This window comes from Acidovorax sp. (assembly GCF_046294525.1).
Lineage (GTDB): Bacteria > Pseudomonadota > Gammaproteobacteria > Burkholderiales > Burkholderiaceae_C > Acidovorax.
This window is the reverse complement of the sequence record NZ_JBKBKQ010000005.1, coordinates 109,220-194,135: the sequence shown is the minus strand read 5'-3', so window position 1 is coordinate 194,135 and position 84,916 is coordinate 109,220. Positions and strand designations below refer to the sequence as shown.

The 84,916-nt window shown below is 66.6% G+C and carries 79 protein-coding genes and 1 pseudogene (1 of these 80 only partly in view); 41 read left to right on the top strand and 39 right to left on the bottom strand.

The window, feature by feature from the left end:
- The 5 genes from ACK4HJ_RS08090 to ACK4HJ_RS08070 all read right to left on the bottom strand — a co-directional run.
- The coding region (locus ACK4HJ_RS08090) for a class II glutamine amidotransferase (RefSeq protein ID WP_409829705.1) at positions 1-753 on the bottom strand (753 nt) is incomplete at its 3' end.
- 140 nt (positions 754-893) lie between these two features.
- On the bottom strand, positions 894-2,369 hold the full coding sequence (locus ACK4HJ_RS08085; RefSeq protein WP_409829702.1) for an MFS transporter: 1,476 nt from the start codon (positions 2,367-2,369) through the stop codon (positions 894-896).
- A 152-nt stretch (positions 2,370-2,521) separates the two neighbouring features.
- Entirely contained in the window at positions 2,522-2,710 is a 189-nt protein-coding gene (locus ACK4HJ_RS08080) for a 4-oxalocrotonate tautomerase (RefSeq protein ID WP_322591207.1), read from the bottom strand.
- A gap of 56 nt (positions 2,711-2,766) precedes the next feature.
- Positions 2,767-3,042, bottom strand: coding sequence for a cysteine-rich CWC family protein (locus ACK4HJ_RS08075; protein ID WP_409829700.1), 276 nt, complete (start codon positions 3,040-3,042; stop codon positions 2,767-2,769).
- A gap of 234 nt (positions 3,043-3,276) precedes the next feature.
- Entirely contained in the window at positions 3,277-5,487 is a 2,211-nt protein-coding gene (locus ACK4HJ_RS08070; RefSeq protein WP_409829697.1) for a malate synthase G, read from the bottom strand.
- Positions 5,488-5,722: 235 nt separating this feature from the next.
- Here ACK4HJ_RS08070 and ACK4HJ_RS08065 point away from each other — a divergent pair, with 235 nt between their 5' ends.
- Genes ACK4HJ_RS08065 through ACK4HJ_RS08055 form a run of 3 tightly spaced genes read left to right on the top strand, consistent with a single transcriptional unit; the run spans position 5,723 to position 9,232 of the window.
- Positions 5,723-6,646, top strand: a complete 924-nt coding sequence (locus ACK4HJ_RS08065) for a LysR family transcriptional regulator (RefSeq protein ID WP_409829694.1) — start codon at positions 5,723-5,725, stop codon at positions 6,644-6,646.
- Entirely contained in the window at positions 6,643-7,335 is a 693-nt protein-coding gene (locus ACK4HJ_RS08060; RefSeq protein ID WP_409829691.1) for a response regulator, read from the top strand. The genes ACK4HJ_RS08065 and ACK4HJ_RS08060 overlap by 4 nt, the downstream gene beginning before the upstream one ends.
- A gap of 7 nt (positions 7,336-7,342) precedes the next feature.
- Positions 7,343-9,232, top strand: coding sequence for an ATP-binding protein (locus ACK4HJ_RS08055; RefSeq protein ID WP_409829688.1), 1,890 nt, complete (start codon positions 7,343-7,345; stop codon positions 9,230-9,232).
- A 192-nt stretch (positions 9,233-9,424) separates the two neighbouring features.
- Here ACK4HJ_RS08055 and ACK4HJ_RS08050 read toward each other — a convergent pair whose 3' ends face one another.
- Positions 9,425-12,097, bottom strand: coding sequence for a beta strand repeat-containing protein (locus ACK4HJ_RS08050; protein ID WP_409829685.1), 2,673 nt, complete (start codon positions 12,095-12,097; stop codon positions 9,425-9,427).
- Between the two features lie 362 nt (positions 12,098-12,459).
- On the opposite strand from ACK4HJ_RS08050, the gene ACK4HJ_RS08045 reads away from it, so the two are divergent.
- Positions 12,460-12,906 carry a DUF2214 family protein gene (locus ACK4HJ_RS08045; protein WP_409829683.1) on the top strand — a complete coding sequence of 149 codons (447 nt, stop codon included), beginning with the start codon at positions 12,460-12,462 and terminating at the stop codon, positions 12,904-12,906.
- Positions 12,907-12,988: 82 nt separating this feature from the next.
- On the opposite strand, the gene ACK4HJ_RS08040 is transcribed toward ACK4HJ_RS08045, so the two are convergent.
- Positions 12,989-13,276 carry a PsiF family protein gene (locus ACK4HJ_RS08040; protein WP_409829682.1) on the bottom strand — a complete coding sequence of 96 codons (288 nt, stop codon included), beginning with the start codon at positions 13,274-13,276 and terminating at the stop codon, positions 12,989-12,991.
- 149 nt (positions 13,277-13,425) lie between these two features.
- Here ACK4HJ_RS08040 and argS point away from each other — a divergent pair, with 149 nt between their 5' ends.
- The 9 genes from argS (at position 13,426) to ACK4HJ_RS07995 (ending at position 22,095) form a co-directional block, all read left to right on the top strand.
- A complete protein-coding gene (gene argS / locus ACK4HJ_RS08035) occupies positions 13,426-15,135 on the top strand; it encodes an arginine--tRNA ligase (protein ID WP_409829679.1) in 1,710 nt (569 codons plus the stop codon).
- Between the two features lie 15 nt (positions 15,136-15,150).
- On the top strand, positions 15,151-15,816 hold the full coding sequence (locus tag ACK4HJ_RS08030) for an SPOR domain-containing protein (protein WP_409829676.1): 666 nt from the start codon (positions 15,151-15,153) through the stop codon (positions 15,814-15,816).
- 95 nt (positions 15,817-15,911) lie between these two features.
- Positions 15,912-16,568, top strand: coding sequence for a thiol:disulfide interchange protein DsbA/DsbL (locus ACK4HJ_RS08025; RefSeq protein WP_409829674.1), 657 nt, complete (start codon positions 15,912-15,914; stop codon positions 16,566-16,568).
- A gap of 113 nt (positions 16,569-16,681) precedes the next feature.
- Positions 16,682-17,338 carry a lipopolysaccharide transport periplasmic protein LptA gene (lptA, locus tag ACK4HJ_RS08020; protein WP_409829671.1) on the top strand — a complete coding sequence of 219 codons (657 nt, stop codon included), beginning with the start codon at positions 16,682-16,684 and terminating at the stop codon, positions 17,336-17,338.
- Between the two features lie 95 nt (positions 17,339-17,433).
- The gene (lptB, locus tag ACK4HJ_RS08015) at positions 17,434-18,183 is read left to right on the top strand and encodes an LPS export ABC transporter ATP-binding protein (RefSeq protein ID WP_409829725.1); all 750 of its coding nucleotides are present in this window, start codon (positions 17,434-17,436) and stop codon (positions 18,181-18,183) included.
- The gene (locus tag ACK4HJ_RS08010) at positions 18,183-19,766 is read left to right on the top strand and encodes an RNA polymerase factor sigma-54 (RefSeq protein WP_409829668.1); all 1,584 of its coding nucleotides are present in this window, start codon (positions 18,183-18,185) and stop codon (positions 19,764-19,766) included. Before lptB ends, ACK4HJ_RS08010 begins: the two co-directional genes overlap by 1 nt.
- A gap of 82 nt (positions 19,767-19,848) precedes the next feature.
- On the top strand, positions 19,849-20,331 hold the full coding sequence (locus tag ACK4HJ_RS08005) for an acyl-CoA thioesterase (protein WP_409829665.1): 483 nt from the start codon (positions 19,849-19,851) through the stop codon (positions 20,329-20,331).
- Positions 20,328-21,620 carry a class I SAM-dependent RNA methyltransferase gene (locus tag ACK4HJ_RS08000; RefSeq protein WP_409829662.1) on the top strand — a complete coding sequence of 431 codons (1,293 nt, stop codon included), beginning with the start codon at positions 20,328-20,330 and terminating at the stop codon, positions 21,618-21,620. The genes ACK4HJ_RS08005 and ACK4HJ_RS08000 overlap by 4 nt, the downstream gene beginning before the upstream one ends.
- Entirely contained in the window at positions 21,610-22,095 is a 486-nt protein-coding gene (locus ACK4HJ_RS07995) for a putative toxin-antitoxin system toxin component, PIN family (RefSeq protein WP_409829660.1), read from the top strand. Before ACK4HJ_RS08000 ends, ACK4HJ_RS07995 begins: the two co-directional genes overlap by 11 nt.
- Before the next feature lie 136 nt (positions 22,096-22,231).
- On the opposite strand, the gene ACK4HJ_RS07990 is transcribed toward ACK4HJ_RS07995, so the two are convergent.
- The 3 genes from ACK4HJ_RS07990 to ACK4HJ_RS07980 form a co-directional block, all read right to left on the bottom strand.
- Positions 22,232-22,639 carry a GNAT family N-acetyltransferase gene (locus tag ACK4HJ_RS07990; protein ID WP_409829658.1) on the bottom strand — a complete coding sequence of 136 codons (408 nt, stop codon included), beginning with the start codon at positions 22,637-22,639 and terminating at the stop codon, positions 22,232-22,234.
- Positions 22,640-22,795: 156 nt separating this feature from the next.
- A complete protein-coding gene (locus ACK4HJ_RS07985) occupies positions 22,796-23,617 on the bottom strand; it encodes a hypothetical protein (protein WP_409829655.1) in 822 nt (273 codons plus the stop codon).
- Positions 23,614-25,356, bottom strand: coding sequence for an FMN-binding glutamate synthase family protein (locus ACK4HJ_RS07980; RefSeq protein ID WP_409829652.1), 1,743 nt, complete (start codon positions 25,354-25,356; stop codon positions 23,614-23,616). The genes ACK4HJ_RS07985 and ACK4HJ_RS07980 overlap by 4 nt, the downstream gene beginning before the upstream one ends.
- 219 nt (positions 25,357-25,575) lie before the next feature.
- Here ACK4HJ_RS07980 and ACK4HJ_RS07975 point away from each other — a divergent pair, with 219 nt between their 5' ends.
- The gene (locus tag ACK4HJ_RS07975) at positions 25,576-26,430 is read left to right on the top strand and encodes a UPF0149 family protein (RefSeq protein WP_409829650.1); all 855 of its coding nucleotides are present in this window, start codon (positions 25,576-25,578) and stop codon (positions 26,428-26,430) included.
- Positions 26,431-26,975: 545 nt separating this feature from the next.
- On the opposite strand, the gene ACK4HJ_RS07970 is transcribed toward ACK4HJ_RS07975, so the two are convergent.
- From ACK4HJ_RS07970 to ACK4HJ_RS07950, 5 genes are all read right to left on the bottom strand, one after another.
- On the bottom strand, positions 26,976-27,464 hold the full coding sequence (locus ACK4HJ_RS07970; protein WP_409829648.1) for a nuclear transport factor 2 family protein: 489 nt from the start codon (positions 27,462-27,464) through the stop codon (positions 26,976-26,978).
- 52 nt (positions 27,465-27,516) lie between these two features.
- The gene (locus ACK4HJ_RS07965) at positions 27,517-28,419 is read right to left on the bottom strand and encodes an alpha/beta fold hydrolase (protein WP_409829645.1); all 903 of its coding nucleotides are present in this window, start codon (positions 28,417-28,419) and stop codon (positions 27,517-27,519) included.
- 34 nt (positions 28,420-28,453) lie between these two features.
- Positions 28,454-28,981, bottom strand: coding sequence for a CinA family protein (locus tag ACK4HJ_RS07960; protein WP_409829643.1), 528 nt, complete (start codon positions 28,979-28,981; stop codon positions 28,454-28,456).
- Positions 28,981-29,511, bottom strand: coding sequence for a phosphatidylglycerophosphatase A (locus ACK4HJ_RS07955; RefSeq protein ID WP_409829641.1), 531 nt, complete (start codon positions 29,509-29,511; stop codon positions 28,981-28,983). Before ACK4HJ_RS07955 ends, ACK4HJ_RS07960 begins: the two co-directional genes overlap by 1 nt.
- 165 nt (positions 29,512-29,676) lie before the next feature.
- Positions 29,677-31,338 (bottom strand): DUF4139 domain-containing protein, encoded by a 1,662-nt coding sequence (locus ACK4HJ_RS07950; protein ID WP_409829639.1) that lies wholly within the window; start codon positions 31,336-31,338, stop codon positions 29,677-29,679.
- 241 nt (positions 31,339-31,579) lie between these two features.
- Here ACK4HJ_RS07950 and ACK4HJ_RS07945 point away from each other — a divergent pair, with 241 nt between their 5' ends.
- A complete protein-coding gene (locus ACK4HJ_RS07945) occupies positions 31,580-32,278 on the top strand; it encodes a hypothetical protein (RefSeq protein WP_409829636.1) in 699 nt (232 codons plus the stop codon).
- A 15-nt stretch (positions 32,279-32,293) separates the two neighbouring features.
- Positions 32,294-32,764, top strand: a complete 471-nt coding sequence (locus ACK4HJ_RS07940) for a hypothetical protein (protein ID WP_409829634.1) — start codon at positions 32,294-32,296, stop codon at positions 32,762-32,764.
- Here the strand turns inward: ACK4HJ_RS07940 and ACK4HJ_RS07935 are convergent.
- The gene (locus tag ACK4HJ_RS07935) at positions 32,727-33,653 is read right to left on the bottom strand and encodes a LysR family transcriptional regulator (protein ID WP_409829632.1); all 927 of its coding nucleotides are present in this window, start codon (positions 33,651-33,653) and stop codon (positions 32,727-32,729) included. The two genes, ACK4HJ_RS07940 and ACK4HJ_RS07935, sit on opposite strands and share 38 nt — an antisense overlap.
- A gap of 143 nt (positions 33,654-33,796) precedes the next feature.
- Between ACK4HJ_RS07935 and ACK4HJ_RS07930 the strand changes: the two genes are divergently transcribed.
- Entirely contained in the window at positions 33,797-34,837 is a 1,041-nt protein-coding gene (locus ACK4HJ_RS07930) for an NAD-dependent epimerase/dehydratase family protein (RefSeq protein WP_409829630.1), read from the top strand.
- A 32-nt stretch (positions 34,838-34,869) separates the two neighbouring features.
- Positions 34,870-36,051 (top strand): Acg family FMN-binding oxidoreductase, encoded by a 1,182-nt coding sequence (locus ACK4HJ_RS07925; protein WP_409829628.1) that lies wholly within the window; start codon positions 34,870-34,872, stop codon positions 36,049-36,051.
- Positions 36,052-36,130: 79 nt separating this feature from the next.
- Here ACK4HJ_RS07925 and thiL read toward each other — a convergent pair whose 3' ends face one another.
- Positions 36,131-37,105 (bottom strand): thiamine-phosphate kinase, encoded by a 975-nt coding sequence (gene thiL / locus ACK4HJ_RS07920; protein ID WP_409829625.1) that lies wholly within the window; start codon positions 37,103-37,105, stop codon positions 36,131-36,133.
- Positions 37,106-37,155: 50 nt separating this feature from the next.
- Positions 37,156-38,067, bottom strand: a complete 912-nt coding sequence (locus tag ACK4HJ_RS07915) for a LysR family transcriptional regulator (protein ID WP_409829621.1) — start codon at positions 38,065-38,067, stop codon at positions 37,156-37,158.
- Positions 38,068-38,225: 158 nt separating this feature from the next.
- On the opposite strand from ACK4HJ_RS07915, the gene ACK4HJ_RS07910 reads away from it, so the two are divergent.
- On the top strand, positions 38,226-38,576 hold the full coding sequence (locus tag ACK4HJ_RS07910; protein WP_409829618.1) for a tautomerase family protein: 351 nt from the start codon (positions 38,226-38,228) through the stop codon (positions 38,574-38,576).
- A gap of 98 nt (positions 38,577-38,674) precedes the next feature.
- On the opposite strand, the gene ACK4HJ_RS07905 is transcribed toward ACK4HJ_RS07910, so the two are convergent.
- The 5 genes from ACK4HJ_RS07905 to apaG all read right to left on the bottom strand — a co-directional run bounded on the left by ACK4HJ_RS07905 (position 38,675) and on the right by apaG (position 43,981).
- On the bottom strand, positions 38,675-38,971 hold the full coding sequence (locus ACK4HJ_RS07905) for a hypothetical protein (RefSeq protein ID WP_409829616.1): 297 nt from the start codon (positions 38,969-38,971) through the stop codon (positions 38,675-38,677).
- 45 nt (positions 38,972-39,016) lie between these two features.
- Positions 39,017-40,141: a YbdK family carboxylate-amine ligase gene (locus tag ACK4HJ_RS07900; RefSeq protein WP_409829614.1), complete on the bottom strand. Its 1,125-nt coding sequence runs from the start codon at positions 40,139-40,141 to the stop codon at positions 39,017-39,019.
- Positions 40,138-41,394, bottom strand: a complete 1,257-nt coding sequence (locus ACK4HJ_RS07895; protein WP_409829611.1) for a cation:proton antiporter — start codon at positions 41,392-41,394, stop codon at positions 40,138-40,140. Before ACK4HJ_RS07895 ends, ACK4HJ_RS07900 begins: the two co-directional genes overlap by 4 nt.
- 179 nt (positions 41,395-41,573) lie before the next feature.
- Complete coding sequence (locus ACK4HJ_RS07890; RefSeq protein WP_409829609.1) at positions 41,574-43,568, bottom strand: site-specific recombinase; 1,995 nt, start codon at positions 43,566-43,568, stop codon at positions 41,574-41,576.
- A 5-nt stretch (positions 43,569-43,573) separates the two neighbouring features.
- Positions 43,574-43,981 (bottom strand): Co2+/Mg2+ efflux protein ApaG, encoded by a 408-nt coding sequence (apaG, locus tag ACK4HJ_RS07885; protein ID WP_409829606.1) that lies wholly within the window; start codon positions 43,979-43,981, stop codon positions 43,574-43,576.
- An 88-nt stretch (positions 43,982-44,069) separates the two neighbouring features.
- Between apaG and rpe the strand changes: the two genes are divergently transcribed.
- Entirely contained in the window at positions 44,070-44,753 is a 684-nt protein-coding gene (gene rpe / locus ACK4HJ_RS07880) for a ribulose-phosphate 3-epimerase (protein WP_409829604.1), read from the top strand.
- 107 nt (positions 44,754-44,860) lie between these two features.
- On the opposite strand, the gene ACK4HJ_RS07875 is transcribed toward rpe, so the two are convergent.
- The 3 genes from ACK4HJ_RS07875 to ACK4HJ_RS07865 all read right to left on the bottom strand — a co-directional run bounded on the left by ACK4HJ_RS07875 (position 44,861) and on the right by ACK4HJ_RS07865 (position 48,296).
- Positions 44,861-45,250, bottom strand: a complete 390-nt coding sequence (locus tag ACK4HJ_RS07875; protein WP_409829602.1) for a hypothetical protein — start codon at positions 45,248-45,250, stop codon at positions 44,861-44,863.
- A 218-nt stretch (positions 45,251-45,468) separates the two neighbouring features.
- Complete coding sequence (locus ACK4HJ_RS07870) at positions 45,469-47,601, bottom strand: sensor histidine kinase (RefSeq protein ID WP_409829599.1); 2,133 nt, start codon at positions 47,599-47,601, stop codon at positions 45,469-45,471.
- Positions 47,598-48,296 carry a response regulator transcription factor gene (locus ACK4HJ_RS07865; RefSeq protein WP_409829597.1) on the bottom strand — a complete coding sequence of 233 codons (699 nt, stop codon included), beginning with the start codon at positions 48,294-48,296 and terminating at the stop codon, positions 47,598-47,600. Before ACK4HJ_RS07865 ends, ACK4HJ_RS07870 begins: the two co-directional genes overlap by 4 nt.
- 232 nt (positions 48,297-48,528) lie before the next feature.
- Between ACK4HJ_RS07865 and ACK4HJ_RS07860 the strand changes: the two genes are divergently transcribed.
- Entirely contained in the window at positions 48,529-49,863 is a 1,335-nt protein-coding gene (locus ACK4HJ_RS07860; RefSeq protein WP_409829595.1) for an SPFH domain-containing protein, read from the top strand.
- A gap of 2 nt (positions 49,864-49,865) precedes the next feature.
- The gene (locus ACK4HJ_RS07855; RefSeq protein WP_409829592.1) at positions 49,866-51,386 is read left to right on the top strand and encodes a hypothetical protein; all 1,521 of its coding nucleotides are present in this window, start codon (positions 49,866-49,868) and stop codon (positions 51,384-51,386) included.
- Between the two features lie 58 nt (positions 51,387-51,444).
- Here ACK4HJ_RS07855 and ACK4HJ_RS07850 read toward each other — a convergent pair whose 3' ends face one another.
- A complete protein-coding gene (locus tag ACK4HJ_RS07850) occupies positions 51,445-52,422 on the bottom strand; it encodes a LysR substrate-binding domain-containing protein (protein WP_409829589.1) in 978 nt (325 codons plus the stop codon).
- A 15-nt stretch (positions 52,423-52,437) separates the two neighbouring features.
- Between ACK4HJ_RS07850 and ACK4HJ_RS07845 the strand changes: the two genes are divergently transcribed.
- The 5 genes from ACK4HJ_RS07845 (at position 52,438) to gph (ending at position 58,699) form a co-directional block, all read left to right on the top strand.
- A complete protein-coding gene (locus tag ACK4HJ_RS07845; protein WP_409829587.1) occupies positions 52,438-53,739 on the top strand; it encodes a CaiB/BaiF CoA transferase family protein in 1,302 nt (433 codons plus the stop codon).
- A gap of 2 nt (positions 53,740-53,741) precedes the next feature.
- The gene (locus ACK4HJ_RS07840; protein ID WP_409829585.1) at positions 53,742-55,019 is read left to right on the top strand and encodes a DUF1254 domain-containing protein; all 1,278 of its coding nucleotides are present in this window, start codon (positions 53,742-53,744) and stop codon (positions 55,017-55,019) included.
- A gap of 38 nt (positions 55,020-55,057) precedes the next feature.
- A complete protein-coding gene (locus ACK4HJ_RS07835; RefSeq protein WP_409829582.1) occupies positions 55,058-56,077 on the top strand; it encodes a Bug family tripartite tricarboxylate transporter substrate binding protein in 1,020 nt (339 codons plus the stop codon).
- A gap of 7 nt (positions 56,078-56,084) precedes the next feature.
- Positions 56,085-57,827 carry a carboxylesterase/lipase family protein gene (locus ACK4HJ_RS07830; RefSeq protein ID WP_409829579.1) on the top strand — a complete coding sequence of 581 codons (1,743 nt, stop codon included), beginning with the start codon at positions 56,085-56,087 and terminating at the stop codon, positions 57,825-57,827.
- 170 nt (positions 57,828-57,997) lie between these two features.
- Positions 57,998-58,699 carry a phosphoglycolate phosphatase gene (gene gph / locus ACK4HJ_RS07825; protein ID WP_409829576.1) on the top strand — a complete coding sequence of 234 codons (702 nt, stop codon included), beginning with the start codon at positions 57,998-58,000 and terminating at the stop codon, positions 58,697-58,699.
- 50 nt (positions 58,700-58,749) lie between these two features.
- Here the strand turns inward: gph and ACK4HJ_RS07820 are convergent, their stop codons facing one another.
- The gene (locus ACK4HJ_RS07820) at positions 58,750-60,360 is read right to left on the bottom strand and encodes a methyl-accepting chemotaxis protein (protein ID WP_409829574.1); all 1,611 of its coding nucleotides are present in this window, start codon (positions 60,358-60,360) and stop codon (positions 58,750-58,752) included.
- Positions 60,361-60,570: 210 nt separating this feature from the next.
- Positions 60,571-61,161 carry a chalcone isomerase family protein gene (locus tag ACK4HJ_RS07815; protein WP_409829571.1) on the bottom strand — a complete coding sequence of 197 codons (591 nt, stop codon included), beginning with the start codon at positions 61,159-61,161 and terminating at the stop codon, positions 60,571-60,573.
- Between the two features lie 388 nt (positions 61,162-61,549).
- On the opposite strand from ACK4HJ_RS07815, the gene trpE reads away from it, so the two are divergent.
- From trpE to ACK4HJ_RS07775, 8 genes are all read left to right on the top strand, one after another.
- Positions 61,550-63,049, top strand: a complete 1,500-nt coding sequence (gene trpE, locus ACK4HJ_RS07810) for an anthranilate synthase component I (protein ID WP_409829568.1) — start codon at positions 61,550-61,552, stop codon at positions 63,047-63,049.
- The gene (locus tag ACK4HJ_RS07805; protein WP_409829566.1) at positions 63,046-63,381 is read left to right on the top strand and encodes a chorismate mutase; all 336 of its coding nucleotides are present in this window, start codon (positions 63,046-63,048) and stop codon (positions 63,379-63,381) included. The genes trpE and ACK4HJ_RS07805 overlap by 4 nt, the downstream gene beginning before the upstream one ends.
- Positions 63,378-63,965: an aminodeoxychorismate/anthranilate synthase component II gene (locus tag ACK4HJ_RS07800; protein WP_409829563.1), complete on the top strand. Its 588-nt coding sequence runs from the start codon at positions 63,378-63,380 to the stop codon at positions 63,963-63,965. The genes ACK4HJ_RS07805 and ACK4HJ_RS07800 overlap by 4 nt, the downstream gene beginning before the upstream one ends.
- Positions 63,962-64,633: a LysE family translocator gene (locus ACK4HJ_RS07795; RefSeq protein ID WP_409829560.1), complete on the top strand. Its 672-nt coding sequence runs from the start codon at positions 63,962-63,964 to the stop codon at positions 64,631-64,633. The genes ACK4HJ_RS07800 and ACK4HJ_RS07795 overlap by 4 nt, the downstream gene beginning before the upstream one ends.
- Positions 64,634-64,650: 17 nt before the next feature.
- Positions 64,651-65,691 carry an anthranilate phosphoribosyltransferase gene (gene trpD / locus ACK4HJ_RS07790; protein ID WP_409829558.1) on the top strand — a complete coding sequence of 347 codons (1,041 nt, stop codon included), beginning with the start codon at positions 64,651-64,653 and terminating at the stop codon, positions 65,689-65,691.
- Between the two features lie 25 nt (positions 65,692-65,716).
- Positions 65,717-66,517 carry an indole-3-glycerol phosphate synthase TrpC gene (trpC, locus tag ACK4HJ_RS07785; protein ID WP_409829556.1) on the top strand — a complete coding sequence of 267 codons (801 nt, stop codon included), beginning with the start codon at positions 65,717-65,719 and terminating at the stop codon, positions 66,515-66,517.
- A 61-nt stretch (positions 66,518-66,578) separates the two neighbouring features.
- Positions 66,579-67,304: a uracil-DNA glycosylase gene (locus tag ACK4HJ_RS07780; RefSeq protein WP_409829554.1), complete on the top strand. Its 726-nt coding sequence runs from the start codon at positions 66,579-66,581 to the stop codon at positions 67,302-67,304.
- A 69-nt stretch (positions 67,305-67,373) separates the two neighbouring features.
- Positions 67,374-67,640, top strand: a complete 267-nt coding sequence (locus ACK4HJ_RS07775; protein WP_409829551.1) for a DUF3253 domain-containing protein — start codon at positions 67,374-67,376, stop codon at positions 67,638-67,640.
- A gap of 30 nt (positions 67,641-67,670) precedes the next feature.
- Here ACK4HJ_RS07775 and ACK4HJ_RS07770 read toward each other — a convergent pair whose 3' ends face one another.
- The gene (locus tag ACK4HJ_RS07770) at positions 67,671-68,582 is read right to left on the bottom strand and encodes a LysR family transcriptional regulator (protein WP_409829548.1); all 912 of its coding nucleotides are present in this window, start codon (positions 68,580-68,582) and stop codon (positions 67,671-67,673) included.
- A gap of 185 nt (positions 68,583-68,767) precedes the next feature.
- On the opposite strand from ACK4HJ_RS07770, the gene ACK4HJ_RS07765 reads away from it, so the two are divergent.
- Together ACK4HJ_RS07765 and ACK4HJ_RS07760 are read left to right on the top strand one after the other, a co-directional pair.
- Complete coding sequence (locus ACK4HJ_RS07765; RefSeq protein ID WP_409829546.1) at positions 68,768-69,757, top strand: Bug family tripartite tricarboxylate transporter substrate binding protein; 990 nt, start codon at positions 68,768-68,770, stop codon at positions 69,755-69,757.
- A 145-nt stretch (positions 69,758-69,902) separates the two neighbouring features.
- Entirely contained in the window at positions 69,903-71,504 is a 1,602-nt protein-coding gene (locus ACK4HJ_RS07760; protein WP_409829543.1) for a gamma-glutamyltransferase family protein, read from the top strand.
- A gap of 74 nt (positions 71,505-71,578) precedes the next feature.
- Here ACK4HJ_RS07760 and ACK4HJ_RS07755 read toward each other — a convergent pair.
- From ACK4HJ_RS07755 to ACK4HJ_RS07735, 5 genes and pseudogenes are all read right to left on the bottom strand, one after another.
- Positions 71,579-71,737: pseudogene (locus tag ACK4HJ_RS07755) on the bottom strand (EamA/RhaT family transporter); the annotation flags it as partial.
- Positions 71,738-71,793: 56 nt separating this feature from the next.
- Positions 71,794-72,027, bottom strand: coding sequence for a hypothetical protein (locus ACK4HJ_RS07750; protein ID WP_409829541.1), 234 nt, complete (start codon positions 72,025-72,027; stop codon positions 71,794-71,796).
- A 240-nt stretch (positions 72,028-72,267) separates the two neighbouring features.
- Positions 72,268-73,425: a tRNA preQ1(34) S-adenosylmethionine ribosyltransferase-isomerase QueA gene (queA, locus tag ACK4HJ_RS07745; RefSeq protein ID WP_409829538.1), complete on the bottom strand. Its 1,158-nt coding sequence runs from the start codon at positions 73,423-73,425 to the stop codon at positions 72,268-72,270.
- 90 nt (positions 73,426-73,515) lie between these two features.
- Entirely contained in the window at positions 73,516-74,472 is a 957-nt protein-coding gene (locus ACK4HJ_RS07740) for a 1-phosphofructokinase family hexose kinase (protein ID WP_409829535.1), read from the bottom strand.
- A gap of 42 nt (positions 74,473-74,514) precedes the next feature.
- Positions 74,515-75,795 carry an HD-GYP domain-containing protein gene (locus ACK4HJ_RS07735; protein WP_409829533.1) on the bottom strand — a complete coding sequence of 427 codons (1,281 nt, stop codon included), beginning with the start codon at positions 75,793-75,795 and terminating at the stop codon, positions 74,515-74,517.
- Between the two features lie 145 nt (positions 75,796-75,940).
- On the opposite strand from ACK4HJ_RS07735, the gene recG reads away from it, so the two are divergent.
- The 4 genes from recG (at position 75,941) to ACK4HJ_RS07715 (ending at position 80,278) form a co-directional block, all read left to right on the top strand.
- A complete protein-coding gene (recG, locus tag ACK4HJ_RS07730) occupies positions 75,941-78,100 on the top strand; it encodes an ATP-dependent DNA helicase RecG (protein WP_409829530.1) in 2,160 nt (719 codons plus the stop codon).
- A gap of 41 nt (positions 78,101-78,141) precedes the next feature.
- Positions 78,142-79,107, top strand: a complete 966-nt coding sequence (locus ACK4HJ_RS07725) for a LysR substrate-binding domain-containing protein (RefSeq protein ID WP_409829528.1) — start codon at positions 78,142-78,144, stop codon at positions 79,105-79,107.
- Positions 79,108-79,239: 132 nt separating this feature from the next.
- Positions 79,240-79,743 carry a Dps family protein gene (locus ACK4HJ_RS07720; protein WP_409829525.1) on the top strand — a complete coding sequence of 168 codons (504 nt, stop codon included), beginning with the start codon at positions 79,240-79,242 and terminating at the stop codon, positions 79,741-79,743.
- A 166-nt stretch (positions 79,744-79,909) separates the two neighbouring features.
- Positions 79,910-80,278 (top strand): response regulator, encoded by a 369-nt coding sequence (locus tag ACK4HJ_RS07715; RefSeq protein ID WP_409829523.1) that lies wholly within the window; start codon positions 79,910-79,912, stop codon positions 80,276-80,278.
- Positions 80,279-80,399: 121 nt separating this feature from the next.
- Here the strand turns inward: ACK4HJ_RS07715 and ACK4HJ_RS07710 are convergent, their stop codons facing one another.
- The 4 genes in view from ACK4HJ_RS07710 to ACK4HJ_RS07695 are tightly spaced (at most 53 nt apart) and all read right to left on the bottom strand, a layout consistent with a single transcriptional unit that may run on beyond the window.
- Positions 80,400-81,530: a response regulator gene (locus ACK4HJ_RS07710; protein ID WP_409829520.1), complete on the bottom strand. Its 1,131-nt coding sequence runs from the start codon at positions 81,528-81,530 to the stop codon at positions 80,400-80,402.
- A 53-nt stretch (positions 81,531-81,583) separates the two neighbouring features.
- The gene (locus tag ACK4HJ_RS07705) at positions 81,584-82,213 is read right to left on the bottom strand and encodes a chemotaxis protein CheB (RefSeq protein ID WP_409829517.1); all 630 of its coding nucleotides are present in this window, start codon (positions 82,211-82,213) and stop codon (positions 81,584-81,586) included.
- On the bottom strand, positions 82,213-83,049 hold the full coding sequence (locus tag ACK4HJ_RS07700) for a CheR family methyltransferase (protein ID WP_409829515.1): 837 nt from the start codon (positions 83,047-83,049) through the stop codon (positions 82,213-82,215). The genes ACK4HJ_RS07705 and ACK4HJ_RS07700 overlap by 1 nt, the downstream gene beginning before the upstream one ends.
- A 27-nt stretch (positions 83,050-83,076) precedes the next feature.
- Positions 83,077-84,916, bottom strand: the 3' portion of a protein-coding gene (locus ACK4HJ_RS07695) for a response regulator (RefSeq protein WP_409829512.1). It continues 1,673 nt past the right edge of the window; only the last 1,840 of its 3,513 coding nucleotides appear in the window; its start codon lies beyond the right edge, outside the window; its stop codon occupies positions 83,077-83,079.

Genomic DNA, 84,916 nt, shown 5'->3' with positions numbered 1-84,916 from the left:
GCGTCCCTGTGAAAAAACCAGCAACTCCCCTTGCTCAAATGCAGTCCAGCGCTCGTTGATGGTGAGCGGGCTGGTTGCAATCACGGCCACCTCGTCGTTCTCCTGAGTCTCCTTGGAGAAGTCCAGCAGCACCTCCTCGTCACTGAGCTGCGCTTCACCGAAAGGGTAGCGCCTCTCGATGTAGCAAAGGTTGGTGGTCGCGTGCGCCCACAAGGCTTGGCCGTTGGACAGCAGGAAGTTGAAGGTGCCACGGGGGGCAATGCGTGCTGCCAATTCTTTGAGGGTAAGCGTCAACTCCGCGACGGGCGGTACGCTGGCGTGGGACTTGGCAAGCTCCTGCATGATCCAGCAGAAGGCGTGTTCGCTGTCGGTGTCGCCTACCGGGTGGAAGTGCGAGTGCAGCCGCGGGCGAAAGTCCTTGAGGTCCCCGTTGTGCGCAAACACCCAGTAACGCCCCCACAGCTCACGCACAAACGGGTGGCAGTTCTGGAGGTTGACGACGCCCTGTGTCGCCTTGCGGATATGGGCAATGACATTGCGGCTCTTGATGGGATAGCGGCGGATCAGCTCCGCAACGGGCGAGTCCACAGCCGCAAGATGATCCACAAAGTGACGCAGTCCCTTATCTTCAAAGAACGCAATGCCCCAGCCGTCGCTGTGGTGGTCGGTTTTCCCCCCGCGTTGGGCGAACCCTGTGAAGCTGAAGGTTACGTCGGTAGGGACATTGCAGTTCATGCCGAGCAGTTGGCACATGGATCAGGCTCCATAGGGGCAGTCAGTGAAGGGCAAGTGCGGAGAACGAAGGGCAAAAAGATAGTTGGGGCGCGGACCACACTCATGTTGACCTAAAATCCACAGGGCTCCGCGCCCACCTTGTGCGCAGTACGGTTGGCTCACGACCGTCCTCCCTTGCCCTCCGGTTGCCGCAACTGCCATGCTGCCAGCAACGCCAGCCCGCACAAGAAGGTAAGCATCCAGAACGTCTCCGCAAAGGCGGCCATGCGCGCAGGCTCGTTGGCACCCGCCGACAACGATGCGCCGTGCACGCTCAACCGCCATTCGAGAAAGATACCGCACAGGCTGACGCCCGCCGCACCACCCAGCATGCGCAAGAAACCGATGGCACTGGAGCCCTGCGAGATCAGTGATTTGTCGAGCGGACGCATGGCCCCGAGATTGAGCGACGGGAGAATGAACCCCAGCCCAATACGTCCCAGAATGGCGAATGCGACCAGCATCCATAGCGGTGTTTCCAGCCCCACAAACACCATGAGCCCGAAGGACAACGCGAGCAAGGCAAGACCCGTGCTGACCAGCATATGGGTGGGCTGACGGTCGGCCAAACGACCCACCACCGCAATCGTCACGGCAAGCACACCCCCGGCAGGCAGCATGAGGGTGCCCACATGCGATGCCGATAACTGAAGTCCCAGTTGCATGAACACGGGCAGCAGATAGGTGGAGCCGAACAAAGCCGTGCCATAGATGAAAGCTACAACGCTGCCCATGGCGAACTGGCGGTACTGAAACAACCGCAGGTCCATGAGCGGCTTGTGTCCCCGCTGGAGGAGGCGGCGTTGCCACGCTACGAAGCACGCCACCGCTACCGCGGAGGCACACAGCAGGCCCAGCGCTTCAGGAACGGAGCCGCCGTGCAGAGCCACCAGTCCATTCAGCAAACACAAGGTGCCTGCTGTGCCTATCAGAAGGCCGCGCCAGTCCAGCGGATCGCCTTGGCGATTGGCGGCCACGCCGCCCGGGGCGGTGACCGGTACAAACTTGTAGGCCAGCCACAGGGACGCGATGCACAGCGGAACGACCATGAAGAAGATGGACCGCCAGCCGAACCAGTCCACCAGCAACCCGCCAACACTGGGTCCGATGGCGGGCGCCAGTACCACGCCCATCCCGAAGATGCCGCTGGCGCGCCCCTGCTCATGCGGCTGAAAGGCGTACAGGATGATGACGGCCGGAATGGGCTGCACTACCCCCGCAGCCAACCCTTCCGCCACGCGCGCGGCTAGCACAAGCGAATAATCCTGAGCCAGCCCGCCGCCAACGCCCCCGAGCAGCAGGACCAGCATGGCCCCCGCATACGTCCTGCGGTAGCCGTAGCGTGACAGCAGCCACGGGGTGGTGAGCATCGATACCGTGGTCGCCACCATGAAGCCCGACGTGACCCATTGGGCCCGCTCCTGGCCCAGGGTGAAATAGTGGCTCATGTCCGGGATGGTCACGTTCACGATGGTGGAGGACATGATCGACGCCATGGTGCCGACCATCACCGAAAGCAATAGCAGCCAGCGATATCGCTCGCCATGGCGTTCGCGCAACGCAGCGAGGGAGCCGGGCGAAGGCGGAGTCGTCATCAAGTTGCAGAAGAAGATGAGTGGCAGCCAAGGCAGCCCGCAGAAGGGTGCATGTGCCGTGTTGCGGGTTGCCGGTAGCTGGGCCCCACCGCACGACGGCGTCGGCAGGGCGCAAAAAACACACGGGGCGCCTGTGCGCCCCGTGTGCCTCCTCAGGTCCGTTCAGACCACAGCTTGCCGCCCGTGGCCCAGTTCTCGCGCTTGACGTCGGTAATCAGGATGTCCACCGACTCGGGCGAGCCGCCGAGCACTTCCACGGAGACGCGGGTGATTTCCTCCACCAGCTTCTTTTTCTGTTCAACGGTGCGGCCTTCCATCATTTCAACGTGGTACGTGGGCATGACAACTTCCTTGCAGGGATTGTGAGGGTGGAAATACGAAAACAACAAAGGCGAAATCATATCGGCGTACCCGGTGCGCCGCCGCCCGGCGCCTGCCCCAAGGTGATCGATCCGCAGGCCGGGCAAATGCACGCTTTGCCGCGCGCGCCTGGCGCGAGCGCGCGCAGCGCTTCGGGCTCAATCACACGGGCCATGCACCAGCAACTTTCAGCTGGCTGCCCGGCGGTGATGGCGCACTGGTTGGCGCCGCCGCAAAGCGGACAGGTGGAGGCCGATGGCGCGGAGGCGGGGCGGCCGTGAGCCGGAGGAGAAGGAGGAGAACGACGGGGCACGGTGTGGTGCGGCAAACGTGTGAGCGCGGCAGACCAGTGTACGGCGCATCCCCGTACGCGTACGCGCCCTCCATAGGGACGCCGCACTTGGCGAATGAAACCCGGTTGTAAGCAAAAATAGCTGCTAGCGCTTGCTGGCAAAGCGCTGACAGCTATAAAAACAGGAGTTCAGGCAAAGGGCGCCGCGTGTACCGCAGGCGCCACCCTGCACTCCACGGCACGTCACGATGCGCCTCAGGCCACTGTGGCTGCCTTCAGCTTCAGGCGCCAGGCGTGCAGCAGTGGCTCGGTGTAGCCGCTGGGCTGCTCCTTGCCCTTGAAGACCAGATCGCAGGCCGCCTGGTAGGCCATGCTGGTGCTGAAGTGGCCGGACATCGGGCGGTACAGCGGATCGCCCGCGTTCTGCTTGTCCACCTTGGCGGCCATGCGCTCGAAGGTTTCGCGCACCTGCGCCTCGGTCACCACGCCATGGTGCAGCCAGTTGGCCATGTGCTGGCTGCTGATGCGCAGCGTGGCGCGGTCTTCCATCAGGCCCACGTCGTTGATGTCGGGCACCTTGGAGCAGCCCACGCCCTGGTCCACCCAGCGCACCACGTAGCCCAGGATGCCTTGCGCGTTGTTGTCCAGCTCCTGCTGCTTTTCCGCCTCGCTCCAGTTCGGGGTGGCGGTGACGGGGATGGTCAGCAGGCCGGTCAGCAGGTTGTCGCGCTCGGCGTTCACGTCGGTCTTTTCCAGTTCGGTCTGGATGTCCTGCACGTGCACCTGGTGGTAGTGCAGCGCGTGCAGCGTGGCGCCCGTGGGGCTGGGCACCCAGGCGGTGTTGGCACCGGCCTTGGGGTGACCGATCTTCTGCTTGAGCATCTCGGCCATCAGGTCGGGCATGGCCCACATGCCCTTGCCGATCTGCGCCTTGCCGCGCAGGCCGCAGGAGAGGCCCACCAGCACGTTGTTCTTCTCGTAGGCCTGGATCCAGGCGCTGGTCTTCATGTCGCCCTTGCGCACCATGGGGCCGGCGTGCATGGCGGTGTGCATCTCGTCGCCCGTGCGGTCCAGGAAGCCGGTGTTGATGAAGGCCACGCGGCTCGATGCGGCGGCAATGCAGGCCTTGAGGTTGACGGACGTACGGCGCTCTTCGTCCATGATGCCCAGCTTCACGGTGCTGTCGGGCAGGCCCAGCAGCTTTTCGACGCGGCTGAACAGCTCGGCGGCAAAAGCCACTTCGGCGGGGCCGTGCATCTTGGGCTTGACGATGTAGACGCTGCCCTTGCGGCTGTTGCGGATTCCGTTGGCGCCGTGGCCTTGCAGGTCGTGCAATGCGATGGCCGTGGTCACCACCGCGTCCATGATGCCTTCAGGAATCTCGCGCACCTGGCCTTGTGCGTCCTTCCACAGGATGGCCGGGTTGGTCATCAGGTGGCCCACATTGCGCAGGAACATCAGCGAGCGGCCATGCAGGTGCACTTCGCCACCCGCGGGGCCGGTGTAGATGCGGTCTGCGTTCAGGCCGCGCGTGAAGGTCTTGCCACCCTTGGTGACCAGCTCGGTCAGCGTCGCCTGGATGATGCCCAGCCAGTTGCTGTAGCCCAGCACCTTGTCCTCGGCGTCCACAGCGGCCACAGAGTCTTCCAGGTCCAGGATGGTGGACAGGGCCGCTTCCAGCACCAGATCGCTCACGCCCGCTGCATCGGACTGGCCGATGGGCGTGCTGCGGTCGATCTGGATATCGAGGTGCAGGCCGTTGTGCTGCAGCAGCACCGACGAAGGCGCGGCGGCGTTGCCCTGGTAGCCCTTGAACTGCGACGCGTCCTTGAGGCCCGTGGTGCTGCCGTTGGCGAGTGACACGACCAGCTGGCCGCCTTCGACCTTGTAACCCGTTGAATCCTTGTGCGAGCCTGAAGCCAAAGGCGCCGTGTCGTCCAGCACCTGGCGTGCAAACGCAATCACCTTGGCGCCGCGCACGGGGTTGTAGCCCTTGCCCTTTTCAGCGCCATCGATCTCGGGGATGGCATCGGTGCCATACAGCGCGTCATACAGGCTGCCCCAGCGCGCGTTGGCGGCGTTCAGTGCATAGCGGGCGTTCAGAATGGGCACCACCAGCTGGGGGCCGGCCTGGGTGGCCAGTTCATCGTCCACATTGGTGGTGGTGGCCTTCACCTCGGCAGGCTGGGGCACCAGGTAGCCGATCTTTTCCAGGAAGCCGCGGTAGGCCACCATGTCCTTGATGGGGCCGGGGTTGGCCTTGTGCCAGGTGTCCAGCTCGGTCTGCAGGCGGTCGCGTTCGGCCAGCAGGGCGATGTTGCGCGGGGCCAGGTCGGCCACGATGGCGTCAAAGCCTGTCCAGAACGCTTCGCTGCCCACGCCCGTGCCGGGCAGCACCTTGTCTTCGACAAAGCGGAACAGGGAGGTGGCCACTTGCAGGCCGTGGACTTGGGTGCGGTCGGTCATGGGAAAGCTCTCTGATAAAGGAATGAAGAAGGGATGAGACGCCAAAAGCAGCGACGATGGGTCCACTGTATTGCAAATACCCATGCATATAAATACGCTGAAACTCTCTAAACCAGTGACTTTTTTGCAAAAGTGGCTACCATGAATGATCTGATGCAATTTGCTATTGAAAAGTGAGCTGTTAGCGCTTGTTGGATAAGCGCTAGAGCCACTTTTAAGTCAAAATTATCATCTCATGGACAAGCTCAAAGCCTTCGAATCCTTTGTGTCGGTGGCCACCCGCGGCAGCCTCACGGCCGCCGCCAAGGCCGAGGGCGTGGCGCCCGCCATCATGGGGCGCCGCTTGGATGCGCTGGAAGAACACCTGGGCGTGAAACTGCTGGTGCGCACCACGCGGCGCATCTCGCTCACGCATGAGGGCGCGGCGTTTCTGGAAGACTGCCAGCGCCTGCTGTCCGACGTGGCCAATGCCGAGGCCAGCGTATCGGCTGGCGGCGTGAAGGCCACCGGGCATCTGCGCATCACCGCCCCGGCCGGCTTTGGCCGCCGCCACGTGGCGCCGCTGGTGCCGCGTTTTCGCAGCGCCCACCCGGACGTGACGATCTCGCTGAACCTCAGCGACCGCGTGGTGGACCTGGCGGGCGAAGGCTACGACTGCGCGGTGCGCGTGGGCGACCTGCCCGACTCGTCCCTGGTCAGCGTGCGCCTGGCCGACAACCGGCGCCTGTGCGTGGCCACGCCGGCCTACCTGCAGCGCCACGGCACGCCCCAGCACCCGTCCGACCTGCTGCAGCACGACTGCCTCACCCTGTCCAGCGAGGCCTCGCAAACCCGCGGCTGGGCGTTTCGCATGCCCGTCGATGGCGGGGGCACCGAAGTGGCCTTCCTCAAGCCGGGCGGGCCGCTGGACTGCTCCGACGGCCAGGTGCTGCATGACTGGTGCCTGGCTGGCTACGGCATCGCCTGGCGCAGCACCTGGGAGGTGGAGGCCGAAATCGCCGCCCAGCGACTGGTGCCGGTGCTGGAGGACTTTGCCGCGCCGCCCAACGGCATCTTCGTGGTGTTTCCCCAGCGCAAGCACATGCCGCTGCGCGTGCGGCTGTGGATCGAGTTCCTCAAGCACCACTATGCCCAGCCCGCGTTCTGGAAAGGGGAATGACCCCGATGAACGCGCCCATGTCCATGCCTGCCCTCCCACCTTCGCCCCCGCTGCGCGTAGGGGTGGTGGAAGACGACGCCGCCAGCCGCGACGCCCTGGTGACCATGATCGCCCAGCAGCACGACCTGGCGCTGGCGCTGTTGGCCACCAGCCGCGCCGAGGCGCTGGAGCGGCTGCCCACGACACCCCTAGACGTGCTGCTGGTGGACCTGGGCCTTCCCGACGGCTCGGGCCTGGACGTGATCCGCGCCGCGCGCGTGCAGTGGCCTGACTGCAGCATCCTGGTCAGCACCATTTTTGGCGACGAGGACCATGTGCTGCGCTCCATCGAAGCCGGGGCCATGGGCTACCTGCTCAAGGACGTGAGTGCCGCCGAGCTGGCCGAGGAAATTCGCAGCCTGCACGCGGGCGGCAGCCCCATCAGCCCCATGGTGGCGCGCAAGATCCTGGCACGCGCCGCCGCCAGCCTGGCGCCTGCGGGCAGCTCGCCCACCACCCTGTCTGCACGCGAACAGGAGGTGCTGCGCTACGTGAGCAAGGGCTTCACCACCGAAGAAACCGCCCGCTCCATGGGCGTCTCCAGAACCACCGTGCTCACCTTCGTGCGGCGCATCTACGCCAAGCTACAGGTCAACACGCGCGCCGAAGCCATCCATGCAGCCTACAAACAGGGCCTGCTGGCGGATTAGCCGGTGCGTGGCCTGGCTGCTGTTTCTGGCCTGGCTTTCAGCCTGCGGCGGCGGGGCGCGGGACGGTGGCGCCGTGCACATCGAGCAGGCGCTTTTTCGCGCCGAGCCCGGCGCCGGCTGGGAGCCTCCGCCCGAACTGCCGCCAGCCGTACACGACATGGCAGGCTGGGCGCAGGTACCCCTGCCCCACGCCCGCGCACGCAGCCTGGCGGAAGGCAGCGCGTCGCTGCAGGCCCCGCCGGATGTGGCCTGGTACCGGCTCACGCTGCCGGCCAGCCTGCCTGCGCAAGACCTGTTTCTGTACCTGCCGCGCTGGCAGACCATCGGCGTCGTGGCGGTGTATGTGGACGGGCGCATGGTCTACCGCAGCCGGGGCAGCCGCGTGTGGAACAGCTTCAACCGGCCCCTGTGGCTGCCCCTGGTCACCGGCACGGGCGGCAGCAGCGCGGCGCCTCACACGGTCTGGGTGCGCATGGCCAGCCAGCAAGGCGTGGGCGGGGCAGTCTCCAGCGCCTGGGTGGGCACCGAGCAGGCGCTGCTGTGGCGCTACAACCTGCGCAGCTTTGTACAGAACGACCTCATCAGCCAGACGGGTGCGGCCTTTCTGGTCATCGGGCTGTTCTCGCTGGCCGTGGGGCTGGTGCGCCGCCGCGAGCCCATCTACCTGCTGTTCTTTGCCGTGTCCGTCACGTGCCTGCTGCGCAACCTGCACTACGTGGTGGACGACGATAGGCCACTGCCCGTGCCGGACGACTGGTTCGGCTGGCTTACTGTCAACGCCCTGGGCTGGGCGATGGTCGTCACCTTCGCATTTGCCCTGCGCGTACACCGCAAGCGCATGCCCCGGCTGGCGCGGGGCATCGTCGCGCTGGTGGGGCTATGCACGCTGCTCACCCTGCCCATGCCGCATCTGTTGCCGCACCTCGCGGCCATCCTGCCGCTGGTGTACATCGCTATCGCGGTGCTTACGGCGGTGGTTGCCATCTCGGGTCTGTGGGCCTCCTGGCTGGCTCGCTCGGGCGAAGGCCTGGTGCTGTTCGCGTGGATTTCGCTGAACATCCCTGCCGGGGTGCACGATCTGCTGCTGCAAAACTACCGCGTCGACATCGAGCGCGTGTACCTGGCCCCTTACCTGACCATCGGGCTGTTTGCCATCTTCCTGGCCATCGTCTACCGCCGCTACCTGGGCGCCATCCATGCGGTGGAGGTTGTCAACGCCGGGCTGGAGAGCCGCCTTGCCGCGCGCGAGCGCGAGCTGACAGCCAGCCACGAGCAACTGCGGGTGCTGGAGCGCCAGCAAACCCTGGCCGCCGAGCGCCAGCGACTGATGCAGGACATGCACGACGGCATCGGCTCGTCGCTCATGAGCGCACTGCGCATGGTCGAGCGCGGCCAAGCCAGCACAGCCGACACCGCCCTGGTGCTGAAAGACTGCATCGACGACCTCAAGCTTGCCATCGACTCGCTGACACCTGCCGACGCCGATCTGCTGGCGCTGCTGGCGGCCCTGCGGTTTCGCCTGGCGCCCCGGCTCAAGGCGGCGGGCATTGCTCTCACCTGGAGCGTGCAGGATTTGCCCCCGCTGCCCTGGCTGGACCCGCAGGCCGCACTGCATGTACTGCGCATCCTGCAAGAGGTGCTAACCAATATCCTCAAGCACAGCGAGGCCACCGCCATCGACTTGGCAACGTACTCGGACGGCGGCGGCGTGGTGGTGCGCATACGCGACGATGGCAGCGGCTTTGTGCCGCCCCCCCACCCGGCGCCCGCCTTGACCACCGGCCAAGGGCTGGCCAATGTGCGCCACCGTGCACAGGCCCTTGGCGGGCACTGCCGATGGTCCGCATGGGAGGGCAGGGGGGAGTTCTGTCTGTGGCTGCCGTTGGCGCCAGGGTAAATTGGGTTGCTACTTTTTTGGTAGCTGTTGGCGCATTGTGGTCAGGCGGTAGGCCCTGACTTGGCTTGGAATTTTTCTCCCCAGCCACTGCGCAGAGGCCCCGGGCACGCCCGGCACCGCTGCACTGCCCGCTTTCCCGCCTGGCGGGTGTTCGGCTCGCGCACGCACTGCACCTACCGAGGCGTAACAGCGTCAGTAAACAAACACGGCGCCCGAAGCTCCGGCCGAGTTGTCCGCCGGGTTGCCATTGATACCCGTGGCATTGCTGGCCTCGAGATTTGCCCCCACAGCCAGGGTATTGCCGTCGCCCGACAAGGCCACGCTGACTCCAAAGAGGTCACTCACCCCACTATTGCTGGCCTTCACATAGGCTCGCTGGCTCCAGGCACTGCCGCTGCGGGTAAACACATAGACGGCGCCCGCAAGGGCGGCCGAGTTGTCCGCCTCGTTGCCGCCGATGCCCGTCGCATTGCTGCGCTCCCCGTACGCCCCCACGGCCAGGGTATTGCCATCGCCCGACAGGGCTACGCCGTAGCCAAACTGGTCACCTTCCCCGGTATTGCTGGCCTTCACGTAGGCCTGCTGGGTCCAGGTGCTGCCGCTGCGGGTAAACACATAAACAGCGCCCGCAGCGATTGTTGAGTTGTCGGCCTGGTTGCCATTGATACCGGTGGCATTGCCGGCCTCGTTAGTCGCTCCAACGGCCAGGGTATTGCCGTCGCCCGATAGGGCCAAGCTAGCGCCAAAATAGTCATTCACCTCAGCGTTGCTGGCCTTCCCATACGCCTGCTGGCTCCAGGTGCTGCCGATGCGGGCGAACACATACACGGCACCTGCATTGAAAGCCGAGTTGTCTGCCTGGTTGCCATCGATGCCGGTGGCGTTACCGGCCTCCCTCAGTGCCCCCACGGCCAGGGTGTTGCCGTCGCCTGATAGGGCCACGCTGATGCCAAAGGAATCACTCGCATCGGTATTGCTGGCCTTCACATAGGCCTGCTGGCTCCAGTTGCTGCCGCTGCGGATGAACACATAGACTGCGCCAGCAAGGGAAGCCGAGTTGTCCGCTTGGTTGCCATTGATGCCCGTGGCATTGCTGGCCTCTCTAGGTGCCCCCACGGCCAGGGTATGGCCGTCTCCCGACAGGGCCACGCTGGTGCCAAAGGCATCACCGGCCTCGGTATTGCTGGCCTTCACATAGGCCTGCTGGCTCCAGGTGCTGCCACTGCGGGTGAACACATAGACAGCGCCAGCAAGGGGAGCCGAGTTATCGGCCTGGTTCCCATTAATGCCGGTGGCATTGCTGCGCTCCACGTACGCCCCCACAGCCAGGGTATTCCCGTCGCCCGACAGGGCCACGCTGTAGCCAAAGTAGTCATTCACCCCGGTGTTGCTGGCCTTCACATAGGCCTGCTGGCTCCAGGTGCTGCCGCTGCGGGTGAACACATACACCGCGCCTGCACTTCCCACAGAGTTGTCCGCTTGGTTGCCATCGATGCCGGTGGCATTACTGTCCTCCTGGTACGCCCCCACGGCCAGGGTATTGCCGTCCCCCGACAGGGCCACGCGGTAGCCAAAGTAGTCGTTCGGCTCTGTATTGCTCGCCTTGAAGTACCCAATGGCTTGTGTCAAGTTCACCGTCTGCGCCGCCGACAACGCGCTGCACCCCGCACTGTTGCACGCCTGCACGCGGTAGGTGGCGTTCAGCCGCGTGTGCAGCAGGCCTGTCACCACCCGGTCGTAGCTGGTACCGGTGAGGCCCGTGGCAATCTGCGTGGCCGCCTGCGGGCCTGCACCGTCGGGGTCTTCCGTCACGCGGTAGGTGATGGCGCCGCCGCCAGCGGGGGGCGCAATGGCGCCCCAGCTGAGCTTGAAGGTCTTGACGTCATAGGCCAGGGTGAGCGCAGGGATGGCCGGTATCACTACCGGTGGCGGTGGCGGTGGCGGTGGCGGTGGTGGCGGTGCATCCACCACGCAGACGACGGCCATCTGCGTGACGTCGGCCGTGGCGACCCCCGTGCCGCCGCTGACACTGCAGCTTTGCCCCGCACTGCTGTCGAACACGCTGACGGCGTAGCCCATGCCCGCCAGCACAGGCTGGGCAAAGCGGAAGGCGCCGTTGTCCACCACGGTCACGATGTCCCCGTTGGCGTTGTTGCGCAACGCCACCACGCCGATGTTGCCGCTGACGGTGCCCGAGAGCCGGTAGCCCGTGGTTGCACAGGCTACGGTGATGGGGGGCAGGGCGGCACTGGCATCGACGGTGCCTTGGCCCCCGGTGACGGTGCAGGTCTGATTCTGCGGCTGGGTCAGCACAGAGATGCTGTAGGGCCCTGTGACGGGCTGGGCGAACGTGAAGGGCCCGTCAGCGGTCACGCGGGCCTCTTGCGTGGCTCCTCCGGCCGCGAGTTGCAGCACCAGCGCCTTGCCTGTGGCGAGGCCCGCGACGCTGCCGCCCAGCGTGCGGGCGTTGGGGGGCACATCGTTGTCGCGGCACGCCACGCTCACGTTGTTCACATCGGCGCTCACGGTGCCGCTGCCATTGGCGATGGTGCAGGTCTGGCCCACCGGCTGGGCGGCAATGCGCAGGCTGTAGGCGGTGCCTGCGGGCAGCTGCAGGCTGTAGCTGCCGTTGGCTGACACGGCGGCGCTGGGCCCGCTGGCATCGGTAATGACCACGGTCTTGCCCGCGCCCAGACCGGCCAGCTGGCCACCCACGCGGAAACTGGGGGTGTTCACCGGTGGGTCATCGCCCCCACCGCCGCCGCAGGCCGCAAGCACGACAGCGAATCCCAGCAGCCAGGTGCGGGTCAGAGTTCTGATGTTTGGCGTGGGCGCCGCTGCTGCTGTTGCTGTTGTCTTGGCCATGATGCAGTTGCTTCTCCGGGGGGCACTTGTAGGGCAGGCGCGGCCGAAGCTACCGGATTCGTCGAGGCTTGTATGTCCTCAGAACTGAGGACAGGGAGCCCGCGGCTGAAGGGTAGGAACGTGTCTGTATCAGGTCATTTTGAGGATAAAAATGGCCTCCAGCGCTTGATGGTAAAGCGCTGATAGCTATCAATTTAGAATTTTCTGCGTAGGATGCTGGCGTCTGGCGCGGCGCAGCAGCGGGCGTGCACGCAGGTGGCGCTGGGCAATACTGGCGAGCTTTTCCTCAAGCAAAATGGCAACCATCCCCGGGTGGAGTTGACGCATTTATCGAGCCGCCGGGTGTTGAAAAGGAACCCTCCATGACCCTCGAAGCCATTCTTGCCGCCCTGCACCTGGTGGCCATCCTGACCTTTGTGGTCTTTCTGTCGAGCCAGGCGGCGCTGTGCCGCACCGAATGGATGAATGCCGACGTCGTCGAGCGCCTGGTGCGGCTGGATGTGATCTATGGCGCGGCCGCTCTGGTGATGATTGGCAGCGGCCTGGCACGGCTCTTTTGGGGCATCAAGGGGGTGTCGTGGTATGTCTCGCAGCCGCTGTTTCACATCAAGATCACCATCGTGGTGGTCATGGCCATCCTGTCGATCTGGCCTTCCATCATGTTCCGCCGCTGGCGTCGCAATCTGCAGGCCACGGGCGCACTGCCAGACGAGGTGGAGGTGAAGAAGGTCCGCCGGTTGGTGATGATCCAGTCGCACGTGTTGCCGGTGGTGGCCGTGATTGCGGTGTTCTGGGCGCGGGGCTGGTAGGCCTTCGGGGCCCTGCGCCCCAAAAAAAAGCCGCTGGCGCCAGGGCGCAGCGGCTTTTTGCCTTGTGTCGGTGCCGGTTACTTCACTTCTTGAGGCACTCGCTCATGAACGCCTTGCGCTCGTCGCCCTTGAGCGTCTTGGCTTTTTCGTCAGCATTGCAGGCCTTCATCTTGTCTTGTTGGCTGGGCTTGTTGCTCAGGCAGGTTTTCATGAAGGCCTTGCGCTCGTCACCCTTCATCTCGCCGGCTTCCTTGTTGCAGGTGGCCATCTTGGATTGCTGCTTGGTGGGGGCCTTGTCTTCGGCAGCGTGGGCGGCGGCGCCCAAGGTCAGCGCCACACCGAGGGCGCACAGGGACATCAGCTTTTTCATGGAATCTCCTGGAGTGGATGTGTTGTGGGGGACCCGAAGGCATTCCAACACAGAACGTTTTGGCAGACAACGCGGATGACACGCCGGCTCCCGGTTCGCGCGGCCCCGGTGTCGGCCAGCGGCAACGGCCGGCCCCGTAAAATCCGCCGATGCTTACCGCCAAAAATGAATTGCTCGCCGCGCTCGCGGCCGAGCTGGAAAAACTGTCTCCCGGCGCGGGCGCCAAGGTGGCGTTCGAATCGCCCAAAGTCGCCGCCCACGGCGACTTTGCCTGCACGGCCGCCATGCAGCTGGCCAAGCCGCTCAAGCTCAACCCCCGCGCTCTGGGCGAGCAGCTCAAGGGCGCGCTGGAGGCCACATCAGCCTTCCAGCGCTGGGTCAGCGCCATCGAAATCGCGGGCCCCGGCTTTCTGAACATCCGGCTCAAGCCCGCCGCCAAGCAAGAAATCGTGCGCGAGGTACTGTCCGCTGGCGAGCGTTTTGGCTACCAGTCGGCCCATGGCCGCCAGGTGCTGGTCGAATTCGTGTCCGCCAATCCCACCGGCCCGCTGCACGTGGGCCACGGCCGCCAAGCCGCTTTGGGCGATGCCATCTGCAACCTGTTTGCTACCCAGGGCTGGAAGGTGCACCGCGAGTTCTATTACAACGACGCGGGTGTGCAGATCGACACACTGACAAAAAGCACGCAGCTGCGCGCCAAGGGCTTCAAGCCTGGCGACGACTGCTGGCCCACCGACGCCGACAACCCGCTGGCCAAGAATTTCTACAACGGCGACTACATCGCCGACATTGCCGAGGCCTTCAAGGCCAAGGCCACCGTGAAGGCCGACGACCGCGAGTTCACTGCCAATGGCGACGTGGAGGATTACGAAAACATCCGCCAGTTTGCCGTGGCCTACCTGCGCAACGAGCAGGACAAGGACCTGCAGGCGTTCAACCTGCACTTCGACGAGTACTACCTCGAATCCAGCCTGTACACCAGCGGCCGCGTCGAGGCCACGGTGAACAAGCTGGTCGCCAACGGCAAGACCTACGAGCAGGACGGCGCGCTGTGGCTCAAGTCCACCGACTACGGCGACGACAAGGACCGCGTCATGCGCAAGCAGGACGGCACGTACACCTACTTCGTGCCCGACGTGGCCTACCACATCGCCAAGTGGGAGCGCGGCTTCACCAAGGTCGTCAACATCCAGGGCACGGACCACCACGGCACCATCGCCCGCGTGCGCGCCGGCCTGCAGGCAGCGGACGTGGGCATCCCTAAGGGCTACCCCGACTACGTGCTGCACACCATGGTGCGGGTGGTCAAGGGTGGCGAAGAGGTCAAGATCAGCAAACGCGCGGGCAGCTACGTCACGCTGCGCGATTTGATCGAGTGGACCAGCAAGGACGCCGTGCGCTTCTTCCTGCTGAGCCGCAAGCCCGACACCGAATACACCTTCGACGTGGACCTGGCCGTGGCCCAGAACAACGACAACCCGGTGTACTACGTGCAGTACGCGCACGCGCGCATCTGCTCGGTGCTGCGCGCTTGGGCAGAGGCCGGCGGCGGCGACGTGGCGTCGCTCCAGGACGTGGACTTGTCGGCCCTGGAAGGTCCGCAGGCCCAGGCGCTGATGCTGCAACTCGCCAAGTACCCCGAGATGCTCACGGCCGCGGCGGACGGCGAAGCCCCGCACGACGTGACCTTCTACCTGCGCGACCTGGCCGCCAGCTACCACAGCTACTACGACGCCGAGCGCATCCTGGTGGATGACGAGGCTGTGAAAAAGGCGCGCCTCGCGCTCGTCGCTGCCACCGCTCAGGTATTGCACAATGGCCTCGCCGTGCTGGGCGTGTCGGCCCCAGCCAGAATGTAAGCAGTGACTTTCACCATGAAGAAACAACAAGCGGGCGGGACCATCATCGGGTTTATCCTGGGCGTCATCGTAGGCCTGGGGGCGGCGCTGGCGGTGGCCGTGTACGTGACCAAGGTGCCTGTGCCGTTCCTTAACAAGGGCGGGGGCCGCGGCGCCGACATGGACGCAGCCGAATCCCAGAAGAACAAGAACTGGGACCCCAATTCGCCCCTGTACGGCCGCAACCCGGCCCGTCCACCGACGCCACCGGTGGCGGCGGCCCCTGAGCCCGCCACAACACCTACCGCCCCACCGGCTGCCACGCCGGCTCCAGAAGTGCGGGCCGCCGCGTCGGCACCCAAGCCGGCGGCCAGCAAGCCCGATGCCAAGGCCGAGACGCGTCCGGGCGCCGACCCGCTGGGCGACCTGGCCGTGGCCCGTGCCGCGGCCACCGGCAATGTGGACCCATTTGACTACTTTGTGCAGGCCGGCGCCTTCCGCACCCAGCAGGATGCCGACGCACAGCGCGCCAAACTGGCCATGCTGGGCTGGGAAGCCCGCGTAAGCGAGCGCGAACAGAACGGCCGCGCGGTCTTCCGCGTGCGCGTGGGCCCCTTCACCAAGCGCGACGACGCGGAGCGGATCAAGGAAAAGCTTGACGGCGCCGGGATGGATTCGGCGCTGGTGCGCGTGCAACGCTGAGCCCGGGCCGACACAGTCGCCCGCCGGCCGGGTTCTGAACTTTTTAAGGGGGCATGGCTCACATCCCCCAGACCTGAAAGAGGAGAGTCTTTGTCATGAAACGCCGTGAGTTTTCTTTGTCCGCCGCCACTGCCGTGGCCGCATCCGCCCTGACGCTTCCAGTGGCGACCCCCGTGCTGGCCCAGGCCCGCCAGTTCAAGGAGGGCAAGGACTACAAGCGGCTGGACAAGCCCGTCACCCCCGACGCCCCCGCCGGCAAGGTCGACGTGATCGAATTCTTCTGGTACAGCTGCCCCCATTGCAACGCTTTTGAACCGGTGCTGGAAGCCTGGATCAAGGCGGCCCCCAAGGACCTGAGCGTGCGCCGCATGCCTGTGGCCTTCAACGCCAGCTTCGTGCCTCAGCAAAAGCTGTACTTCACGCTGGAAGGCATGGGCAAGCTCGAAGAGTTGCACGCCAAGGTGTTCCGCGCCATCCACGTCGAAAAGCTCAAGTTGGCCAAGGACGATGAAATCCTGGCCTGGGTGACCAAGCAAGGCGTGGACCCTGCAAAGTTCAAGGAAGTCTACGGTTCGTTCTCGGTGTCCAACCAGGTGCGCCGCGCGTCGCAGCTGCAGGACGCCTATGGTGTGGAAGGCGTGCCCTCGATGGGCGTGGCCGGCAAGTACTACACCGACGGCACCATGGCGGGCAGCATGCAGACCGTGTTGCAGGTGGTGGACCACCTCGCCGCCACCGCCCGCAAAGGCTGACGATTTTTCAGCCAACCGCCCTTCGGGGCATCTTGCGAAGAGCCCGCCCGTGCGGGCTTTTTGCTTCTTGGCTTTCCCTGCATGGCTACAATGGACTGCAAGATTCGTGCCCTATGAACCATCGCCTACTCCCGACCCTTCTGTTCGTTGCCGCAGCCTGCACGCTGGGGCTGGCCCACGCTGAAAAGGCGGACCGCGCCAAGCCCATGAACATTGAGGCTGACGCCTTGCGCCACGACGAACTCAAGCAAACCAGCGTGTTCTCAGGCCGGGTGGTGATGACCAAGGGCACCATCGTACTGCGGGGCGCGCGCCTGGACGTGCGCCAGGATGCAGACGGCTACCAGTACGGCGTGGTGACGGCAGAGCCCGGCAAGCGCGCATTCTTCCGCCAGAAGCGCGACACCGTGGCAGGTGCGCCGGATGAGTTCATCGAAGGCGAAAGCGAAGTCATCGAATACGACGGCAAGGCCGACAATGTGCGCTTCATCACCCGGGCCGAGCTGCGCCGCTACCGGGGCGCGGTGCTGAGCGACGAAATCACGGGCGCAGTGATCGTCTACAACAACACCACCGACGTGTTCACCGTGGACGGCCAGCGTGCGTCGCCCAACAGCGCGGCGGGCACAACACCCGCACCCGGCGGCCGCGTACGGGCCGTGCTGTCGCCCAAGGACCCGCCGCCGGACGCGGCTGCGCCCCAGGCAGCACCGGCCGGATCGGCCCCGGCGCTGCGTCCCAGCAACAGCCTTGGCGGCGGCTCCCGGTGAGCGCGCAGTCCGTCAATGCCGGCCGTGGGGGCCGGACGGGTGAAGACCTGCCGGACGCCAATCCGCAACGGTCTGACGCGCAACAGGGCGTAGACATGCCGCAGGGCAGCCGCCTGGCAGTGCAGCACCTGGCCAAGTCCTACGGCAGTCGCAAGGTCGTCAAGGATGTGTCGCTGGTCGTGCAGAAGGGCGAGGTCGTGGGGCTGCTGGGCCCCAACGGCGCGGGCAAGACCACGTCGTTCTACATGATCGTGGGCCTGGTGCGCAGCGATGCCGGCGACATCCGCATCGACGGCCAGTCGGTCGCCCACATGCCCATCCACCGCCGATCACGCCTGGGGCTGTCCTACCTGCCGCAAGAGGCCTCCATTTTTCGCAAGCTGTCGGTGGAAGAAAACGTGCGTGCGGTGCTGGAGCTGCAGCACGGCGACGACGGCAGGCCGCTCAGCCGGGCCGCCATTGAAGAGCGCCTCACGGCCTTGCTGCAAGAGTTGCGCGTGGACCACCTGCGGGCCTCGCCCGCCATGGCCTTGTCCGGCGGCGAGCGGCGTCGGGTGGAGATCGCCCGCGCCCTTGCCACTCAACCACGTTTCATCCTGCTGGACGAGCCCTTTGCGGGCATCGACCCCATCGCCGTCATCGAGATCCAGCGCATCATCGGCTTCCTGAAGGCACGCGGCATCGGCGTGCTCATCACCGACCACAACGTGCGCGAGACGCTTGGCATCTGCGACCACGCGTTCATCATCAGCGACGGCCGCGTGCTGGCGCAGGGCACGCCGTCCGAGATTGTGGACAACGCCGAAGTGCGGCGCGTGTACCTGGGCGAACACTTCAGGATGTGATGAAACCAGGTTTGTCGCTGCGCGTCTCGCAGCATCTCGCGCTGACCCCCCAGCTGCAGCAGTCCATCCGGCTGCTGCAGCTGTCTACGCTCGAACTCTCGCAAGAAGTCGAGCAGATGCTGGACGAGAACCCGTTCCTGGAGCGCACGGCCGATGAGGCGCCGCGCGAGGAGTTTGGGCTCGAGGCCGAAAACACGCCCGCCCAAGCCGATGATTACAATGCAGATGATGCTATATTTTCGGGAGCTGCTAGCCCAAGTACAGCAAGCGCTGAGGGTCAAAATGATGCTGAGTCTCCCAGCACGGGCGCCGACGAACCCGACTGGAGCGGCGACGGCACCGTCGAGATGGCGCCCAACGACGCCGAGTGGGGCGGCGACGCACCCGCCCGCAACCGCAACGATGCCGAAGGCGACGAGGCCGACGCCACCGAACTGGCCCGCTCACACGAATCGCTCACCGACTTTTTGCACCGCCAGGCCCTGTCGCTGCGCCTGTCCGAGGTGGACTGTGCCGCGCTGCGCTTCCTGATCGAATCGCTGAACGACGACGGCTACCTCGAAGAGCCGCTCGAAGAACTCGCCGTCGCCCTGGCCGGGCCGGACGACCTGGAGCAGATCGAAGAGCTGGTGCACCGCTTTACCGTGGCGCTGCGCCTGCTGCAAAGCCTGGAGCCCACGGGCGTGGGGGCGCGCAACCTGGCCGAATGCCTCACGCTGCAACTCAAGGCGCTGGACGCCGACGAAGAGGCCGACCCCGACACCGTCAAGACGGCACTCACCATCTGCCAGCAGCCGCTGGAGATGCTGGCCCGCCGCGATATCCGCCGCCTGACGCAGCTGTGTGGCGATGGCGAAGAGCGCACCCGCGCCGCCATGGCGCTGATCGCCCGGCTGGAGCCCCGTCCCGGCCGCCGCTTTGCCGATGTGGAGCGCAACATCATCGTGCCCGACGTCATCGTGCGAAAGGCTGGCCGCGCCAATGGGCGTGATGGCCAGCACAATTTCATCGTGCAGCTCAACCCCGACGTGATGCCCCGCCTGCGGGTGCACGACATCTACGCCGGTGCGCTGCGCGGCCACAAAGGCGGCGAGGGCCACCAGGGCATGCAGCAGCGCCTGCAGGAGGCGCGCTGGTTCATCAAGAACATCCAGCAGCGCTTCGACACCATCCTGCGCGTCTCGCGCGCCATCGTCGAGCGGCAGAAGAACTTCTTCACCCACGGCGAGCTGGCCATGCGCCCCCTGGTGCTGCGCGACATCGCCGACGAACTGGGCCTGCACGAATCCACGATCAGCCGCGTGACCACTGCCAAGTACATGGCCACGCCCATCGGCACCTACGAGCTGAAATACTTCTTTGGCTCCGGCCTGGGCACCGAGACCGGCGGCAATGCATCCAGCACCGCCGTGCGCGCACTGATCAAGCAGTTCGTGTCGGCGGAGAACCCCACCAAGCCGCTGTCGGACAGCCAGATCGCCGAGATGCTCAAGGAGCAGGGCATTGAATGCGCACGCCGCACCGTGGCCAAGTACCGCGAGGCGCTCAAGATCGCGCCGGCGAATTTGCGCAAAGCGCTGTAGCCGTTCCGGCGGCTGGCGCACGGTGCGCTTGTGCTGCCGTAGTCTTTTTCTGTTGTTTCCGTATTACCCACCGCAGCCCACCATGGCCCGCATCGTCTTTGACCTTCCTGCGCACTTTGGCTTTTCCACTGAGCTGCAGATCTACATCAGCCACGTGAACCAGGGCGGGCACCTGGACAACGCGCAGCTGCTCACCCTGGTGTCCGAAGCACGCGTGCGCTTCTTCCAGTCGCTGGGCTACCCCGAGGCCGACGTGGGCGGCTTGTCCATCGTGGTGGGCGACATCGTGGCGCAGTACAAGTCCGAAGGTTTCCATGGCGAGACCATGCGCGTGGAGATGGCGCCTGCGGACTTCAACCGCTACGGCTTCGATCTGGTGTTCTGCATGACCGAGAAGGCCACGGGCCGCGAAGTGGCGCGCGGCAAGATCGGCATCGTCTTCATTGGTAAGGCCGATCGCAAAGTGGCGCTGATCCCCGACTCCGTCCGCCAGCTGCTGCTGGCCCGTGCGGGGGCGCCCGGTTCCCCCGCCGTGCCCGAGCGCGTATCCTCCCCATCGACATGAACCAACTCCAACTTTTCCTCCCTTGCGCTGCGGGCGTCGAGGGCTTTCTGGCCGACGAGGTGCATGGCATCACCGGCCTCACGGGGCAAGACCTGCTGGTGGGCCGGGGCGGCGTGCTGCTGCGCGCCTCGTGGCGCCAGGCCATGTTGCTCAACCTGCACAGCCGCCTGGCCCAGCGCGTGCTGGTGCAGCTGGCGCACCGCCCGTATCGATCTGAAAACGACCTCTACAACATGGCCAGCGATGTGGCCTGGGAGATCTGGTTCACCACGCGCCAGACCTTCAAGGTCGAAGTGACGGCCCAGCACAGCCCGCTGCAGAGCCTGAACTTTGCGGGCCTCAAGGTGAAAGACGCGGTGGCCGACCGCTTCCGCCACAAGAGCGGCGTGCGGCCCGATGTGAACACCCAGTGGCCCGATGTGCGCATCCACCTGCACCTGACCACCGACGAAGCCACGCTCTACATCGACACCAGCGGCGAGCCGCTGTTCAAACGCGGCTGGCGCGAGGACAAGGGCGATGCGCCCCTGAAGGAAACCCTGGCCGCCGCCATGATCGCCGCCAGCGGCTGGGACCCCCACGGCGACAACCCCCAGCCCCTGTACGACCCCTGCTGCGGCAGCGGCACCATCGTGGTCGAGGCTGCGCAGATCGCCTGCCGCATCCCGGCGGGCATGCTGCGGCGCTTTGCATTCGAGAAACTGCTGCCGTTCCAGGCGCATGTCTGGACTGCTATCAAAAACGAAGCTGAAAGCGCAATACAGACCAGCGCAGTGCCCATTTTTGGCAGTGATGTGGCCTTCCGCATGGTCGACTTTGCGCAGCGCAACGCCGAGCGCGCCGGCGTGGCCCAGGCCGTGCAGCTGCGCGGCGGCGACGCCCTGCAGCGCATGCCGCCGTGTGACCAGCCCGGCGTGATGCTGCTCAACCCGCCCTACGGCGAGCGCATTGCCGCCGCCGGAGCCGCAGGCCGCAACGCCAGTGAGCGCGCCGCCGACCGCGCCCAGGGCATGGCCGTGGGCCGCGAAGAGGCGCAGACCGAAGACGGTGGCGAGTTCTTCAGCCAACTGGCCACGCACTGGAAGAAGAACTACAGCGGCTGGACGGCCTGGATGCTCACGCCCGACCTCAAGCTCCCCGGCAAGATGCGCCTGAAGGAATCGCGCCGCGTGCCCATGTGGAACGGCCCCATCGAATGCCGCATGTTCCGCTTCGACATGATCAAGGGCGCCGTGCGCGACCGGGCCGCCAAGGCCGCCCCCGACGGCGGCCCGCGCCATGAAGGTTGAACTGCGCCTGCCCACCGAGGCGCTAGCAGACGAGCCCGCTCGCCCCGTGGTGGTGGACACCAATGTGGCGCTGGACCTGCTGATCTTCAGCGACCCGCGCACTGCGCCGCTGCGCACGCTGCTGGCCCAGGGGCGCCTGGCCTGGATCGCCACCCAGGTCATGCGCGATGAGCTGGAGCGTGTGTTGGCCTACCCGCACATCGCAGAGCGCATGGACTACTACCGCGTGGGTGCCGCGCAGGTGCTGGCCGCGTTTGATGCGCAGGTGCGGCTGGTGGACATCGCTCCCAAGGTGGCCTATGTGTGCAAGGACGCAGACGACCAGAAGTTCATCGACCTGGCGGCGACGCACCGGGCCATCTTGCTGAGCAAGGACAAGGCAGTGATCTGCATGCGCAAGCGGCTGGTGAACCTGGGGGCGGATGTGGCGACGCAGGTGGTGCTGGAAGCGGCGCCCGCCGTTGCGGTGGTCTGATCACGCATTGATCAGATGTAGGTCGGGTTAGCGAAGCGTAACCCGACGCTTTCTGGTTTCGGCGCTGTCCGTCGGGTTACGCCTGCGGCTAACCCGACCTACTGGCTACATCCGCCCAGCATCAGGGCGTTGGGAGTCAGGGCGTCAAAGCCTTTTTCAAATACACCAGCTGAAATCCCTGGATGTAGTTGTCGATGTGCCCAAACTCTTCATAGCCCTGCTTGATGTAAAAACCCCGGGCCTGCCATTCAAAAGTGCTCAGCGTCACGCTGTGGGCGCCCAGGTCGCGGGCTTTCTGCTCTGCAGTGACAAGCAGCTTGCGGCCCACTCCCTGCTGCCGGGCGGCCTCGTCCACAAACAGCAGTTCCACCGTCAGCCACTGCAAAAACACGAACCCGCGCAGCCCGCCGACCAGTTCGCCTTGCGCGTCACGCGCGCTCACCCACACGGGATGTGACTGGCCGTACTCGCCCACAAAACCGTAGTTGAACTGCCGCATCCTGCGGCCCAGTACGCCGGAGTGAACTTCTTCTGCAGTGGGCATGTAAATCTCAAAATTGCTCATCGCCAGCAGTCTGGTGGTCGTGCGGTTTCGTAGGTCGGGTTAGCGCAGCGTAACCCGACGTTTGCTGGTAGAGGTACTGTCCGTCGAGTTACGCCTTCGGCTAACCCGACCTACGGGTGGCGGGCTGATCGAGCCTCACGCCAGCAAGTCATACGCGGCCCGCACCCGCTGCAAATCCCGTCCCAGTTTGCGGTTGGTGGGCAGATGCCCCATCCACCCCATGCGGCGAACACTGGTCGCCAGCACTTCCTGCATTTCCGCGCTGCCCTGCGCCACCCATGCCGCCCATCGCTCCCGCCCCTCGCCCAACGTTCCGCTGGTGTGCAGGTAGATCGCGGTGGAATGCGCGTAACACAGCGCATCGCGCACATGGCACACCGCCAGGGGCAGCACGGCGGCGGGGTCGTCCTCAAAGTCGATGCAGGCCACTTCGCCATCGGGGCAGCGCACCAGGTTGCGCGCAAAGGCCTGGCTCAGGCAGGTGCCCTGGCGGTGCACCTGGGCCAAGGTGTCCAGCCCCTGCTGCCACAGGGCCAGCACGGTGGCCGTGTCGCCCGCCTGCACGGCGTGGTCGATCTCGTTGCCCAGCGAATGGGTTTCCTCACCCACGTTGCCCAGGTGGCGCATGGCAAAGCCGTTGGTGGATGCGGCCAGAACCACAGGCACGCGGATGCCGCGTGCAGCCAGGTCGCGCAGGCGTTGCACTTCGGTGGCAATGGCCGTGGGGCCGCCGGGGTTGGGCACGGGGCGCAGGGCGTCCAGCCGTAGCAGGGCGGCCAGCACAGCCATGGCGCGGTAGCGGCCTGTTCCGTGGGGGGCTCCCGCGCGCTTGATCCAGATCTGTTCGTGGCCCAGCACATGGGCCATCACGTTGTGGGGCTGGGTGGCCAGTTGCTGTTGCAAAAAGGCGGCGTAGTCCGGGGCGGTGGTGTTGGTGCTTTCGATCGTCAAGTTCATACAGCAGCGTCCCCTGCCACTGCTGCTGCGGTGCCGGCAGCGGCGGCGTGCACCAGCTCAACATGGTGGGGTATGGAGGGCTCCAGCACAGGCTCGCTGGCCTGAAAGCTTTGGGCGTTGGCCAGCGGCCAGTACAGGCGAAACACGTTGTGCTGCGCGTCGAGCGGGCCCAGCAGCGCGCCCGGCGACATGCGGGTGATGAGGTTGGACAAGAGGCGCACCTCGGTGTCGCTGATGCGGCGCACGATGTGGTGGGCGGTGATGTCCTTGGGGTGGGTAAGGCCCGCTGCCTGCACCAGCTCCTGCAGCGCGTGCAGCGTGCTGCGGTGGAACTGTGCCACGCGCGTGGCCTTGTCGGGCACCACCAGGGCCTGCTGGCGCAGCGGGTCTTGTGTGGTCACGCCCGTGGGGCAGTGGCCGGTGTGGCAGGCCTGGGCCTGGATGCAGCCCAGCGCCATCATGAAGCCGCGCCCCGCGTTGCACCAGTCGGCCCCCAGCGCCATCATGCGCGCGATGTCGAAGGCACTGATCACCTTGCCCGCGCAGCCGATGCGCACGCGGTCGCGCAGGTTCACGCCCACCAGCGTGTTGTGCACCAGCAGCAGGCCTTCTTGCAAGGGCGCGCCGACGTGGTCAGTGAACTCCACCGGCGCCGCGCCCGTGCCACCTTCGGCGCCGTCCACCACGATGAAGTCGGGCGTAATGCCGGTCACCAGCATGGCCTTGACGATGGCAAACCACTCCCACGGGTGGCCCAGGCAGAACTTGAAGCCCGTGGGTTTGCCGCCCGAGAGCAGGCGCAGCTTGGTGATGAACTGCATCATTTCCACCGGCGTGCGGAACGCACTGTGGCTGGCGGGCGAGATGCAGGCCTCCCCCTCTTGCACGCCCCGCGCGGCCGCAATCTCGGCCGTCACCTTGGCGCCGGGCAACACGCCGCCGTGGCCCGGTTTGGCGCCCTGGCTCAGCTTCAGTTCGATCATCTTGACCTGCGGGTCGGTGGCGTTGGCGGCAAACCGCTCTTCGCTGAATGTGCCATCGGGGTTGCGGCAGCCAAAGTAGCCCGAGCCGATTTCCCAGATCAGATCGCCCCCGTGCACCCGGTGGTGCTGGCTGATGCTGCCCTCGCCCGTGTCGTGCGCAAAACCCCCTGTTTTGGCGCCCTGGTTCAGCGCCAGGACGGCGTTGGCCGACAGCGCACCAAAGCTCATGGCCGAGATGTTGAACACGCTCGCGTGGTAGGGCTGGGTGCAGGGCGATACCGACTGCGAGGGCGCATCGGGGCTGCCGCCAATCCACACGCGAAAGTCGTGCGATGGCAGCTGTGTGGGCGCCATCGAATGGTTCACCCATTCGTAGCCGTGTGCGCCCACATCCAGATGCGTGCCGAAGGGCCGGTTGTCCGGGTCGCCCTTGGCGCGCTGGTAGACCAGCGAGCGCTGCGCACGCGAGAACGGCGCAGCCTCGCTGTCGCTCTCGATGAAGTACTGGCGCACCTCGGGCCGCACATATTCGAGCATGAAGCGGATGTGGCCGATGACCGGGTAGTTGCGCAGGATGGCGTGGCGTGTCTGCTGCAGGTCGTACACGCCCACGGCCACCAGGGTGGCAAACACCAGCACCACCGGCAGCCCCACGCCGAATGCCACCCACGCAAACAGCGCCAGCAGCAGCCCGAACACGCACAGTGCAAAGGCCGTGTAGCGCACCGGGTACAGGGAGTTCAGTCGGTGGATCATGGAGGTCCTGGTTCGGGGCGGCGGCGTCACAGGGCTACACTGGCCGCCTTTTATCGGGTTATCGGATTGGCAGGTGGCGTGCCTTGCGCAGCGCCTGCCCATGTGCGATGCCGCCGCCGCACTGTGACCGTGACTTGGCCGTGCACAAGGCCCGCGCATCATAAAAGTAAAACTTTGCCGCCCAACCCCCCGCTTTCTCCCTTGACGACCGGAGCCCCCATGACCGAACCCACAGCGCCCACCCCCGGCACCGACGAACTCGACACCTCCATGGCCCCGGCCGCTGCGCTGGGTTCCGACGAGCTGGAAGAGATCGACAACATCCTCGACGATCTGCGCTCACGCGGCGAGGAAATCCCGCAATGGGAGTTCTGCGACGGCTTCATGACGGCCGTGATCTGCAGCCGCCGCCCCATCGCGCCCGCCGAATACCTGCCCATGCTGCTGGGGGACGGCGCCGAATTGGACGTGCCCGAGGGCGAGCCGCTGCCGCTGCTGCCCGCGTTTGCCGATGCCGCCCAGCAGGCGCGTTTTCTGGAGCTGTGGGACCGCCGCTGGAACGAGATCGTGGCCCAGCTCGACACCGATGTGAAGACGTTGGACGACGACCGCACGTTCCAGCCCGAAGCCATGGACATGCGTGGCGCGGTGGCGAGCCTGACAGACGAGCAGCGCGCCGAGATGGGCGACGACCAGGAGATCCCCTCGTTTGGCCAGGTCTGGGCCTTGGGCTTCATGTTCGCCGTGGAGAACTGGCCCGAAGATTGGGCCGCCCCGCGCGACAAGGAGGCCGCCAAGTGGCTCGATGACGCGCTCGATCGCATCGTCGCCCTGACCGAAGACGACACCGGCAAGCCCGAAGTCTGCATGTTCGACGAGAACGGCCCACCCAGCACCAGCCACGCGCGCGTGGATGCCTTTGGCGAGGCCACCTGGGCGGTGTACGACCTGCGCCAGCTGTGGAAGAGCATGGGCCCGCGCGTGGAGACCGTGCGCAAGGCGCCGGAGCCGGGGCGCAATGACCCTTGCTACTGTGGTAGCGGCAAGAAGTACAAGAAGTGCCACGGGGCTTGATCGCAGTCGCTACTGATTTGATGACTATTAGCGCTTTTCCAGTAAGAGCTGGGTGGCAATTTGTTTTGGTATTGCTGCTGATGCCCTCTGAGGCTTTAGTGATGTTCAGGGCCGGTGGTTGCCTGCTGCTTGGCGAGTGCAGTGGTTGGCTGCTTTGGGCCCATTCCAGCCGCTAGGCCAATTTGGTGCAGCAAGTACGAATCAGGTCAACCAATGAGTCCAAAAGAAAAACAGTGACGCAGGCGATGGCGACATTCCAGGCATAGAAAGACACACGCGCGACTTTCTCTCCCGCCTGCCCTCTTTCGCGTAATTCGAAGTAGCCCACAAATGTCCTGGCCCGAATCGCTACGTAAGTATGTGACACGATCCACACAAGCAGAGCCATAAAGAAGACTAAGGCAATGATCGAAAGTATCGGATGCTTCACTTGGCACCTCACTTCCATCAATGTCAGCTCTTGGCCGAGAACTGGTTTCAAACCGCGATAAGCGAGCTGTGCAGCGACGACACCATCGCCTGCCCGCCCATAACCATTCACCGCTTCACCCCTGCGCCAAAAACTTCTTCAGATTCCCCGCCGCCGTACTGCGCACCTTGCGCTTGAGCGATGGCGACCAGCCCAGCAGCAACCCCGGCGTCCCCAACGCCTGCCGCGCCCAGGCCCAGAAATTGAAGCGGTCGCGGTGCGTGGCAATCAGCCCCTCTGGCGTAAAGGTGAAGCTGCCGTCCACGGTGTTGTGCACGGTGCGCCCGGTGGCGCTGAAAAAATAGTCGGCCTCCCAGTGCGCGCGGCCGCCTTGTTCGTCGGCTTCGATGTCGCTGAACGCCAGTTTCCAGTGCGGCCGGGCTTCGGGCTTTTGGGATGCGGTGCACAGCATGCGCCACATGCCGCCGATCTGGTCGCGGCCTTTCAGCGAAAAGGCCTCGTCGTTAAAGGTGGCGTCGGGGGCGTAGCAGGCTGCCATGGTGGCGTGGTCGAGCTGCGCGAAGGCGGTGTAAAAGCGCTGCAGGGTCTGGGCGTTGGGGTGCATGAAGAAGGTGTCCGGCTGGGTGAAAAACAAAGATGCGGGAAGGAGCAGTGTGTCAGCGCATGAAGGCGCGCAGTGCGTCTGCCGTGGCTTCAGGCAGTTGTTCGGGGATGAAGTGCCCCGCAGGCACGGCGTGGCCGGTCACCACGCCAGCGCATTGCGCCTGCCACAGCGCCAGGGGCTCGAACAGGCGGTGCACCACACCGTGCTCGCCCCAGATCATCAGGGTATCGCAGGTGATCTTGTCGCCGCGCGCGCGGCTTTCGCGGTCATGGTCCAGGTCGATGCCTGCGCTGGCGCGGTAGTCCTCGCAGGCGGTGTGAATGGCTTCGGGTGTGCAAAAGCAGCGCTCGTAGTCGGCCAGCGCCGGGGGCTCGATGTGGGCCAGGCCCGCGCTGCCCCAGCCGCCGAGCTTGGCGTGCAGGTAGGCGCGCGCGTTGCCGCCGATCATGGTCTCGGGCAGCGGCGCGGGCTGGATCAGGTGGAACCAGTGGTAGTAGGCCCGCGCAAAGTCCATGTCGGTGCGGGTGTACATGTCCAGCGTGGGGGCGATGTCGACCACGCACAGCCTCTGCACGCGCGCCGCGTGGTCCAGTGCCAGGCGGTGGGCCACGCGGCCGCCGCGGTCGTGGCCGCACAGGTAGAAGCGGTCGTGGCCCAGCGCGGTCATGACCTCGGCCATGTCCTGCGCCATGGCGCGTTTGCTGTAGTTGCTGTGGTCAGCCAGGCCCGGTGCGTGGGATGAGTCGCCGTAGCCGCGCAGGTCGGGCAGCACCAGAAAGTAGTCGCGCGCCAGCTGCTGCGCCACGCGGTGCCAGAGGGCGTGGGTTTGCGGAAAGCCATGCAGCAGCAACAGCGGCGGTGCGCCCACGGTGCCGCCGGTGCGCACAAAAATCTCTGCGCCGGTGGTGGCAATGCGCTGGGATGTGAAGCCTTCGAACCAGGTGGATGGGGACATGCGGGATCGGCGGTGGGTGGTGGATTGTGTGGGGTCAGACCAGCAAAAAGCCCAGCAGCCGCTGCAGCGCATACCGCAGCGTAGCTGCGCGGATGGTGGCGCGGTCGCCGGCAAAGTGCTGCATCTCGCTGTGGGTTTCGCCGCCCACGCACCAGGCAAACCACACGGTGCCCACGGGCTTGGCGTCGCTGCCGCCGGTGGGGCCGGCCACGCCGGTCACGGCCAGGCTGACGTGGGCGCGCGAGTGGGTGAGGGCACCGTCGGCCATGGCGCGGGCCACGGCCTCGCTCACCGCGCCTTCCTGCTCGATCAGCGCCGCAGGCACGCCCAGCATCTCGGCCTTGGCAGCGTTGGAGTAGGTGACAAAGCCGCGTTCAAACCAGTCGCTGGCGCCCGCCAGGTCGGTGCAGGCCGCAGCGATCATGCCGCCGGTGCAGCTTTCGGCGGTAGCCAGCATGCGCCGGTGTTTCACCAGCTCCAGAGAGATTTGAGTCAAATTGGCTTCTAGCGCTTGTGTATCAAGCGCTAGAAGCTCACTTTTTGATAGTGAGGTGATCGTCATCAAAACCTCCACAAGGCAAGGACCAACAAGGTGCAGAAGGCTGCCACAAAGTCGTCCCACAAGATACCCCAGCCGCCACCCCAGCCAAAGCCCTTGAAGAGGCTGTCGGCCCAGCCGACGGGGCCTGGCTTGGCGGCGTCAAAAAACCGGAACAGCGCAAACGCCGCCAACTGCCCCCACCAGCCCATGGGCATGGCCAGCCACAGCACCAGCCAGAAGGCCACCACCTCGTCCCACACGATGCTGCCGGGGTCGGCCACACGCATATTGCGCGCCGTGGTGGTGCAGGCCCACCAGCCCACCACGGTGCTGGCGGCAATCAGCAGGCCCATGTGCAGAGGCGACAGCCACTGCTGCAGCGCCAGGTAACTGAGCCACGCCCACAGTGTGCCCACGGTGCCCGGTGCAACGCGCGACAGCCCCGCGCCGAAACCCAGCGCAATGAAGTGGGCCGGGTGGGAGAGCATGAATGCCACCGTGGGGCGGCGGGGGGCGGATGAGGAGGGGGCGTAGGAGGGGCTTGGGGTCATATCCAACAATCAGCGGTACTCAAAACTGCTCTCGTCGCGTGAAACTGGCGCGACCCAAGCCAGCGCCCCCGCGCAAGGGCCGCCCCGCTGCGCCGGGGTGCGTCCCCCTCCCGCGCAGCGAGAGAGGGGTGAAGGCGCGCAGCGCCACAGGGGGTGCTTCATCGTCTACTGGCGTTCTAGCAGCTCAATGTCTTTGGGGTAGCGAATGGTGTGCTCGGCGCTGAACTGCGCCGTGGCACCTGCGGCCAGCGGCTGCTGCCAGGCCACGGTGCCGGGGCTGCGGTTCCAGGTCATGTCGGTTGGCTGCGGTTGGTAGCGCGACTCGACCTCGATCTTCTCGTTGCGCGACACCGGCGCGGCGTGCAGCACCTGCAGCGTGATGGCGGCCTTGTGGCGATTTTCCACGCTGTAGGCGCGGCGCGTTTTGCGTTCCACGCGCGATCCGGTAAAGCCGCTGCTGCCCGTCAGGTCCTGCACGGGCTCGGCCCGCACGGTGACGAGTTCATCGCGGCCGAACGACAGGTTGGTGCTGCCCGCGGGTGCGCCCGCACTGGGCGTGCCAAAGTCAATGCGGCCGGTGCCGACAAAGGCGCCGTCGCGGTACAGGCCGGCAGCACCCGCTGGCCACACGCCGGGGGGCTGGGCGATCTGCGCGACCAGATATGCCGCTGCTTCCATTGCCGGCGCCGTGCGCGCGATCAGCGTGGCGGGCGCCGTGTGGTTGCCCAGCGCCAGCGTCACGCGCTGGCCGCTGGAGGGCACGGTGATGCGCTGGGGCACCGAAAACTCGGTGGCAAAGGTCTTGTCGAGGGCGCTCACGTCAAAGCTGGGCATGGTGTCCTCTTGCACCGCGGGGCTACTTGCGATCCGCGCCGCGGCCACCATGGGAGCGGGCGCAGGTGGGGGGGCCATAGCGCCCTGCGGCGGTGGCGCCACATTCAGCCACCACGGCCGGGGCAGCTGCCCCTGCGTGGCGCGGCCCGGCTGACCGGTGGACAGCATCAGCTGCACCCCCGCCCAGTCCTCGCCGCTGTTCTGCGCCACCAGCGCTTGCCGTTCGATCAGCACCGTGGATTTGTTGGCATCCAGCGTGGCGCGGTAGCTGGGCTGCCAACCGGGGCCGCGCACCTGGTAGGACACGCGCAGTTCGGCCTCACGCTCGGCAGCCAGGTTGACGGTGACGGACACCACCCGTGCGCGCTGGCTGGCCACGCGGTCGCGCTCGGCCACCAGGGGCTTCAAGGCCAGTTCCAGCGCTTCCTGCTTGCGCTTGAGCTGGTGCGCGCGCGCAAAGCTGTCCTGGCCGGTCTTGCGCAGCACATCGGCCGTGGCGGTGATCTGCGCTGGCGTGGGCCCAGCAGAACGCGGCGCGCCCGCAGCGGGCGCCGCGGGCTCCGGCGCGCCCCCGGCCCGCGCCACGCTGCCCAGGTAGCCATCCACCAGCTGCAGGGCCGATGCCTCGGCCTTCACGCTGGCGATCTGGTCCTCCAGGTCGCGAATGCGTCCGTCCAGCGGGCTGGCGCAGCCTGCCGCCACATCGCGGTCCTCAGTCAGCACATTGAACTCGCCCACGCGCACGGCCGGGTCGGCGTTGATCTGCAGGCTTTGCACGTCCAGCGACACGGGCAGGCAGGCCAGCGTGAGGCTGCGCGCGCCCGCAGCCACCTTAGCCACGCGCTCGACCGTGGCGCTGCCGGGGTAGACGGTGACGCGGGCGATGCGGGAGGTGTCCTGGGCTTGGGCGGGCCATGCGGCGATCAGCAGCAGCGCGAGGCTGGCAAGTGCGGGGCGCGACACTGCGGCAGAGGGGGCAGGGGTGGAGGTCAAAAGCGGCTCCTGGGTGCGCAGAGGGAGAGAGGGCGAGAGGCATGGATGCTAGCAGCCGACCACCGCGCTGGCGCAGGCGTGCAGCGCCGACGATCCGCGGGGGCAGACCCCGCGGCCAACGTCTTGTAACCATTTCCTGGCGGTGCAGGCGCTGTTGCGCGGGTCACAGCGTTTAAAAAAGCCGCCGCGGGCAGCGATCCCGATCACCCCTTATGGCCCACTAATTTTTGGGAGACAACGCGTGCAGGACACCGATGACAAGAGTGCCTTTGATTCCGCCATCCGGGCGCTGGAGTTCGAGATTGCCAATGCCGGCACCCACCTGACGATCGACGCCACCGCCCGGCAGGCGTATTCCCGGCAGATCCAGGCGATGGCGAACGAACTGCGCGGCCAGGTCACCAGCGGCCGCATGACCTGGGCGCAAGCCGCGCAGCAGGCGCAGGAGACGCGCAACGCCATCATGGAAGTCATTCGCGGCCGCAGCACCCCGGTCGGCCGCGCGATGGCCGAGCGGCTCAAGCGCGAGGGCAAAACGCTCAACGAACTCATCGCCCGCAAGACGCAGCAGCTGTACGGCGTCTCCGCGGACTTCAACCGCCTGTCACCCACACAGCAAAACGCGGTGTACGGCGAGATCGTGCGGTCCGCCGGCACGTCCAACCCCCGGGTCACGGCCACCATGCGCAACCTGTCGCGCGCGGGGCGGGGCTTGCTCGTGGTCTCCATCGCCCTCTCGGTGTATTCGGTGGCCAGTGCGGAAGACAAGGCCGGCGCTGCACGCCGCGAACTGGCGGTGACGGGCGCGGGCATTGGCGGTGGCATCGCGGGTGGCGCGCTGGCGGGCCTGGCCTGTGGCCCCGGTGCGCCCGTGTGCGTCACCGTGGGGGCGTTTGTGGGCGGCGCGCTGGCCGCGTTTGGTGTGGACTTCTTCTGGTAGTGGGGGCGTCGGACCATGCACATCCTGCCCGCAGATGCCTTGTCGGTCGCGCGCATTCCGCCACCCGCCGACGACGTCCCACCCCAGTGCGAAATCTTGCGCAACGGCCAGCCCACCGGCCGCCGCGTGCCTGGCGCCGTGCTGGAGCTGGCCGCGCAGTGGCAGTCGTTCACCCTGCTCTTCACCACCGACGACACGCCGTTTGAGGAGCTGCTCCACATCCATCTGCTGGACGCCGAACTGCGCCTGTTGGACTCCGCCACACTGGGAGGCATCTATTCCACAGGCTCGTTCTCGCTGCTTGCATCCACCGAACCCGACACCCTGCGCTTCCGGTTCATCGGAGACACCGACTGGAGCGTGCAGGTGCTGCCGGAAGCCGGTTTTCGCGTGCCGCTGTGGTCTGAGCCGGCGGGGGTGAGCCGGCCGCTGGGTTTCAGCCGGCACTTCATCGTGCGCGGCCAGCCGCAGCCCGAGCGGCGCTGACCGAGGCCAGCGCGCCAGGCACTTCCTTGGCCAGAAAGTCGTACACCGCCCGGATCTTGCGGCTGGTGCGGATCTCGCGGTGCACCGTGAGCCAGATCGGCAGCTCGGGCAAGGGCAATTCGGGCAGCAGGGCCACCACGTCGGAGTCGGTGCGCAGCAGATAGTCGGCCACAAAGCCAATGCCCAGGCCGGCGCGCACCGCCTGCCAGTAGGCCATCAGGTCGTCGGTGCGCAGTGCAAAGTGCTGGCGCTCCACCGGGTAGCCCATGGCTGCAAAGCCGCGCGGGATGTCCTCGTAGCGGTCGTTGCCTACCAGCTCGTGCTGCAGCAGATCGGCCGGCTGCCGGGGCGTGCCCTTGCGGCGCAGGTAGTCGCGGTGCGCGCATACGCTCAAGGTGACGGCGCCGATGCGCTTGGCCACCAGGCTGGCCTGGTCGGGGCGCACCATGCGCAGTGCGATGTCGGCCTCGCGCCGCAGCAGGTTGGTCACCTCGTTGCTGGACACCAGCTCCACCTGTACCTCGGGCAGTGTCTGGCGCATGCGGGCCAGCACGGGCGGCAGCAGCATGCAGGCCACGGGCTGGCTGGCGGTGATGCGCACGGTGCCGCTCACGCCCGCCTCGGCGCCCGATACGCTGCGCGCCAGTTGGTGCGCGCCGGCCTCCATGGCGCGGGCCGATTCGGCCAGCCGTAGCGCCGTCGCGGTGGGCAGCAGGCCGCGCCCAGTGCGCTCGAACAGCACCACGCCCAGCTGCGATTCCAGCTCGGCAATGTGCCGGCCCACCGTGGGCTGGCTGCTGTTCAGCACGCGGGCCGCGCCCAGCAGGCTGCCCTGGTCCAGCGCGGCCAGGAAGGACTGCACCAGGCTCCAGTCAAAGGTCTGTGTCATGTCGATAGCGTGCCCTGAAAAGTGGCGAACGCAGGCGTTGTCGAGTTATTCAATTTTGCATGGCAGGTATGAATAGATAAGCAATTGTGTGGTGGCGACGGCACTTCCACAATGCCTCTCATCGCCAACGCACGGAGTCCGACATGACCGCATCAAATCCGACAAATGCCGATACGGACCTTCCGGGCACCGTCCTGATCCTGGGTGCACGCGGGCGGCTCGGCCAGGCGGCCGCGCGGGCTTTTGCGCAGGCCGGCTGGCACGTGCTGGCCCAGGTGCGGCCCGGCGGTGCGCGCGCGGCCTTGCCCGCCATCCCGGGGGTGTGGTGGATGCCGGTGGCCGTGCACGACACCGCCACGCTGGCGGCCCAGGCCCACGGCGCGCAGGTGGTGGTGCATGCGCTCAACCCTGCCTACACCCACCAGGCGTGGCGCGATGAGGCGCCCGCGCTGATGGAGGCGGCCATTGCCATCGCCACCCAGCTGCGCGCCACGCTGATGCTGCCCGGCAATGTGTACAACTTTGGCGAGGGCATGCCGAGCGTGCTGCGCGAGGACACGCCCCAGGCCGCCACCGGCGCGATGGGCCGCCTGCGCGTGCAGCTGGAGCAACGCCTTGAGGCTGCCACGCAGCAAGGCGAGATGCGCGCCGTGGTGCTGCGCGCCGGGGATTTTTTTGGCAGCGGCACCGGCAGCTGGCTGGACCAGGCCATCGCCAAAGACCTGCCGCGCGGCCGCATCACCTGGCCCGGCCCGCTGGATGTGGCCACGCCGTGGGCCTACCTGCCAGACCTGGCCCGCACCTTCGTGCGCGTGGCGCAGGCGCGCGAGCGGCTGGCTGCGTTCGAATGCCTGCACTTCGCCGGCCACCACGTTACGGCGCAGCCGTGGCTTCAGAGCTTCACGGCCATCGCGGCGGAGCAGGGTTGGCTGCCCCCTGGGCGCACGCTGCGGGTGGGGCGGCTGCCATGGCCCTTGCTGCGCGTGGCCGGACTGGTCGCGCCCACCTTTGCTGCGCTGGCGGCCATGCGCTATCTGTGGCGCACGCCGCACCGGCTGGATAACACCCGCTTGCGCGCCGTCATAGGCAACGAGCCGCACACGCCGTTCAATTGGGCTTTGCGCCAGGCCTTGGCAGACCTCGGGCTGCTGACCGGCGCGACGCCCCGCGTGGCTCTGGCCTGACGCAGCGATCCATCCATCCCAGGAGATTTCTCATGCAACGTCGCAAATTCATTCGACTGGCCGGTGGCGGCACCCTGGCTGCCGCCACCGCAGGCACGCTGGCCGCCTGCGGCGCCGTGGACGCGGGTTTTCCGCCCGAAGTGCTGGAGGCCTGGAAAGGCCCCGTGGGCGAGACCGACGCGCGCCGCCGTGCCGTGGCCTATGCCATCACCGCGCCCAATTCCCACAACCTGCAGCCCTGGCTGGTGGACCTGCGCGAGGAGGGCGCCATCACGCTGCGCACCGACCCCACACGGGTGCTGCCCCAGACCGACCCGTGGGGCCGCCAGATCCTGATCGGCCACGGCACGTTCATCGAACTGCTGGTGATGGCGCTGGCCCAGCAGGGCCTGGCCAGCCAGGTGCAGCTGTGGCCGCAGGGCGAGCTGCCTGCGGCGCTGAAGGACTGGGACAACCGGCCCGTGGCGCGCATCACGCTGGCGCCCGGCGGCCAGCCGGACCCGCTGTTTGCCCAGGTGCTGCTGCGCCACACACCCAAGACGGACTTTGACACCACCCGCCCCGTGGCGCCCGCGCTGCTGGCCCAGTTGCTGGGCAGTACCCCGGCGGCCGCATCGCTGCAGGTGGGCGGCACGGTGGACGCGGGGCAACTGCCCGCCTTGCGCACACTGTGCTGGGAGTCCGCCCGCGTGGAACTGCTCACGCCCCGGACCATGATGGAGAGCATCCAACTCACGCGTGTGGGGCCTTCGGAGATCCTGCAGCACCGCGATGGCATCTCCATCAATTCGCCTTTTGTGCGCGCAGTGTCGGCGCTCGGACTGTTCGACCGATCTGCCCCACCTGCCGAGGGCAGCGCCGCTTACAAGAACGCCATGGCCCGGTTCGAGGGCCACAGCCGCACGGCCATGGGCTTTGTGTGGATCACCGGCCCCAACACCCGCACCGACCAGATCCGCACCGGCCGGCTGTACGTGCGCCAGCAGCTGCAGGCCACCGCCTTAGGCGTGGGCATGCACCCCATGAGCCAGGCGGTGCAAGAGTTTGCCGAGATGGCGCCCCACTACGAACGCGTGCACCAGCTGGTGCTGGGCAAACCCGCGCCGCGCACGCCGCAGGACGCCACGGTGCAGATGTTCTGCCGCATCGGCTACGTGCAGGGCGACGTGCCCGCCACACCGCGCAGGCCGCTGACGGCGTTTGTGCGGGTGTAGTGGCGGGTGTAGGGGCATTTGTTGGGGCGGGGACAGGGGCGCGTCAGACTCCTTCCCGCGTGGTGAGGCAGGGCCGCAACTACCGGAAATGGTCGAACGACGCATAGCGGCTTTCCACCGCCTGTCCCCGCGCATCCACCAGCTGCAGCCCCGGCTCGGCCAGCACCGTGCCAATGCACGTGACGGGTGTGCCGCTGGCCTGCGCTGCAGCGGCCACTGCGTCGCGGCGTGTGGGCGGGGCGGTGAAGGCCAGCTCATAGTCGTCGCCGCCTGCCAGGGTGCATTGTCGGATCAAATCATCGTCTAAATTGCCTCTGGCGCTTGATAGGCAAGCGCTAGCAGCTATCAAATTAGAAGCAACGTCCACATCAATGCGTGCGCCCGCCCCCGACGCCTTGAGGATGTGCGACACGTCGCCCAGCAGCCCGTCGCTCAGGTCCATGGCGCTGCTGGCCACGCCGCGCAGCTGCTCGCCCAGGGCCACGCGCGGGGTGGGGCGCTCCAGCCGCTGGCGGGCACGGCCCAGCACATCGGCGGGCAGGGTGACGTGCCCCAGCAGCGCTTCCAGCGCCAGGCGCGCATCGCCCAGGGTGCCGCTCACGTAGAGGTCGTCGCCCGGCCGCGCACCGCTGCGCAGCAGGGCCTGGCCGGCGGGCACTTCGCCGAAGACGGTGATGCAGATGTTGAGCGGCCCCTGCGTGGTGTCGCCGCCCACCAGTTCGCAGCCGTGGGCATCGGCCAGCGCCAGCAAGCCGCCCGCAAAGCCCGCCAACCAGGCTTCATCCACGCGGGGCAGCGACAAAGCCAGCGTGAACGCCAGCGGCCGCGCACCGCAGGCCGCCAGGTCCGACAGGTTCACGGCCAGGGCCTTGTGGCCCAGCGCTTCCGGGTCCACGTCGGCAAAAAAGTGGCGGCCCTCCACCAGCATGTCGCTGGAGACGGCCAGCTGCATGCCGGGCGCAGGCGCCAGCAGCGCGCAGTCGTCGCCCACGCCCAGCGCGGCGCGGCGCACTGACCGGGTGAAGTAGCGGGCGATCAGATCGAATTCCCCCATGGGCGGTGTCTTTCTTGTCGGTGTTGCGGGCTGCCGGAATGGGCCGCCGTTCAGGCGGGCGGTGGCGCATATTGCGCAAACCACTGCGCCCAGTGGTCGATGCAGGCCTGGATCTTGGGCAGCCGGTGCCTGCGGGTGAGGGTGACGGCATTGATCTGCGCCGCCTGCGGTGCCAGCCAGCCTGCCAGCACGGGCACCAGCAAGCCTTGCTGCACCAGCGGCTGCGCCACCACGGTGAGGATGCGGGCAATGCCCAGGCCCTCCAGCGCCATGCGCGCGGTGGACGCGGTGTTGTCGGACTGCCAATGGGCCTGCGCCGTCACGGCCACGGGCTCGCTATCCACCCTGAACGACCAGCGGTTGAGCTGCGGCGCACCGCTGGTGGTGATGAGCCGGTGCTGGTGCAGGTCGCCCGGGTGCTGCGGGGTGCCATGGGCCTGCAGGTAGCTTGGCGCCGCGTACAGGCCACGCGCCAGCGCGCTCAGCGGGCGCACCACCACGGTGTCGTTGGCGGGCACACCGGTGCGGATGGCGATGTCGATGCCCTCGCGCGCCATGTCGGCGATGCGGTCGTCCACCAGCAGGCTCACGCACACGGCCGGGTGGCGCGCCTGCAGGCTGGGCAGGCTGGGGATCAGCAGGTGTTCGGCGATAACCGAGCTGCAGGTCACACGCACCCAGCCCGTGGGCTGGCCACTGTGCTGGGCGAACTCGCCCTCCAGCTCGTCCAGCGTGGCATCGACGCTGCGGCACGACTCCAGAAACAGCAGTCCTTCGGGCGTCAGCCGCAACCCATGGGTCGTGCGGTGCACCAGCTGCGCCCCGCAGCGCGCCTCCATGCGGGCCAGCGCGCGAGACACCTGGCTCGCCGGCACGTTGCGCTCGCGCGCCACGACCGAGAGCGAGCCTAGGTCCGCCACGCGGGTGAACAGATGCAGGTCTTCGAAGCGGAGGTCGCGCATGCGGCCAATGTTAGCGGCGGGCTGGGGGGAGGGGGCAGTGGCAGGGCGTTGCAGGGCCTGCAAAACCGACTTGCAGGCAAGGCGGTTTCCAAAGGATCGGGCGATTTCTACAGTCGGTTCACGTCACCTTGTTCCATTGCCGACCGAAGGAATCCTCCATGTACCACGAACTTTCCCCCCAGGAATACCAGCGGCTGCTCAACACCGCCGAGCAGGTGGCGCTGCAGTTGCGCCGTGACATCGACGACCTGCCCGCCGCGCGCTGGCACATCGGCGGTGCGCCCGTGGAGCAGCCCACGGCGCTGCTGGAGATCAGCATCACGCAGGGCACGAACACCGGGGAAGAAAAGGCTGCTTTCATCGTCGCCGCGTTTGCCGAGCTGCAGCGCCAGCTGGCAGGCGGCGGTGCGCTGGCTGCTGCCAGCTATGTGGTGGTGCGGGAGCTGCCCGGCAGCGACTGGGGCTGGGGCGGGCGCACGCAGCAGGCGCGCAAGACGGGGGTAGCTTGACGCCTCAGTGATGTGGTGATCAGGCGACGATTGGGAGGCTTGAAAGTCGCATGTGTCGGCACTGCCAATGGCAGGAACGGGCACACAGCGGACATCCACTAGGCGGTGAAAGGACCCCGCAAGACCCGGCCAGAGCCCACGACCACTGGTCCTTCAAAAACTTCGAAATGAGTGCCAACCACCAATGCGGAGTAATCGACGCCGGGCTCGTACATCAGTGCAGCCAAGGCATGAATTATTGACCCGGGATGCACCTGCGGGCCGTCAACAAAAGAGACCCCGAGGTATTTGCCATCCTCCACGCACAGATGCGGACGATAGATGCCCCCGATCATGACGGGCATCGTTGCGCGGCCTTCAATGGTCAATTCCACTTCGATAAGACGTCTCATCATATGGTCCGCTTCTGGCCGATCGCCGCCCAAGATCCAAGCTTTCGATTAGGCAGGCACCCCCCGAAACCTCAGCGCTGCCTGGCGGCTCACCTCAGCCAGCAGTTGCTCTTCGCTCTGCCGCTGGCGCAGCCAGCGCGCGTCGTTCTGGCCCGCTTCTACCTCGGTGCGCAACATGTGCATGGCGCTCGATGCACCCTGCACGGCGGCGTGCCCGGCAATCTTGTCCATGGTGCGCAGGATGTGTTCGCGCAGCGGCATGTGGTCGCCCGTGGCTGGGTCCACGTACACGGCGTCCATGCCGAAGCGGCAGGCCTGGAAGCGGTTGTAGGTGTAGACCAGGTAGTCGTCTTCTTCGGGCATGAAGGGTTGGTCCGCCAGGAACCACGCGCCCAGCGATTGCACGTAGCCCGCCAGAGCGGCAGCGCGCTCGATGGTGAGCGGGGTGTCGAACACGCGAATCTCGATGGTGCCGAACTCGGGCTTGGGGCGGATGTCCCAGTAGAAGTCCTTCATGCTCTTGACCACGCCGGTGCGAGTCATCTTGTCGAAGTAGTGCGTGAAGTCGTCCCAGGTCAGCGCCATGGGCGCGCGGCCAGACAGTGGAAAGGCGAACACCGAATTCAGCCGCGCCGAGTCGAAGGCGGTGTCTTGACCCTGCACATAGGGGCTGGACGCAGACAGCGCGATGAAGTGCGGGATGTAGCGGCTCATGCGGTGCAGCATCAGCAATGCGGCATTCGCATCGGGGCAGCCGATGTGCACGTGCTGGCCGAAGATGGTGAACTGCTTGGACAGGTAGCCGTACAGCTCCGACAGCTCGCGAAAGCGCGGTTTGTCGTAGATGCGGCGCTCGTGCCACTGCTGGAACGGGTGGGTGCCGCCGCCCACCACGGCGATGTTGAGCTTGTCGGCACTGCGCACCAGCGCGTCGCGAATGGGTGTCAGCTGGCCCAGCACCTCGCTGGCCGAGTGGCAGATGCCGGTAGAGATTTCGATCATGCTGTTCGTCATCTCGGGCACCACGCTGCCGGGCAGCGGGGTTTTCTTCATGAGGCGCAGCATGTCTTCGGCATAGGGCGCCAGGTCGTAGTCGTTGGTGTTGACGAGCTGCAGTTCCAGCTCCACGCCCAGCGTCAGCGGTTCGGAATGGTTGAAGGCTTCAAGACTCACGATTGCGTCTCTCCGTTGTTCTGGCCACGGGTCAGTGGCGCCCAGGGTTTGGAGCTTTCGCCCGCGCGGTAGATGGCCACTGTGGCAATCACGGCGCCCAACACCTCCATCAGCAAGATGGCCGGCAGCGCCACGCCGGCAATCATGTGCCCAGTGGAAGGTGACGCGATTACGAACTGCGATGCGATCAAGAGCGCGATGGACGACATGGGCGTCATTGCGCAGCCCACCCACAGCGCCTGCTTCCAGCTGGCGCCGCTGCCCACGTTGCCCAGGGCCACGCCCAGGGCCTTGGCCACCAGGCGCACGGCGATCAGTGCCAGCACCACGCCGGCCACCGGTGCACTCCAGTCGGCTTGCGCGGCCACGGTGGAGACGAGCACAAACATCAGCATGGTGAGCAGCGACGACGCATTGCCCAGCTGGCGCGGCCAGGCCCAGGGGCGGGGGTTGAGCTGCTTGAGCAGCATGCCGCCCAGCAACGCGGCCAGCGGTGCAGAGCCGCCCATGTGCGCGGCCACGGCCGTGCCCGCTGCCACCAGGGCCAGGAACAGCATGGAGGTGTTTTCGCTTGTGGGGCTCATGAAGCGCAGCGCCATCCGCAGCACCAGCGCCAGCACGGCCGCCACGACGATGGAAACGCCCAGCACCACCACCACGGGGGACGCGCTTTCGATCAGGGTCACGCTCTGACGGTTCATGAGCTCGGCCTGTGCACTGCCCAGCGTCAGCGCATACAGCGTGGACAGCGTGGTCAGCACGATGGCCCGCTCGGTCACCGGGCCGGCAGCGCGGGTGTCGGCCACCACGCGGGTCAGCACGGCGGGCGACGCGGCCAGCGCCACCAGGGCCAAGGGGCTGGCCACGGGCGCGGGCAGGCCCAGCCACATCAGCACCCAGTACACGGCAAAGTAGGTCAACACCGATTCGGCCACGCTTTGCACCAGCACCATGGGGTTGTGGCGGAACCAGCGCAGCGGGATGCGGCCGCCGCACTCAAACAGCACAATGGCAATGCCCAGCTCCAGCAGGAACAGCCCAATGCCCTGCAGCGGCCACACGGCGCCGCTGAAGCCGGCAAGGCCGGCCACCGTGCCCACCAGGGAATAGCCCACCACCTTGGGAAGGCCTGTGTGGCGCTGCGTGAGATAGCCCACCATGGCGGCCACGGCCAGCAGCAGCGACCATTGCACCGTAGGCAGCCCGGCCGAGGGGCGCAACCATTGCGCCCAGAAGCTCAGGATTTCATTCATGTTTCGGGACCCTCTGCGTATGACGGGCCTTTGTGACAAGGCCCGTTGTATGAAGAGCCGGGACCGCGCCGCATCGAGCGGAGGGCGCGGGCCCGGCGGTGCCTGAATTTACATGCAGTCACAAGACGCCCCCTGTAGGACAGGAGCGGGGCTTGGAGGCTGCCGGCCGGGCCGCTTTTTCAAGCGGATGTACGGCGTTCAGGTACGAAGAAGCTCAGGGGTGCTGTGCGCAGGCGCGCACGGATGGCCGCGTAGATGCGGGCGCGGTCCACACCGCTCACGTTCTGCGCCCGCAGTGCCAGGCTGAACGCCAGGTAGAAACTTACCGTCACGTTCAGCGCGCCCAGCAGGGGCAGCGACGCCACTGCCCACCAGAAGGCGGGCAGGTGCAGCACCCCCAGGCCCAGTGCGGCGCTGGCAGCGCCCACTTGGCCCGTGGAGAGTGTGACATGGCGCACATCCAGTCCCACCCCGAAAAACCCTGCAAACGCCGGGACGAGGCCCAGCATGAAGCCCAGCGAAATGTTGGCTGCAAAGCCCGAAAGGTTTTCGCGCAAGAAGCGCGCCCAACGCGCCGCCCGCGCGGTGCCCAGCACACGAGTGATGCGCGGGTTGTAATGCAGTGCGGAGTCCAGCCGGTTGAGCACGAACCAGTTCTCCGTCCAGCCCGCGATGATGCTGGAGGCAAACAGCAGCACGCCGGTGAATGCGGCAAAGAACAGCGACGGGCCCAGCAGGTGCAGCGACTCAAACACATGCATCGCCTGTGACTCAGTGAGTGCGGGGCTGCCGGTGGCCAGTGCAATCAGCGCTGCCAGCCCCAGCACGGCCGGGAAAACCACCAGCACATTGCCCAGCACGGCCGCGACTTGCGAGCGCACCAGGTGCGTGATCTCGTCCACAAACGACTCGATGGCGTTGCTGGCCCCCAGCTCCTTGAGCTTGGCGGCCATGGCAGGTGCAGTCATCGCCGGCTGCTTGGTGGCCACTGTCAGGTGCAGCAGCTGGATCAGCACAAAGGTGACCGCGTAGTTGACGCCCGCCCAAAAGCCGCCCCAGAACGCCGACAGGGCCAGCGCGTAAAGCCCGAACTTGGCCATGGTGGTGATGGACATCAGTGCGCCGCCGCCCGCCGCCTTGCGCAGCATGGCGCCGTATTCGGCGCGGGTGCGGGTGATGTAGTGCTCGCCGGTTTCGGCGCTGCGCTCGGCCACTTTGGCCGCCAGCAGCGACGAGTTGGAGGCCAGCAGCGCGCGCAGGCTGCGCCGGTCTTGCCCCACCATCACCAGATGGGCCATGAGCCGCGCCGCCGTGACGGCCGGCTTGGGCGACAGCAGGCAGTCCAGCAGTTCGCGCACGCGCAGGATGCGCTCGCGCAGCTGACGCAGGCGGAAAACCAGGCCCACGGAGATGCCGTTGTCCTCGAAATGTGCATACACCGTGGAGGCTGCCGCGCGGCAGGCCTCCAGCCGGTCACGCAGGCGCTGCGCGGCCTCGTTCAGCCGGTCGGGCGTGCGCAGCGCGTGCACCACTTCCACGCGCAGTCCTTCCACGTCGCGGATCAGCGCGTGAAACGACTGCGCGTCGCGGGCGGATTCACTCATGCGCAGCCGCAGTTCGGGAGCAAAGCCGGTCGAAAGGATCTGGCCTGCGCAGTAGGTGATCGCGTCCAGCAGGGCCTTGTGCCAGCGCGATGCGCCGTTGGGGGCGGTGCCATCCGGCACGGGCTGCGCCAGCAGCGCCACCAGCCGGTCCAGCTGGGTTTCTTCGAGCGCGGCCAGCCACTGTGCGTCAAACTCGCTGGGCAGCGCCAGCATGAACAGTTCCGAAGCGTCGATGGTCTCCGGGCTGCCCGGCAGCAGCTTGGTGCGCAGCCGGTGTCCGATTTCGCTGACCAGCGCAGTGCGCGGCGCAAAGCCAAAGTCCGCAAGCAACGTGGTGACGTCCACCTGCTCCACCAGCGTGGCCCACCAGGCCTTCAGCTTGAACTGCAGCTCCGGCCGCGCTTCCAGCGCATCCAGGAACAACTGCACGCGTTCCACCGCAGCGGGGACCGAATCGCGCGGGCCGCGCACCCAGTCGAGCAGGTTCACCAGCCACAGGTGGCGATGGGCCAAGTCGGCCTGCGGGTCCAGCGTGGCCAGCAAGGCGGGCAGGTGGTTGGGGTTCGGCAAACGCTTCAATGCAGCACCCGACCGCTCAGGGGCTCGCCCGTAGGGCCGTGGCTGATGGCCTCCAGCACAAACAGCGGTACGGGGGTGGCGAAGAATTCGCCGTCGTCAGCCACGCAGTGAAATGTGCCGTGCATGGTGCCGCTGGAGGTGCGCAGGCGGCAGCCGCTGGTGTACTGGAAGGATTCGCCGGGCTTGAGCAGGGGCTGTTGGCCCACCACGCCCAGGCCTTTGACCTCTTCGGTGTGGCCGCGGGAGTCGCTGATGATCCAGTGCCGCGAGATCAACTGTGCGGGGGTGTCACCCGTGTTGGAGATGGTGATGGTGTACGCAAAGCTGAACACCCCGCTGTCCGGCGCGGACTGCTCAGGCAGGTATTCGGGCAGCACTTCCACGTCAAACTGGTACTTTGGCATGGGGCGAATGGTAACCGTGGAGCCGTTTGTGCAGGGCTGCCGAAGGGCTGAAAAGCCCCTGCCTGCGGCGCTTTGAGACAATCGGGGCATGAGCAGCCCCACCTACCGCATCGCCCCCTCAATCCTTTCTGCCGACTTTGCCCGCCTGGGCGAGGAAGTGCGCAATGTCATTGCCGCTGGCGCCGACTGGATCCATTTCGACGTGATGGACAACCATTACGTACCCAACCTCACGTTTGGACCGATGGTCTGCCAGGCCCTCAAGCCCCACGCCAAGACCGCAGATGGCACGGCCGCGCCGATTGACGTGCACCTGATGATTCAGCCCGTGGACGCCCTGGCGGCTGCCTTTGCGGAGGCTGGCGCCGACTACATCAGCTTCCACCCGGACGCGTCGGGCCACGTGCACCGCAGCATCCAGGCGATCCGTTCCAAAGGCGTCAAGCCCGGCCTGGTGTTCAACCCCGCCGAGCCGCTGGACGTGCTGGATTGGGTCATCGACGACATCGACCTCATCCTGATCATGAGCGTGAACCCCGGCTTTGGCGGCCAGAGCTTCATCGACTCGGCCCTGCGCAAGATCGAGGCCGTGCGCAAGCGCATCGACGAGTCGGGCAAGGACATCCGCCTGGAAGTGGACGGCGGCATCAAGACCGACAACATCCGCCGCGTGGCCGACGCGGGTGCCGACACCTTTGTGGCGGGCAGCGCCATTTTTGGCAAGCCGGACTATCGCGGTGTGATCGACGCCATGCGCAAATCGCTGGGTTGAACCAGTGATGCACCCACTATTTGCTATTTGCTATTTTATTGATAGCTGCTAGCGCTTATGGGATAAGCGCTAGCAGCCAATTTCATTCGAAATTCTCGTGCGGTCGGTTACTGCGGGACCACCGTGGTGGTGACCGATTCCCGCAGCACGCCGCCACCGGGCACGGACCCGCTCGCCGGATCGCTCTCCACACGGCGCACACATTCAGCGCGGTCCTGCGCGTTCTGGAAGGCTTCGCAGCGCTGGGTGGCGTTGGCCATGGCAATGGGGCCAGGGTCGCTCAGCTGGCCCTTGCGCGCGGCGTCGTAGGCGTTGGTGGCGTCGCGCAGGCAGGTGGCCAGGGTGTCTTGGGTGTTGTTGGTCATGCAGGCTTGGCGCTCCTGCTCATAGCGGGCGCGGGCATCGCTGCCGGCGGTGGCAGACTGTGCCGAAGTGGCAGCAGAGGCCATCAGCAGGGCGGCGGTGAGGACGGGTGCGGCAAAGGTGAATCGTTTCATGACAAAACTCCTGGCGACTGGCGCGCTGGAAACAGGGTGGTAGATCACGCATCCGCCGGGCCTGTTGCGTGGGCCGCCAGCGGTGCGAACGGTATGGCTGCAGCGTAGCCAACGCGTTTTTGTCGCCCTGTCGGACAGCGCCGAACGCGGCCGTCCGTTCTGCCGCCCCCTGCATGCCCGCCATGGGCGCTCGCAGACGGCCCGCCGTTCACACCTTCTTACCCCAGCCGCTGAAAGGTGAGCGTGAAAGCCACGCCGCCCGCCGTGTTGCGCGCGCTGATGGTGCCGCCCATCTTGGCCATGTAGGTCTTGGCCACAAACAGGCCCTGGCCGCGGTGCCCGCCCTCGCTGGCCAGCGGCGGCAGGCCTGGGTCTGACACGCCCAGTTCAAAGATCCGCTCCAGAAGGTCTTCGGCAATGGTGGCGCCCTGGTTGGTCAGAGTGGCGCTGGCGGTGGATTCCGACGCCTGCAGCGCCAGCGTGATGGCCGTGCCCGCCGGGCGGTAGCGGTCGGCATTGCGCAGGATGTGTGTCACCACGTCCTCCAGCGCAAACTCGTCCGCCCGCACGATGACAGGCCCAGTGCTGCCCGCGTACACCACCTGGTCGATGCCCGCGAAGTGGGCGTTGTCCGCCACATGGCGCAAAAAGGCGTGCAGGTCCAGCCGCCCGGCCGTCACGTCGGCGGCCTCCAGCGCTTCGGCGGGCGACGCCGTGCCGTACAGCACATGCACGGCCTGCTGCATGCGCTGGATGTAGCGGTGCCCGGGGTCGCCAGGCGCCCCGTGCAGCACCATCAGCGACTGCAGCGGCGACATGATCTCGTGCCCTACGGCGTGCCACATGTCGCGCTCCTGCTGTGCGCGCAGCTGCTCGCGGGCCAGGTCGTCCTTCACGCGCTGCAGCAGGTCGGCCAGCCCGCCGGCCAGAATGCCCAGTTCGTCCGATCCGCGCAGGTCCGACACATCCAGGTCGCCCAGCCGGGGCCCCGTGTGCCCGGGCTGCACGTTGTACGACACGGCGGCCGCACGGCGGGTGAGGGCCGTCACGCGGCGCAGCAGGCCCACCTCCACCACCAGCCAGGCCAGCGCAATGGCCCCCAGCATGGCGGCCAGGTACCACGATAGGCGCGTGGCCACGGCCGCCAGGCCCAGCTCCACCCCCCGCAGGTTGCCGGTAAACGTCACGGCGTAGTTGCCCGTGGGGGTGTCGAGGATGTCCAGGCCTGAAGGAACCTCCGGTGCTCGGGCCTGGGCGCCACTGCGCAGGTCCAGCGGCAACCAGCTGATGAAGCGGATCAGCCACGGGGCCGGATGTTCGGCCTGCACCTCCGTTCCGTTGAGCGTGATGGCTTCGCTGTCGCTAGTGCCCAGCTTGCGGATCTGCACCCGCTCGCCGGGCAGCAGGGTGCGCCCCACCTCGGCCAGCGATGCGGCCGGCTGGGCACCCGGGGTGTTGCTGTCGAACAGCGCGGTGCGGGTGCCAGGGCCCAGCATCTGCACCCGCAGCCGCATGGCGCCCAGGTCCTCCGGCGGCCACACCAGTGGCCGCTTCTGGAACAGCGCCTCGCGGAACAGCTCCACCGGCAGGCGGATGGAATAAAACGTGCGCCGCGCGCAGCCGGGCATGGCGCCCGCCAGGTCGCGGCAGTTGCCGCTTTGCCACAGCCAGCCGCGAAAGTCCCGCACGGGCCGGGCGCGGATGTCGAGCGCGGCATCGCCCGTGTCCACAAAACCCGTGAGCCGCCCCCGCGTGCTGACGGTGCCCTGCGGCGCCAGGGCTTCAAAAGGTGCCACCCAGCGGAACTGCTCGCCCCGCATGTCCAGCGCAATGCGCGCGCGGTGCACGCCTTCCAGCGCCAGCACCCCGCGTTCGCGCGGCACCAGCTCGCCCGCGTAGAAGCTGCCCACCAGGTAGATGAAGCCGCCCGCGTACGGGTTGTTGCCAATCGCGGCGCACAGCGAAGAACCATCGGGGTACTGCACCGCGCAGCCCGCCATCTCCACGGCCTGCTGGGCCTTGTTCTGGTCGTCAAAATCAAGGGCCGAGTACGGCAGCAGCAGGGGCGCCAGGCCGCTGCCGGCGGGCTGCTGCTGGTGGCCGGCGTTGAGCAGCGCCAGCTGGCCCGAGGGGTGGCGCAGGCGCGCCATCACCTCCGACTGACTGCGCTCAAAGCCGTGCTGGTAGCTTTTCCAGGCCCGCTCTTTTTCCTCCTGCAGCAGCACCACGCTGAGCGCCACGGTGGCCAGGGCCAGCAGCAAAAACACGCTCCGCACGAGGATGCGCAAGCGGAACGCTGGCAGGCCCAGGCGGGGCATTTCCAGCGCAGGGCGGCGCAACAGGCGCTTCATCTGCCAGTCCACCGGAAGCCGCGCATAGGGACGTTTTCAATGCCTTCGAAGCTCGGATCCACTTCGCGCAGCGCCTCGCGGATGGTGCTCACATGCTTGCGCACGTTGTCCCGGTTGCGGCCGCTTTTCACCACCTCGAACAGTTCGTCATATGACACCACCTCGCCGCTGCGCTGGTGCAGTGTGGCCAGGATGCGCTGGGCGGTCAGCGGCAGGTTGATGCGCTCGCCGCGCCAGGTGGGGGTGCGCTGCCACAGCGGGTCCAGCACCAGCGCGTCACCCACCGGGGCCGGAGCCGCGCTGGTGGGGGCCTGTGATGGCGTGGTGCGCAGGATGTCGAGAAAGGTCTCAATGAAATCGGCCTCTTCAAACGTGGTTTTCTGCAGGTAGTCCCACGCATCCAGCGCCTTCATGATGCTGCGGTAAATGGCCGCCGGCATGGCCGACACCACCAACACGGGCGTGCCCTGGCGCAGCTTGTTGATGGCGTTGATCAGGGCCACGCCCGCATGGCGCTCGCGGCCCAGTTCGATGTCGAGCACCACGGCGTCGTAGTGCTCGCGGGCCAGCGCGGCCTCGGCCTCATCGCGGGTGAACCATTGGTCGATGACGATGCCGCTCTTGGCGCTGCGTATCCACCCGGCCAGCTGGTTGCTGGTGGGCAGGTCGTCTTCGATCACGGCAATGCGGGTCATGGGCAGGGCGGGGCAGTCAAGGTGTGGGCGGATTATCCCGACGCCGCGCACAGGGCGGTGTGAGTTTTTCTTCCGGGACCGGAAGGTTCGTGCAGGCGGCGTGAGGGCATTGGGCGTGGCGCAGCGTTGTTGCTTCCGGGGCAAGTTCGAACAATCGGTCCCCAATGAGCCCGCCACGGCGCGGCTCAAACCGACAACAACACCGAACCCAACCGAGAGAGAGAACCACACCATGAAAGCCACCTGGAACCGCATCGTGCAGACCCTGAAGGGCCGTTCGTCCACCGCTTTGCCCAACGCCGACACCGAGCCCGGCATGCAGCCCAGTTTGGACGCGGACCTGTTCGGTGCCGCTCCCGCCGCGCCCTCCGCCCCGGTGAACTGGGCCTACCTGCTGCCCACCCCCCGCACCGTGCGCTGGCTGGCCGTGGGCACCGTGGTGGCCGCTGCCGTCCTGATGGTGGTTCGCAACCCGCCGGTACAACACCTGGCACAGGGCGACCTGGGCGTGCGCCTGAACCAGTTCACCGGTGCCGTGAGCCTGTGGCGCGACGGCAGCGTGTGGATTGTGCCGGGGCTGCACACGGTGCGCGTGTTCTCGCTGCGCGACCAGAGCTACCGCCCCGAGGCCATGCGCCAGGCCAACGGCAGCGCGCCGCTGCAGTCTGTGGAAGGCCTCTCGCTGGGCCTGGACCTGAGCGTGCGCTACGCCCTCGACCCCAACTCGCCTGCCGTCAAGGCCGGTAACCTGCCGGACAACGTGGGCGCCGACATCGTCGAGCCCGCCGTGCAGGGCCTGGTCTACAAGGTGTTTGCCCGCTACACGGTTCGCGAGATTTTTTCTTCCAAGCGCGCCGAGATTGCCCAGACCATCGAGACCGAACTGCGCGCCCGCCTGGCCGCCGACGGCGTCACGCTGCGCAGCGTGCAGATCGGCAAGGTGGATCTGCCCGCCGAATACCGCCGCGGCATGGACAGCCTGCTGGCTGAAGAGCTGGCGTCTGAAAAGATGCGCTACACGCTGGAGCTGAAAGACAAACGCGTGAAGGAAAACGAGCTGGATGCCACGGCCGAGAAGGTGCGCCGCGAAGTGGCGGCCGAGGCTGCTGCGCGCGAGCAGGTCATCGCCGCCAAGGCCCAGGAAGAGGCCATGAAGCACGTGCTGCCCTTCAAGCAGCGCCAGATCGAGCAGCGCCAGCTGGAGGCCGAGGCCGAGCGCGTGGCCCGCGTGAAGGCCGCCGAAGGCGCCGCCCAGGCCCGCCGCATTGAGGCGAATGGCGAGGCCGACGCCCGCCAGAAGCTGGCCGAGGCCGAGGCCTACCGCATGGACCGCATCGGCAAGGTCAACGCCGAGCAGATGGCGCGCGAAGGCGCGCTGGTGACCAAGCACCCGCTGCTCATCCAGAAGACGCTGGCCGACAAGCTCTCCGACAAGATCCAGGTCATCATCGCGCCCCCGCCCACCAATGGCGACTTCATCGGCGCCGCGCTCCTGGGTGGCCAGCGCAATGCGCAGGCCACGGCTGTGGTGGACGACGGCATGAACACCACCAACACGGAGCAATGAGCATGAAAGCCACCCTCGCAACCCTGGCGGCGGCCGTGGTCAGCGCCGTCGTCACCATCGCGGCCGAGGCTGCCCCTTTGCCTGCATCCACCGCACAAGGCACCGCTATCGTGGTGCAAGACCAGGCCAGCCTGCGCGCCGCGCCGCGCGACGGCGCCCAGCAGCAAGCCAGCCTGTGGCAGGGCGAGGTGCTGGAAGTGCGCGGCGAGCGCCTGGACTACCTGCAGGTGTGGGACCACAAGCGGGAGCGCGGTGGCTTTATCCGCGCCAGCGATGTGCGCCGCGTGGCACTGACCGAGGCCGAAGGCCCCGCGCTGCTGGCCGTGATGCGCTTTGTGCAGGACACGCCAGGTGCCGAAGCGCTGGGCATTGGGCTCACCGCCGCCTACCTACAGGCCGCATCCGGCAAGACCCTGGCGGGTGCGGAGGGTGCGCAGGCCTTTGATGCGCTGGGCATTTTTGCCGACCGCCTGGCCCGCCGTGCGTCGGCCGCCGTGCCCGGCAAAGCCTCGGGCGCCACGCTGTCGGCGCACCTGGACGTGGCCAATGGCTATGGTGTGCGATTTGCCACCTACGAGGTCGAAGGCCGCATGCAGGTCTGCTACGAGGGCGAGGCCTTTCGCCGCCTGCTGGCCATGCCGGAGGCCGACGCCGCGCAACGTGCCCGCGCCGCCCTGGCGCTGACCCGCCCCGAATGCATCAACCCCGACCTGCCCGCGCACGAGCGCGCCAAGGTCACCGCCTGGCAGGCCGATGTGCTGGAGCGCGTGGACGTCGCCGGCCTGCCCGGCTACCTGCGCAACCGCGTGCAGATGCGCCGCGCCAGCGTGTGGGGCGCCACCGCCTTCCAGCAGGCGCGCAAGAACATGGCCGACCCGGCCGTGGCCGCTGCCGCCGCGCGCGCCCTGACCGAGTTCACCGGCGTCAGCCGCACCGAGCTGCCCGACGAAGACCAGAGCGCCTACAACGACGCCGCCATGCGCGTGAGCGCCGTGCGCTGGGCCTTGGTGCCCGCTGCTGCGCCCGCGGCCGCAACCGGCAACCGCCCCACGCTGCTGACCGAGCCCGGCGCCCCCGGCGAAACCTGCGTGCTGCTGGTGGACGCGCAGCACGGCACGAAGGCCCCGCTGCTGCGCCGCTGCACCTATGGCGTGGTGTGGACGGCATCGGCCAGCACCAACCGCGAGGGCACGGCCGTAACCCTGGCCGTGCAGCCGATGGAAGGCTGGCGCGAGCTGTGGGTGCTGCGCAAGGCGGGCGGGGGGTGGTTGGCCGACGTGCTGCCGCCAGCCGCCGCTACGCCCGAAACCGGCGTCGCCGAATTTGCCGGCTGGGTGCCCGGCGGCCAGCAGATGCTGGTGGCCCGCGAAGCCCGGGGCCAGGGCCGCTACCGCAAGAGCTTTGAAGTGGTGCGGCTGGACGGCCTGACCACCGAGCGCGTGACGGGCGATGTGTCAGCGTTGCCCCTGTTCCAGCGCTGGCAGGATTCGGCATGGAAGCGGCAAACGCTGAGCTTGCGTTGACGCGGAATCGGACACGAGTCGCACCTTGCAATCCGGCGAAAGAGTCCCCTTATCTTCTTCACGATGGCGTCGGGGGTAGGGGCTGCTTTCTGTTCACGCGCAACCTCACCAGACGTATTGCCTCTGCAAAAGCCTGCACGGCCTGGGGGGAGCCTTCAGCCCCCCGGCGCGTATAGAGACCCAGAGACGGCAGCCGCACTGCCGGTGTGATGGGCAGACGGACCATGCCGCCCCGCGCGAGCTCGTCCCGTGCCTGTTCAAAACGCACCGCTCCCAGCATGGCTCCATCCAGGCGCAAAATGCTCCCCAGGGTGACAGAGGACAGTACTTCAACAGCGGGTTCCGGCGGCTCCAGACCCGCGTTGAGAAAAGCGGTCATCAGCGCCTGTCGAACCAGTGTGTCTTTCGGCGGGGCGACCCACGGTTGCGCATGCACATCGTTCCAGCTCAACCGCCGCTTGCGCGACAGACCATGCCCCTGCGCGCAAAGTACGCACAGTTCGTCCTCCACCAGCAACTCCGGCTTCAGAAGTGAGAGTTGCGAACTGGTGAGCAATTCGGGTGTTACAGCGCCGAATACGCAATCGAGTTCACCGTTCAAGAGTCGCTGGATCAATTCGCGGACCCTGCCTTCCTGAACTTGTACATACGCAGTGGGCAATCGCCTGCGCAGTTCGATGATCGCTTGAGGCACGGTGGCAGTCACGGAAAGAGTGCCCAGCCGCAGCAAGCCCTCTGCACCTTCTCGCAAGGCATCCACCTCGTCTTTGCTGCGTGAAAGTTCGCCGAGGATGACCCGGGCCCTGTAGATCGCAGCGTTTCCTGCTGCGTTGGCCAGCAGTCCGTGGGCCGTGCGTTCGAACAGGCGTGTACCGAAGCCCGCTTCAATCTCACCCAGCATCTTGCTCAGTGCGGGCTGGCTCAGGTTCAGTCGGCTGGCGGCGGCGCGCATCGAGCCTGAATCCGCCAGCGACACAAGCAGTTCCAGGTGCCGCATGCGAAGACGGCGGACCAGATAGTCGGATGGGAAAGGCATGGAGCGCCTCCGTGAATGGATGCAAGCTGGGTGATCACCAAAAGCGATCATGCAATCAAGATTATCGAATTTTCAGGAATGTCGACCGCGACTATCGTTGCGGCCATGTCCTCTTACCAAGAAAACGTTCCAGCGCCACCCACTGCCCCCCTGGCCGGCGTGTCTGTCATTGATCTGGGCCAGTACATTGCAGGCCCTGGTGCGGCAATGGCGCTGGCGGATTTGGGCGCAACGGTGATCAAGGTCGAGCCGATCACGGGTGATCAGGCCCGCCATGTAGGGCGATATGGCGAGGCCATGGTGCGGGCCTACAACCGGGGGAAGCGTTCCATCGCCCTGGACCTCAAGAGCGAGGCCGGCCGTGAAGTCGCGTGGCGCCTCATCGCCGGGTGTGACGTGGTCGTGCAGAACCTGCGCCCCGGCGCAGTGGAGAAGCTGGGGCTGGGGCCGTCGCAGGTGCGCGCTCGGTATCCCAGAGTCATTTACCTATCGATATCGGGTTTTGGCAGTGGTGGCCCGTCGAGCGAACGCCCCGGCTACGACATTGCGGCGCAGGCGGAAAGCGGGCTCATGTCCGTGACGGGCGAAGCGGAGCGTTCGCCGCAGAAGGTGGGTGTGCCCATCATTGACGCGGCTGCCGCCGATCTGGGTGCACAGGCCATCCTGGCGGCACTGTACGGGCGCGAGCGCAGCGGCGTTGGGGAGACGCTGGAAGTGTCGCTTTTGGAGACGGCCCTCCACCTGCAGGGGGCGACCTGGTGTGAGTACCTGGGTGGCGGCCCCGAACCCACTCGCATCGGGCACGGGCAACCCCACAACGCGCCCGCAGCGGAGATGGTTGCCACGCGTGACGGCCATATCGTTTTGTCCGCCTACGCTGAAGACCACTGGAAGCGGTTTTGCCGGGCTGTTGGCCGCGAAGAACTGGTTAACGACCCGCGCTTTTGCAGCAACGACCAGCGAGTGGCCCACCGCACTGAACTGCGCCGCGTGCTGGATGAATGCCTTTCAAGCTACACCAGCGATGCGGCCGTCGAAATGCTCAGCCAGCAGCAAATTGTTGCCGGTGCGGTGCGGCGCTATCGCGACGTGCTGGCCCATCCCGACGTGATCGCCAGCGGAATCCTGGTGGACGCAGTGTCGGCGGACGGCGCGGGATATCGGGCGCTCGGGCTGCCATACCGCATGGGCAATGGTCGCCGACCCGCGCCCGCCGCAGCGCCGGATTGCGGGGCAGACAGCGCCCAACTGCTCGCCGAATGTGGCTACTCGGCGCTGGATATCGCCGCACTGCGTTCAAACGGGGTGGTCGCATGAACATGGCCGCCAATTTTTCCAACGCTGGCTCTCCTGCCTTCGAGGCAGCGCGCACAGCGGTGCTGCAGACCTTGCCGTTGTTCGAGATGATGCGCATGCGCGCGGCAACCACGGCCCGGCGCCATCCGATTCTGGGTTTTGCGAGCGACGACCGGGCTTCATCCATGCGGTGGGTCAACCATTTCACCCACACGCACCGCAGGATCGGGCCCGACGATCGCGAGGTGGTCAGTCCCAACAACGACACGGTCTTCAGCAATGCGTGGCTGGATCTGTCCCGAGGCCCCGTTCTCATCGACACGCCCGATATGGGTGAGCGTTACTGGACATTGGGCCTGCTCGATGCGTGGACCAACCCGTTTGCCTACGTGGGGCGCCGCACGACCGGAAACAGGCGCCAGCGCACGCTGGTGCATGGCCCTGCCTGGAAAGGCCCGGTGCCCGGCGGCGTGGATAACGTGATCTCTGCGCCTGGCGAGGACGTCTGGGTGATCGGACGTCTGCTGGTGGACGACCGTCCGGACGATCTGGAACAAGCGGCCGCGCTGCAACGTGGCATTGCCACGCACCGGCTGGATGGCGGGGTTGCCGCTTTTCGGGTGGACACTGTGCTCCATGGCGGCGCGGGGGGCGCGCCGGATGCCGCGCTCTACCGCGCCATGATTGACGATGCATTGGCTCGCAACCCGGTGCAGGCGGTAGAGCGCCTGTGTTGGCCGGTGGATGGCACAGCGTTGGCGCTAGCGTTGCCTCTGGTATACGAGGAGCTTCGCCAAAAAGCCCAGCCGCATGCATTGGGGGGTGGCTGGGCGCTGCCCGTCGCGGTGCGTACGCACTGGGGTGAAGATGTGGAGATGCGCGCGCGTGTTGCGCGCAACTTCATCGGTGCACTGGGTATTGAAGAGGCCATGTACCCCACTGCCGAGGTGGACGCCAGCGGAGCGCTGCTCAACGGTTCGCACGCCTATGAACTGAAGTTCGAGCCAGACGCCGTGCCTGAGGTGGACGCCTTCTGGTCACTCACGCTGTACCGGCGAAGCGACTGCCTGCTCGTGGCCAACCCGGCGCACCGCTACTCGGTTGGCGATCGCCTGCCGGGCCTGCAGTGGGGTGCGGACGGCAGCCTTTCCATTCGCATTCAGTCCGAGGATCCGGGCGCCGCGCACAACTGGCTGCCCGCTCCGCCCGGCGAGGCGTTCTTCGTGGTCCTTCGGCTCTACCAGCCCAGACGAAGGCACCTTGAGTTCCAGTTTCCATATCCCCCTTTGCGCCGTCTGTAGCACGGCGCCTTTCGATACAAACACAACAGGAGACAGACATGAGCTTGCACCATTGGTCGTTGAACAGCCTTCCCCCGACGCGGCTTCAACGCCGCACCGTCCTCGCCACACTTGCTGCGGGCTTGGCGTCCGGTACCGGCCTGCTCGCGCATGCGCAGGGGGACTGGCCCACGCGGCCGGTCAAACTGATTTCGCCCTACGCGGCGGGCGGCGCCAGTGACCTCTCCGCCCGGGTTCTGGGTGAGTACCTTGGCAAGGTGCTGGGCCAGCAATTTGTGGTCGAGAACAAGCCAGGGGCAGGCACCCGGGTGGGTACAGAGTTCGTTGCGCGCGCACCCGCCGACGGCTACACCGTGCTCTATGTAGCCGCGCCCTATGCCACGGCCGAGGCGCTCTATGGACAGGGCCTGAGCTACCAGCGCGACCAGTTGCGGCCCATCGCCATGGCCATGCATGCGCCGCTGTTCCTGATCGTCAATGCGCAGACCCCCATCAAGACCGTCCGCGATCTTGTGGCGTTCTCCAAGACACGCCCGGGCGGCATCAACATTGGCACGCCCGGTGCGGGTTCGCAGCCCCACCTTGCTGGCGAACTGCTCTTGCGCGAAGCCGGCATGGAAGGGATCAGCGTGCACATGCGCGGAGACGCCATCGCCTATTCGGAGTTGCTGGGCGGGCGCGTCGATGCGACCCTGACGGCGATCAGCTCCGCCTTGCCCCACATAGCGGCCGGCAAGCTGAGGGTGCTTGGCGTGGCCTCGGAAAAACGCAGCGCGCTGTACCCATCGGCACCTACGATCCGCGAACAGGGCTTTCCGAGCGTGGTCGCGTCCGGGTGGTATGGATTCATGGTGCCAGCCAGCACGCCAGGGGCTGTGGTGGCGAAGCTGCAAGCCGCTGTCTTGCGGGCACTCGACGACGCTGCAGTCAAGCAGAAGCTGCTTGACATGGGCCTGGAGGCCAGCGGCGCGCCCGCTGCCGAATTCGCGACCTACATCGACGAGCAGACAGGCAAATGGACTGGCGTGATTCGCAATGCCAACATCAAGATCGAATGAGCGCACCATGAAATCCACCTTGACTTGCTGGACTCTCGCCTTCAGCGCGCTGTTGATGCTCAACGCCTGCTCCCACACGCCCGCCGGCACCGCCGGGCTGCAACGGCCGACGACATATGGCCCGGTGGTCGGCGCTCAAGATGCGGCGGTCAGTGGCGTAAACGCCTGGAAAGGCGTTCCCTATGCGGCCGCCCCGGTGGGGCAGCGCCGCTGGCAGGCGCCCGAGGACTCGCCCGCATGGACGCAGCCACGTGCAGCGACGTCGTTTGCGAACGCGTGCGTGCAGACCGGTCGGTTGTACGGGCCGGGCCTGAACAATCGGCACGATGACACCATCGGCAGCACGCTGGGCCAGACCCTGGGGTCCGAGGACTGCCTCTACCTCAACATCTGGGCGCCCACCGCCTCCACGCCGACCCCCAGGCCTGTGATCGTCTGGGTGCACGGCGGCAGCAACATCACCGGCTACACCGCCGACCCGTTGTACGACGGCGCCACGCTGGCCCGTGCCACCGGCTCCGTGGTGGTCTCGGTCGCCTACCGGCTGGGCGTCTTCGGGTTTCTGGAGCTCGCACCGCTGAAAACGGGCGACGCGGCGACCGACTCTGGCAACTTCGCGTTGCTCGACATCGTGAAGTCGCTGGAGTTCGTCCAACGCAACATCGGTGCGTTCGGCGGCGACCCTGGCAAAGTGACTTTGATGGGCGAGTCTGCCGGAGCGGTCAATGTGTACGCGTTGCTCACCTCACCCAGGGTTGTCTCCAGGCCTGCGCCCCTGTTTCACAGGCTGGTGGCGCTGAGCGGCGGCATTTCGTCGGCTGCCACGCTGCCGCCAGGCTCTTTCGCGACCATCTTGCCCCGCAGTGTCTGGGCAACGCGTGGCAACGCCTTGCTGGTCCAATCCCTGGTGGCCGATGGCACGGCCGCCGACCGGCCTGCCGCAGAGGCGCACATCGCTTCGCACACGCCCCAGCAATTGGCTGCCTACCTGCGCGGCCTTTCGGCAGATGCCATCTTGACCACCGTGCGCACGCGGCTGGCGCCGCTGGGCCTGGCGGCTGCCAACCCGATCCCCGATGGTCATGTCGTGCCCGCAGATCCCATCGCTGCCATCCGCGCTGGCAGGTACGTCAAGGTGCCGGTGTTGGCGGGAAATACCCGCGACGAAAGCAAGCTGTTTCCGGCACTGCTGGCGACGCGGCCGGCTTTTGGCGGCACGAGCGGCCGCCTGCTCGATGACGCCGCAGTGTTCAAGCTAGCGTACGGCTACCGGCCCGACGCCCCACCCGCCAGCCGCATTGAGGACTGGGTGCCTGCGCAATACCTGCCGGTCGATGCGCCGACAACGGGGCTGAACGCACGCATCGCAGAGCTGGACCGCGTCTGGTTCTTCGCATTTCGAGACGACGTGCTCAATGCGCTCAAGTCACGCCAGCGCGATGTTTGGCACTACCGTTTCGACTGGGATGAGCTCCCGCCGCCTTTTGACAAGGTCTATGGCGCGGCGCACAGCTTCGACTTGCCGTTCATCTTCGGCAATTTCGGGCCTTCGCTCTACGCGAACATTTCATTCAGTCAGGCGAACAGGGCGGGCCGGCTCGACCTGTCGGCAAAGATGATGCAAAGCATCGGTCGCTTTGCGCGCGACGGCGACCCCAACAATGCGAGCCTGGGGATCGGTTGGCCAGCCTGGCCCAGATCGCTGGTGTTTGATTCGAACCTTGAAGCGGCACGGCTTGCTGTGGAGTGATCCTTGATGCCTGGATGGTTGCATCCAGCATCACAGCATCACAGCCTCGTCACACACAGCGGTTCAACGGCGCCCCGTGTGTGCGGAGGGGCGATGGCAACGGCCCCATGCGCGGCGCGGGACCCTGTGGCTTTACGATCTCCGCAGTTGCCAACTCCGTTTCCGCACTCGTGAACTTCATTCCCCTGCCTTCGTCCCACGTGGACGCCGCCATCATCGACCTCGACGGCACGATGGTGGATACCCTGGGCGATTTCAGCGAGGCCCTGAACCGCATGCTGCGGGACCTGGGCCTCCACGCCATCGACGCGAACGCCATCGAATCCATGGTGGGAAAAGGTTCGGAGCATTTGCTGCGTTCTGTGCTTCAACATGTGCTGGCGCACGTGGAGCCTAAGCAGCGTGCTATTCAAACAGAAGCGCTGTACCCCGACGCCTGGGCCAGCTACCAGCGCCACTACCTAGCGATCAACGGCCAGTACGCGGCGGTGTACCCCGGCGTGGCCGAGGGCCTTGCGGCCTTGCGCGCTTCTGGCCTGCGGCTGGCCTGCCTCACCAACAAGCCCACCGCGTTTGCGCTGCCGCTGCTGGAAGCCAAGGGCTTGCGCGGCGTCTTCACCCATGTGTTTGGCGGCGACGCCTTCGAGCGCAAGAAGCCCGACCCGCTGCCCCTGGTAAAGACCTGCGAGGCATTGGGCACGGCCCCGGCGCGCACGCTGATGGTGGGCGACTCCAGCAACGATGCGCAGGCCGCGCGCGCGGCGGGGTGCCCGGTGGTGCTGGTGACCTATGGCTACAACCACGGCCAGCCGGTGCGGGCCGTGGACGCAGACGGGTTTGTCGATTCGCTGGGGGAGTTGCTCTCAAATTAGGAGCTGGTAGCGCTTCATCTACCTTGGTCTCAGGCGGAAAAGATCTGAAATCAAGAACTGGCAAGCGCTGGCAGCTCTCTTTTTGAGAGCGCCGGCAAGCCTACGGCCTGCGCAGCGTTGCCCGGCACGCGGAACACCGCCACGGCCTGCACCAGCTGCCCGGCCTGCGTCTTGAGGCTGTCGGCTGCCGCAGCGCTTTGTTCGACCAGCGCGGCGTTCTGCTGGGTGGTCTGGTCCATCTGCGTGATGGCTTCGCCCACCTGGCTGACGCCCTGGCTCTGTTCGCTGCTCGCAGCGCTGATCTCGCCCATGATGTCGGTCACGCGGCGGATGGCGGCCACCACTTCCGCCATGGTCGTGCCCGCCTTGTCCACCAGCGCCGTGCCGCGTTCGACGCGCTCCACGCTGGTGCCGATGAGGCCCTTGATCTCCTTGGCGGCCTCGGCACTGCGCCCGGCCAGGCTGCGCACCTCGCCGGCCACCACGGCAAAGCCCCGGCCCTGCTCGCCCGCGCGCGCCGCTTCCACGGCGGCGTTGAGCGCCAGGATGTTGGTCTGGAAGGCGATGCCGTCGATCACGCTAATGATGTCGGCGATCTTCTTGCTGCTGTCGTTGATGCCCTTCATGGTGTCCACCACCTCGGCCACCACGGCGCCACCCTGCTGGGCCACCGTGCTGGCATTCATCGCCAGCTGGTTGGCGGTGCGGGCGTTGTCGGCGTTCTGGCGCACGGTGGAACCAAGCTCTTCCATGGACGCGGCCGTCTGCTGCAGGGCCGAGGCCTGCTGCTCGGTGCGTGCGCTCAGGTCGTTATTGCCCGTGGCGATCTCTACGCTGGCAGTGGCCACCCCCTCGGCGTTGTGGCGCACATTGCCCACGATGCTGGCCAGGCGCGATTGCATGGTGGCCAGTGCCTGCAGCAGCTGGCCGGTTTCGTCGCTGCCGCTGGCGGCGATGGGGTGGGTCAGATCGCCGTCTGCAATGTTTTCAGCGGCCTGCTTGCCCAGCTGCACCGGGCGCACGATGGAGCGCGTGACGGTGAACGCCAGCAGCGCCCCCAGCGCCACGGCCACCAGCGTGCCGGTGCCCAGCAGGGCCTGGCTGGCCTGGGCCATGGTGCTGGCGTCGTCCTGGCTTTCGGTGAGCTGCGCGGCCATGTGGCTGCGCAGGTCGTCCAGCGACTTGAGATAGCCATCTGCCAGCGGGCGCAGGTCCTTGTCCACCATGGATGGCACATTGGGCTCGCCGCCCCGGTGCAGTTCGCGGATCTCGGTGAGCTTGTCGTTGTAGGCCGTGCGGGCGGTGGCGATGGCTGTGAGCAGGCTGCGCGCCTTGTCGCCCTGTACCAGTGCTTCGATGCGCTTGACCTTGGCATCCATGCCGCTGGCCGTGGCCTGGGTGTCGGCCGTCAGCTTGTCCATGTAGTCGCGGTCAATGGCCTTGAGGAAGGCCTCGGTGCGCACCCAATTCAGGCGAATATCGGCCGCCCAGTCATCCACCAGAGTTCGTTGCTCGATCTCCTGCGTGGCCACACGCTCGCTGGCCGCTTGCAGGCTGGCAATGCGCCACATGCCCGTGGCCGCGATGAGCGCGGTGATGAGCAGGATGGCGCCGAACGAGATGCCCAGGCGCAGGCCGACGGAAAGGTTGCTGAGTTTCATGGTGAAGGGTGTCCGGCGCGTGAAAAGCGTGAGAAAACGAGGCGAAGGCCAAAAGGGCTGCGGCGAAATCGTGAGATGAGCAGGCAGATGACAAGGTAATCCGCAGCCCCGCTGTGCGTCAGTCGGCCGGGCGACAGGCTGGGTGTCGGATCGCTAGGGGTTTGCCCGCGCCCGTGCAGTGCAGCGCGGCCCGGGACCTCTGCAGCAGGGTCAGGCAGGCTTGCCCAGCAAGGCGTCCTTCAGCTTCCAATCGGCAGGCACATTGCCCAGCCAGATCCCCATGAGCGCGTTGAAGAACTCGGGCTCCTTGAACGGCTCGCCCTGCGGCTTGCCCTTGACGGTGATCACGGTCCCGGTGCCGGGGATCCAGTCGATCATGAACTGGTCCCCCGCCTGCAGCTTCTTGTGGTCCGAGAAGATCTGGCTCATGCGCAGCACGCCGGGGATGAGCTTGGAGAACGCGGCGCGGTCCATGTTGTCCTCCATGCCCCGCGAGAACAGCTTGCCCAGTTCGGTGGAGTCGATCTCGCGCAGCATGGTGATGCTCATGCGCTTGGGGCCCTTAAGCGCCGCGATGTCCTGGGGCGTGGACGCCTTTTTCTCCAGGTACAGGCCCGCGGTGTACACCTTGAACACCGCCTTGTAGCGCACGCCTGCGCCGTTGAGCTGCAGGGTGCTGCCGCTCAGGCTGGTGGTCTCTTCGTACTTCACGTCGGCCACGGTCATGGGCTGGGCGAAGGCACTGGTGGCCACCAGCAGGCAGGCTCCAGCCATCGCCGCCCATCGCGTCAGGGATGTCATGCGCAGCTCCTTTTCAAAAAAGAACGGTCGTTCGTTTCCAATTGTTTCAGTGGCCCCGGTCGCGCGCAACAGGGTTTTCGATGGGTTGTGCGATCTCGCCTGTGATCTCGCTCTTGAGGCTCGTCAAAAGGGGGGCGGCAAAAAAGCTTTGCTACACTTTGCCCCCATGTTCATTCACCACGTGTTCATCACAGGTTGCAGCGACCGGGGAGCCTGGCCCTGGCGTCAGCCTGTCGCTTTGAACGCCTGATGGCACCTGGGCCGACGACGCCCCAGCGTGCACCCGTGGCCTTCACCCTGATGCGGTGAGGCCGATTGAATGGACCGCAGCGCCCCTTTCTTTTTTTGCGACCGGGGACACGCGCTGCGACAGCTGGGAGCCCTCCCCGTGATCACAGAACTTGAATTCAAAAGCCTGGCCAGCGAAGGCTACAACCGCATTCCGCTCATGGTCGAGGCCTTTGCGGACCTGGAAACCCCGCTCTCGCTCTACTTGAAGCTGGCGCACACCAAGGACGGCGGCAAGCACAGCTTCCTGCTCGAATCCGTGGTGGGTGGCGAGCGCTTCGGGCGTTACAGCTTCATTGGCTTGCCCGCGCGCACGCTGCTGCGGGCCAGTGGCTTTGGGGCGCAGGCCAAAACCGAGGTCGTGACGGACGGCCAGGTGGTCGAGACCGCCCAGGGCAATCCGCTCGACTTCATCGCCGATTACCAAAAGCGCTTCAAGGTGGCCCTGCGCCCCGGCCTGCCGCGTTTCTGCGGCGGCCTGGCCGGCTACTTCGGCTACGACGCGGTGCGCTACATCGAGAAAAAGCTGGAAGACAGCTGCCCGCCCGACACCCTGGGCTGCCCCGACATCCTGCTGCTGCAGTGCGAAGAGTTGGCGGTCATCGACAACCTCTCGGGCAAGCTCTACCTCATCGTTTACGCCGACCCGGCCCAGCCCGAGGCGTATGCCAAGTCCAAAAAGCGCCTGCGTGAGCTGAAAGAGCAGCTCAAGTATTCGGTGAGCGCGCCGGTTGTGAAGGCCACCGAAAGCCACCCCGCCCAGCGCGACTTTGCCAAGGCCGACTACCTGGCCGCCGTGGAGCGTGCCAAGGAGCTGATTGCGGCTGGCGACTTCATGCAGGTGCAGGTCGGCCAGCGCATCCACAAGCGCTACACCGAATCGCCCCTGTCGCTGTACCGCGCGCTGCGTTCGCTCAACCCGTCGCCGTACATGTACTTCTACGACTTCGGCGATTTCCATGTGGTGGGCGCCAGCCCCGAAATTTTGGTGCGCCAGGAGAAAACCGACGAAGGCACCAAGGTCACCATCCGCCCCCTGGCAGGAACCCGCCCCCGCGGCGCCACGCCCGAGAAGGACAAGGCCACCGAGGTTGAACTCATCAATGACCCCAAGGAACGTGCCGAGCACGTGATGCTGATCGACCTGGCGCGCAACGACATCGGCCGCATCGCCAAGACCGGCACCGTGAAGGTGACCGAAGCCTTTGCGGTGGAGCGCTACAGCCATGTGATGCATATCGTGAGCAATGTGGAAGGCATCCTGAATGACGGCATGACCAGCATGGACGTGCTGAAAGCTACCTTCCCCGCAGGGACGCTGACCGGCGCGCCCAAGGTGCATGCCATGGAACTCATCGACCAGCTCGAGCCCACCAAGCGCGGCCTGTATGGCGGAGCCTGTGGCTACCTCAGCTACGCGGGCGACATGGATGTTGCCATTGCCATCCGCACCGGCATCATCAAGAACGGCACGCTGTATGTGCAGGCGGCGGCTGGTGTGGTGGCCGACTCGGTGCCCGAGCTGGAGTGGAAGGAGACCGAGCACAAGGCCCGCGCACTGCTGCGCGCGGCAGAGCTCGTCGAGGAGGGGCTGGAATGACCCGCGCCATTTCCCGAACCAAACATTGCGCCACGATGCAGGACGTGCGCCGCGAGGTGGATGCACTGGACGACGTGCTCGTGCCCCTGCTGGTGGAGCGCGTGGGCTACATGACCCAGGCCGCACGCATCAAGCAAGACGCGACCCAGGTGCGTGATGAGGCACGCATCGAGGCCATTGTGGCCCGCGTGCGCGAGCGCGCACAGGCCGAAGGCGGCGATGCCGACGTGATGGAAGCCATCTACCGCAGCCTCATGGAAGCCTGCATTGCCTATGAACACCGCGAGTTCGCCCGCCTGCGCGAGCCCGCCACTGCCGGGAGCGCCGCATGACAAAACTCTTGATGGTCGATAACTACGACAGCTTCACCTACAACATCGTCCAGTACTTTGGTGAACTGGGCGCCGAGGTGGAGGTGTTCCGCAACGACGAGATCACCGTGACCGAGATCGAGGCGCGCCTGAACGCGGGCCAGCTTGACCGCCTGGTCATCTCGCCCGGCCCGTGCTCGCCCGCCGAGGCCGGCATCTCGGTCGCCGCGATCCAGCACTTTGCGGGCAAGCTGCCCATCCTGGGCGTGTGCCTGGGGCACCAGAGCATTGGTGCAGCATTCGGCGGCAACATCATCCGCGCGCAGGAGCTGATGCACGGCAAGACCAGCGTCATCACCACCACCCAAAAGGGCGTGTTTGCGGGGTTGCCGGAGAAGTTCACTGTCAACCGCTACCACTCCCTGGCCATCGAGCGCGCCACCTGCCCCGAGGTGCTGGAGGTGACGGCCTGGACGGATGACGGCGAGATCATGGGCGTGCGTCACAAAACCCTGCCCATCGAAGGCGTGCAGTTCCACCCCGAAAGCATCCTCACCGAACACGGCCACGCCATGCTCAAGAACTTTCTGGAGCAGCGCGCATGAACTTCATCGATGCCCATCAGCTGGTGATGTTCATCGCGGCGGGCTGGCTGCTGAACCTGACCCCTGGCCCGGACGTGCTCTATATCGTGACCAACGCGTTGCGCTCGGGCACGCGCGCCGGCATCGTGGCGGGGCTGGGCATCACAGCCGGTTGTTTTGTGCACATCTTTGCCGCTGCCGTGGGCGTGGGCGCATTGCTGGCCACCTCGGCCACGGCGTTCACCGTGCTCAAGTGGATCGGTGCCGCGTATCTGATGTGGATGGGTGTGCGCATGCTGCTGTCCAAATCCAACGCTGAGAATGGCAGCACGGCTGCGCTGGCGGCGGCGCAGGCGGCCCCTGTGCAACACACACCGCTCTCCAAGGTGTTCCTCGGCGGCTTCTGGACCAATGTGCTCAACCCCAAGGTCGCCATCTTCTTCCTGGCCTTTGTGCCGCAGTTCATCGCACCGGGCGCGGACAACAAGGCGCTGGCATTTGTGCTGCTGGGCGTGCTGTTCAACCTCAACGCCATCCCCGTCAACACGGGCTGGGCGCTGGCTGCTTCGTGGATGGCGCGCCGTGCCACGGCCATCCAGCGTGGCATGCACTGGCTGGACCGCGTGGCGGGCGCCGTGTTCATTGGCTTCGGACTCAAGCTGGCCTTCACGGACCAGCCCTCTGCATAAATACCAGGAGACATTCCATGCCTATCACTCCTCAGGAAGCGCTGCAGCGCACCATCGAGCACCGCGAAATCTTTCATGACGAGATGCTGCACCTGATGCGGCTCATCATGAAAGGCGAACTCTCGCCCCTCATGACGGCGGCCATCATCACCGGCCTGCGCGTGAAGAAGGAAACCATCGGCGAGATCACCGCCGCCGCGCAGGTGATGCGCGAGTTCTCCACCAAGGTCCACGTGCCCGACAGCACGCACCTGGTGGACATCGTGGGCACGGGCGGCGACGGTGCCAACACCTTCAACATCTCCACCTGCTCGATGTTCGTGGCCGCCGCAGCAGGCGCCAAGGTCAGCAAACACGGCGGGCGCGGCGTGTCGAGCAAAAGCGGCAGCGCCGATGTGATGGAGGCCCTGGGCATCCACATCAACCTGAAACCCGAGGCCATTGCGCAATGCATTGCCGACGTGGGCATCGGCTTCATGTTCGCGCCCAACCACCACCCCGCCATGAAAAACGTGGCCCCGGTGCGCAAGGAGCTGGGCGTGCGCACCATCTTCAATATCCTGGGCCCGCTGACCAACCCGGCCGGCGCGCCCAACATCCTGATGGGCGTGTTCCACCCTGACCTCGTGGGCATCCAGGTGCGCGCGCTGCAGCGCCTGGGCGCCGAGCACGCGGTGGTCGTCTATGGCCGCGACGGCATGGACGAAGTGAGCCTGGGTGCCGCCACGCTGGTGGGCGAGCTGAAAAACGGCCAGATCACCGAATACGAAATCCACCCCGAGGACTTCGGCCTGCCGATGGCGAGCAACCGCGCGCTCAAGGTCGAAACGCCTGAGCAGTCGCGCGAGATGCTGATCGGCGTGCTCAAGGGCGAGCCCGGGGCCGCACAAGACATCGTCTGCCTGAACGCCGGCGTGGCGCTGTATGCCGCCAATGTGGTCGATTCGGTGCCCGCAGGGCTGGCCAAGGCGCGTGCCGCCATCGCATCGGGCGCGGCGCTGGCCAAGCTGGAGCAAATGGTCACGCGCACGCACGCGCTGGCCGGCGCTGCCGCGTGACCCCAACAACCAACCAGGTTTCCCCATGAGCGACATCCTCAACAAGATCGTGGCCGTCAAGCACGAAGAAGTGGCCGCCGCCAAGAAGCGCCTGCCTTTTGACGCCATGCGCGCCGATGCCGAGAGCCGCGTGCTCACGCGCGACTTTGAAGGCGCGCTGCGCGCCAAGATCGCCAAGGGCCAGGCAGCCGTGATTGCCGAGGTCAAGAAGGCCAGCCCCAGCAAGGGCGTGCTGCGCGCCGACTTCGAGCCCGCCGACATCGCCCAGAGCTACATGGAAGGCGATGGCAAGGTCAGCGCGGCCTGCCTGTCGGTGCTGACCGACCGCCAGTTCTTCCAGGGCCAGCCCGACTACCTGAAGCAGGCCCGCGCCAGCACCTTGCTGCCGGTGCTGCGCAAGGACTTCATGGTCGATGCGTACCAGATCTACGAATCGCGCGCCATGGGCGCCGACGCCATCCTGCTGATCGCGGCCTGCCTGGACGATGCGCAGATGGCCGACTTCGAAGCCATCGCGCGCAGCCTGGACATGGCGGTGCTGGTGGAGGTGCACGACCGCCCCGAGCTGGAGCGCGCCCTCAAGCTCAAGACCCCGTTGGTCGGCATCAACAACCGCAACCTGCGCACGTTTGAAGTCACGCTGGACACCACGCTATCCATGTTGAAAGACGTGCCTCAGGACCGCTTGCTGGTCACCGAGTCGGGCATCCTGAAGCCCGCCGACGTGAAGACCATGCGCGACGCAGGCGTGCACGCCTTTCTGGTGGGCGAGGCTTTCATGCGGGCCGACGACCCCGGCTTGGCCTTGGCAAAGCTGTTTGGTTGAAATACTATGAATTTGATAGCTTCTGGCGCTCGATGGATAAGCGCTAGAGCCCATTTTGACCATGAATTCCTCTTCGCAGGCCACTACGCAAGCCACCCAGCTTCAGAGCGCTGACCCGTCTGCATGGCCCGTGGCGCCCGGCTGGCAGCCGCTGGTGCACGAGTTTTTCGCAGGCCCGCGCGGCCAGGCGCTGCAGGGGTTCTTGCAGGATCGGCTCAACGCGGGCGCGGTGATCTTCCCGCCCCAGCCGCTGCGCGCGCTGGAGCTCACGCCGCCCGACGAGGTGCGCGTGGTCATCCTGGGCCAGGACCCGTACCACGGCCGTGGCCAGGCCGAGGGGCTGGCGTTTTCGGTAGCGCCGGGCGTGCGCCTGCCGCCCTCGCTGCAAAACATCTTCAAGGAAATGCAGCGCGACCTGGGCACGCCGTTTCCGCCGTTCCCCGAGCCCGGCGGCAGCCTGGTGAAGTGGGCCAAAAACGGCGTGTTGCTGCTCAACACCGGTCTCACGGTGGAAGAGGGCCTGCCCGCCAGCCATGCGGGCAAGGGCTGGGAGCAGCTCACCGACGCCGTGATCCGCCACGTGGCCGAGGGTCCGCGCCCGGTGGTGTTCATGCTGTGGGGCTCGCATGCGCAATCCAAGCGCGCCTTCATCCCGCAGGACCGGGGGCACCTCGTGCTCACGTCCAACCACCCCTCGCCGCTGTCGGCGCTGCGCCCGCCCGTTCCGTTCATTGGCAATGGGCACTTTGGCAAGGCGCGTGCGTTTCGCGAGCAGCACGGGTACTGAACGGCGAACCTGGTGCGGCTGGGCCCAGCAAGGCTGCGCGGTGACGACCTGTAGGGCCCTCGAAACACCATGACCGACGCGGACGTCGAAGCCAAAATCTTCGCCCTGCTGGCGCTGCGGCAAGCGCCTGCGACGATCTGCCCGTCGGAGGTCGCCCGCGCCCTGGCGCCGCAGCAGGGCGACTGGCGCCCGCTGATGCCCCACGTCCGGCAGGTGGCGCAGGCATTGGCACAGCAGCAGCGCTTGCGCGTGACGCGCGGCGGTGTGCCGGTTGCTGCGACGGCGCCCGGTGGCCCGATTCGGCTGGGGCTGCCCCCTCAAGGCGGCGAGCGCTGATACCGTTGAAGGGCGGCCGCGACGCGTGAATTACCAAGGCCCAGGCAACCGCTCCTTGAGCAGATCGATGAATGCCTGCACGGCCACTGGCAAGCTGCGGCCCGCCAGGGTCTGCACTTCCAGGTCGCGCAGGTCCATGCCCGCGTCGCTGATGGGCAACGCCACGATGTCTCCCGCCACCACCAGGTGGCGCGCCGCAATCTCACTGGCCACCGACAGGCCTCCGCCATGTGCCACAAAGTTGAGCACCGTCTTGGCATGGTTGCTGATGAGCACGGCCGTCAACTGCAGGCCCTGGCGGCTGCAGACGATGTCGATCATCTGGCGCACCGTGGTCTCGGCCGGGGGCAGGGCCAGCGGGTAGCGGGCCATCTGCGCCAGTGTCACGCTGCCCGCGCCCGCCAGTGGGTGGCCGGGCGGGATGAGCGCCAGCACAGGCGCGGTCTGGCGGTAGGCCACCTCGATGTCCTTGTGCGGCGCGCGGCTGAAGCACAGGCCGATGTCGGCCGCGCCGCTGCGCACCGCATCAGGCACCTGGGCCGTGGGCAGCGCGATCACGCTGAACTGGATGCCCGTGTGCGTGCGTTGAAACTCCACACACAGGCGCGGCACGAGCTCGTTGGCAAACGCATCGGAGGTGGCGAGCCGCACCTGCCCGGCGCGCAGGCCCTGCAGTGCGCCGATCTCGCCCAGCGCGCGCTCGGCATCCAGCACCGTGCGGCGCGCGTGCACGGCCAGGATCTCGCCCGCCGCCGTCAGCACCATGCCGCGCGGGTGGCGTTCGAACAGGGGTGTGCCCAGCTGTGCCTCCAGCCCTGCGATCTGGCGGCTGAGGGCCGAGGCGGCCACGTGCAGGCGGGCCGACGCTTCAGTAAGCGATCCGCTCTGCGCCACTTCCAGAAAGTAGCGCAGCGTGGTGTCTTGCAGCAGGTGGGCGCGCATGGGCCTTGTGGACAGGAGATGTGGGGGGCAGGCGCGCAGTATGCGCCGGTTTGCTGCTGCGGCAAAGCAGCTTGCCGAAATGCTGGTGGTCAAGCAAGGCACTGCTTCCTAAGATGGCCCGCTGAGTGGTAGTGCCGTTGCACGGTTTTTTCTTTTTCTCTCATTCTTTTTTGCTGGAGGCTGCTATGCGTCGTCTACTTTCCTGGGGCCGTGGCGTCTGCGGCCTGGCCTGCTTGCTGGTGGTGTCGGCGGCCGCGCATGCGCAAGCCGCTACTTGGCCTGACCGGCCTGTGCGCGTGATCGTGCCCTTCCCGGCCAGTGGTGCCACGGACCTGGTGGCGCGCGTGGTCACCCAGCGCGTCGCGGCCGACCTGGGGCAGCAGATGGTGGTGGACAACAAGCCCGGCGCGGGCGGCACCATTGGCACGACCGAAGCGGCCAAGGCCCCGGCCGACGGCTACACCCTGCTGCTGACCACGAGCAGCACGCACGCCATTTCGCCGCACCTCATGCCCAAGCTGGCGTACGACCCCCGCAAGGACTTTGTGCCCGTGGCCCATGTGGCCGACGCGCCGAGCGTGGTGCTGGTCACCAACTCGCTGCCCGTGAAGACCGTGGCCGAGCTGATCGCCTATGGCAAGGCCAACCCCGGCAAGCTCAACTACGCCACCAGCGGCAACGGCACCATCGTGCACCTGAACACGGCGGCCTTCATGGCCCAGGCGGGTGTGGAGATGACCCACATCCCCTACAAGGGCACGGCGCTGGCCATTCCCGACTTGATTGCCGGGCAGACGCATGTGCTGTTTGACTCCCTGCCCACCGGCATGCCCCACGCCAAGGCCGGCCGCCTGCGCGCCATCGCCGTCACCAGCGAAAAGCGCAGCAGCCTGGCGCCCGAGCTGCCCACCATGGCCGAATCCGGCCTGCCCGGCTATTCATCGGTGACGTGGTTTGGCGTGTACCTGCCTGCGGGTGCGCCGGCGGCCCTGGTGGACAAAGTACACAAGGCGTTTGCCAAGGCTGTGGCCGCGCCCGAAGTGGCCGAGCAGCTAGCCAAGCTGGGCGTGGAGCCTGCCGCGCCCCGCACGCCAGCGCAGTTCGGCACCATGGTGCAGGCGGATAGCAACCGCTGGGCCAGCGTGATTCGGCAGCACAAAATAAATATTGATTAACCCCCTGAGTCGCCTTCGGCGCCTTCCCCCAAGGGGGACGACGCCCTCGGTGCGGGGCGGCCCTTCCTCGGCGTCTCTCGCCTGCGCCATGCCTGATCTACCTGTGTCTGGCTCACCGGACATGGGCCCTGGAGACACACGCTTTATGAATTCCAATTCCCTCGACTGGTCCCTTCCTTATGCCTCCCACCGCAGTGCGGTCATGGGACGCAATGTGGTCTCCACCTCGCAGCCGCTGGCTGCACAGGCGGGCCTGCGCATGTTGCTCGCGGGTGGCAATGCGGTGGATGCCGCCATTGCCGCTGCCATGGCCCTCACGGTGGTGGAGCCCACGGGCTGCGGCATTGGCAGCGACGGGTTTGCCATCGTGTGGGATGGCAAGGAGCTGCACGGTTTGAATGCATCGGGCCGCTCGCCGGCGGCGTGGACGCCGGAGTATTTCGAGAAGCTGGGCGGCATCCCTGAAACCGGCTGGAACGCCGTCACCGTGCCCGGTGTCGTGTCGGCCTGGGTGGCGCTGTCCAAGCGCCTGGGCAAGCTGCCGTTTGCGCAGCTGGCGCAGCCCGCTATTGACTACGCGCGCAACGGCTTTCCGGTGTCACCCACCATTGCCAAACTGTGGGCGCTGGGGGCGGCCAAGCTGGGCACGCAGCCCGGCTTTGCCGAGTGTTTCATGCCGAATGGTCGCGTGCCCCAGGCGGGCGAAATCTTCCGCAGCGAAGCCCATGCACGCACGCTGGAGCTGATTGCCGAAACGGAGGGTGAGGCCTTCTACCGCGGCGTGATTGCCGAGCGCATGGCCGCCCATTCGCAGGCCAACGGCGGCGCCATGACGCTGGCCGACCTGGCCGCGCACCAGGCCGACTGGGTGGGCACGATCAGCCAGCGCTTTGGCGAGTCGGTCATTCATGAGATCCCGCCCAACGGTCAGGGCATCGCCGCGCTGATGGCGCTGGGCATGCTCGACGCCCATGGTGTGGGCCAGCACCCCGTGGACGATATCGAAACCGTGCACGCCAGCATCGAGGCCATGAAGCTCGCCTTTGCCGACCTGCACCAGTACAACGCCGACATCGACGCCATGCACGTCACACCTGCCGAGCTGCTGCACCCCGACTACCTGAAAAGCCGCGCTGCCCTCATCAATCGGGAGCACGCGGGCGACCCAGGCCACGGCGCGCCGCGCCCCGGCGGCACGGTGTACCTGGCGGCGGCAGATGCCAGCGGCATGATGATTTCGTTCATCCAGTCCAACTACATGGGCTTTGGCTCGGGCGTGGTGGTGCCGGGCACCGGCATCAGCCTGCAGAACCGCGGCCACAACTTCAACCTGGTCCCGGGCCACGCCAACCAGGTGGCGCCGCGCAAGCGCCCCTCGCACACCATCATCCCGGCCTTTGCCATGCATGCCGACGGCACGCCGCAGATGGCCTTCGGCGTGATGGGCGGCCCCATGCAAAGCCAGGGCCACACACAGATGGCGCTGCGCGTGCTGCGCTACGGCCAAAACCCGCAGGCTGCCGCCGACGCGCCGCGCTGGCGTATCACGGGCGGCAAGGGCGTGGCGGTAGAGCCCGGGTTCGACCCCGCCGTGGTCGCAGCGCTGCGCGCGCGCGGGCACGAAGTGACGGTGGAAGAGGGCAACGGCGTGTTCGCGTTTGGCGGTGCGCAGCTGGTGCTGAAGAACGGCAACAGCTACATCGCCGGATCCGACCCGCGCAAGGACGGGCACGCAGTGGCGTTTTAATGATTGCTATTAAAACAATAGCTGATAGCGCTTGCTGGATAAGCGCTAGAGCCTGTTTTACTTAAAATTCGCTTTCAGCGCGTCTCGCGCACCGTCAGCCAGGTGCTGGCCGCGCCGCTGAGCACGATGGCGGCGATGCCCGCCATCGACCACGCGTCCGGCACATGGCGGTACACCAGCCACCCGGCCAGCATCGCAAAGCCGATCTGTGAATACAGAAACGGCGCGATGGTCACTGATGCGCCTGCTATGGTGTGACCCCTGCGATGGTCACATTACGTCCTGGTCACTACGAGAATTCGTGCCAGGCGGCCGCGAAGTCAGTCGCCGTTGCGTCCGCCGCCTCACGACAACTTGCTTCCCTTATTTCACGAAGCCTGTCGTATTTCTCTTCGGCAGCAACGAGTGCATCTTCCGAAGTGGCGAAATGCCCGAAGGGTTCGCTCCGTTGCCCCCCTTCGCAGACCTGCGCTTGAAAAGTGCCATCTAGTTGCTTAAGCGCGTCGATGTAGTCGTCAGACATGGGTTGTCCCTGTTTTGTCGTGCAGACCGTGCGAGATGGCTTCCCGCTATTTTGTTCCTTGGAGAAGTAGGGCTGATCTAGCTTTCAAGGACGAATCGTTGATGTGTCAGCAAATGAATTTTTACGCCGGTGCGAACCCGATGCCCATTTACCAATTTGAATGGAGCGGGCTACGACGACTCCGACAATCTGACGCGCCTATCAGCCGATGTTCTGGCCCGCGCGGGAGGTGCGCAAATGTCACGTGCGCGCACGCTCCAGCAGCATCGCATCGCCGTAACTGAAGAAGCGGTACTGCTGCGCAATCGCGTGCCGGTACAGGCCCATGATGTGGGCGTAGCCCGCAAAGGCGCTCACCAGCATCATCAGCGTGCTCTTGGGCAGGTGGAAGTTGGTGATCAGCACATCCACCACCTGGAACGCAAAGCCCGGCGTGATGAAGATGTTGGTGTCGCCCGAGGCCTGGCCGGTCTTCGCCCACGACTCCAGCGTGCGCACGGTGGTGGTACCCACGGCCACCACGCGGCCGCCGCGCTGGCGGCAGCGCTCCAGCGCCGCCAGCGTGGCCAGCGGAATCTCGTACCACTCGCTGTGCATCTGGTGTTCGGCCAGGTTCTCGGTCTTGCAGGGCTGGAAGGTGCCCGCGCCCACATGCAGCGTGACGCTGGCGCGCTCGATGCCGCGCGCCGCCAGGTCGGCCAGCACGCCTTCGTCAAAGTGCAGCGCGGCCGTGGGCGCGGCCACGGCGCCGGGGTTGCGGGCAAACACCGTCTGGTAGCGCTGGCTGTCTTCGGCCTCGTCGGGGTCGTGGTCGGTGTTTTGCTGGCGCTCGATGTAGGGGGGCAGCGGCAGGTGGCCGTGGCGGTCCATCAGCTCCCAGGGCGACTCGCACGCGGGGCCGTGCAGTGCAAAGCGGAACAGCGGGCCGTCCTCGGTGGGCCAGCGGCCCAGCAACTGGGCGTCAAAGCCGCCCGCCTGGCGGCCACCGGCCATGTGCACCACGCTGCCGGGCAGGGGCTTCTTGCTGACCTTCATGTGGGCCACGACTTCGTTACCCGGGTTGCCGGCTTCGGCGGGCAACACGCGTTCGATCAGCAGCTCCAGCTTGCCGCCGCTGGCCTTTTCGCCAAAGATGCGCGCCTTGACCACGCGCGTGTCGTTGAACACCAGCAAATCGCCTTCGCGCAGCAGGCCGGGCAGCTCACGAAAGATGCGGTCTACGGGCTGCATCGCACGGCCGTCGAGCAGGCGCGAGGCGCTGCGTTCGGGTGCAGGGTGCTGGGCAATGAGTTCGGGGGGCAGCGAGAAGTCGAAGTCGCTGAGGGTGAACACGCGGGGCGTGGAAGGGCCGCCGGAGGCGAGGGGCGCACTGGTTGCGCCGCTGGAGAGATCAGTCATCGTGCTTGAGGGCCGAACGGGCCCGTGCCAAGTTAAACATTGCGAAGCGCGGGATTGTCCCACGGGCCCGCGCCGCCCGTCGGGGCGGGGTTATGGCTGTGTGGCGATGGCAACCGGCGGCGGCACGCTGTGCACCAGCCGCTGCACGTCGTCCGCGTGCGCCAGCGTGGTGCCGGCGTGCAGCAGGGCTGCAGCCCCCGCCGCCACGCCCCAGCGCAGCGCCTCGGCGGGTGTATCGCCCCGGTCCAAAGCCCAGACCAGCGCGGCCAGAAAACAGTCCCCCGCGCCCGTGGTGCCGGTGCTGGCGGGCACGTTCAGCGCCGGGGCCTGCCAAACGCCTGCGCGCGTGGCCAGCAAGGCGCCCTGGTCGCCCAGCGACAGGGCCACGGCCTCGGCCGCGCCGTTGCGAACCAGAGACTGGGCGGCGGCGCACCAGTCGGCGGCGTCGGCAAGCGGCTGCTGCAGCAGTTCGCGCAACTCCCGCAGGCTGGGCTTGACCATGGCCACTCCGGCCTGCAGCGCTGCGGCCAGCGGCGGTCCCGAGGTGTCGATCACCACGCGCACCCCCCTGGCCGCCAGAGACCGCGCCAGCTGTGCATAGAAATCTGGGGGCGTTCCGGGCGGCAGGCTGCCGCTGGCGACGAGCCAGCGCGGCGGTGCGGGCAGGGCCGCCAGCGCGTCCAGGCAGGCTTGCCATTCGGCCGGAAGCAGCGTGGGCCCGGGCAGCACAAACCGAAACTCCTGGCTGGTAGCGGTCTCCACCACCGAGAAGTTCTCGCGCGTGTCGCCCGCAATCGTCTGCACCGCCGTGGGCACGCCTTCGGCGGCCAGCAGCTGCTGTACCTGCGTGCCCGCCGCGCCGCCCGCCAGAGCCCAGGCTTGCACGTCCGCCCCCAGCCTGTGCAGCACGCGGGCCACGTTGATGCCGCCCCCGCCCGCAAACCTCTGCACCGGGCCGCAGCGCAGCTTGTGGGTGGGCTGCACGCGGCCGGTGGTGGTGGCCAGGTCCAGCGCCGGGTTGGGGGTGAGGGTGATGATTGCAGGCACAGGGAAAGGGCCGATGCGGTGCCGGCGTGGTTGTTTGTCGATCTACCAGGCCTTTTCGGCAAAGCCCGACCACAGCTCGTTCAGGTCAGGGAACCGCCACTTCTCCGGGTCTTCGCGCGCGACGATCTTTTCGGTGCATCCGGGCGCGGCCAGGTCTACCACCTCGGGCGGAATGCGCAGGTCGGACTTGGTGGAGAAAAACACCTTGACTTTGGGTGTGGTGAGGGCGGTGGGCGCCTGTTCAGTCACCACGCCGATGCGCCCGGAGGTCAGCCGCACCAGCGAACCCACGGGGTAGATGCCGATGCTTTTGACAAAGGCCTGGAACATGCGCGCGTCGAAGTGGTCGTTGGTCCACTCCGCCATGCGGCGCAGTGATTCGGACGGGTCCCAGCCGCGTTTGTAGGGGCGGTCGGAGGTGACAGCGTCGTACACGTCGCAGATCGCCGTCATGCGCGCGATCACGCTGATGTTGTCGCCCTGCAGCTTGTCGGGGTAGCCCGATCCGTCGATCTTCTCGTGGTGGTGCAGGCAGGCGTCCAGCACGGCGTCGGGCACGTTGGCGCCCTCCTTGAGCATGTGGTAGCCCTCCACCGGGTGGCTGCGCACCACGGTGAACTCCTTGTCGGTGAGCTTGCCGGGCTTGTTCAGCACCGACAGCGGGATGGCCGCCTTGCCCAGGTCGTGCAGCAGGCCGGCCATGCCGGCCAGGCGCGCCTGGTCGTCGTTGAGCTTGAGCTGCTTGGCCAGCGCCACCATCAGCGCGCACACCGCCACGGAGTGCATGTAGGTGTAGTCATCGGCCGTCTTCAGGCGCGCCAGGCTGATCAGCGCGCCGGGGTTGCGGGTGACCGAATCGGAAATTTCTTCCACCAGGCTCTGGGCGCTGGCCGAGTCCACCGCGCGGCCCATCCGGGCCTCGTTGAACATGGACACGACGGCCTTCTTGGAGCGCACACAGACGGCGGCGGCCATCTTCAGCTCGCTTTGCATGTCGGTGGGCCTGCGGTCGCGCACAGGCGGCGGGGGAGGTGGCGGCAGGGTGACCTGCAGCGGCGGCAGGTCTTCCAGGCGGCTGAAATCGGTCTCGATCTGTGCATCCACCTCTTCGCGCGACACGGAAGCGGTGCCCTCCGCCACATCCAGGCCCTTGGAGGTGTCGATCCAGCATTCCTGGATGGCGGTGGAGCGGATGCGCGCAAGGTCCTTGGGGTCCTTGAGCACAAACTTGGCACGCCAGAACGGGTGGTCCATCCACGAGCCGCAGAACTCGTGCAGGTACATGCCCAAGGTGAGGTGCTGAATATGTATGCGCTTAAGCATGGTGAAAGCTGGGGACTGGAAAGCGCCTGAACCTTGTTTCCGATGATGCAAGTGAAGCGTGAGCAATGGTAACCATGGTAGCCTTTTCGGCCCACCGCGCTTTGGCGTTTTCCCCTGCGTCACGCTCCATTGTTCACCTCCCTTCATGCCAGCCGCCTCCCGACCTGCCGCGCCCCCCTCTGCCAAGGCCAAGCTCCCCGCTGTGGCGGCCGGCGGCGCAGCCACGGTGGCGCAGAAGGCGCTGCTCAAGCTGGGTCTGGCGCGCGACATCGACCTGGCGCTGCACCTGCCGCTCCGGTACGAGGACGAAACCCGCATCACCCCGCTGGCCAACGCGCGCGACGGGCAGACCGTGCAGATCGAGGCCACCGTGACCGCCTGCGAAGTGCAGTTGCGCCCGCGCCGGCAACTGGTGGTGCAGGTGGACGACGGTTCGGCAACCTGCGAGCTGCGGTTCTTCAGCTTCTATCCATCGCACCAGAAGACGTTGGCGGTGGGCGCGCGCCTGCGGATACGGGGCGAAATCAAGGGCGGTTTCTGGGGCCGGCAAATGATGCACCCTGCTTTTCGCCAAGCCGGCGGCGAACTGCCTGCGGCGTTGACGCCCGTCTACCCCACCACCGCAGGCTTGCCCCAGCCCTACCTGCGCCGCGCCGTGGTGGGGGCACTGGCCCGGGTGGACCTGTCGGACACACTGCCTCCCGACGCCGAGCCGCCTGTGGGCCGTTTTTATGGCCAAAATGGCCTCCAGCGCTTATTCAGCCTGCGTGAAGCGCTCACTTTTTTGCATCATCCCGCACCGGATGTGGCCCTGTCCACGCTGGAGGACCACAGCCACCCAGCCTGGCAGCGCCTGAAGGCCGAAGAGCTGTTGGCCCAGCAGCTGTCGCAGCAGCAATCCCGCCGCGCGCGCGACATGCTCCGCGCCCCGGTGTTGCGCGCCCCCAAAGCCGCCGATGGCACGTTGCCCCTGCACGAGCAGTTGCTGGCCGTGCTGCCCTTCAGCCTGACAGCGGCCCAGCGCCGCGTGGGTGAAGAGATCGCGGCCGACCTGGCCCGCAAGGTGCCCATGCACCGGTTGCTGCAGGGCGACGTGGGCTCGGGCAAAACCGTGGTTTCGGCCCTGGCCGCCTGCCTGGCCATGGACGCGGGCTGGCAGTGCGCGCTGATGGCTCCCACCGAAATCCTGGCCGAGCAGCATTTCGCCAAGATGATCGGCTGGCTGGAGCCGCTGCTGGCCGCGCGCGGCCGCAGGGTGGCCTGGCTGGTGGGCGGGCAAAAGAAGAAGGACCGCACCGCCATGCTGGACATGGTGGCCAGCGGCGAGGCCGCGCTGGTGGTGGGCACGCACGCCGTGATCCAGGAGCAGGTGCAATTCAAGAACCTGGCACTGGCCATCATCGATGAGCAACACCGCTTTGGCGTGGCGCAGCGCCTGGCCTTGCGGCAAAAGCTCGCAGTCCACCGCATGGAGCCGCACATGCTGATGATGAGCGCCACGCCCATCCCGCGCACGCTGGCCATGAGCTACTACGCCGACCTCGATGTGTCCGTCATCGACGAGCTACCGCCAGGCCGCACGCCCATCGTCACCAAGCTGATTGCCGACAGCCGCAAGGACGAGGTGATCGAACGCATCGGCGCGCAGGTGGAGGCCGGGCGGCAGGTGTACTGGGTGTGCCCGCTGATCGAAGAGAGTGAGGCGCTGGACCTGAGCAACGCCACCGCCACGCACGCCGACCTGAGCGAGGCCTTGCCGGGCTGCATGGTCGGCCTGCTGCACTCGCGCATGCCCACCGCCGAAAAGAAGTCCGTGATGGCGCTGTTCACCAGCGGCCAGATGGGCGTGCTGGTCAGCACCACCGTGATCGAAGTGGGGGTGGACGTGCCCAATGCCTCGCTCATGGTCATCGAACATGCCGAGCGTTTTGGGCTGAGCCAGCTGCACCAGCTGCGCGGCCGGGTAGGGCGCGGCGCGGCGGCCTCGGCCTGCGTGCTGCTGTACGCCACCAACGACAGCGGCCGCGTGGGCGAAACCGCCAAGGAGCGCCTGCGCGCCATGGCCGAGACCAACGACGGCTTCGAGATCGCTCGGCGCGACCTAGAGATACGGGGGCCCGGAGAGTTTCTGGGCGCCCGCCAGTCAGGCGACGCGCTGCTGCGGTTTGCCGACCTGGCCACCGATACCCACCTGCTGGAGTGGGCGCGCGAGCTGGCGCCGCAGATGCTGGACCGTTATCCTGAACTGGCCGCCAAACACGTGGCGCGCTGGTTGGGTGGAAAATCGGACTATCTCAAGGCATGAGACGCTCAGATCCACGCTGACGTAGCCCGCAGGAACACACCATGACCCTCACCGAACTCAAGTACATCGTTGCGGTGGCCCGCGAGAAGCACTTTGGCCATGCGGCCGATGCCTGCTATGTGTCGCAGCCCACGCTCTCGGTGGCCATCAAGAAGCTGGAAGAAGAGCTGGACGTGAAGCTGTTCGAGCGCAGCGCGGGCGAAGTCACGGTGACGCCGCTGGGCGAAGACATCGTGCGCCAGGCGCAAAGCGTGCTGGAGCAGGCGGCGGCCATCAAGGAAATCGCCAAGCGTGGCAAGGACCCGCTGGCTGGGCCGCTCACGCTGGGCGTGATCTACACCATTGGCCCCTATCTGCTGCCCGAGCTGGTGCGCCAGTCCATCACGCGCACGCCGCAGATGCCGCTGATGCTGCAGGAGAACTTCACCGTCAAGCTGCTGGAGATGCTGCGCACGGGCGAGATCGACTGCGCCATCCTGGCCGAGCCCTTCCCCGACACCGGCCTGGCCATGGCGCCGCTGTATGACGAGCCCTTCATGGCGGCCGTGCCCAGCACGCACGCGTTGGCGGCGCAGCGCTCCGTCACGGCGGCCGAGCTGAAAAGCGAGACCATGCTGCTGCTGGGCGCGGGCCATTGCTTTCGCGACCATGTGCTGGAGGTCTGCCCCGAGTTCGCGCGCTTTGCCAGCAATGCCGAGGGCATCCGCAAGTCGTTCGAGGGCTCGTCGCTGGAGACCATCAAGCACATGGTGGCCGCCGGCATGGGCGTGACGCTGGTGCCGCGCCTGTCGGTGCCGCGCGATGCGCTGCTTACCGTGTCGCGCCGCCGCAAGAGCGACGAGACCTACATCCGCTACCTGCCCATCCGCGAGGACGACGGCAGCCCGCCGCCCATGCGCCGCGTGGTGCTGGCGTGGCGGCGCAGCTTCACGCGCTACGAAGCCATTGCCGCGCTGCGCAATGCCATCTATGCGTGCGAGCTGCCGGGCGTCACGCGACTGTCCTGAGGGCTCGCCACGCTGAGCGAGCGCGGCGCGCGCCTGGGTGACCCGCAGCGCGGGTCTTTTGTTTTTGGTTATCGTTTTTGTTGTTGTTGTTCTTCTTCCTCGGTTCTCTTTCCTTCACTTCAGGAGCATCCCATGGCCAAAGCCTCGAAGACCCCCTCCGCACCCCGCATCAACATCGGCATTAGCGACAAGGACCGCGCAGCGATTGCGCAGGGCCTGTCGCGCCTGCTGGCCGACACCTACACGCTGTACCTCACCACCCACAACTTCCACTGGAACGTGACGGGCCCGATGTTCAACACGCTGCACACCATGTTCATGGCGCAGTACACCGAGCTGTGGAATGCCGTGGACCCGATCGCCGAGCGCATCCGTTCGCTGGGCCATGTGGCACCGGGTTCGTACGCCGAGTTCGGCAAGCTGGCCACCGTGCCCGATGCACCGGCCCAGCCCCCCAAGGCGCTGGAGATGGTGCGCGTGTTGGTGGAGGGTCATGAGGCCGTGGCGCGCACCGCGCGCAGCCTTTTCCCGCTGGCGGACAAAGCCAGTGATGAACCCACGGCCGACCTGCTGACCCAGCGCCTGACGGTGCATGAGCAGACGGCCTGGATGCTGCGCTCGCTGCTGGAGGAATGACCGCATTCCCGCCGCGTGGGCCCGCCATGGGTATGCAGGCCAGCGCCGCCGTTCGGATTGCTTGTTGTCCTACAAGGTGTGCATGCGTTTGTAACGATGATCCGGGTTTTGGCGGCGGGTGCCATGGTGGCGCCTTGCCCAGCAGGTCCGTCCAATTGCGTGATGTATGCGAATTCTGTACGTTGAAGACAACCCGGAGCTGCGCGAAACCATCGGCCTGCTCATGGAGGGCGATGGCCAGACTGTCACCTCCTGCGCGACGGCCGAAGAAGCGCTGGAACTGGATGCGGCGCAGGCTTTTGACCTGCTGGTTTCTGATGTGAGCTTGCCCGGTCTTTCGGGTACGGACTTGGCCCGCAAGCTGCTGGCCGAAGACCCGCTGCGCTGGATCGTGCTGTGTTCCGGTTATGAACTGGGGACCTACCCCGGATCCTGGGGCCCCAACGTGCGCACCCTGCTCAAGCCCTTTGAGCTGGAAGACCTGGAAGCCCTGCTGGGCTCCATACGGGAGGCGGTGGCCCAGCGCCCCGCCTGATGCGAGCTGGGGCAGCAGCGGGTCTCAATCCACGGGCTGCCCTCCACCCCCCCAAAAAAAACTTCACTCACTCCCCGTCCCAGCGGCGCTGGATCCGCCTCCAGCCAGTGGTTTTAGCGTGTCAGCGCCCAGGCGGCTGCGCAGGCGCAGGTGACACCCTGGGCAGTTCCACGGTGAAGCGGGTGGTGCCATCCTCCGACTGCACCTGAATGCGCCCCCGGTGGGCGATCACGATCTGGTGGGCAATGAACAGCCCCAGCCCCAGGCCCTGGTGGCGCCCGGGCTCGCGGTCGCGGCCCCTGAAGGGGGTGAACAGATGGGGCAGGAGATCTGGCGCAATGGTGCCGCCGTTCGCCACCGTCACGCTGACCGTGTTGGCGTGGGTGCCGTCCGCGACCACCAGCACTGGTTCAGTGGGGCAGCCGTGGTGCATGGCGTTGCCGACCAGGTTGGACACCACCTGGCACAGCCGGTCTTCATCCCATACGCCAGCCAAATCACCCTGCACGACGGAAGAAATGGCCCGGTCCGGGAAGCTCGTCTGGACCTCGTCCAGCGCGCGCTGCACCAGGGTCTGCAACTGGGTGGGGCGCAACTGCAGGTGCATGCCGCCGGCCTGGCGGATACGGGTCACATCCAGCAGATCTTCGATCATGCGGCCCATGCGCTGGCTGCTGGCCAGTACCCGGTCGGCCATGGTGCTCACCTTGTCAGGATCGGGCTGGCGCTTGAGCACCGTGGCGGCAGCGGTGATCGACATGAGCGGCGTGCGCAGGTCGTGGCTCAGCACCGCCATGAACATCTCGTTGATGCGCAGCGCCTCCGTGCGCTCTTTCAGCTCCTGCGCCTGGACTTGCTTGCGGCGCTGCAGCTCGAAAAATACGCTTGCTTTGGTGACCAGCATGTGCGGGTCGATGGGTTTGTACAGAAAGTCCACGGCGCCACTTTCGTAGCCCCGGAACTGCCAGTTCTGCTCGCGCGAGCCCGCGGTCATGAAGATCAGCGGGATATGACGCGTGCGCTCGCTGCCCCGGATCAACTCGGCCAGCTCAAATCCGTTCATCTCGGGCATCTGCACATCCAGCAGCGCCAGCGCCACGTCGGAGTGGGTGAGCAGTAGCTCCAGCGCTTCCTGGCCCGACTGGGCCTTCAGGATCTCCAACCCGTCGCGCTGCAGCAGGGCCTCTAGGGCGACCAGGTTTTCCTGAACGTCATCGACAAGCAGGCATTTGATGCGGTCGGTCTGTGGCATGGGCGGAGAGGCGGAGGCAACGGCGGGTGGTGGCGATGGAAGGGGGCAAGGTATCACAGCAGGCCCTCCTGATGAAGTCTTAGCAGCAGTGCGGCAATGTCGGGCGGCGGCAGCGTGTGGTGCGCCGCCGTGCGCGCCAGCGCGGCCCGCGGCATGGTGGGTACAGCGGCACTGGCGGGGTCTTGCACCACCGCCAGCCCGCCGCTGGCGGCAATGGCCTGCATGCCGCGGGCTCCGTCCTCGTTGGCGCCAGACAGCAGGACGCCCAGCAGGCGTTCACCATACTGGTCGGCGGCGGACTCGAACAGCACGTCGATGGACGGGCGCGAAAAATGCTCCAGCGCATCCACCGACAGGGCCAGGCGCGGCCCCTGGTCCACCAGCAGGTGGTAGTCCGGCGGGGCAAAGTACACGGTGCCGGCAGCCAGAGGCTCCTGGTCCTGCGCCTCGCGCAGGGGCAGCCGGCAGCGCGCTCTGAAGATGTCCGCCAGCAGGCTGGGCCGATCGCGCGGAAGGTGCACCACCACCAGCACAGGCACACGCAGGCTGGCGGGCAGGGCGGGCAGGATGTGGATCAGCGCGTCGATGCCGCCCGACGACCCCCCGACCACGACGGCGTCATACCCGTTCGTTGGGTGGGCTGGAGCGGCAAGCGGTGCGGTGGTGCGGGGGGTGTTCGGCATCACAGGCCCGCCTTCTTGCGGTAGATGCGGTCTTCCAGCACAAAGTCGTCGAACGCATCGGCATGCGCCGAAAACCGCAGCGACTCTTTCGAGCCCAGACCCAGGAAGCCCCGGTGGCACAGCGAGTCGCGGAACAGGCCCAAAGCGCGGTTCTGCAGATCGCGCTCAAAATAGATCAGTACATTGCGGCACGATACGAAATGCATCTCCGCGAACACGCTGTCGGTGGCCAGACTGTGGTCCGAGAACACCATGTGGTCGCGCAGCGCCTTGTGAAACACCACCCGGCCATAGCGCGCGGTGTAGTAGTCCGACAGCGAGGTGCGCGCGCCCGAGCGGCTGTGGTTCTCGGTAAACGCCGCTACGCGCGCCACGTCGAAAACGCCAGATTCGGCCGCGCGCAAGGCGTGCGGGTTGATGTCGGTGGCGTAGATCAGCGTGCGCTCCAGCAGCCCTTCCTCGTGCAGCAGGATGGCCAGTGAATACACCTCCTCGCCCGCACTGCACCCTGCCACCCAGATCTTGAGCGAGGGATACGTGCGCAACAGCGGCACCACCTCGCTGCGCAGCGCTTGGAAGTAGCTCGGGTCGCGGAACATGTCGCTCACCTGCACCGTGAGGTATTCGAGCAGCGCGGGGAACACCGCCGGGTCGTGCAACACCTTGTCTTGCAGCTGTGAGATCGTGGCGCAGTCAAAGTGCAGCAGCGCGGTGCCCAGCCGCCGCTTGAGCGACGCCTGCGCATAGCCGCGGAAGTCGTAGTGGTAGCGGTGGAAGATGGCATCGATCAGCAGGCGCTGCTCGATGTCGGCGGTGCGGGCTTTGCGGTGGGACATGGTGGAGTGACGGCGGCGTGATCCTGTCTACTTGGGCATCCACACCCGCACCAGGGAGAGCAGCTTTTCCACATCCAGCGGCTTGGCGATGTAGTCGTTGGCACCGGCGGCCAGGCACTTCTCCTGGTCGTCTTTCATGGCCTTGGCAGTCAGGGCGATGATGGGAAGGCGGCGCCATTCGGGCTGGCTGCGGATGGCGCGCATGGCGGTGTAGCCGTCCATCTCCGGCATCATGATGTCCATCAGCACCAGGTCCACGGGGTGCCCGTCGGGATTGCCGGCGCGGGCCAGCACATCCAGCGCCTCTCGGCCGTTGCGCGCAATCTCCACGCGGATGCCTGTGGGCTCCAGGATGCTGGACAGCGCGAACACGTTGCGCACGTCGTCCTCCACCACCAGCACGGTGCGGCCCTCCAGCACGGACTCGCGGCTGCGTGCCACCTGCAGCATCTTGCGGTGCTCGGCCGACAGCTCGGACTCCACCTGGTGCAGGAACAGCGTGACTTCGTCCAGCAGCCGCTCGGGCGAGCGTGCGTCCTTCAGGATGATGGACTTGGAGAAGCGCCGCAACTGCATCTCCTCATCGCGCGACAGCGCCCGGCCGGTGTACACGATGACGGGCGGGAAGGAGACCCCGTCCTGGTCCGTCATCTGTTGCAGCAGCTCGTAGCCGCTGAAGTCGGGCAGGTTCAGGTCCATCACCATGCAGTCGAAGGTGGAGCTGCGCAGGTGATCCAGCGCCGCCCCGGCCGTACCCGCGCAGACGATCTCCACATCGTCGCTGCTCAGCAGATGGCGCACGCTGTCGCGCTGGCGTTCGTCGTCTTCCACCACCAGCACGCGGCGCAGGTCCTGGGTGAATTTGGCTTCGAGCCGCTGCAGCGCCTGCACCAGCTCGTCGCGTTTGACGGGCTTGAGCGCATAGCCCACGGCGCCACGCCCCAGGGCCTCCTGCGAATAGTCGGCCACCGACACCACATGCACTGGGATGTGCCGCGTGGCCGGGTTGCGCTTGAGCTGGTCCAGCACGCCCAGGCCCGAGAAATCGGGCAGGTTGATGTCCAGCACGATGGCGCTGGGCAGGCTGTGCATGGCAAAGGCCAGGCCATCGGCCGCGTTGTGGGCCAGGTGGCATTCAAATTCCATTTCCCGCGCTAGGTCGCACAGGATGTGGGCAAAACGCTCGTCGTCCTCGATCACGAGGATGCTGCGCGCGCCGGCGCGCTTGGGCATCGACTCGGCTGCGGCATCCAAGGCGGCACGTGCGGACGCCTGCAGGGCGGCCTCGGCAGGGGCCATCGGGGCAGGCGGCGGGGGCTGCGGGACGCTGGCAGTGGCGCGGGGCGGCGCGGTGGAAGCTGCTGTGGGGCGCTCTGCGGCCGGCGTGCCATCGTGGCCGCGGTCGCCCTCGTTGTCGCCAGGGTGTGAGTCTTCGATGCGCTGCGGCAGCACCAGGGTGAACACGCTGCCCTCGCCGGGCGTGCTGTGCACCGTGATCGATCCGCCCAGCAAATGCGCCAGGTCCCGCGAAATGGACAGGCCCAGACCCGTTCCGCCGTATTTGCGGTGCGTGCTGCCGTCGGCCTGGCGGAAGGCTTCGAAAATCAGTTCTTGCTGGTGGTCCGGAATGCCGATGCCCGTGTCCTTGACCGCAAACGACAGCGTGTCGTCCGGGTTGCGGGAGACGTGCAGCGCCACCGAGCCCTTTTCGGTGAACTTGAGCGCGTTAGACAGCAGGTTCTTGAGCACCTGGCCCAGGCGCAGCGGGTCCGTCACCATGCTGGCGGGCACGTCGGGCGCCACGGTGGCGGACAGCGCAAGGCGCTTTTCCTGGGCCAAGGGACGCAGCGGGTCGATCAGCGCCTGC

What these genes read in the sequence shown, in the direction of transcription:
- ACK4HJ_RS07815 (WP_409829571.1), bottom strand. Translation starts at nt 61,161, where the DNA reads ATGACATCCCTGACGCGATGGGCGGCGATGGCTGGAGCCTGCCTGCTG.
- ACK4HJ_RS07930 (WP_409829630.1), top strand. Translation starts at nt 33,797, where the DNA reads ATGACCGCATCAAATCCGACAAATGCCGATACGGACCTTCCGGGCACC.
- ACK4HJ_RS07830 (WP_409829579.1), top strand. Translation starts at nt 56,085, where the DNA reads ATGAAATCCACCTTGACTTGCTGGACTCTCGCCTTCAGCGCGCTGTTG.
- ACK4HJ_RS07770 (WP_409829548.1), bottom strand. Translation starts at nt 68,582, where the DNA reads ATGCGCGCCCACCTGCTGCAAGACACCACGCTGCGCTACTTTCTGGAA.
- ACK4HJ_RS07800 (WP_409829563.1), top strand. Translation starts at nt 63,378, where the DNA reads ATGACAAAACTCTTGATGGTCGATAACTACGACAGCTTCACCTACAAC.
- ACK4HJ_RS07750 (WP_409829541.1), bottom strand. Translation starts at nt 72,027, where the DNA reads ATGTCTGACGACTACATCGACGCGCTTAAGCAACTAGATGGCACTTTT.
- ACK4HJ_RS08005 (WP_409829665.1), top strand. Translation starts at nt 19,849, where the DNA reads ATGGCCCGCATCGTCTTTGACCTTCCTGCGCACTTTGGCTTTTCCACT.
- ACK4HJ_RS07700 (WP_409829515.1), bottom strand. Translation starts at nt 83,049, where the DNA reads ATGTCCCACCGCAAAGCCCGCACCGCCGACATCGAGCAGCGCCTGCTG.
- ACK4HJ_RS08000 (WP_409829662.1), top strand. Translation starts at nt 20,328, where the DNA reads ATGAACCAACTCCAACTTTTCCTCCCTTGCGCTGCGGGCGTCGAGGGC.
- ACK4HJ_RS07725 (WP_409829528.1), top strand. Translation starts at nt 78,142, where the DNA reads ATGACCCTCACCGAACTCAAGTACATCGTTGCGGTGGCCCGCGAGAAG.
- ACK4HJ_RS07865 (WP_409829597.1), bottom strand. Translation starts at nt 48,296, where the DNA reads ATGACCCGCATTGCCGTGATCGAAGACGACCTGCCCACCAGCAACCAG.
- ACK4HJ_RS07875 (WP_409829602.1), bottom strand. Translation starts at nt 45,250, where the DNA reads ATGAAACGATTCACCTTTGCCGCACCCGTCCTCACCGCCGCCCTGCTG.
- ACK4HJ_RS07935 (WP_409829632.1), bottom strand. Translation starts at nt 33,653, where the DNA reads ATGACACAGACCTTTGACTGGAGCCTGGTGCAGTCCTTCCTGGCCGCG.
- ACK4HJ_RS07905 (WP_409829616.1), bottom strand. Translation starts at nt 38,971, where the DNA reads ATGATGAGACGTCTTATCGAAGTGGAATTGACCATTGAAGGCCGCGCA.
- ACK4HJ_RS07765 (WP_409829546.1), top strand. Translation starts at nt 68,768, where the DNA reads ATGCGTCGTCTACTTTCCTGGGGCCGTGGCGTCTGCGGCCTGGCCTGC.
- trpD (WP_409829558.1), top strand. Translation starts at nt 64,651, where the DNA reads ATGCCTATCACTCCTCAGGAAGCGCTGCAGCGCACCATCGAGCACCGC.
- ACK4HJ_RS07780 (WP_409829554.1), top strand. Translation starts at nt 66,579, where the DNA reads ATGAATTCCTCTTCGCAGGCCACTACGCAAGCCACCCAGCTTCAGAGC.
- ACK4HJ_RS07835 (WP_409829582.1), top strand. Translation starts at nt 55,058, where the DNA reads ATGAGCTTGCACCATTGGTCGTTGAACAGCCTTCCCCCGACGCGGCTT.
- ACK4HJ_RS07985 (WP_409829655.1), bottom strand. Translation starts at nt 23,617, where the DNA reads ATGAACTTGACGATCGAAAGCACCAACACCACCGCCCCGGACTACGCC.
- ACK4HJ_RS07705 (WP_409829517.1), bottom strand. Translation starts at nt 82,213, where the DNA reads ATGCCGAACACCCCCCGCACCACCGCACCGCTTGCCGCTCCAGCCCAC.
- ACK4HJ_RS07760 (WP_409829543.1), top strand. Translation starts at nt 69,903, where the DNA reads ATGAATTCCAATTCCCTCGACTGGTCCCTTCCTTATGCCTCCCACCGC.
- ACK4HJ_RS07925 (WP_409829628.1), top strand. Translation starts at nt 34,870, where the DNA reads ATGCAACGTCGCAAATTCATTCGACTGGCCGGTGGCGGCACCCTGGCT.
- ACK4HJ_RS07955 (WP_409829641.1), bottom strand. Translation starts at nt 29,511, where the DNA reads ATGACCCCAAGCCCCTCCTACGCCCCCTCCTCATCCGCCCCCCGCCGC.
- ACK4HJ_RS07850 (WP_409829589.1), bottom strand. Translation starts at nt 52,422, where the DNA reads ATGCCTTTCCCATCCGACTATCTGGTCCGCCGTCTTCGCATGCGGCAC.
- ACK4HJ_RS07910 (WP_409829618.1), top strand. Translation starts at nt 38,226, where the DNA reads ATGTACCACGAACTTTCCCCCCAGGAATACCAGCGGCTGCTCAACACC.
- ACK4HJ_RS08060 (WP_409829691.1), top strand. Translation starts at nt 6,643, where the DNA reads ATGACCCCGATGAACGCGCCCATGTCCATGCCTGCCCTCCCACCTTCG.
- ACK4HJ_RS07960 (WP_409829643.1), bottom strand. Translation starts at nt 28,981, where the DNA reads ATGACGATCACCTCACTATCAAAAAGTGAGCTTCTAGCGCTTGATACA.
- ACK4HJ_RS07895 (WP_409829611.1), bottom strand. Translation starts at nt 41,394, where the DNA reads ATGAATGAAATCCTGAGCTTCTGGGCGCAATGGTTGCGCCCCTCGGCC.
- ACK4HJ_RS08010 (WP_409829668.1), top strand. Translation starts at nt 18,183, where the DNA reads ATGAAACCAGGTTTGTCGCTGCGCGTCTCGCAGCATCTCGCGCTGACC.
- queA (WP_409829538.1), bottom strand. Translation starts at nt 73,425, where the DNA reads ATGACTGATCTCTCCAGCGGCGCAACCAGTGCGCCCCTCGCCTCCGGC.
- ACK4HJ_RS08045 (WP_409829683.1), top strand. Translation starts at nt 12,460, where the DNA reads ATGACCCTCGAAGCCATTCTTGCCGCCCTGCACCTGGTGGCCATCCTG.
- ACK4HJ_RS08040 (WP_409829682.1), bottom strand. Translation starts at nt 13,276, where the DNA reads ATGAAAAAGCTGATGTCCCTGTGCGCCCTCGGTGTGGCGCTGACCTTG.
- ACK4HJ_RS07915 (WP_409829621.1), bottom strand. Translation starts at nt 38,067, where the DNA reads ATGCGCGACCTCCGCTTCGAAGACCTGCATCTGTTCACCCGCGTGGCG.
- ACK4HJ_RS07775 (WP_409829551.1), top strand. Translation starts at nt 67,374, where the DNA reads ATGACCGACGCGGACGTCGAAGCCAAAATCTTCGCCCTGCTGGCGCTG.
- ACK4HJ_RS07990 (WP_409829658.1), bottom strand. Translation starts at nt 22,639, where the DNA reads ATGCCCACTGCAGAAGAAGTTCACTCCGGCGTACTGGGCCGCAGGATG.
- ACK4HJ_RS07805 (WP_409829566.1), top strand. Translation starts at nt 63,046, where the DNA reads ATGACCCGCGCCATTTCCCGAACCAAACATTGCGCCACGATGCAGGAC.
- argS (WP_409829679.1), top strand. Translation starts at nt 13,426, where the DNA reads ATGCTTACCGCCAAAAATGAATTGCTCGCCGCGCTCGCGGCCGAGCTG.
- ACK4HJ_RS07820 (WP_409829574.1), bottom strand. Translation starts at nt 60,360, where the DNA reads ATGAAACTCAGCAACCTTTCCGTCGGCCTGCGCCTGGGCATCTCGTTC.
- ACK4HJ_RS07795 (WP_409829560.1), top strand. Translation starts at nt 63,962, where the DNA reads ATGAACTTCATCGATGCCCATCAGCTGGTGATGTTCATCGCGGCGGGC.
- ACK4HJ_RS07980 (WP_409829652.1), bottom strand. Translation starts at nt 25,356, where the DNA reads ATGATCCACCGACTGAACTCCCTGTACCCGGTGCGCTACACGGCCTTT.
- recG (WP_409829530.1), top strand. Translation starts at nt 75,941, where the DNA reads ATGCCAGCCGCCTCCCGACCTGCCGCGCCCCCCTCTGCCAAGGCCAAG.
- ACK4HJ_RS08030 (WP_409829676.1), top strand. Translation starts at nt 15,151, where the DNA reads ATGAAGAAACAACAAGCGGGCGGGACCATCATCGGGTTTATCCTGGGC.
- ACK4HJ_RS07720 (WP_409829525.1), top strand. Translation starts at nt 79,240, where the DNA reads ATGGCCAAAGCCTCGAAGACCCCCTCCGCACCCCGCATCAACATCGGC.
- ACK4HJ_RS07860 (WP_409829595.1), top strand. Translation starts at nt 48,529, where the DNA reads ATGAAAGCCACCTGGAACCGCATCGTGCAGACCCTGAAGGGCCGTTCG.
- trpC (WP_409829556.1), top strand. Translation starts at nt 65,717, where the DNA reads ATGAGCGACATCCTCAACAAGATCGTGGCCGTCAAGCACGAAGAAGTG.
- lptB (WP_409829725.1), top strand. Translation starts at nt 17,434, where the DNA reads ATGCCGCAGGGCAGCCGCCTGGCAGTGCAGCACCTGGCCAAGTCCTAC.
- thiL (WP_409829625.1), bottom strand. Translation starts at nt 37,105, where the DNA reads ATGGGGGAATTCGATCTGATCGCCCGCTACTTCACCCGGTCAGTGCGC.
- ACK4HJ_RS08070 (WP_409829697.1), bottom strand. Translation starts at nt 5,487, where the DNA reads ATGACCGACCGCACCCAAGTCCACGGCCTGCAAGTGGCCACCTCCCTG.
- ACK4HJ_RS08065 (WP_409829694.1), top strand. Translation starts at nt 5,723, where the DNA reads ATGGACAAGCTCAAAGCCTTCGAATCCTTTGTGTCGGTGGCCACCCGC.
- ACK4HJ_RS07970 (WP_409829648.1), bottom strand. Translation starts at nt 27,464, where the DNA reads ATGCACCCCAACGCCCAGACCCTGCAGCGCTTTTACACCGCCTTCGCG.
- ACK4HJ_RS07975 (WP_409829650.1), top strand. Translation starts at nt 25,576, where the DNA reads ATGACCGAACCCACAGCGCCCACCCCCGGCACCGACGAACTCGACACC.
- ACK4HJ_RS08050 (WP_409829685.1), bottom strand. Translation starts at nt 12,097, where the DNA reads ATGGCCAAGACAACAGCAACAGCAGCAGCGGCGCCCACGCCAAACATC.
- ACK4HJ_RS08085 (WP_409829702.1), bottom strand. Translation starts at nt 2,369, where the DNA reads ATGACGACTCCGCCTTCGCCCGGCTCCCTCGCTGCGTTGCGCGAACGC.
- ACK4HJ_RS07855 (WP_409829592.1), top strand. Translation starts at nt 49,866, where the DNA reads ATGAAAGCCACCCTCGCAACCCTGGCGGCGGCCGTGGTCAGCGCCGTC.
- ACK4HJ_RS07735 (WP_409829533.1), bottom strand. Translation starts at nt 75,795, where the DNA reads ATGCTTAAGCGCATACATATTCAGCACCTCACCTTGGGCATGTACCTG.
- ACK4HJ_RS08025 (WP_409829674.1), top strand. Translation starts at nt 15,912, where the DNA reads ATGAAACGCCGTGAGTTTTCTTTGTCCGCCGCCACTGCCGTGGCCGCA.
- ACK4HJ_RS07710 (WP_409829520.1), bottom strand. Translation starts at nt 81,530, where the DNA reads ATGCCACAGACCGACCGCATCAAATGCCTGCTTGTCGATGACGTTCAG.
- ACK4HJ_RS07715 (WP_409829523.1), top strand. Translation starts at nt 79,910, where the DNA reads ATGCGAATTCTGTACGTTGAAGACAACCCGGAGCTGCGCGAAACCATC.
- apaG (WP_409829606.1), bottom strand. Translation starts at nt 43,981, where the DNA reads ATGCCAAAGTACCAGTTTGACGTGGAAGTGCTGCCCGAATACCTGCCT.
- lptA (WP_409829671.1), top strand. Translation starts at nt 16,682, where the DNA reads ATGAACCATCGCCTACTCCCGACCCTTCTGTTCGTTGCCGCAGCCTGC.
- ACK4HJ_RS07940 (WP_409829634.1), top strand. Translation starts at nt 32,294, where the DNA reads ATGCACATCCTGCCCGCAGATGCCTTGTCGGTCGCGCGCATTCCGCCA.
- ACK4HJ_RS07995 (WP_409829660.1), top strand. Translation starts at nt 21,610, where the DNA reads ATGAAGGTTGAACTGCGCCTGCCCACCGAGGCGCTAGCAGACGAGCCC.
- ACK4HJ_RS08080 (WP_322591207.1), bottom strand. Translation starts at nt 2,710, where the DNA reads ATGCCCACGTACCACGTTGAAATGATGGAAGGCCGCACCGTTGAACAG.
- ACK4HJ_RS07870 (WP_409829599.1), bottom strand. Translation starts at nt 47,601, where the DNA reads ATGAAGCGCCTGTTGCGCCGCCCTGCGCTGGAAATGCCCCGCCTGGGC.
- ACK4HJ_RS07965 (WP_409829645.1), bottom strand. Translation starts at nt 28,419, where the DNA reads ATGTCCCCATCCACCTGGTTCGAAGGCTTCACATCCCAGCGCATTGCC.
- ACK4HJ_RS07845 (WP_409829587.1), top strand. Translation starts at nt 52,438, where the DNA reads ATGGATGCAAGCTGGGTGATCACCAAAAGCGATCATGCAATCAAGATT.
- rpe (WP_409829604.1), top strand. Translation starts at nt 44,070, where the DNA reads ATGAGCAGCCCCACCTACCGCATCGCCCCCTCAATCCTTTCTGCCGAC.
- ACK4HJ_RS07840 (WP_409829585.1), top strand. Translation starts at nt 53,742, where the DNA reads ATGGCCGCCAATTTTTCCAACGCTGGCTCTCCTGCCTTCGAGGCAGCG.